Annotated in this window: 99 protein-coding genes, 1 tRNA gene, 1 pseudogene and 1 riboswitch (1 of these 102 only partly in view); of the genes and pseudogenes, 64 read left to right on the plus strand and 37 right to left on the minus strand. The window is 71.8% G+C overall.

Annotated elements, in window-relative coordinates:
* Positions 1-811 precede the first annotated feature (811 nt).
* Positions 812-1732: a chitosanase gene (locus tag ACIP4O_RS01505; protein WP_401570169.1), complete on the plus strand. Its 921-nt coding sequence runs from the start codon at positions 812-814 to the stop codon at positions 1730-1732.
* 402 nt (positions 1733-2134) lie between these two features.
* Here ACIP4O_RS01505 and ACIP4O_RS01510 read toward each other — a convergent pair whose 3' ends face one another.
* Positions 2135-2500: a PH domain-containing protein gene (locus ACIP4O_RS01510; protein ID WP_164287081.1), complete on the minus strand. Its 366-nt coding sequence runs from the start codon at positions 2498-2500 to the stop codon at positions 2135-2137.
* A gap of 177 nt (positions 2501-2677) precedes the next feature.
* Here ACIP4O_RS01510 and ACIP4O_RS01515 point away from each other — a divergent pair, with 177 nt between their 5' ends.
* Positions 2678-3313 (plus strand): MSMEG_1061 family FMN-dependent PPOX-type flavoprotein, encoded by a 636-nt coding sequence (locus ACIP4O_RS01515; RefSeq protein WP_401570174.1) that lies wholly within the window; start codon positions 2678-2680, stop codon positions 3311-3313.
* Positions 3314-3368: 55 nt separating this feature from the next.
* On the plus strand, positions 3369-3788 hold the full coding sequence (locus ACIP4O_RS01520; protein WP_401570176.1) for a hypothetical protein: 420 nt from the start codon (positions 3369-3371) through the stop codon (positions 3786-3788).
* 290 nt (positions 3789-4078) lie between these two features.
* Here the strand turns inward: ACIP4O_RS01520 and ACIP4O_RS01525 are convergent, their stop codons facing one another.
* The gene (locus ACIP4O_RS01525) at positions 4079-5299 is read right to left on the minus strand and encodes an MFS transporter (protein WP_401570179.1); all 1221 of its coding nucleotides are present in this window, start codon (positions 5297-5299) and stop codon (positions 4079-4081) included.
* A 375-nt stretch (positions 5300-5674) separates the two neighbouring features.
* Between ACIP4O_RS01525 and ACIP4O_RS01530 the strand changes: the two genes are divergently transcribed.
* Positions 5675-6850, plus strand: a complete 1176-nt coding sequence (locus tag ACIP4O_RS01530; protein WP_401570182.1) for a spore photoproduct lyase family protein — start codon at positions 5675-5677, stop codon at positions 6848-6850.
* A 13-nt stretch (positions 6851-6863) separates the two neighbouring features.
* Here the strand turns inward: ACIP4O_RS01530 and ACIP4O_RS01535 are convergent, their stop codons facing one another.
* A complete protein-coding gene (locus tag ACIP4O_RS01535) occupies positions 6864-8378 on the minus strand; it encodes a cryptochrome/photolyase family protein (RefSeq protein ID WP_401570184.1) in 1515 nt (504 codons plus the stop codon).
* A 159-nt stretch (positions 8379-8537) separates the two neighbouring features.
* On the opposite strand from ACIP4O_RS01535, the gene ACIP4O_RS01540 reads away from it, so the two are divergent.
* Positions 8538-9578, plus strand: coding sequence for an aldo/keto reductase (locus ACIP4O_RS01540; RefSeq protein WP_401570186.1), 1041 nt, complete (start codon positions 8538-8540; stop codon positions 9576-9578).
* Between the two features lie 149 nt (positions 9579-9727).
* Here ACIP4O_RS01540 and eno read toward each other — a convergent pair whose 3' ends face one another.
* On the minus strand, positions 9728-11008 hold the full coding sequence (gene eno / locus ACIP4O_RS01545) for a phosphopyruvate hydratase (protein ID WP_401570189.1): 1281 nt from the start codon (positions 11006-11008) through the stop codon (positions 9728-9730).
* A gap of 128 nt (positions 11009-11136) precedes the next feature.
* Positions 11137-11343, minus strand: a complete 207-nt coding sequence (locus ACIP4O_RS01550) for a DUF2180 family protein (RefSeq protein ID WP_361326586.1) — start codon at positions 11341-11343, stop codon at positions 11137-11139.
* A gap of 120 nt (positions 11344-11463) precedes the next feature.
* Positions 11464-11560: riboswitch (Fluoride riboswitch) on the minus strand.
* 373 nt (positions 11561-11933) lie between these two features.
* Here ACIP4O_RS01550 and ACIP4O_RS01555 point away from each other — a divergent pair.
* The 5 genes from ACIP4O_RS01555 (at position 11934) to ACIP4O_RS01575 (ending at position 21070) form a co-directional block, all read left to right on the plus strand.
* On the plus strand, positions 11934-12167 hold the full coding sequence (locus ACIP4O_RS01555; protein WP_401570192.1) for a hypothetical protein: 234 nt from the start codon (positions 11934-11936) through the stop codon (positions 12165-12167).
* A gap of 225 nt (positions 12168-12392) precedes the next feature.
* Positions 12393-14672 carry a flotillin family protein gene (locus ACIP4O_RS01560; RefSeq protein WP_401570195.1) on the plus strand — a complete coding sequence of 760 codons (2280 nt, stop codon included), beginning with the start codon at positions 12393-12395 and terminating at the stop codon, positions 14670-14672.
* Complete coding sequence (locus ACIP4O_RS01565; protein WP_401570198.1) at positions 14669-19804, plus strand: DNA repair ATPase; 5136 nt, start codon at positions 14669-14671, stop codon at positions 19802-19804. Before ACIP4O_RS01560 ends, ACIP4O_RS01565 begins: the two co-directional genes overlap by 4 nt.
* A gap of 175 nt (positions 19805-19979) precedes the next feature.
* The gene (locus ACIP4O_RS01570; RefSeq protein ID WP_401573760.1) at positions 19980-20750 is read left to right on the plus strand and encodes a polysaccharide deacetylase family protein; all 771 of its coding nucleotides are present in this window, start codon (positions 19980-19982) and stop codon (positions 20748-20750) included.
* A 14-nt stretch (positions 20751-20764) separates the two neighbouring features.
* On the plus strand, positions 20765-21070 hold the full coding sequence (locus ACIP4O_RS01575) for a hypothetical protein (RefSeq protein ID WP_401570201.1): 306 nt from the start codon (positions 20765-20767) through the stop codon (positions 21068-21070).
* A gap of 132 nt (positions 21071-21202) precedes the next feature.
* Here the strand turns inward: ACIP4O_RS01575 and ACIP4O_RS01580 are convergent, their stop codons facing one another.
* From ACIP4O_RS01580 to ACIP4O_RS01590, 3 genes are all read right to left on the minus strand, one after another.
* Positions 21203-22042, minus strand: a complete 840-nt coding sequence (locus tag ACIP4O_RS01580; RefSeq protein WP_401570203.1) for a PIG-L family deacetylase — start codon at positions 22040-22042, stop codon at positions 21203-21205.
* A gap of 269 nt (positions 22043-22311) precedes the next feature.
* Positions 22312-23616 carry a peptidase gene (locus tag ACIP4O_RS01585; protein ID WP_401570206.1) on the minus strand — a complete coding sequence of 435 codons (1305 nt, stop codon included), beginning with the start codon at positions 23614-23616 and terminating at the stop codon, positions 22312-22314.
* Between the two features lie 749 nt (positions 23617-24365).
* Entirely contained in the window at positions 24366-24803 is a 438-nt protein-coding gene (locus ACIP4O_RS01590; RefSeq protein WP_401573762.1) for a MarR family winged helix-turn-helix transcriptional regulator, read from the minus strand.
* Positions 24804-24907: 104 nt separating this feature from the next.
* Between ACIP4O_RS01590 and ACIP4O_RS01595 the strand changes: the two genes are divergently transcribed.
* Entirely contained in the window at positions 24908-25729 is an 822-nt protein-coding gene (locus tag ACIP4O_RS01595) for an alpha/beta fold hydrolase (protein WP_401570209.1), read from the plus strand.
* Between the two features lie 783 nt (positions 25730-26512).
* Here ACIP4O_RS01595 and ACIP4O_RS01600 read toward each other — a convergent pair.
* The gene (locus tag ACIP4O_RS01600) at positions 26513-26917 is read right to left on the minus strand and encodes a DNA-binding protein (RefSeq protein ID WP_401570212.1); all 405 of its coding nucleotides are present in this window, start codon (positions 26915-26917) and stop codon (positions 26513-26515) included.
* A gap of 182 nt (positions 26918-27099) precedes the next feature.
* Between ACIP4O_RS01600 and ACIP4O_RS01605 the strand changes: the two genes are divergently transcribed.
* The 3 genes from ACIP4O_RS01605 (at position 27100) to ACIP4O_RS01615 (ending at position 30820) form a co-directional block, all read left to right on the plus strand.
* A complete protein-coding gene (locus ACIP4O_RS01605; RefSeq protein ID WP_401570215.1) occupies positions 27100-27438 on the plus strand; it encodes a hypothetical protein in 339 nt (112 codons plus the stop codon).
* 194 nt (positions 27439-27632) lie between these two features.
* The gene (locus ACIP4O_RS01610; protein WP_401570218.1) at positions 27633-28409 is read left to right on the plus strand and encodes a DUF3800 domain-containing protein; all 777 of its coding nucleotides are present in this window, start codon (positions 27633-27635) and stop codon (positions 28407-28409) included.
* Positions 28410-28552: 143 nt separating this feature from the next.
* Positions 28553-30820 (plus strand): hypothetical protein, encoded by a 2268-nt coding sequence (locus ACIP4O_RS01615; protein WP_401570221.1) that lies wholly within the window; start codon positions 28553-28555, stop codon positions 30818-30820.
* A 440-nt stretch (positions 30821-31260) separates the two neighbouring features.
* Here the strand turns inward: ACIP4O_RS01615 and ACIP4O_RS01620 are convergent, their stop codons facing one another.
* The 3 genes from ACIP4O_RS01620 to ACIP4O_RS01630 form a co-directional block, all read right to left on the minus strand.
* Entirely contained in the window at positions 31261-32736 is a 1476-nt protein-coding gene (locus ACIP4O_RS01620) for an ATP-binding protein (protein WP_401570223.1), read from the minus strand.
* Between the two features lie 78 nt (positions 32737-32814).
* Complete coding sequence (locus tag ACIP4O_RS01625) at positions 32815-33381, minus strand: GNAT family N-acetyltransferase (protein WP_401570225.1); 567 nt, start codon at positions 33379-33381, stop codon at positions 32815-32817.
* A gap of 25 nt (positions 33382-33406) precedes the next feature.
* Positions 33407-34711: a hypothetical protein gene (locus ACIP4O_RS01630; protein ID WP_401570228.1), complete on the minus strand. Its 1305-nt coding sequence runs from the start codon at positions 34709-34711 to the stop codon at positions 33407-33409.
* Between the two features lie 257 nt (positions 34712-34968).
* Between ACIP4O_RS01630 and ACIP4O_RS01635 the strand changes: the two genes are divergently transcribed.
* Positions 34969-35412 carry an ATP-binding protein gene (locus tag ACIP4O_RS01635; protein WP_401570231.1) on the plus strand — a complete coding sequence of 148 codons (444 nt, stop codon included), beginning with the start codon at positions 34969-34971 and terminating at the stop codon, positions 35410-35412.
* Positions 35409-35774 (plus strand): hypothetical protein, encoded by a 366-nt coding sequence (locus tag ACIP4O_RS01640; protein ID WP_401570234.1) that lies wholly within the window; start codon positions 35409-35411, stop codon positions 35772-35774. Before ACIP4O_RS01635 ends, ACIP4O_RS01640 begins: the two co-directional genes overlap by 4 nt.
* Before the next feature lie 116 nt (positions 35775-35890).
* On the opposite strand, the gene ACIP4O_RS01645 is transcribed toward ACIP4O_RS01640, so the two are convergent.
* From ACIP4O_RS01645 to ACIP4O_RS01660, 4 genes are all read right to left on the minus strand, one after another.
* A complete protein-coding gene (locus ACIP4O_RS01645; protein WP_401570237.1) occupies positions 35891-37603 on the minus strand; it encodes a relaxase/mobilization nuclease domain-containing protein in 1713 nt (570 codons plus the stop codon).
* A complete protein-coding gene (locus ACIP4O_RS01650) occupies positions 37600-38094 on the minus strand; it encodes a plasmid mobilization protein (protein WP_401570240.1) in 495 nt (164 codons plus the stop codon). Before ACIP4O_RS01650 ends, ACIP4O_RS01645 begins: the two co-directional genes overlap by 4 nt.
* A gap of 198 nt (positions 38095-38292) precedes the next feature.
* Positions 38293-39099, minus strand: a complete 807-nt coding sequence (locus ACIP4O_RS01655) for a DUF2637 domain-containing protein (protein WP_401570243.1) — start codon at positions 39097-39099, stop codon at positions 38293-38295.
* A gap of 194 nt (positions 39100-39293) precedes the next feature.
* Positions 39294-40577 carry a DUF3631 domain-containing protein gene (locus tag ACIP4O_RS01660; RefSeq protein WP_401573764.1) on the minus strand — a complete coding sequence of 428 codons (1284 nt, stop codon included), beginning with the start codon at positions 40575-40577 and terminating at the stop codon, positions 39294-39296.
* A gap of 303 nt (positions 40578-40880) precedes the next feature.
* Between ACIP4O_RS01660 and ACIP4O_RS01665 the strand changes: the two genes are divergently transcribed.
* The 4 genes from ACIP4O_RS01665 to ACIP4O_RS01680 all read left to right on the plus strand — a co-directional run bounded on the left by ACIP4O_RS01665 (position 40881) and on the right by ACIP4O_RS01680 (position 44129).
* Positions 40881-41366, plus strand: coding sequence for a helix-turn-helix transcriptional regulator (locus ACIP4O_RS01665; protein ID WP_010263895.1), 486 nt, complete (start codon positions 40881-40883; stop codon positions 41364-41366).
* Between the two features lie 179 nt (positions 41367-41545).
* On the plus strand, positions 41546-41764 hold the full coding sequence (locus tag ACIP4O_RS01670; protein WP_093816328.1) for an excisionase family DNA-binding protein: 219 nt from the start codon (positions 41546-41548) through the stop codon (positions 41762-41764).
* A complete protein-coding gene (locus ACIP4O_RS01675) occupies positions 41764-42921 on the plus strand; it encodes a tyrosine-type recombinase/integrase (RefSeq protein WP_401570246.1) in 1158 nt (385 codons plus the stop codon). The genes ACIP4O_RS01670 and ACIP4O_RS01675 overlap by 1 nt, the downstream gene beginning before the upstream one ends.
* 359 nt (positions 42922-43280) lie before the next feature.
* On the plus strand, positions 43281-44129 hold the full coding sequence (locus ACIP4O_RS01680) for a hypothetical protein (protein WP_401570248.1): 849 nt from the start codon (positions 43281-43283) through the stop codon (positions 44127-44129).
* Between the two features lie 261 nt (positions 44130-44390).
* Here ACIP4O_RS01680 and ACIP4O_RS01685 read toward each other — a convergent pair.
* A tRNA-Gly gene (locus ACIP4O_RS01685) sits at positions 44391-44464 on the minus strand.
* 384 nt (positions 44465-44848) lie between these two features.
* On the opposite strand from ACIP4O_RS01685, the gene dcd reads away from it, so the two are divergent.
* The gene (gene dcd, locus ACIP4O_RS01690) at positions 44849-45424 is read left to right on the plus strand and encodes a dCTP deaminase (RefSeq protein ID WP_164291230.1); all 576 of its coding nucleotides are present in this window, start codon (positions 44849-44851) and stop codon (positions 45422-45424) included.
* A gap of 5 nt (positions 45425-45429) precedes the next feature.
* Positions 45430-45939, plus strand: a complete 510-nt coding sequence (locus ACIP4O_RS01695; protein ID WP_401570251.1) for a phosphoribosyltransferase — start codon at positions 45430-45432, stop codon at positions 45937-45939.
* 104 nt (positions 45940-46043) lie between these two features.
* Here the strand turns inward: ACIP4O_RS01695 and ACIP4O_RS01700 are convergent, their stop codons facing one another.
* Positions 46044-47084: a YIP1 family protein gene (locus ACIP4O_RS01700; RefSeq protein ID WP_401570253.1), complete on the minus strand. Its 1041-nt coding sequence runs from the start codon at positions 47082-47084 to the stop codon at positions 46044-46046.
* A gap of 214 nt (positions 47085-47298) precedes the next feature.
* Between ACIP4O_RS01700 and ACIP4O_RS01705 the strand changes: the two genes are divergently transcribed.
* The gene (locus ACIP4O_RS01705; RefSeq protein ID WP_401570255.1) at positions 47299-48492 is read left to right on the plus strand and encodes a hypothetical protein; all 1194 of its coding nucleotides are present in this window, start codon (positions 47299-47301) and stop codon (positions 48490-48492) included.
* Positions 48493-48617: 125 nt separating this feature from the next.
* Here the strand turns inward: ACIP4O_RS01705 and ACIP4O_RS01710 are convergent, their stop codons facing one another.
* Both ACIP4O_RS01710 and ACIP4O_RS01715 read right to left on the minus strand, forming a co-directional pair.
* Complete coding sequence (locus ACIP4O_RS01710) at positions 48618-50078, minus strand: FG-GAP-like repeat-containing protein (protein ID WP_401570258.1); 1461 nt, start codon at positions 50076-50078, stop codon at positions 48618-48620.
* A 216-nt stretch (positions 50079-50294) separates the two neighbouring features.
* The gene (locus ACIP4O_RS01715) at positions 50295-52595 is read right to left on the minus strand and encodes a (Fe-S)-binding protein (RefSeq protein ID WP_401570260.1); all 2301 of its coding nucleotides are present in this window, start codon (positions 52593-52595) and stop codon (positions 50295-50297) included.
* A gap of 306 nt (positions 52596-52901) precedes the next feature.
* On the opposite strand from ACIP4O_RS01715, the gene dnaK reads away from it, so the two are divergent.
* From dnaK to ACIP4O_RS01735, 4 genes are all read left to right on the plus strand, one after another.
* Positions 52902-54749 carry a molecular chaperone DnaK gene (dnaK, locus tag ACIP4O_RS01720; protein ID WP_361326677.1) on the plus strand — a complete coding sequence of 616 codons (1848 nt, stop codon included), beginning with the start codon at positions 52902-52904 and terminating at the stop codon, positions 54747-54749.
* Entirely contained in the window at positions 54746-55426 is a 681-nt protein-coding gene (gene grpE / locus ACIP4O_RS01725) for a nucleotide exchange factor GrpE (protein ID WP_361326680.1), read from the plus strand. Before dnaK ends, grpE begins: the two co-directional genes overlap by 4 nt.
* Before the next feature lie 149 nt (positions 55427-55575).
* On the plus strand, positions 55576-56784 hold the full coding sequence (gene dnaJ, locus ACIP4O_RS01730) for a molecular chaperone DnaJ (RefSeq protein ID WP_401570264.1): 1209 nt from the start codon (positions 55576-55578) through the stop codon (positions 56782-56784).
* A 2-nt stretch (positions 56785-56786) separates the two neighbouring features.
* Positions 56787-57248, plus strand: a complete 462-nt coding sequence (locus ACIP4O_RS01735; RefSeq protein WP_361326810.1) for a heat shock protein transcriptional repressor HspR — start codon at positions 56787-56789, stop codon at positions 57246-57248.
* A 312-nt stretch (positions 57249-57560) separates the two neighbouring features.
* Here the strand turns inward: ACIP4O_RS01735 and ACIP4O_RS01740 are convergent, their stop codons facing one another.
* Positions 57561-58541: a helix-turn-helix transcriptional regulator gene (locus tag ACIP4O_RS01740; RefSeq protein ID WP_401570267.1), complete on the minus strand. Its 981-nt coding sequence runs from the start codon at positions 58539-58541 to the stop codon at positions 57561-57563.
* Between the two features lie 635 nt (positions 58542-59176).
* On the opposite strand from ACIP4O_RS01740, the gene ACIP4O_RS01745 reads away from it, so the two are divergent.
* A complete protein-coding gene (locus tag ACIP4O_RS01745; RefSeq protein ID WP_009067095.1) occupies positions 59177-59500 on the plus strand; it encodes a (2Fe-2S)-binding protein in 324 nt (107 codons plus the stop codon).
* A 261-nt stretch (positions 59501-59761) separates the two neighbouring features.
* On the opposite strand, the gene ACIP4O_RS01750 is transcribed toward ACIP4O_RS01745, so the two are convergent.
* On the minus strand, positions 59762-60166 hold the full coding sequence (locus ACIP4O_RS01750; RefSeq protein ID WP_401570268.1) for a pyridoxamine 5'-phosphate oxidase family protein: 405 nt from the start codon (positions 60164-60166) through the stop codon (positions 59762-59764).
* 237 nt (positions 60167-60403) lie between these two features.
* Between ACIP4O_RS01750 and clpB the strand changes: the two genes are divergently transcribed.
* Positions 60404-63031 (plus strand): ATP-dependent chaperone ClpB, encoded by a 2628-nt coding sequence (gene clpB / locus ACIP4O_RS01755; protein WP_401570271.1) that lies wholly within the window; start codon positions 60404-60406, stop codon positions 63029-63031.
* Positions 63032-63214: 183 nt separating this feature from the next.
* Complete coding sequence (locus tag ACIP4O_RS01760) at positions 63215-63748, plus strand: YbjN domain-containing protein (protein WP_361326695.1); 534 nt, start codon at positions 63215-63217, stop codon at positions 63746-63748.
* 94 nt (positions 63749-63842) lie between these two features.
* Here the strand turns inward: ACIP4O_RS01760 and ACIP4O_RS01765 are convergent, their stop codons facing one another.
* Complete coding sequence (locus tag ACIP4O_RS01765) at positions 63843-65315, minus strand: hypothetical protein (protein ID WP_401570274.1); 1473 nt, start codon at positions 65313-65315, stop codon at positions 63843-63845.
* A gap of 477 nt (positions 65316-65792) precedes the next feature.
* Here ACIP4O_RS01765 and ACIP4O_RS01770 point away from each other — a divergent pair, with 477 nt between their 5' ends.
* On the plus strand, positions 65793-66278 hold the full coding sequence (locus tag ACIP4O_RS01770) for a prevent-host-death family protein (RefSeq protein ID WP_401570277.1): 486 nt from the start codon (positions 65793-65795) through the stop codon (positions 66276-66278).
* On the plus strand, positions 66275-66625 hold the full coding sequence (locus ACIP4O_RS01775) for a hypothetical protein (RefSeq protein WP_401570280.1): 351 nt from the start codon (positions 66275-66277) through the stop codon (positions 66623-66625). Before ACIP4O_RS01770 ends, ACIP4O_RS01775 begins: the two co-directional genes overlap by 4 nt.
* 80 nt (positions 66626-66705) lie before the next feature.
* Here the strand turns inward: ACIP4O_RS01775 and ACIP4O_RS01780 are convergent, their stop codons facing one another.
* Positions 66706-67872, minus strand: coding sequence for a pyridoxal phosphate-dependent aminotransferase (locus ACIP4O_RS01780; RefSeq protein ID WP_401570283.1), 1167 nt, complete (start codon positions 67870-67872; stop codon positions 66706-66708).
* Positions 67873-69335: 1463 nt separating this feature from the next.
* Positions 69336-69845: pseudogene (locus ACIP4O_RS01785) on the minus strand (DUF2617 family protein); the annotation flags it as partial.
* Positions 69846-70444: 599 nt separating this feature from the next.
* Between ACIP4O_RS01785 and ACIP4O_RS01790 the strand changes: the two are divergent.
* The 13 genes from ACIP4O_RS01790 to ACIP4O_RS01850 all read left to right on the plus strand — a co-directional run bounded on the left by ACIP4O_RS01790 (position 70445) and on the right by ACIP4O_RS01850 (position 85839).
* Entirely contained in the window at positions 70445-72055 is a 1611-nt protein-coding gene (locus ACIP4O_RS01790; protein ID WP_401570284.1) for a polyamine aminopropyltransferase, read from the plus strand.
* A 99-nt stretch (positions 72056-72154) separates the two neighbouring features.
* A complete protein-coding gene (locus ACIP4O_RS01795) occupies positions 72155-73435 on the plus strand; it encodes a hypothetical protein (RefSeq protein WP_401570287.1) in 1281 nt (426 codons plus the stop codon).
* Positions 73436-73530: 95 nt separating this feature from the next.
* Entirely contained in the window at positions 73531-74343 is an 813-nt protein-coding gene (locus ACIP4O_RS01800) for an aldose 1-epimerase (RefSeq protein WP_401570289.1), read from the plus strand.
* 70 nt (positions 74344-74413) lie between these two features.
* A complete protein-coding gene (locus ACIP4O_RS01805) occupies positions 74414-75067 on the plus strand; it encodes a GPP34 family phosphoprotein (protein WP_401570292.1) in 654 nt (217 codons plus the stop codon).
* A gap of 226 nt (positions 75068-75293) precedes the next feature.
* Positions 75294-75839, plus strand: a complete 546-nt coding sequence (gene pyrE / locus ACIP4O_RS01810) for an orotate phosphoribosyltransferase (RefSeq protein WP_361326709.1) — start codon at positions 75294-75296, stop codon at positions 75837-75839.
* A gap of 307 nt (positions 75840-76146) precedes the next feature.
* Positions 76147-77172, plus strand: a complete 1026-nt coding sequence (fbaA, locus tag ACIP4O_RS01815; protein ID WP_361326712.1) for a class II fructose-bisphosphate aldolase — start codon at positions 76147-76149, stop codon at positions 77170-77172.
* A gap of 198 nt (positions 77173-77370) precedes the next feature.
* Positions 77371-77784: a DUF3151 domain-containing protein gene (locus ACIP4O_RS01820; RefSeq protein WP_361326715.1), complete on the plus strand. Its 414-nt coding sequence runs from the start codon at positions 77371-77373 to the stop codon at positions 77782-77784.
* Positions 77785-78015: 231 nt separating this feature from the next.
* A complete protein-coding gene (locus tag ACIP4O_RS01825; protein ID WP_401570295.1) occupies positions 78016-78969 on the plus strand; it encodes a tryptophan 2,3-dioxygenase in 954 nt (317 codons plus the stop codon).
* Positions 78962-80212, plus strand: coding sequence for a kynureninase (gene kynU, locus ACIP4O_RS01830; protein ID WP_401570298.1), 1251 nt, complete (start codon positions 78962-78964; stop codon positions 80210-80212). The genes ACIP4O_RS01825 and kynU overlap by 8 nt, the downstream gene beginning before the upstream one ends.
* 328 nt (positions 80213-80540) lie before the next feature.
* Positions 80541-81416: an alpha/beta hydrolase gene (locus ACIP4O_RS01835; protein ID WP_401570300.1), complete on the plus strand. Its 876-nt coding sequence runs from the start codon at positions 80541-80543 to the stop codon at positions 81414-81416.
* Positions 81417-81657: 241 nt separating this feature from the next.
* Entirely contained in the window at positions 81658-83370 is a 1713-nt protein-coding gene (locus tag ACIP4O_RS01840; RefSeq protein WP_401570303.1) for a sensor histidine kinase, read from the plus strand.
* Positions 83367-84041 carry a response regulator gene (locus ACIP4O_RS01845; protein ID WP_401570306.1) on the plus strand — a complete coding sequence of 225 codons (675 nt, stop codon included), beginning with the start codon at positions 83367-83369 and terminating at the stop codon, positions 84039-84041. Before ACIP4O_RS01840 ends, ACIP4O_RS01845 begins: the two co-directional genes overlap by 4 nt.
* 322 nt (positions 84042-84363) lie before the next feature.
* Positions 84364-85839 (plus strand): hypothetical protein, encoded by a 1476-nt coding sequence (locus tag ACIP4O_RS01850; RefSeq protein ID WP_401570309.1) that lies wholly within the window; start codon positions 84364-84366, stop codon positions 85837-85839.
* On the opposite strand, the gene ACIP4O_RS01855 is transcribed toward ACIP4O_RS01850, so the two are convergent.
* On the minus strand, positions 85832-86587 hold the full coding sequence (locus ACIP4O_RS01855) for a hypothetical protein (protein WP_401570312.1): 756 nt from the start codon (positions 86585-86587) through the stop codon (positions 85832-85834). The two genes, ACIP4O_RS01850 and ACIP4O_RS01855, sit on opposite strands and share 8 nt — an antisense overlap.
* Positions 86588-88344: 1757 nt before the next feature.
* Here ACIP4O_RS01855 and ACIP4O_RS01860 point away from each other — a divergent pair.
* The gene (locus ACIP4O_RS01860; protein WP_361326729.1) at positions 88345-89628 is read left to right on the plus strand and encodes an adenylosuccinate synthase; all 1284 of its coding nucleotides are present in this window, start codon (positions 88345-88347) and stop codon (positions 89626-89628) included.
* A gap of 75 nt (positions 89629-89703) precedes the next feature.
* Here the strand turns inward: ACIP4O_RS01860 and ACIP4O_RS01865 are convergent, their stop codons facing one another.
* Positions 89704-91158: an MDR family MFS transporter gene (locus ACIP4O_RS01865; protein ID WP_401570315.1), complete on the minus strand. Its 1455-nt coding sequence runs from the start codon at positions 91156-91158 to the stop codon at positions 89704-89706.
* Between the two features lie 144 nt (positions 91159-91302).
* Between ACIP4O_RS01865 and ACIP4O_RS01870 the strand changes: the two genes are divergently transcribed.
* On the plus strand, positions 91303-91914 hold the full coding sequence (locus ACIP4O_RS01870) for a TetR/AcrR family transcriptional regulator (RefSeq protein WP_401570318.1): 612 nt from the start codon (positions 91303-91305) through the stop codon (positions 91912-91914).
* A 57-nt stretch (positions 91915-91971) separates the two neighbouring features.
* Here the strand turns inward: ACIP4O_RS01870 and ACIP4O_RS01875 are convergent, their stop codons facing one another.
* Entirely contained in the window at positions 91972-92373 is a 402-nt protein-coding gene (locus ACIP4O_RS01875; RefSeq protein ID WP_401570321.1) for an SRPBCC family protein, read from the minus strand.
* A 35-nt stretch (positions 92374-92408) separates the two neighbouring features.
* Between ACIP4O_RS01875 and ACIP4O_RS01880 the strand changes: the two genes are divergently transcribed.
* Positions 92409-93008 carry a GNAT family N-acetyltransferase gene (locus ACIP4O_RS01880; RefSeq protein ID WP_401570323.1) on the plus strand — a complete coding sequence of 200 codons (600 nt, stop codon included), beginning with the start codon at positions 92409-92411 and terminating at the stop codon, positions 93006-93008.
* Between the two features lie 21 nt (positions 93009-93029).
* On the opposite strand, the gene ACIP4O_RS01885 is transcribed toward ACIP4O_RS01880, so the two are convergent.
* Both ACIP4O_RS01885 and ACIP4O_RS01890 read right to left on the minus strand, forming a co-directional pair.
* Positions 93030-93725: a hypothetical protein gene (locus tag ACIP4O_RS01885; RefSeq protein WP_401570326.1), complete on the minus strand. Its 696-nt coding sequence runs from the start codon at positions 93723-93725 to the stop codon at positions 93030-93032.
* Positions 93726-93780: 55 nt separating this feature from the next.
* Entirely contained in the window at positions 93781-94056 is a 276-nt protein-coding gene (locus tag ACIP4O_RS01890) for a hypothetical protein (protein WP_401570327.1), read from the minus strand.
* 774 nt (positions 94057-94830) lie between these two features.
* Here ACIP4O_RS01890 and ACIP4O_RS01895 point away from each other — a divergent pair.
* The 3 genes from ACIP4O_RS01895 (at position 94831) to ACIP4O_RS01905 (ending at position 97885) form a co-directional block, all read left to right on the plus strand.
* Entirely contained in the window at positions 94831-96219 is a 1389-nt protein-coding gene (locus tag ACIP4O_RS01895; protein ID WP_401570330.1) for an aspartate aminotransferase family protein, read from the plus strand.
* 180 nt (positions 96220-96399) lie between these two features.
* Entirely contained in the window at positions 96400-97113 is a 714-nt protein-coding gene (locus tag ACIP4O_RS01900) for a GntR family transcriptional regulator (protein WP_401570333.1), read from the plus strand.
* 121 nt (positions 97114-97234) lie between these two features.
* Positions 97235-97885 (plus strand): hypothetical protein, encoded by a 651-nt coding sequence (locus ACIP4O_RS01905; protein WP_361335643.1) that lies wholly within the window; start codon positions 97235-97237, stop codon positions 97883-97885.
* Positions 97886-98688: 803 nt separating this feature from the next.
* Here ACIP4O_RS01905 and ACIP4O_RS01910 read toward each other — a convergent pair.
* Complete coding sequence (locus ACIP4O_RS01910) at positions 98689-99435, minus strand: SLATT domain-containing protein (RefSeq protein ID WP_361335669.1); 747 nt, start codon at positions 99433-99435, stop codon at positions 98689-98691.
* Positions 99436-99802: 367 nt separating this feature from the next.
* On the opposite strand from ACIP4O_RS01910, the gene ACIP4O_RS01915 reads away from it, so the two are divergent.
* The 3 genes from ACIP4O_RS01915 (at position 99803) to ACIP4O_RS01925 (ending at position 101617) form a co-directional block, all read left to right on the plus strand.
* Entirely contained in the window at positions 99803-100144 is a 342-nt protein-coding gene (locus ACIP4O_RS01915) for a YbaB/EbfC family nucleoid-associated protein (protein ID WP_401573766.1), read from the plus strand.
* 194 nt (positions 100145-100338) lie between these two features.
* Positions 100339-100938: a recombination mediator RecR gene (recR, locus tag ACIP4O_RS01920; protein ID WP_009067031.1), complete on the plus strand. Its 600-nt coding sequence runs from the start codon at positions 100339-100341 to the stop codon at positions 100936-100938.
* Positions 100931-101617 (plus strand): DUF5063 domain-containing protein, encoded by a 687-nt coding sequence (locus ACIP4O_RS01925; protein WP_401570336.1) that lies wholly within the window; start codon positions 100931-100933, stop codon positions 101615-101617. Before recR ends, ACIP4O_RS01925 begins: the two co-directional genes overlap by 8 nt.
* Positions 101618-101791: 174 nt before the next feature.
* Here the strand turns inward: ACIP4O_RS01925 and ACIP4O_RS01930 are convergent, their stop codons facing one another.
* The gene (locus ACIP4O_RS01930; RefSeq protein ID WP_401570338.1) at positions 101792-102442 is read right to left on the minus strand and encodes a TetR family transcriptional regulator; all 651 of its coding nucleotides are present in this window, start codon (positions 102440-102442) and stop codon (positions 101792-101794) included.
* Positions 102443-102563: 121 nt separating this feature from the next.
* Between ACIP4O_RS01930 and ACIP4O_RS01935 the strand changes: the two genes are divergently transcribed.
* Positions 102564-103646: a hypothetical protein gene (locus ACIP4O_RS01935; RefSeq protein WP_401570341.1), complete on the plus strand. Its 1083-nt coding sequence runs from the start codon at positions 102564-102566 to the stop codon at positions 103644-103646.
* A gap of 170 nt (positions 103647-103816) precedes the next feature.
* Here ACIP4O_RS01935 and ACIP4O_RS01940 read toward each other — a convergent pair whose 3' ends face one another.
* Positions 103817-104185 carry a hypothetical protein gene (locus ACIP4O_RS01940; RefSeq protein ID WP_361335655.1) on the minus strand — a complete coding sequence of 123 codons (369 nt, stop codon included), beginning with the start codon at positions 104183-104185 and terminating at the stop codon, positions 103817-103819.
* A gap of 169 nt (positions 104186-104354) precedes the next feature.
* On the opposite strand from ACIP4O_RS01940, the gene ACIP4O_RS01945 reads away from it, so the two are divergent.
* Together ACIP4O_RS01945 and ACIP4O_RS01950 are read left to right on the plus strand one after the other, a co-directional pair.
* Entirely contained in the window at positions 104355-105203 is an 849-nt protein-coding gene (locus tag ACIP4O_RS01945; protein WP_401570343.1) for a helix-turn-helix domain-containing protein, read from the plus strand.
* A 33-nt stretch (positions 105204-105236) separates the two neighbouring features.
* The gene (locus ACIP4O_RS01950; protein WP_401570345.1) at positions 105237-105419 is read left to right on the plus strand and encodes a DUF397 domain-containing protein; all 183 of its coding nucleotides are present in this window, start codon (positions 105237-105239) and stop codon (positions 105417-105419) included.
* 12 nt (positions 105420-105431) lie between these two features.
* Here ACIP4O_RS01950 and ACIP4O_RS01955 read toward each other — a convergent pair whose 3' ends face one another.
* Entirely contained in the window at positions 105432-105809 is a 378-nt protein-coding gene (locus tag ACIP4O_RS01955; protein WP_401573768.1) for a MerR family transcriptional regulator, read from the minus strand.
* A 136-nt stretch (positions 105810-105945) separates the two neighbouring features.
* Between ACIP4O_RS01955 and ACIP4O_RS01960 the strand changes: the two genes are divergently transcribed.
* Both ACIP4O_RS01960 and ACIP4O_RS01965 read left to right on the plus strand, forming a co-directional pair.
* Entirely contained in the window at positions 105946-106662 is a 717-nt protein-coding gene (locus ACIP4O_RS01960) for an SDR family oxidoreductase (protein ID WP_401570347.1), read from the plus strand.
* Positions 106663-106762: 100 nt separating this feature from the next.
* Positions 106763-107311 (plus strand): TlpA family protein disulfide reductase, encoded by a 549-nt coding sequence (locus tag ACIP4O_RS01965; protein WP_401570350.1) that lies wholly within the window; start codon positions 106763-106765, stop codon positions 107309-107311.
* A gap of 150 nt (positions 107312-107461) precedes the next feature.
* Here ACIP4O_RS01965 and ACIP4O_RS01970 read toward each other — a convergent pair whose 3' ends face one another.
* Entirely contained in the window at positions 107462-108049 is a 588-nt protein-coding gene (locus ACIP4O_RS01970) for a MarR family winged helix-turn-helix transcriptional regulator (RefSeq protein ID WP_401570353.1), read from the minus strand.
* 129 nt (positions 108050-108178) lie between these two features.
* Here ACIP4O_RS01970 and ACIP4O_RS01975 point away from each other — a divergent pair, with 129 nt between their 5' ends.
* On the plus strand, positions 108179-109429 hold the full coding sequence (locus ACIP4O_RS01975; RefSeq protein ID WP_401570355.1) for an FAD-dependent monooxygenase: 1251 nt from the start codon (positions 108179-108181) through the stop codon (positions 109427-109429).
* A gap of 58 nt (positions 109430-109487) precedes the next feature.
* On the opposite strand, the gene ACIP4O_RS01980 is transcribed toward ACIP4O_RS01975, so the two are convergent.
* Complete coding sequence (locus tag ACIP4O_RS01980) at positions 109488-109934, minus strand: PaaI family thioesterase (protein WP_401570358.1); 447 nt, start codon at positions 109932-109934, stop codon at positions 109488-109490.
* Positions 109935-109960: 26 nt separating this feature from the next.
* Positions 109961-110167: a hypothetical protein gene (locus ACIP4O_RS01985; RefSeq protein ID WP_401570360.1), complete on the minus strand. Its 207-nt coding sequence runs from the start codon at positions 110165-110167 to the stop codon at positions 109961-109963.
* Positions 110168-110375: 208 nt separating this feature from the next.
* Between ACIP4O_RS01985 and hppD the strand changes: the two genes are divergently transcribed.
* The 4 genes from hppD to ACIP4O_RS02005 all read left to right on the plus strand — a co-directional run.
* Entirely contained in the window at positions 110376-111581 is a 1206-nt protein-coding gene (gene hppD / locus ACIP4O_RS01990; RefSeq protein ID WP_164290680.1) for a 4-hydroxyphenylpyruvate dioxygenase, read from the plus strand.
* Between the two features lie 233 nt (positions 111582-111814).
* Positions 111815-112240 (plus strand): SRPBCC family protein, encoded by a 426-nt coding sequence (locus tag ACIP4O_RS01995; RefSeq protein WP_401570363.1) that lies wholly within the window; start codon positions 111815-111817, stop codon positions 112238-112240.
* Between the two features lie 131 nt (positions 112241-112371).
* Positions 112372-113640, plus strand: a complete 1269-nt coding sequence (locus ACIP4O_RS02000) for an aspartate kinase (RefSeq protein WP_361331073.1) — start codon at positions 112372-112374, stop codon at positions 113638-113640.
* Between the two features lie 40 nt (positions 113641-113680).
* Positions 113681-114236, plus strand: the 5' portion of a protein-coding gene (locus ACIP4O_RS02005; protein WP_401570366.1) for an aspartate-semialdehyde dehydrogenase. It continues 524 nt past the right edge of the window; 556 of the gene's 1080 nt are visible here — the first part of the coding sequence; it begins with the start codon at positions 113681-113683; the stop codon falls past the right edge of the window.

Raw genomic sequence — 114236 nt, forward strand, 5'->3', positions numbered from 1 at the left:
GCCGCGCCCCTGGCGGCTGCGGGGTGCGGGCTGCGGGGTGCGGGGTGCGGTGGCGGTTGCGGAGCGGCCTGGCGGCTGCGGGGTGGCGCCCGGAGTGGGCGTGATGCGGCTTGGTCGGCGTGGGGCGGACGGCCGCCTCGGGGTGTGGGGGGTGGACGGCCGCCTCGGGGTGTGGGGGGTGGACGGCCGCCTCGGGGTGTGGGGGGTGGACGGCCGCCTCGGTGCATGGGCGTGAGCGGTTTCGCGCTCGGCCCGCGCACCGCAGGCGGCATCCCCTGTGTCCCCCCGTGTTCCCCCTGTCCCCCCGTGTTCCACGTGATCCCGAAGGCTCCCCCCGCTCCTCCGGTTCCCCGTGTCCCCCTGTGATCCCCCGTGGTCCCCCCCAAGGGGTTCTCGTACCGGCCCCGGCGGCCCCGTGCTCCCCCGAGTCCCCCGTGGGAGGCCGTCCCCCGTGGGGCCGGTGCGATGGATTGATGATGCACGGGTCCGATGGCGGATCGCATTGCCAGGTTCCGGCAGCGTTCGCGGGCGCGTGAGTGCCCGGGTGGTGCTGTGTCCGGACGGAGGCGGGCGGGGCGGAGGAGGGCGGTGAGGGTCTGTGGCGGGTGGTGGGTGGCGGGGGCGGTGCCGACCGGGGGCCGGTTGAGGGTGGCGGTGGCTGGTGGCCGGGGCGTACCGGTGTAGTGCGAATGGGTGACGTCGAAGGGCTGTACGTATGTCGGGCGGTCTGTTAGGAAAGCTTCCTAACAGGCCGGGGTCCCGGTCTGCGGCACGTCCATGCACCTCTCGACTCTGCGATGGAGGAAGGGCGTTGAAACCCGAAACCCCCCACACCCCGAGCACCACAACCCCGCCCCCCGGCCACTCCCGCTCCGCCCGCGCCCGTCGGCTGCGGCGGCTCGCACCGTTCGTCGTGGCGCTCGCGCTGGCGGTCCCGGCCGCCTCGTACGCCCTCGCCTCACCCGCCCCGGAGCACGGCGCGAGCGCCGGGGCAGGGGCGGAAGGGGTCCGTGCGGAGGCCGCGACGGGTCTCGACGACCCGGTGAAGAAGGAGATCGCGATGCAGCTGGTCTCCAGCGCGGAGAACTCCTCGCTCGACTGGAAGGACCAGTACCGCTACATCGAGGACATCGGCGACGGGCGTGGCTACACGGCCGGGATCATCGGCTTCTGCTCGGGGACCGGCGACATGCTGGACCTGGTGGAGCTGTACGCGAGGACGACGCCGGGCAACGTACTCGCCCCGTACCTCCCCGCCCTGCGCGAGGTGAACGGCACCGACTCGCACGCGGGCCTCGGCTCGGCCTTCGAGCAGGCGTGGCGCAAGGCCGCCGAGGACCCGGCCTTCCAACGGGCGCAGAACGACGAGCGCGACCGCGTGTACTTCGACCCGGCCGTGGCGCGGGGCAAGGGGGACGAGGTCGGCACGCTCGGCCAGTTCATCTACTACGACGCGATCGTGATGCACGGGCCCGGAGACGGCGACACGAGCTTCGGCGGCATCCGCGCCCGCGCCCTGCGCGAGGCGAAGCCGCCGGCCGAGGGCGGCGACGAGACGGCGTGGCTGAACGCCTTCCTCGACGCGCGGGTCTGGGCGATGCAGCAGGAGGAGGCCCACTCCGACACGAGCCGTGTCGACACGGCGCAGCGGGTGTTCCTGCGAGAGGGGAATTTGGGGCTGGAACCGCCGCTGGAGTGGGCGGTTTATGGGGATCGGTATCGGATTGGGTGAGGGGGGGAGGGGGGAGGGGGGAGGGGGGAGGGGGGTGAGGGCGGGGGCTTGACGGCTGAGGGCTGAGGGCCGGGGGGAGTTGGGGGCCGTTGCAGAGGGCGGGTGTGCCTAGCGGGCGGTAGGGCGTTAGGGCGGCGGGGCGGTAGCGCGGTAGGGCGGCGGGCGCGTCGGTGCTCTGTCCGCCGCAGGCGTCCGGCCACCCCCGCAGGTCCCCGCGCCCTCACGATCCCGCCTCACGCAGCTCACCTCGGGACAGCCCCCACCCGCCCTGGGGGGCGACCCCAATACCAGTCTTCCGCAACCCGCAACCGCCCCCCGACCATCCACCACAATCTGTGGATAACTCTGGGAAACCCCGTATTCGTCTCACTCGCAAGAGTGGCGACCGTCCTGTGGATAACTTCAACGCGTCACGAACTGCGTCAGAATCGCCTGGACCTCGTAGATGTCCACGCCCTTCGTGAACGTCTTCGTGAGCGGTGCGTCCATGCCCGAGAGCCAGATCTTCAGCTCCGCGTCCAGGTCCAGGTGCCCGGCCGTCTCGACGGCGAAGTGCGTGATGCTGCGGTACGGGACCGAGTGGTACTCGATCTTCTTGCCGGTCAGGCCCTGCTTGTCGATGAGCAGCAGCCGCCGGTCCGTCAACAGGATCGTGTCGCGGATGAGCAGGTACGCGGCGTGCACCTGCTCGCCGGGGCCGAGCAGCCGCGCGTAGTCGTGCGCGGCCTTCGCCGGGTCGATGGTGTGGGCGTTCCCGAACAGTGCCATGGGCAGAGCTCCTCGCCGGTGCGTCGCGCCTTCGCCGTGCGCTTGTCCGCTGATGCGGCCATGCGCTGATGCGGTCACGCGTTCATGTGCCCACGCGCCCCCGCGCTCATGCCGTCGCGGGGGCGGGCGCCGGGCCGGGTGCCGGGCATACGTACGGAAGAAAGTAAGGTATGCCTAATGTCCACGCTCACTGCCCCCGAAGGCCACACCGCCCCCACGGCGCCCCCGGCCCCCGTACCCACCGAGGCCCCCTCCACCGAGGCCCCCACAACCGAGGCGACCCCCGACTCCAAGGCGTCCACCTCCAAGGCGTCCACCTCCGAGATCCGCAGCCCCGAGGAGTTGTCCGCGCTGCTCGGCGAGCCCTGGCCCATCGTGATCGAGAAGGTCCACGACCGCCTCGCTCCCGAGGACCTGGACATCCTCGCCCGCGCCCCCTTCTGCGTCCTGTCCACCTCGGACGAGTTCGGCAATTGCGACGCCTCGCCGCGCGGCGACCTCCCCGGCTTCACGCACGTCGTCGACGCCTCGACGATCGCCCTGCCCGAACGCCCCGGCAACCGCAGGGGCGACAGCCTCCACAACATCCTGCGCAACCCGCACGTCGGCCTCCTCTACCTCATCCCGGGCGGCAAGGAGGTCCTCCGCGTCAACGGCCGCGCCCGCGTCCTGAGCGAGGCCCCCTACTTCGACGCGATGACGGCGACGGCGGCCGGCAAGGCGCTGCGCCCCGCCCTCGCCATCGAGATAGCGATCGACGAGATCTTCCTGCACTGCCCCCAGTCGCTGCGTCGCGCTGCCCTGTGGAAGTAGGGGACGTTCGCCTATAGTCCTGCTGCACAAGGGAGTTGGGGCAACGGGGGTGCGAATGCTGGTCGAGCCGGAGCATCCTGCGGAGAGCGAACAGCGCTTCCGTGCCGGCGTCGAGAAACGACGCCTCTGGGGGATCGTCCTTCTGATCGCCGCCGGGCTCTGCTGGGCCTGGTCCGCCTGGCACACCTTCACGCCGTACACGACCGACAACAAGGTCGAATGCGCCGCGCCCTTCCACCGCGACGGGGACGACCTCTACCGGCCCCATGGCTACGAGGGCGCCCGGGGCGCGAACTGTGCCGCCGCACGCGACTGGCAGAGTTCCACCGTCCCGCTCGTCATCGGCTTCCCCCTCGCCGTCACCGGCGTCGGCCTCTTCGCGAGCGCCCGCGCGACCGTCCGGCTGCGCACCCATCTCCTGTACATCGAGCGCGCCGAACGCGCGTGGGAACGACGGAAGGACGGCCGTTCGTAACGGCCGCTTTCCCGGCACCGCCGCCACACGGCGCGCCCGCCACACGGCGCGCCCGCCACACGGCGCGCCCGCCACACGGCGCGCCCGCCACACGGCGCGCCCGCCACACGGCGCGCCCGCCACACGGCACCCCCGCCATACGGCACCCCCGCCATACGGCGCCTGCTCCGCTACGGGCGCGACGCGCGGCCGCCGCCCCGCGCTGCGTACCACCCGCCCCGCGCTGCGTGCCATCGCCCCACTGCGTACCGCCGCCCCCCACTGCCTACCGCCGCCCCCTACCGTCGTCCTCAGTCCCGCGCCTCCGCCGGTTCGCGTGTCGCCGTCGCGAGGCCGCTCGCCACCACCTTCGTACGCCCGCGCAGCGATACGCCGCCGTCCATGCGGCCCGCGACGAGTGCGAGTGCGAGGCCGCCGACCGCGAGGGCCGTGCCGACGAGCGCGGGCGCGGTCCAGCCCCAGCCCGCCGAGATCACCAGGCCGCCGAGCCACGCGCCACCCGCGTTGGCGAGGTTGAAGGCGGAGTGGTTCGACGCCGCCGCCATCGTCGGCGCCTCCTCGGCCTTGGCCATGAGGAGCATCTGCACGGGTGTCGTGATGAGCGAGCCCACCGCGCCGATCAGCAGGACGCACAGGAGCGCCGTCGCGAGCACGTGGATCGCGAAGTAGAAGGCCGCGAGCGTCATCGCCAGGATGATGAGACCGCCGTAGAGGGTGGGGCGCGGGGCGCGGTCGGTGAGCGGTCCGGCGACGAGCGTGCCGAGCGTCATGCCGACCCCGTACAAGGCGAGGACGAACGTCGTCGACGACTCGGCCATGCCCGTGACCTCGGTGAGCATCGGTACGAGGTAGCTGTAGACGGCGAAGCAGCCGCCGAAGCCGACGACCGCCGTGGCGAGCATGATCGCGATGTGGCGGTTGCCCATCGCGCGCAGTTCGCGGCCGATGCCCGCGCCCTCGCCACGTGGCTGGTGCGGTACGAGCCTGCCGAGCGCGGCGAGCGCGACGAGGCCGATCGCCGCGACGGCGAGGTACGCGGCGCGCCAGCCGAGCGCCTGCCCGAGCGCCGTACCGGCGGGGACGCCGACGATGTTCGCGACGGTCAGGCCGAGGAACATCATCGACACCGCGCGCGCGGCCCGTTCGGGCGCGACGAGCCGTGAGGCGACGACGGCGCCGACGCCGAAGAGCGCGCCGTGCGGCAGGCCCGCGAGGACGCGCGCGGCGAAGAGCGTGCCGAAGCCGGGCGCGAAGGCGGAGGCGGTGTTGCCGATCACGAAGAGGCCGGTCAGCAGGAGCAGCAGCTTCTTGTGCGGGATGCGGGCACCGAGTCCGGTGAGGAGCGGCGCGCCGATGACGACGCCGAGCGCGTACGCCGAGACGAGATTGCCCGCCTGCGGCACGGAGACGCCGACGCCGTCGGCTATCTGCGGCAGCAGGCCCATCGAGACGAACTCCGTCGTGCCGATGCCGAAGGCGACGACGGCGAGCGCGAGCAGGGCCAAGGGCATGGCGGGGGTACCTCCGGAAAGGGGGCTGGGGACGGCCACGTGGAAAAGGGGACGGGTGTGGCCGCGCCGGGCGTCCTTGCCCGCGCGCACGCCGAAGCGAGGACCGGTGCGCGGTCCCCGCCACAGGTGCCAGCGACGGGGGGCCTGTCCGGCATTCCGCCCGGACCGGTCGAAGTGGCGTGAGACGTGTCACAGGGGGCGGGCCGGAACCTGCCCGTGTCCTCCCGCCGCCGCCCCACCGTCACCCCCGCGTGGCAGGCTTTCCCTGTACGCACACCCCCACCCCCGTAGGACGCCCCCCACCCCGCAGTACGCCCACCCCCACCCCGCAGTACGCCCACCAGCTTCGTACCCGAGAAGGGACCCCACTCCGCCATGCCCGCCCTCCCGCCGGCCGAGGGGCAGGAGCCGCTCTTCGCCCTGGCCGAGGCGAAGGAGGGCCCCGGCGACCGCGCCCCGATGCCGCCGCACCCCTTCCGCGCGAGCGCCCGCGCCCGCCGCATGACGGACATCCGTCAGGTGTACGCCGAGCCCGAGGCGCGCGATTCGCCGCGTGGGCGGCGGATCCTCGCCGCGCTGCCCGGCGTCCCGGTGACCGAGGTGGCGAGTCACTGGCGCATCCCCGCCCTGCACGGCGAGGAGACGAACGTGGCCCGCTGGACGCGGATCAAGACCGAGGTGCTCGTGCTCGGCGTACGGCAGAGCCTCGCCGTCCGCCCCAACGGCCGCTCCGCCGACTGGATCGCTCCGGGTGCCTCGAACGGCTGCGCCATGGCCTGCGCGTACTGCTACGTGCCGCGCCGCAAGGGATACGCCAACCCCGTCACCCTCTTCACCAACACCGACGCGATCGCGGGAGCCGTCGCCCGCCACGTGCGCCGCCTCGGCCCCAAGCGCGAGCCGAACCAGTGCGATCCCCGTGCCTGGGTCTACGACATCGGTGAGAACGGTGACTGCTCGGTGGACGCGCTGCTGTGCGACAGCACGGCCGAACTCGTCGCCGCCTTCCGTGAACTTCCGCACGTCAAAGCCTCCTTCGCGACCAAATTCGTCAACCCCGATCTGCTCGGCTACGAGCCCCGTGGCCGCACCCGCATCCGCTTCTCGCTCATGCCGCCCGCGGATTCACGCCTCCTCGATCTGCGCACGAGCCCCGTCGCCGAGCGCCTCGCGGCGGCGGGCGACTTCCTCGACGCCGGGTACGAAGTGCACTTCAACCTGTCTCCCGTCGTGCTGCGCCCCGGCTGGCAGCGCGACTGGTCCGAGCTGCTGACGCACCTGGACGACGTGCTGCCGCGCGCCGTGAAGGAGCAGGCGGCGGCCGAGGTCATCATGCTCACGCACAACAAGGCGCTGCACGAGGTGAATCTCGGCTGGCATCCCCGTGCCGAGGAGGTCCTGTGGCAGCCGGAGGCGCAGGAGGCCAAGCGCTCGCAGAACGGTGCGGAGAACGTGCGGTACGCCTACGGGATCAAGGCACGCGCCCTGGAACGGCTGACGAGCCTGATCGCCGAGCGCGCCCCCTGGCTCCGCGTCCGTTACGCGTTCTAGCCGCCCGCCCCGGTCACGGCGCCGTGTCCCCCCGCTCCGCCACCCCCTCCCGTACCTCCTCCAGGTCTCCCAGCCGGTCCAGCCCCTTCACCGCCCTTGCTGTGCGGTAGTTGTGCTCCAAGCGGTCGCGGTGGCGGTCGAGAAAAGCCCAGTACCCGGCGGTGTACGGGCAGGCGTGCGGGCCGGTGCGCTCGGTGGGCCGGTAGGCGCAGGGGCCGCACAGGTCGCTCATGCGGTGCACGTAGGCGCCGCCCGAGGTGTAGGGCTTCGTCGTCATGCGGCCCCCGTCCGCGTACTGCGACATGCCGAGGACGTTCGGCAGCATGACCCAGTCGTAGCCGTCCACGAAGCAGCGGTGGAACCAGTCGGTGACGGCCGCCGGGTCCCAGCCGTCCTGGAGGGCGCGGCTGCCGAGGATCATGAGGCGCGGGATGTGGTGCGTCCAGCCCGTGTCACGGACCTGCGCGAGGACGGTGGAAAGGCAGTTGGCGGTCACGGCCCCCGCGTCGAGCGAGAGGAACCAGTCGGGGAGCGGGGCGGTGTGCCGCAGCGCGTTGAGCCCGCGGTACTCCTCGCCGAAGTGCCAGTAGAGCTGCCACACGTATTCGCGCCAGCCCGCGACCTGCCGCACGAAGCCCTCGACGGAGTTGAGCGGCGCCTCGTCCTCGCGGTAGGCGCGCTCCGCCAGCTCGGCGCACTCCGCGGGATCGAGCAGCCCGAGGTTGAGGGGCGCGGAGAGCAGGCTGTGGCTGAGCACCGGGTCGGCGGCGAGCATCGCGTCCTCGTACGGGCCGAAGCCGGCGAGGCGATGCGTGACGAAGCGGCGCAGCGCGGCGCGGGCCTCGCGGCGGGTCGCGGGGAAGAGGCGCGGTCCGTCGTGGCCGACGAAGGAGATCTCGCCCGCGCGCTCCCAGCGGTCCAGGTCGTGCCGCACCTCCTCGTCGATATCGTCCTCGCGCGGGTGCCAGGGCGCGGGTACGTCGAGCCGCTCGGTGTCGCGCGGCGGGGGCTCGCGGTTGTCGTGGTCGAGGTTCCAGCGGCCACCGGCGGGCCGCTCGCCGTCCATGAGCAGGTCATGCCGCTGACGTACCCAGCGATAGAAGTCCTCAAGCCGCAAATGCGGCCGTTCCCCCGCCCATTGGGTGAAATCCGTCTGAGGTACGAGAAAGCCCTTCGCGGGGAGGACCTCCACGTCCCCCAGGCGATGGACGAGACCGAGCGCGCGCCGCGAGGTGGGGTGGCAGACGGTGAGCGGTGGCCGCTGTTTCCCGAAGGCCTGCCGGAGCCCCTCGCTGTAGGTCTCGGCGCGTACGTACGTGACGCGGTCACCCAGTTCGCGGGCGCGGTGCCGCATCGCCGAGAGCACGAGGTGGGCCTTCGCGCGGTGGAAGACGCGGCGGCGCAGCACACCCCGCGCCTCGATCATGACGACGGGCGCCCGTGCGTCGGGCCCGTCGTGGCGGGGGTCGAGGAAGTGGGGCCCGAGCTGGTCGCCGAAGAGCCAGTGCGGGCGTGGGCCGTCGGGCATGAGGGTGCCTCTCCACAGGGTCCTCGGATGCTGCCAGGCGGCCGTGGTCCCACCGTCGCGACACCCCGTGACCCGCCCGGACGCCCACCGCTTGCAATCCGGAACGCCGCTCCGTATCGTCGGACTGAACGTTGTTCCGTTTTCTGTCAGGAGCTTCCCATGCACTACCGACCCCTTGGCCGGACAGGAATGAAGGTCAGCCCCTACGCCCTCGGCACGATGATGTTCGGGGCGCACGGGAACACGGACCACGAGGACTCCGTGCGGATCATCCACCAGGCGCTGGACGCCGGGATCAACTTCGTCGACACCGCCGACTTCTACGCGCAGGGCGAGACGGAGGAGATCGTCGGCAAGGCGCTCCAGGGCCGCAGGGACGGCGTCGTGCTCGCCACGAAGGCGCACCTGCCCATGGGGGAGGACCCGAACATGCGGGGGAACTCGCGGCGCTGGCTGACGCGTGCCCTGGAGGACTCGCTGCGCCGGCTGGGCACCGACCACGTGGACCTCTTCCAGATCCACCGCCCGGACCCGGACACCGACATCGAGGAGACGCTCTCGGCGCTCACCGACCTCGTGCACGCCGGCAAGGTGCGCGCGATCGGCACCTCGTCGTTCCCGGCCTCCTACCTCGTCGAGGCGCAGTGGGTCGCCGAGCGGCGCGGCCTCCAGCGCTTCCGTACCGAGCAGCCCAACTACTCGATCCTCGACCGGGGCATCGAGAGCGAGGTCCTGCCGGTCGTCGAGGAGTACGGCATGGGGGCGCTCGTCTTCAGCCCCCTCGCGGGCGGCCAGCTCACCGGGCGCTACCGCAAGGGACAGGCATCGGACGGGCGGCGCGGCGAGATGTTCTCGTACTTCGGCGACGAGCGGCGCATGGACGCCGTGGAGCGGCTCATCGCGCTCGCCGAGAAGACCGGCATCTCGCTCACACACCTGGCGATGGCCTTCGTCCTCGCCCACCCGGGCGTGACCTCGGCGATCATCGGCCCCCGTACGAAGGCGCACCTGGACGACCTCCTCGCGGGCGCCGACATCGCGCTGAGCGACGACGTGCTCGACGAGATCGACGCGATCGTCCCGCCGGGGACGGACATCGGCCGCATGGACATGGTCTTCCAGCCCCCGGCCCTCACCGATCCCACGCTCCGCAGGCGCCCGGCGGCGCAACGCTCGGCGGCCGCAGGACCGGCGGCCTGAGGAGGCCGGGGGCGGGGGAGGGGGAGGCGCGGGTACGGGTACGAGGCGGCTCGGCGCGCACGCCCACACCGGCCCGTCCGCACGCCCACCTCGCCCCCGTTCAAAGGCCGCCCACCCCCGCCCCCGTACAAGGGTCAGCCGCCTGACCTCTACCCCTCCCACCCCCGCGCCGGCCCGTACGCCAGCTCCGGCCGTGCGTGCGCGATCTCCAGGAGGCGGTTGTACTTGGCGACCCGTTCCCCGCGCGCCGGGGCGCCGGATTTCATCTGCCCGCAGCCCGTCGCGACCGCGAGATCGGCGATGAAGGGGTCGGGGGTCTCCCCGGAGCGGTGCGAGATCTGCGCCGCGTACCCGTTCTCGCGGCACAGCCGCATCGCCTCCAGGGCCTGCGTCACCGTCCCGATCTGGTTGACCTTGATGAGCGCGGCGTTGGCGATCCCCGCCGCGATCGCCTCCGAGATGAGCGCGGGGTTGGTGACGAAGTTGTCGTCACCGACGAGCTGTACGCGGGAGCCGAGACGGCGGGTCAGCTCCTGCCAGCCCTCCGTGTCGTCCTCGGCGAGCCCGTCCTCCAGGGACCAGACGGGGAAGTCCGCGACGATCGCCTCGTACCGCGTGATCATGTCGGAGCTGCTGAGCGACTCCCCGGCCACGCGGTAGGTGCCGTCCCCCTGCCGGAACTCGCTCGACGCCGGGTCGAGCGCGAGCGCGACGCCCTCGCGCCCGGCTGTGTACCCGGCGTCGCCGATCGCCTGGACGAGGAGCCGCAGCGCGTCCTCGGGCTGGACGAGGTCGGGCGCGAAACCGCCCTCGTCACCGAGCCCCGTGCCGTACCCCCGCGCGTGGAGCAGCCGCTTGAGCGCCGCGTAGACCTCCGCGCCCGCGCGGACCGCCTCGACGAGCGAGGGCGCGCCGAGCGGGGCGATCATGAACTCCTGGAAGTCGAGCGGGTTGGGCGCGTGGACGCCGCCGTTGAGGACGTTGAAGTGCGGCACGGGCAGGCGCGGGGTGACGCCCTCGGGGGCGAGGTGGGTGTACGGCTCCGCGCCCGCCGAGGCGGCGAGCGCGCGGGCCAGCGCGAGCGAGACGCCGACGACCGCGTTGGCGCCGAGCCGTGACGTGCTGCCCGTGCCGTCGAGCGCCTCCATCGCCCGGTCGGCGTCGGCGAGCGAGTGCCAGGCGCGCGAGCCGAGCAGCCGGGCGAGGTCCTCGCGGACGTGCGCGGCGGCCCGGAGCACGCCCTGCCCGGCGTAGCGCTCCGGATCGCCGTCGCGCAGTTCGACGGCCTCCCGCGTCCCGGTCGACGCCCCGGCGGGCACCCCCGCGACGGCGCGTGTGCCGTCGCCGAGACCGATGGTGACCTGGAGCGTGGGACGGCTGCGGGAGTCGAGGATCTCGATGGCGTCGAGGGAGGCGACGGTGAAGCTCATGCGGGTTCCTTGCGTCGAGGGGCGGCCGCCCCGGCCCACCGCGGCGCGCGGGCCACGGCGAGCTGGGGAGGCCGGATGGGGGTTGAGGGGGGTGGGGGGAGGCGAGGGGCGAGGGGCCGGGGGGCGGTTCAGGAGTTCTCCGCCGCCCGACACGTCCCGCAGGTGATCCGGCGGGCGCTCACCGCCCGTACGACGCCACCGGTCCCGCCCGCCCGCCGCAGCAGCGTCGTACCGATCCGGGCATGGGCGGAGCACAGCGCGGCCCCGCACTGCCGGCACACGGCGACGGCGGGGGTCGCGTCGTGGCCGGCGGCATCGCATTCGTAACAGTGCATGGAAGGTCCCCTTCGGAGGTCACGCGTGGACGGAGATGCGAGCACGCGCTCCGGGGGACCTCGGCAAGGGGTGCTGGCGGTCCGCATTCGGCGCTCCTCGGGGCACGGCAATCCGACAACTGCGTGTCAGAAGCCATCAGCCCGGGAGGGCGGTTCGGGCCGTGAGGGAGTGTCCTACCTCCTGAGGGCCCGGGCGGGATTCATCGCCTGCGTCGAGCAGTCAACTCCTGCCGTGGGTCGCGGTCAAGCAGCGCGCCGCACGGGAGTCGCGCGTCCGAACGTCCGCCGTGACGGGGGATGTTTCACGTGAAACATCGCTCCTCGTCCGTACCGGATGTTTCACGTGAAACAAGACCTCCCTGCCGTACCGGATGTTTCACGTGAAACATCCACCCGCCTCGCGCCCACCCCGGCACCGATCTCCCGCCGAACATTGCCGGAACCGTGCAGTGCGCCCGGAGCGTGGAGGAGGGCAGGATCGGGGGAGCGGCCCAGCGCCAGGGTCGTGGGAACGGGGGTGGGTGCCTGTGGGGGGTCGGAGGCCGTGGGCGCGTTTCGCGGGGGACGAGGGGCCCTCGCTGCGGTCGTTCGTGGGCGCGCTGTGTGTCATCCGCACCGGCTGGGTCGATGTCCGCTTCGGGCAGGCCGAGGTCCGCGCGACGGACGGATCGACCGCACTGGTGCAGGTACGGCAGTACGAGGGCGAGGAGTTGGCGCTCGGAAGCACCGGGCTGCTCTACGCCTACGAGGAGGACCAGGGGTTCTTCTGGGTCACGCCCTTCGACCCCGGCCTCGACCCCGCCCCTCCTGAACCGGGCCGCTGACGCCGCACGCCAAGCCGTCCCGTACGGCGCACGCCACGCCGTCCCGTACGGCGCGGGGCCCGCCCGGGCACGTACGTATAGCAGCGTCCGCCCGGGCACGTACGCACACAGGACCGCAAGGGGGTTCCTGCCCCGTACCACCGCACCCGAGTGCGTACCGTCGTGCCACCCCGCACCCCATTCCTCCGCATACGCATCGATTCGTTCCTGACCGGGGGGTCACTCGTGAATCTGCTCCTGGGGGTCGGTATTCCGGCCGTCGTCCTGCTCCTGCTGATCGCCGGCGGGCTGCTGCTCGTCAGCAAGCTCTTCCGGAAGGTCGAGCAGGGGCGGGCGCTCATCGTCTCCAAGTACCGCAAGGTCAGCGTCACGTTCACCGGGCAGGTCGTGCTGCCGGTGTTCCACAAGGCCGAGGTCATGGACATCTCGGTGAAGACCATCGAGATATCCCGCACCGGCGCGGACGGCCTGATTTGCCGCGACAACATCCGCGCGGACATTCGCATCTCGTTCTTCGTCCGGGTCAACAAGACCGTCGAGGACGTCATCAAGGTCGCCCAGGCGATCGGCACCGCGCGCGCCAGCGACCGCGGCACGCTCCAGGAGCTGTTCAACGCCAAGTTCTCCGAGGCGCTCAAGACGGTCGGCAAGCAGCTCGACTTCACCGACCTCTACACGATGCGCGAGGAGCTGCGGGACCGGATCATCCAGGTCATCGGCACCGACCTCAACGGCTACAGCCTGGAGGACGCGGCGATCGACTACCTGGAGCAGACCCCGCTCGCCCAGCTCGACCCCGCGAACGTCCTCGACGCGCAGGGCATCCGCAAGATCACCGAGCTGACGGCCGTCGAGCACGTGCGCACCAACGAGTTCCAGCGCACGGAGGAGAAGGAGATCACGCGCCAGAACGTCGACGCGCGCGAGGCGATCCTGGAGCTGGAGCGCCGCCAGTCCGAGGCGGAGAGCAAGCAGAAGCGCGAGATCGAGACGGTACGGGCGCGCGAGGACGCCGAGACGGCGCGGGTCGTCGAGGAGGAACGACTGCGCGCACAGGCCGCGTTCCTGCGCACGGAGGAGCAACTCGGCGTCCAGCGCGAGAACCAGGCACGCGAGATCGCCGTGGCGCAGAAGAACCGCGAGCGGGTCATCGCGATCGAGAACGAGCGCATCGAGAAGGACCGCCTCCTGGAGGTCATCGGCCGCGACCGCGAGACCGAGCTGACCCGGATCGCCGCCGAGAAGGAGGTCGAGGGCGAGCGCCGCGCGATCGCCGAGGTCATCCGCGAGCGCGTCGCCGTGGACCGTACCGTCGCCGAGCAGGAGGAGGCGATCAAGCGGCTGCGCGCGGTCGAGGAGGCCGAGCGGCTGCGGCAGTCGGCGGTCATCGCGGCCGAGGCGGAGGCGCAGGAACAGCTCGTCAAGGACATCAAGGCCGCCGAGGCGGCGGAGCAGGCCGCCGTGCACCGTGCGGCCGAGCAGCTCACGCTCGCGGAGGCGCGCGACAAGGCGGCCTCGCTCGACGCGCAGGCCAAGGTGCGGCTCGCGGAGGGCGTGCAGGCGGAGGCGGCGGCCGAAGGTCTCGCCGCCGTGCGCGTACGGGAGCAGGAGGCGGCCGTCACCGAGAAGACCGGGCTCGCCGAGGCCCGCGCGACGGAGGCGCGACTGCGCGCCGAGGCGGCGGGCGCCCGCGAACTCGCGCTCGCCGAGGCGGCCGGGGCGCGTGAACTCGCGCTCGCGGAGGCCGAGGGCACGCGCGAGAAGGCACTCGCGGAGGCCGCGGGCGCGCAGGAGAAGGCGAGCGCGGAGGCCGCGGCCGTCGAGAAGAAGCTCAAGGCGGAGGCGGCGGGGCTCACCGACAAGGCGGCGGCGATGGCGGCGCTCGACGAGGCCTCGCGCGGCCACGAGGAGTACCGGCTCCGCCTGGAGGCGGAGAAGGACATCCGTCTCGCGGGCCTGGAGGCGCAGCGGCACGTCGCCGAGTCGCAGGCCACGGTCCTCGCGACGGGGCTGGAGCACGCGAACGTCAGCATCGTCGGCGGCGAGGACGTGTTCTTCGACCGGCTCGTGCGCTCGGTCTCACTCGGCAAGGGTCTCGACGGTTTCGTGCAGGGCTCGGAGACGGCCCGTACGCTCGCGGGCCCGTGGCTCGACGGCTCCGCCTCCTTCACCGAGGACCTGACCCGCGTCCTCGGCTCGGTCTCGACGGGCGACATCAAGAACCTGACCGTCTCGGCGCTGCTCACCAAGCTCATGGCGGCCGGTGGCGACCCGCGACTGGCCGAACTGACGGCGACGGCACGGAGCCTGGGCCTGGCGGACCTGCCGCTCGCGGGACTGCTCGGCGGCGCGGGCAATACGGGGATGGGCGGTACGGGTAAGGGCGGTACGGGTACGGGCGCGACCCCCGCGCCTGCCGCGCCCGCCCACGCCGCGCCCGCGACCCCCGTCCCCGCGCAGGCCCCCTCCCTCAACGGCGCCCCCACCCCCGGGAGCGCCGAGTGAGCCTCGTCGCCGACCACTCCCGCCTCCGCGAGCGCACCGACGTCCTCGCCACCCGGCTCGCCGCGCTCGACGCCGCCCGCCGCGAGGCGTTCGGCGGTACGGACGTCGTCCCGGACAGGCACGGCGAGATCGTTGTCCCCCGCCCCGCGCACCCCGGCGACCTGCTCGCGGTCGCCCCCGGCACGCTGCTCCTCGGGCAGGTGCCGGGCCCCGGGACCGTACGCGGGGAGCCCGAGGTCGGCGACGTCCTGCGCCTGTACGACGGCAAGCTGCGCCCGCTCGCCGAGGACGCCGTGCCCGGACTGCTCGACGACCCGGCGTTCCGGCGGGAGTTCGCCGCGCTGCACCGCTACTTCCGGCGCGCCGCGCTCGTCCGACTGCGCCGGGTCCCCGGCAGGCTCCTCGCCGCGTTCCGCACGGGCGAGCGCGAGGACGACCTCAAGGTCCTCCGCTGGGAGGACACGGGCGACGGCACGTACCGCTTCCTCGACGCCGCGGGCGAGCGCGAGCACGCGGCGGCGGGGCGGTACGACACCTCCTGGCACGAGGCGGACCGCGCGGACCACGTCCCGGGGCGCCACCCGCACGTCCGCCTCGCGGGTGGCGCGCTCTACGTCTCGACCGTGGGCGGGCGCCTCAGCATCAAGACGGAGAACGACACCGAGACCAAGGACGTCCTCCACGAGGAGCCTGTCGACGAGCCGTTCCAGTCCCTGGGCGACGCCGAGTTCGCGCACGCGCAGGCCGGGGCGCTCGTACTGCTCCGCGTGCGCCCGTACAAGGAGGAGCCCCGCTACTTCGTCTTCCACCCGCTCACCCGCCGCGTGACCAGACTCGACGCGCTGGGCCGCTCGTTCCGGCGGCTCCCCGGCGGCGAGGGGCTCGTCTACCCCGGCGGGTACGTGCTCGCGACGGGCGAGGTGCGCCGCTTCGACCTCACCGGGCGCGAGGAGGCGGGACCCCGCTTCGAGCAGGAGGTCGCCTCACCGGACGGCGAGCAGGTCCTCTACGTCTTCCGGGCGACGGAGGGCGGCCCCGCCCTCCTCCTGCCGTACCACAGGGTCCGCAAGGAGGTCGCGACGCCGCTCACGACCCACGGCCACGCCCTCCTCGACGACGGCACGCTGTACGCGCTCGAAGCGCCGGGCGCCGAGGCCACGACCGCGCACGCGGTCCGCGCCTGGCGCACGCCGTTCGCGGCCCGGCCGCGCGCGGCGCGCACGGCCGGACCCCTGGCCCGCATCGGCGCGGCGGCGCTCGTACGCGGCATCGCGGACTGCCTGGACGCGGTACGGCTCGCGCGGGCGGCGGTGGGGGACGCGGGGGAGAGGGACACGGGGGAGGAAGGCGCGGGGCCAGGAAACGCGGCGACGGGGGACGCGACGCCAGGGGACGCGTCGCCAGGCCACGCGGGGCCCGGTGCCGAAGACGGCACGGGGGCCGAAGCCGCGGCCCCCGAACCCGGCGGCCCCGCCGAGGCCGCCACCGAGGCCGTCACCGATCCCTCCGCCGCGCCCCCCTCCGAACCCACCACCGAGCCTGCCCACCGCGCCCTCCTCACCGCCTGCGACCGCGCACTCGATCGCCACCCCTGGCTCGCGGCCGAAGATCTGCCCGTCGATCTGCGGACCCCGCTGCGCGAGGTGCGGGAGGCGGCGCGGCGGACGCTGGAGTCGTACGCGAGCGTGCGGGCGCTCGCCGCCGAGTCGGCCGCCGAGGTCGCGCGCGCCGCCGAGGAGGTACGGGGCCTGCTGCGCCGCGTCGCGGGCGAGCCGGCGTCGGGCGTCTTCACGTGGGTCGAGCGCCTCACGGAGCTGCGCCGGGCGCAAGGCGCTGTCCTCGCGCTCGCCGGGCTGCGCCACGTGGACACGGCGGCCGTCGACGCGCTCGCCGCCGAGACCGGGCAGGGACTCGACACGACCGCCCGCCGCGCCCTCGCCGCCCTGGAGGACACGGCGGCCTTCACGGCCCAGGAGGAACAGCTCGCCGCCTACGAGGCCGAAGCGCGCGCCCTCGAACAGGCGTCTGCGGCAACGGAGTTGATCGCCCGGATCGACGACCTCGCCGCCGGACTCCGTAGCCTCACCGAGACCCTCGCCTCCCTCGAAGGCACCGAGGCCACCGCCCGCACCCGCGTCCTGCACCGCGTGACCGGCCTCCTCGGCGGCCTCAACCGCGCCCGCGCACTCGCCGCCGGACGCGCCGGGGAACTGGGCGAGGCGGAGCAACAGGACGCCTTCGCGGCGGAGTTCGCTCTCTTCGGGCAAGCCGTGACGGGCGCGCTCGCCGCGGCGAGCACCCCGGAGGACTGCGAGAGCGGACTCACCGCGCTGCTCGCACGCCTCGAAGGCCTTGAGGCCCGGTTCGCCGGGCACGACGCCTTCCTCGCCGCGCTCACCGAGAAGCGCGCCGAGGTGAGCGACGCCTTCGCCGGTCGCGGCCAGAGCCTGCGCGACGCCCGCGCCCGCCGCGCCGAACGCCTCGCCGACTCGGCCCGCGCCCTGCTCGCCACCGTCGCCCGCCGTGCCACGACCGCCCGCGAACCGGCCGCCCTCGCCGCGTACTTCGCCTCGGACCCGATGCCCCTCAAGGTGCGGGACGTCGTGCGGAGCCTGCGTGAACTCGGCGACTCCGTACGCGCCGACGAGCTGGAGGCCGGGCTCGCCGCCGTCCAGGAGGAGGCGCGCCGCGCCCTGCGGGACCGCGACGACCTGTACGAGGACGGCGGCGCGACGGTCCGCCTCGGCCGCCACCGCTTCGCCGTCACCCGCGAGGCCCCCGTCCTGACCCTCGTCCCCGCCCCCGAGGGCGACGGCCTCGCCCTCGCCCTCACCGGAACCGACCACCGCACCCCCGTCACGGATCCCGCCCTCACCGCACAACCGGGCTTCTGGTCACAGGAGTTGCCGAGCGAGAACGCCGACGTCTACCGTGCCGAACACCTCGCCGCGCGCCTGTTCGCCGCACACGGCGCCCCGGCACTCGCCGCACGTACCGCCGAGGAGCGCGCCGCACTCGTACGCGACGAGGCCGCCACCGCGTACGACGAGGGTTACGAACCCGGCGTGCACGACCACGACGCCGCCCTCGTCCTCGAAGCCCTCGTCGAACTCGCCGCCTCCGCAGGCCTCTTGCGCTACCCGGCCGCCGACCGCGCCGCCGCCCGCCTCTACTGGACGTTCGGCCCCGAGGACCCGGCCGCGCTCGCCCGCACCTGCGTGTCCCTGACCAGCGCCCGCGACACCTTCGGCGTCGAACCCGGCGCCCTCACGGCACTTCGCACCCGCCTCAACGCGCAGGCGGGGAGCGGCGTCTGGGGAGACGGCCTGAGCGAGGAGGCCGCCGCCTACCTGGTCGAGCAACTCGCCACGGGAGACGTGGAGTTCGTGGCAGGCCCGGGCGCGCGTGCCCTGCTGGCGGGCTTCCGCGCGCACGTCGGCGCGGTCCCGTACACCGAGGAGGCGCGCGAACTCCTCGCGGCGGACGACCCGGAGGGCGCGGCCGCGCTCGTGCGCGGGTGGCTGGAGGCGTACGTGCGCGGCGGGACGGACCGCGAGGCGGGCCCCGAGACGGACGGCGACCTCGCCGAGGCGGTGGCCCTCGAACTGTGCGCCCCGCAAGCGCTCGCCCCGACCGCCGCGGAAGCCCCCGCTCCGACCGCCCCGCAAGCCCTCGCCCCGACCGCCCCCGAAGCCCCCGCTCCGACCGCCCCCGAAGCCGCCCGTCAGTCCACCACCGTGACCGGCCTCCTCGGCACCCACCCCCGCCTGACCCCCGGCGCCGCCGGAGGCCGCGAACTCCGGCTCCGCATCGACGAGTTCCTTCCCCGCACCCGCGCCTTCCGCACCACCACGGCCCCCGCCTTCCGCGCCTACCAGCGCCACCGCACCCGCTACCTCGCGCAGGCCCGCGCCGAACTCGGCCTCGACGGCTACGTACCGCGCGTGGCGGGCTCGTTCGTCCGGGGACGGCTCGTCGACGAGGTGTACCTGCCGCTCGTCGGCGACAACCTCGCCAAGCAACTCGGCACCGCGGGCGCGGACCGCCGCACGGACCGCGGCGGCCTGCTCCTGCTCCTCTCGCCGCCGGGCTACGGCAAGACGACCCTCACCGGCTGGGTCGCCGCGCGCCTCGGCCTGCTCCACGTCCGCGTCGACGGCCCCGCCCTCGGCGGCGCGACCACCTCGCTCGACCCGGACCGCGCCCCCGACGAGGGCGCCCGCCGCGAACTGGAGAAGCTCCGCTTCGCGCTCACCGCGGGCAACAACGTGCTGCTCCACATCGACGACATCCAGCACCTCTCGCCGCGCCTGCTCCAGCACTTCATCCCGCTGTGCGACACGAGCCGTACGCTCGACGGGCACGACCTGCGCGGCAAGCGCTTCGCCGTCGTCATGACCGGCAACCCGTACACGGAGTCCGGCGATTCCTTCCACGTCCCCGACATGCTCGCGAGCCGCGCGGACGTGTGGAACCTCGGCGACGTCCTGCGCGGCAAGGAGGACGCCTTCGCGCTCAGCTTCCTGGAGAACGCGCTCACCGCCCACCCCTCCCTCGCCCCGCTCGCCTCGCGCGCGCCCGCCGACATCCCCGCCCTGCTCGCGGACACGGCGACGGAACACGCCTACGGCCCGGCCGAACGGGCCCAGATCCGCGCGGTGTTGACCCACCTCGTCCGCGCCCGTACGACGCTCCTGCGGGTCAACGCCGCCTACATCGCCTCCGCGGCCCGTACGGGAGCGGCCCGCACCGAACCCCGCTTCCAACTCCAGGGCTCCTACCGCGACATGAACAAGATCGCCGCCCGCGTCACCGCCGGCATGACGCCCGCGGAACTCGACGCCCTCGTCACCGACCACTACCGCGCGGAGGCCCAGACCCTGGGCCCGGAGGCGGAGGCGGCACTCCTCAAACTGGCTCACCTGCGCGGGAATCCGACGCCGAAGGAAAAGTCCCGATGGGAGGCGCTGTGCGAGGCGGAACGCAGGACGAGCGCGCTCGCGGGGACGGGAGACGACCCGGTGGGCCGCGCGGTGGCGCTCCTCGCCGACCGCCTCGCGGACCGGCTCGCGGGGCTGGAACGGGCGATCGCGGCGGCGCGGGAGGACCGGACGGGGCCGCCCCGTACGTGAGCGCGGGCCCGCGCGGTGGGTGTCCGCCCCGCCCCCGTGTCGCCGTACTCTCCCGTATGTCGCCACCCCCTCGCAGCTTTGTCCGCATCCGGTAACCGGGGTATGTCCGCAGGCCAGACGTGTGACTAGATGGGGGCACGGCAACGGCGGCGACACCGAGGGGCGGGCGGCGGAGATGGCACGGCACAGGGAAAAGGGCTGGCGCGGGAAGTGCGTCGCGGCGGTACTCGGCGTCTCGGCGCTCGCCGCGGTCACCTCGCTGTGGACCGCGCAGGCCGACACCCTCTCGGGTCCCGCGCCGCACCCGAGCGCGTCCGCGACCCACGCCGCGCAGCCCGAGAAGGTCGCGCTCGGCATCGCGCACGCCTCGGACAAGGGCGCCCGCGGCGTCAACATCACGATCGACGACGGCCCCGACCCCACCTGGACGCCGCAGGTCCTGGCCGTCCTCAAGGAGTACGGGGTCAAGGCGACGTTCTGCATGGTCGGCACCCAGGCCCAGGCGTACCCGGACCTCGTCAAGCAGGTCGTCGCGGACGGCCACCGGCTCTGCGACCACACGATCTCGCACGACACCGCCATGGACCACAAGTCCGAGGCCTACCAGGCCAAGGAGATCCTCGACGCCGAACGGATGATCACCAAGGCGTCCGGCGGCGTCCGCCCCCAGTACTACCGCGCCCCGGGCGGCGCCTTCACCCCGTACAGCCGCGAGCTCGCCGCCTCCCACGGCATGCGCCCCCTGGGCTGGAACGTCGACACGAAGGACTTCGAACACCCCGGCGTCGCGGCCATCGTCGCGACGGTCAAGAACGAACTGCCGGGCGGCCCGACGATCCTCTTCCACGACGCGGGCGGCGACCGCGCCCAAACCCTGGCAGCCCTCCGCGAGGTCCTGCCCTGGCTGAAGCAGCAGGGATACGCCTTCGGCTTCCCGGTCCGGTAGCGACCGAGGCACACGTGACCACGGAGATCTGGGCCTCGGCCCTGTCCCTGACGGGAGTGGCGCTCGGCGCCGGCCTGACCGCGCTCTCCCAGCGCGCCACCCAGCGCTCCGCCGACCGGGCCGAGGAACGACGCCTGATCACGGCGACGAGCGAGTCCCGCCGGGCCGAACGCTCCAGTCCGTCAAGGACTTCCTCGCTCCGCGCCCAGGAAGCCGAACGCGCACCTGGAAGCGGGCAAGACGACCTTCATGGCGGCGGCCGCGCCGTCCTCTCACCCCCAGCGGACCCCGGACGGGACCTGCCGGGGGCCGGGACCTGAGGGCGGCGCGGGGGGCGGTCACGGCCTCGGGCACGGGCTGATGCTGCGCGGCCGTACACAGGGACCGAAGCAGCGGCCGGTTCAGCGCATCCGCGCGCACAGGCGATCAGCGCATCCGCACGTACGGGCCGTTCAGCGCAGCCCCGCGAAGAGGTCGTCCTCCGGCAGGTCCGCGTCGGTGGTGTCCCTGACCCGGACGAACGTCTCGGTCCCCATCAGCTCCCCGAACCGCTCCTTGCCCATCCGGAGGAAGAAGATGTTGTCGCCCTGGCTCGCGTGCGCGGCCAGGGAGTCGAACTTCTGGTCACTGAACGCGGAGGTGTCCACCCACGTCGTGATCTCCTCGTCCGGCAGCCCGATCTCCGCCATCGCGGCGAGTTCCTCGGGGTCCGGCTCCGGCATGTCCGGGGCGAACTCGCGCATGGTCTCCCCGAACCGTCGCATCGCGGAGCGGGGCGTCGTCGTCCAGTAGACCTTCGGCGTCAGACCGCTCAGCTCCACCGCGGCCATCGTGACGCGGTGGGCCTGGATGTGGTCGGGGTGGCCGTAGAAGCCGTTCTCGTCGTAGGTGACGACGACGTCGGGCCGGTAGTGCCGCATGAGGTCGGCGAGCCGCGCGGCGGCCTCGTCGACGGGCGTCCGCCAGAAGGCGCCGGGCGCCTCGTTGCTCGGCCACCCCATCATCCCGGAGTCGCCGTAGCCGAGCACCTCCAGATCGCTGATCTTCAGCACCTCGCGGCTCGCTTCGAGCTCCTCGCGGCGCATCGCGGCCACGGCCGCCCCGTCGTGCCCGTCGTCCCCCGGCTTCACACCCCCCGGCCCGTCCCCGCACCGCCCATCGGTACACGTCACGAGCACGGTCCGCACCCCCTCCGCGGCGTACCGCGCCAGCACCCCGCCGGTGCTGGTGGCCTCGTCATCGGGATGCGCGTGCACCGCCATGAGGGTCAAGGCCCGGTCGTTCCCAGTCATGAAAAACAGTCCTTCCGCACCACTACGTCTAGTCCCGCACCAACCACTGCGTCTTGTCCCGCACACACGGCACGCCCCCTGATCCTGGCAGACGGGAGGGCTCGGGCGGGGCCCCGGCCGGTGCTTCTCGCGTGCGCGTGGCACCCGCCGGGGGACCTGGGGCACAGCAGCGCACGCGGGGAGGGACCTGCCGCCGCACGGGGCTCACACGTACGGGCGTGCGTACGAGCCCCGCGGCGACTCACGTGCGAGAACCCGGGCGCGGCGACTCAGGCGTGGGCACCGGCCTTGCGGCGCCGTACGAGGACGAGCGCGCCCCCGCCCGCAGCCAGGGCCACGCCGCTCGCGAGGGCGAGCTGCGGCAGACCGGAGGAGGAGCCCGTCGCGGCGAGACTCCCGCCGACCGGCTGCGAGGTCCCGCCCTGCGGCTGGACGCCCGAGGAGGCGCCCGGCGTCGGCGCGGCCGTGTGCGGGCCGGTCGTGCTGGGCGTGGCGATCCCGACCTCGATCGGCTCGCTGCCCGCGGCGCCGATCACGAACTCGTAGTCCTCCAGGTCGGGGCTGCCGCCGCAGGAGCCGTCGTCGTTGATGTAGTCACCGGCGACGAAGGTGACGCCCTTGCCCGCGGGGGCCGAGGCGTCGACCCCCAGCCGCATCTTGATGTCGGTGTGGGCACCGGCCTTCAGCGGGCTGATGGCGTCCATGTAGTGCTTGTTGTCGACGGTCTTCCACGTCGAGGAGCCGGAGGACCACTGGAGGTGCACCAGTTCGTCGCTGCTTTTGAGTCCGCTCTCGTCGGTCGCGTGGACGTAGGCGAAGGGCAGCACCTTGTCCATCGTCTTGTCGGTCCCGTTGGTCACTCGGAGCGTGAAGCCGACCTTCGTCCCGGCGACGACGGTGGACGGCAGACCCTGTACGTCGGTGGTGAGCCCGGCCTCCGGCACGCACGCCGTACCGCCGGTCTCCTCGCCCTCGCCCGGCGTGTCCAAGGCCTCTGCCAGGGCTTTGTCAGCGGCGGTCTTGTCGGCCAGGGCGGCCTTGGTGGCCTTCTCCGCCTGGTCCACCTTCCGCGCCGCGGCGACGCGCTCGTCGTCGCGCGCCTCCATCGCCCGCGCGGCGGCGTCGTCGGCGTTGGCCTTCGCCTCCGCCGCGTTCCCGGCGGCGGCCTTCGCCTCGCCGAGCTTGCTCTCGGCGGCGGCCCGCTCCTCATCGGTGGCCGTCTCCGGCAGCGCGTCGAGGGCGGCTTGGGCATCGACGACGGCCTGATCGGCACTCGCCTGCGCCGCCTCGGCCTCCTTCGCCGCACTCACGGCGGCAGCGGCGGCCACGGCGAGCGGATTGCCGTCCGCGAGGATGACGTCCAGCGCCTCCCGCGCGCTCTTCTCGGCCCCCACCGCCTGGTCGTACACCGCCTGCGCCGCCTCGGCGGCCTTCCTCAACTCCGCGATGCCGGGCTGCTTCTGGGCCTGCGCGGCCGAGCCCCCCTCGGCGAAGGCGGGAGCCCCAGCCAACAGGAGGACGGGCAGGGTCACAGCGGCGGCAACACTGGTGGCAAGAACCGTACGTATCTTCACAAGAACCCTTCGGCACCCAAAAGAAAGGAAGGGCCCACCGCGTCAGAACCCACAGCACGACCCGGTTGGATCGTATGACCACCCCACCACCCACCGGCCACAATTTCCCCACACGGCACGGGCGTTCCCTCAACGAAACGACCGACAGAAAGGCCAAACGAGGACAGTTGCCCCGACGCGCCTTCCTTCCCCTATGACCATCGCCACAACGCCCCACCGCCCCCAGTCAGCCGCCGGACAAACGCGCTCCCGGCTTGAGCCGGCCCAACCACCAGACAGAGGCCCCAGACCCCCACCGGACCGACCCCTCCGCCCCCCACGACCACCGCCCCAACGCCTGGGTGCATCAGCGCAGTACAGGCGCTGATGGCCCCTGCCAGCCGCAAGACGACGTACGGGTATCGAGCGGACCTGGGCAGCTCGGTGAGAGCGACCCGCACTGGCTGTACTGGGTGAACCCGGGCGAAATGAGCGGACAACGGAGTGGTGGCTGAGGCGAGCTGGGAAGTCCACCGAGGCTGCGGCGGCCGTCGCGTCGGCCCCGTGGTTCACTCGCTGAGGACGCGGCGCGGACGAAGGCGCAGTTCCTCCCGCGCGCGGCCACGGCCCCGATGCGCGCGGGTGATGCCGACGCCGGATGCGCGACCGGGGAAGAAGTCCTGGCGATGGTGCGGGACGTGCGGTCCGCGAGGCTGAGCGATCACCTGCACGCGATGGCATCCCGCGGCGTGCCCTCGTCGGTCACCGGCTCAGTCGCCGGTCCGTGTGAGGGCCCCCGGGCCGAGATGTTCGGCGATGAGGCTCAGTGCGGCCTTGACCTCGTTCAGTCGTTCCGGTTCCTCCAGCGCGCGCGTGAGGACGTCGTCGATGTCGGCGGAGCGCACTTCGGCGACGCGGGGAGAGACGTCAGGGGCGGGGCTGATGAGTGTGCGGCGGCGGTCGGACGGGTCGGTGCGGGTCTCGACCGCCCCTGCCTCGCGCAGACGTGCGACGCACGCCGAGACCTTGCTCTGAGGGAAGCCGGTCCGCGCGGCGACGTCCTTGACGGGTGTGCCCGGGTGCGCCCTGATGTCGGCCGCGACGATGATCACCGACTGTGCGCCCGTCCCGTGGGCGCCGATGCCCTCGGTGGGGATGGCGGCCTCGCCGAGCTTCATGAGGGTGCGCCCCAGCAGGGCCAGATCCATGCCGTTCACACAGGCAATCTACATCAGAACAGATGCATCCAAGTTGATGCATCTGTTCTGATGGAATAGCGTGGGTTCCCCACCCGGCGAAGGAAGGACCTCTCATGACGACCGGCCTACTGCACGCCGACGGCGCCACCGTCCACTTCGAGCAGCGCGGCGACGGCCCGCTCCTGTTCATCTCGCAGAGCGGCGAGGGCGACGCCCACCGCACCACCGATCTCGTCGACGCCCTGACCGACGACTTCACAGTCCTGACCTACGACCGCCGGGGCCTGTCCCGCAGCGTGCTCGACGACCCCGAGCGGCCCGTCACCATGGCCGACCACACCGACGACGCCCACCGCCTCCTCGCGCACGTCGCCGACGGCCCGGCACTCATGCTCGGATGCAGCTTCGGCGCCGTCATCGGCCTGCACCTGGCAGCCCACCACGGCGAGCAGCTCGACACCCTGATCGCCCACGAACCCGTCGCCCCCTGGCTGCTCGACTCGGAAGCCGACGCCCACCGTCGCGAACTGGCCGAACTGCAGGCACTGTTCGCCGCAGGCGGCCTGACCGCTGCCCTGCCGGCCATCGCGGCATCGCTCGGCATCGACTCGGCCAACGCCGACACCGAACCCGATCTGACCCCGCAGCCGATGGACGAACGGCGCCGCACCAACTTCGCCCACTTCATCACCACCGAGTTCACGGCCCTGCGCGCCGATCCCGGCTGCCGCGACTACCTCACCACCACCACGACCCGCATCCTGCCGGCCACCGGACGCACCACCCCGGCGACGGTCTTCGACTACCAGGCCGCCCACCGCCTGGGCGCCGTGCTCGACCGGCCGGTCCTCACTTTCCCCGGCGGGCACAACGGCAACACCACCCATCCCCGGGCCTGGGCCTCCCAGCTCCGTACCACCCTGCGCACGCACTGACCGCGGCGGTGCTCCCCGCCCCACTCGGGGTCGCATGCGGATCGCCCCCGACGGATTCAGGCTGGCACCTTCTCTCCGCGGGCAGGTTCTCGTTGCCGGGCGCGGCCGTCGAAGGCGACCGATGTTTCCGGCGTGGTCGTGCCGTCCGGGCCGCGGCGGACGTACCCCGGCGGGCTTGGGGCCGGTGCTGCGCGGGAGCTGGATGAGGAGGGCGCGGATACGGGGCACCTCGCGCCGGTCGCAGCGTAAAGGGGGTGAGCCCCACCGGCACGGTTCACCCGCTCGTGCCGCCGCTCCCCGCTCTTCCCCGAGCTGCCCAGCAGAGGTGACATGAGACAGGGCCGTGGTCCGATGCGACGACGGACCACGTCCCCTGAGGCATGCGGTGCAGGCCACTCGAATTGCGTCTCGACATTCAAGACACCCCGGTGGCCTGGTGCCCGCGAATCGAGGCCGGACGCTCGATCTGACGTGCCGTGAAAGGCGTTGTTGTGGCACGCGAATGGCACGCGAGCGCTGAACGGTCTAGACAACACAAAAGCCCCGGATCTCTGACCTGGGGCTTTTCTGTGGAGCGGGTGACGAGAATCGAACTCGCGCTCTGACCTTGGGAATCAGTGGTTCTTGGACCACCGCATTGGCTCTGACCTGCGTGTTTGGTCGAGACGGGCGCGGCTGTTGCGGCCTCCGGACGCCGTACATGACCGTTGTTGTCCGCTCCGCTGGGCACGGATGGGGCACGAGAGCTGGCAGCGCGACGCGTGCTCCTGGCGGGCCGACTGGTCAGAGGGGGATGATGCGCACTTGGTTGCCGCAGAGCTTGTTCATGTCGTCGCTGTCGGACGTCAGGAGGGCGACGGGTTTCGGCTGCCGGAGTGCGACCTCGGCGACCGTCGCGTCGATGGCGTACTTGTGCCCGTGCAGCCCGGCGCCTTTGAGTAGCTCCGCTGCCGCCTTGGCCGCCTGCTCGGTGACCGGTTCCACCTTGACGCGGGACAGGGTCCAGTTCAGGCGAGGCGTGTTGGTGCGGGAGTGGGTCACTTCCACGATGGTGTTCGCCCCGATCACGAGGTCGGCCCCCATGTCGTGGAAGACCCGCAGCCTCACGAGGAGCTTGCGGTCCTGCGCGATCCAGGCGGAAAGCCCTTCCGAGTCCAAGATGACGGGCCTCGACGCGCTCGCCCACACGGCGTCCGCGCCCTTGAGGTCGTCGAGTGCTGGTCGGCGATCACGACGCGGTCGGATCTTGCTGCACGGCCAAAGTCGAAGGGCGCTTCCTCTAGGCGGAGACGCCGTGCGGAAGCTGCGCCAACGGCGGTCCACATCAGCGCCGTTGACTATGACGGCTTAATTTAGTTAACTAGCTGCTTATGGACTTCACTATTATCGCGCACGCTGTCGAAGTGGATCACGGCGTGAAGCGCCTCTCGATGCGCTTCATCAAGCGGTATGCCGCGCCCGACCGGGTTCGACTCAGTACCGAGCTCTGTGAGCAGATCACGCAAGCCCTGGATGCACTGGGTTTGATGACTCTTCCCCGTCAACTCCCGACTACGGAAAACGAGTTCGTCTTCGTTATCAAGAAGGACAGCCCACTGGGTGAGGCCGTGATTATCGCTGCATCTGTCGCGATGATGGAGAAGATGGGAGCTCCGGTACTTCCCAGTCTTTTCGGGCGATTCCCGTCAGCGATGAGTCATTTGACGTAAAAGTCCGGCCAAGGGTATAGCTGGTTCCGGCCAGATTCCGTCTTGTCGGATTATTTTCACACTGACAACTCGCGCAGCCTCATACAGTTCCCTCTGCTGCGATGCCTGCAGCGGTCTGAGTGGTCTGAGTGGTCCGGACGTGCCGCCGGTGACTCCTCTCCTTCTGATAGTCCCGGCCTAACGGAGTTGCCTACATGGACCACCATCGGAGTCTGCCGCCCTGTTCGGCGCGAAGCATCACACTGCCACCTCAACGGTGCGTCTCCGTCACCTCGTATTTGCCTCCGAAGCAGCTCCTTTCGGACAGCATCTATTTCCTTGACGACTCAGGAAATAGTGATATGTCGCTATTTGGATTCTTTCGGGTTCCCTGGGGCGAAGGTCTGTCTGTGGCCGATGCCCAGTGGAGTGCATTCCTGGAGAAGTTGCAGTTCAGCCCTGACTTCAGCTACACGCCCGGGTACCCGCTCCATGCCGTTGACCTTCTCGGAGGTCGAGGTCGACTGCTGCACCCGGAGGGCGGCCCGGCGCCCGGCTTGCAGCGGAAGCGGGAGGTCGCAGGCATAGTGCTCCAGGGTCTGGAGACGCTGGCCCAGGTGCCCGAGCTGACCGTGGGATCTGTGTACCGCCGCGGCGCGACCCGCGAGGCCTTGTACGTGGACCTGGTGGAGATGATCAACAACTGGCATGCCGAGGCCGGTAGTTCGTGCCGGTTCGTCGTCGATGGCAACGGTACGGAGAGGGCGCTGCGGGATGCGCATCGTCGACTGCCCAGCGACCGTCGGCACGTTTTGGGGGATCCCGAACTTCTCCCGGCCCGCCGGACCCCGTTGCTGCAGGCGGCCGATTTTGTCGCCCACGCCGCTTACCAATTTCTGGTCCGGTATCCCGCCCGCGCGTTCATGTGGGACTGGTACCCGCGCGTCTTTCCCGAGTCCAGCCTGCCGATAGATCTCGACCGGTTCCACTGAAAAAGTCCGGGCCCCGGCTTTGACGCCGGGGCCCGGGTCGGACCTGGTGATCCGGAGAACCGGGCCAGGACCGCAGCTCAAGGTTCCCATACATTCACCGCTCATGACCCGGAGGACGCATGCCCAGCCCAGCTTCCCGATCCGTGACGCTCTCCTGGAAGGGGGAAAACGTCGCCGTCTCCAGCGTCGAACACGCCTTGCCCGTGCTGCCCGATGCGTCGGCCCAGGACAAGGTCGAGGCGGCCGGCCTCGCCAACCCGGCTGCCCCGCTGCCCGTAGGTGCCTGGCAGGCGGTCGCCCGGGCGGCGACTCATCCCGAGGGCGTGGCGGTGATGCTGCAGCCCACTCCGCAGGAGCCCTTCGGTCTTCTGCTGGACGAGAACGTCGAAGGCGCCACTCTCCGTACGTTCAACACCCGGGTATGGCTCAGCGAACTCCAGCCCGGCATCCAGCCCCGCACGGGCATGGAGGTGCTGGACGTACCCGACCCGCAGGTGGTGGGCACGACCGAGGGCGGGGAGCCGTGCGCAGTCGTGCGCTACCGGTACAAGGACCTTCAGCACCTGAAGGATCACGTGCGGCAGACCGTTCACAGCACCCTGGCACTCAACAGCTATGCGGTCTCCATCCTCAGCCGGAAGGTGACCCGACCTCTGATCACCCATCCGGTCGAGTTCACCTTCGATGACGGCACCGAGTCCTTCCACGCCCTGGTCGTACGGGACGGCATCACGCGGGTGGCCAGCGCCTGGGCGGTCCTCGCCGGCCCGGACGCCGAGGCGGCGGAAACCGCCGACCTGATGGTCGAGTCACTGTTCGGGAGGGCGTCGGGAGCCCCTGCGGCGGACGGCCGAACACTCGCTGAACGGCTGGCGGCAGTCCGCAGGAACTGGCGGACAACGCTCGCCGACGAGTTCGCGCGGGCCATGATCGGGCCGGAGCCAGACGACCGCGGAGTCCAGATCGCGCAGACCTACGTGGTACCGGCCCAGATTGCGGTCGGTGTTGAGGGGCACCCGGGCCACCTGCTGGCGGCTGAAGATGTCTTCGACGATGCAATGCGTTCGATCCTGGCCAGCGTGCACGTCGAATTCAAGGCATGGGACGCCGCAGCCCAGAATGTTGAGGTCGCCACGCGGGCCCTCAAGCGCGTCATTCAGCTCGGCAACGCCCAAGTGACCAAGGAGGACCTTCAGGTTGTCTACGGCCTGGCTGTGGGCCGGAGCGTCCCCGCAGACCTCCCCCGGGAGTACGGGGACGACAGCCTCCCCGGCACCGCCCTATGGCGCGGCATCCAACTGGTCCACGCCCTGACCCGGCCTGAGCTCTACGATCCGCTCAAGGATCAGGCCAAAATCATCAAGGGTGGCTCGCGGATGAGCTCCAAGGGTTTCGCCGAACTGCTGGGGCCGATCATCGATCTGCCGTGGCGAAGCGCGAAGAAGACCGTTTCGAAGCAGGCCCGCAACGCCTGGAGCAACGGTGGGGTTCTTACGCGGGACGTGCTCAAGGAATGGGATCCGGTCTTTACAGCCGACTTCACTACGCTGGTGGAACCGGCGCTGGCAGGGGACACCAACGCGCGCTGCACACTGGCGGTGGCCGGCGGTATTTCGTTGATTGCAGACAAACTCCTCACCCGCAACGTGGGCTCGACTCTGATGGGGCCCAAGGAGAAGGGCGGAGTGCCGTTCCGGTCGGACGTTCACCTGGTCGTCGAGAACCTCTCGGCGGAGGACAACGAGCTTGGCCTGTGGACGCTGGCGCTGACCGCCAACAGGTTCCAGGACGGCTCGCTGCCGAAGAATGCCCAACTGGTGCGGCAGCTCGTTCGCCGGGACCGGGAGGACGCAGGGAGCACGGCCTACGTCCACCTCAAAGTAGACGTGGACCAGCCGGACAGGATCGCCCGGGACGAGAACGGTGTACCTGTGCCGTTGTCCGAGTGGGACGTCGTGTGGGCTTCCGACGCGGAGCGTGCCAGCACCGCCTATGCGGAGCACTTGGCGCGCCTGAGGCCTGTCCCTCCACAGTCCTCAGGTACCGGTACGGCTGCGGACCAGTTGGCGGACGGAAACGGAAACCTTTCAGACGTCGAGACGGCCTCGTCCGAACCGAAGCCGGGCGAGGTCTCGTTCGGTGGTTCCGGCGATGGTGCTCCGAGTATGCGGCAAGCCCCGGAATTCCGGCGTACGCTGCGGGCCGGTCTGGAAAGCGCTCGATTTTCCTTGGAGAGACTGATGGAGATCGACCGGACGGCCGGCAGTTGGCCGCCGGTCATGGAGTCTTCCGACTTCGAGGAGCTGCGGCAATCGTTGCTCGAGATTCAGACCGACCTCGAGAATCTGCGGCGTAGCATTCAGGGCGATGACCCGACCCTGCCGGGGGATTCCGAGGACGACGAAGACTGAGGACCGAACCCAGGTATCCTTTGCGGGCGTCTGCCATATCTGGACTCGTTGTGGCCCGGCTCGGAGAGTTGTTCACAGCGAATACTGCATTCTGAGGGCTTGGCTTCCCGTATTCGCATCCGCATCCTCACTCCGTGACCAAGGCCCAGGTCGACGACCTAAGCCTTGGTCACGGAGTAGGTGACGAGAATCGAACTCGCGCTCTGAGCTCGGGAATTACCGATGCTGACGCGTATAGAGGATCTGAGCTGCGCTTTTTGCGTGCTGCAGACGCTTGAGTCCCGGTCTGTGCGAGCTGCATCCGACCGCTCGTGTCTGTTCTGCTGGGCACGGATGGGGCACGGGCTGGCAGTGCAATGGATCTCAACTCGAACAGCACGGATGAGACGGGGCAAGAGGTATGTGGCTGGTCGACCCCATTACGGAGGTGCCCCAAAGATTTACTCAGAACTGGTCGCCATTCGGTAAGCGGAAGCGCTCCCCCTCTTCCCCGGGACGCGCTCAATCTGCCCCGCGTCGATGAGGCGAAGAAAAATGGTTTTGACCTTGTTCTCCGATCCAATTCCGGTTAGCGCCCGTACCGTCCGGTTGTTGATTTCCTCGTGACTAGTTAGGTACTGCATCACTATTTCTTCGGGTGATCCCAGCCGCTCATGACGGATGTTGACGAGAACGGAATTTTCCAATTCCTCGATCACTGGATCTTTCAGTTTCAGCTTTTTCATGGCGGCAAAGGCTGTAGCCAAACCCTCACCCACATCCTTGTTTGGTGGATCTGGGAACTTGTTAATTAGTCGAACGATTGCACCATTGCGGGAAAACCTCTCTTTGAGAATGTTGCGAGTCGTGATGTGCGCGGGTAGGCGTCCGGGGCTCTCCACCTCGACCCGATTATCAAAGATTCTCACGTGTACGTCGTCTGCGGTTCCGTAGTCCCTATGGATTACGGCGTTCGTGATGATCTCGTGCAGAGTTTCAAACGGGTATGTGATCGGAGCGAGTCCTTCGGGGCCGAGTATCTTCACCTCTTCGATTAGTTCAGAGGTTTTCGCTACGGCCGCCTTGATTTGTCCGTAGAGGGAGCCCTCGATAGTTAGAGGGTCGAATGCAAGATTCTCTCGCGAACCCTGTGGGTCGGTAGTCTTGTACCTGTAGATCTTGATGGCGCAGCGTTTGGGCAGGGGTGCTTGTGGCTCATCTGAATAGAGAAGAAGACCAGCCACTGTGGGTTTGTCTCCCACGATCATCATTTGTTTCCGCAGCCAAGGTTCAGGTTCTCCGGTGGGGACGCTACTAAGCATGAAATCGATTACGGTTAGTGAATTGGTGATTAGATCGATAGGGGCTGGTACGGTTTCGGATTCGAAAGATGTGATGCCCTTGTTTCGGCGCAGACTTTCGAGGCGGTCCGCGCCTACCGGGAGGCTTTGGCTCCCGCGCCGGACGTAAGGTTTTCCGTCGCTGGCGCGCTTAATCTCCTTGGTCTTTTGGATAATTACATGCAGGACTAGGCCAGGATGCCCATCGCACTGCATGAATTCATAAAGGAAATCTCCACCGAGCGGAAACAGCTCTTCAAATACTTGCAGATGCCCATTAGCTGCTTCCATGTTGTCAAATCCGCGCCAACTGTGATTCTTTCCGTTGGGCCCTTCGTCGATTCCGATATAAAGTTCTCCGCCATCTGCGTTGGCGAAGGCGGAGATGGCTTTCGTGAGCTTCGCTGGCGAGATGTCAATTGCCTTCAGGTCCTCGAAATGGCCTTCCTCTATCTGGAGGATCTTGTAGACCTGGTTCTTGAGTACCAAGATTTTTTGAATTGACATTCGACGGTAGCCTCCCCTGTCTAGCTTGTTCTGGTGATCGTACCCAGTCGCTCTCGTGCTGGGGGAGTAAACGCGTAAGCCGAAGGTCATGAAGCGGCTTTGGGCTGGAGCTGCCCAGGTGCGAATGATCTTGACCTTGTAGACATCGGCGGTTGCTTCGCGCTCCCGCTACTCGCCCGCAGCTACCTGCTGCCTCGCCCACTCCCGGTCCAGGATGGCGTGGACGATGGAGTCGCGCCATTGCCCGGCCTTCTGGATGTGCTCGCGGATGCGGCCCTCCTCGACCATTCCCGCCTTGTTCATGGTGGCGGCGCTCGCATCGTTGGCAGGGGAGCGTGCGCCCCACACGCGGTGCAGGGACAGGGGACCAAACGCGAGGCCGAGGAGGGCTCGGACGGTGGCGGTGCCGTAGCCCTTGCCCCAGGTGTCGGGGCGGAGGGCGAAGCCCATGGTGGCGCCGCGTGTCTGGTGGGGGTCGAGGGCGAGCCGGCCGAAGCCGATGAGTTGGCTGTCGCTCGCGCGGGTGACGGCGAGCCCGTATTCCGTCCGCGGGTTGGCCTGCGCGGCCCCTATCGTGCGCTCCACGATGGCGCGGGTCTCGTCCTCGGTGCGCGGTTCGAAGCTCATGTGGCGGGTCGCCGCAGCGTCACCGTAGACGGCGAGCACTGCGGCGACGTCGTCCGGCGTGAATTCGCGGAGGGTGACGGGGCCGGCGGTGAAATGGATCGGCTGCATTGCCGGACCCTATCGCCGGGCCTGGTCAGCTCGGCAGTGCGAGACGGAAGGTGGTGAACTGGGCGATCTCCTCGCGCAGCTCGCGGGCCAGGACGCTGGTCCTGGCGGGGCTGTTCATGAGGGTGGTCGCGACGCGCCCGGCGGAGACGACGATGCCCTTGTTGCGCTGGGCGGGGGGCAGGTCGAGGACCGGGCGGAGGGCGTCAGCGGCTCCGTCCAGGGAGTCCGCGTGCAGCCGTACGAGGGCGACGTTGCACTGGGTGCCTGCCTCGTCTCCGTACGCCCAGTAGTCGGTGCCTCGGTCCTGGTAGGCGTGGGCCGCCGCGACGACAGCCTCGGTGGTTTCGGTGTCGCTGAGCCCGAGCAGGACGCGGGACTCGGCGGCGTAGTAGGCGTGCTTGGCGTCGGTGAAGGTGAGGATGCCGCCGAGGTTGTCGAGCTCGTCCGGGGTGATGTCGGCGCGGGCGCTGGTGGCGCGCTGGTTGGCGGCGTGCACGGTCTCCGCGTCGCCGAGGAGCGCGGCGGCCCGGGCTTCGAGGGCGGGGAGCCAGGCGGAGACGCTGCCTCGCAGGGCCGGGTGCTCGGCGGCACCCTTGCGGGCGAAGAACACGGCGTCGTCGGGGCGCCCCGCCCAGTAGGTGATGAGCGACTTGAGGCCGTCGACAGCGGCGAGGAGGGCGGGGTGCTCGGCCTGTTCGGCGCAGACGCCCGCGGTTCGCGCCTGCATCATCGCCGAGTGCATGTCCCCCATGTCGTGGCTGGCCTTGGACATGAACCAGGACAAGAGGCTCGCGCAGATCTGCAACTGCCGCATCTGGCTGGGGCGTACGCGCCCACCCTCGATGAGACGGAACGCGTCTTCCTGCGCGGCCGACAAGTCGGGGAAGAGGGTGGGGAGGGGCACGCGCTGGTAGACGGCGGCGATGCGGGCCACCTCGTCCTGGAGGAAGCCCAGGGTTTCGTCCCCGAGCTGCCCTCGTTCAGCTCCCAGCGCGAATTCGCGGGCTCGGCGTGCGGCCATCTCGGCGCTCCTCCTCATGTTGGTGAGCGCGCCGGGATCATCCCGGTGCGTCTCGTCGGCGGCCGGTTTCCACAACTGCTCGATGCTGTGCCCGAACATCCGGACGAGGATGCGGCGGGCGTCGCGCTGCGGTACGCGCTTGCCGTAGTACCAAGCCTCGTACGTCGTCTCCGCGGGGCAACACGTCAGGAGATCCGGGTCGTTGTCCGCTGCCGCGAGTTCTTCGGCGGCGGCGCGGAACCGGGCCTGGAAGGCTTTCGGGTGCTTCAGCTCCTGTGCGTCGCAGAGCTGCCTGAACAGCGTGTGCATGACGTCCCCTTGCAGTGAGGTCACCGGCACGTACGAACCCACGGTACGGCTGCTATGGACTCAACTTCGGCTCTAACTCGTCCTGTTGGGTGGTCCGAGGTGAATCCGAGGGGGCGGCGAGGTTTCGTAGCCCATCCGAGGGATTTTGCCGAGGAAATGCCGGTGCTCGAACGCTGTGGAGATGCGTCGCCCTGCGGCGGGATGCTCGGTCACTCACCGACGTGGTGGCTGACGAGTGCCGAGGGGAACCAATGTCCGTGGCAGCAACAGACGACGACGCAGAACAGATGGTGGCTCCCCGTGACTGGGCGGGGGAGTTCGCGGTGGCGCATGTCTCGGTGCCGGAGGCACGCCGCACGGCCGAACGGCTGCTGCCGAGGCTTGGCTTCAACGGCGACCTGGAGGCGGCACGCACGATCGTGTCGGAGCTGATGACCAACGCGGTGCTGCACGGCGCGGGCGACGGTTCGTACCTGGTGCTGCGCTTGGCTCCGCGAGCGGACGGCGCCCTCGTCGTCGAGGTGGTGGACAACAGCCCGGCGAAGCCGAGGCCGGCCGCCGTCGGCGGTGTCGGGACGGCGGCCGAGTCGGGGCGTGGGCTGCTCCTCGTCGCTGCGCTGGGCGCGCGGGTCACGTGGGCCGCCGTGGGCGACCGTAAGACCGTACGCGCGCTCCTGCCCTCCGCTCAGGAAACCCGATGAGCGACCCGAGCCAGGCTCCGGACGAATACCTGCGGGAGCTGGAGCCCGCTTTCGTGCGGAAGCTGAGCGCCGCCGTGGAGCGCGTTCGGGGGCTGTCCCCGGTGGATCGCCCTGACCGGCAGACGGTCAACGATGCCTTCGTGCAACTGAGTTCTGGTTTGCGCGAGCTGTGCGAGGCGTTCAGCGGTTGCGGTCATCCCGGGGTGGCGGGCGTGGTCCGGGCCGGTTGGAGGCTGCTCGACTCGCCCCGCCTGCCGACGACTTCGTGGGGCGACTCCGCGACCCGGTGGCACCTGCGTTCGCTGGCCCTTGAGACGCGGGCCTTGCTGGACGTGGCGACGGCGTGGGAGGCGGGGCGGTGAGAGTACTGGCCCTCGCGCATCCGGGTCGTCTTCGGTGCCCACCTCCTCGTGGCTCGCCGACCGCTGTCCCGTGGTGACCAGTGTCCGTTACGAACTCGGCTACCTCGTGGCCGACTTCAGCGTCGGCGTACCGGGGTTGTCGGTCCCGACAGGGGATTCGTCGCCGCCGGAATCGGCCGAGCGCCACGTACCGGACCCCGCACCGTACTGCGCGCCATAGCCGCCTGCGCGCGGGGGCTGGGTGCCGTGCGTGCGCCGAGTCGGTGGACGCGCCAGGTCAGTACGCGCGCGGGACTGCGGGTGTTCTCCAGGGAGCGCTGGCCGAGTGCTTGGTCGAGCAGGGCGGTCGCGGAGTGGCCCGTGACCTCTGCTTCGGCGAGGGCGGTGGCGAGTGCGTCCCAGGCGGGATCGTGGAGGATGCGGTCGGCGTGCTCGGGCGCTGCGTGTGCCACGTGCTGGGCGAGTCGCTGCCTCGTCTGGGGCGGAGGGGTGCGCTCGGCGAGGTGGTTCAGCGCGGTGTCGGTGGCGCGCACGGACGCGGACTGCATGTGCGGGAGGGCTTGCTTGGTCGCGGCCTCCTGCTGGGCGTGTTGGTGTGTGCGGTGCCAGTGCAGGGCGAAGGCCACGGCGGTGAGCGTGGCGTCCAGGAGCATCGCGAAGGCTGCTCCGTCACGGTCCGGGGGCCGCTCCCGCCAGATCGCCTGGACACTGCGGCGGAGCACGCGCGCGCTGTGGAGGTCGGCGGTGATGCGGGAGCGGGTGGCGCGTTCGAAGGCTGTGGCCGCGTGGGTGAGGTCTGCCCTCGTATCGGCCGGGGCGATGGCGGCCAGCAGGTCCAGCGATGTGCCGAGTGCGACCAGTTGCCCTTGGGCGAGGTGTTCGTCGCCGTGCGCGAGGTGGTGCGGGACGCGTTCGACGGCGGCGATGGCCTGGTGCCAGGGATCGCCCGCCCGGACGGCGACGGGCTCACCGGCGGTCGGGGTTTCCAGGCTCTGGCGGATCTTGGGCAGGGACAGGTCGGGGGCGAGGGTGGACCCAGAGTAGAACACCGGATCGCCCGCGTCGTTGGTGTCGCCGCGCAGGGCGAAGTTGCAGCCCAGGGCATCGCCCGAGGGGCCGTGCTTGAGGCGGACGATCACTTCGGTCGCCTCAAGGAGCGAGAAGAACTCGGCCTCGTCCGTCGCGGCGGCCACTGCCCTGCGCACACGCAGGCGAAGGACTTGGCGGGTGGTGGTCGCGGCGCCTTGGCGCTTGGCCTTGAAGTGCTCCTTGCTGGTGTGGCGCTTGGCGGCGGTGCCGTCGCCCGGGTTCAGGCGCCGGAGGCCGTAGTCGGCTTCGATCTTCCTGGCTTCCCTCTGCACGGCGCGCTTGTCGTGGTCGCGTGCGGGACGGCGGCCGTCCTGGCGGACGAGGGTGGCGGCGATGTGGATGTGGTCCTCGGCGTGGCGGACGGCCACCCAGCGGCAAGCCTCCTTGTCGCCCTGTGGCGCGATGCCGGCGGCGGCCACGATGCGCCGGGCGATCTCGCCCCACTGCTCGTCGGTGAGGACCGGGTCCTCGGGCGCGGCACGAACGGGACAGTGCCAGACGGTGTGCGCGGGAGCCGCGTCGCCGAGCATCCGTACGGGCTGGTCGAGTTGCGCGGCGAGCTGGTCTGCCACGTTCCGGGGATCGCGATGGGGAGTCCGGCCCGGGTCGGGGGCGAAGCCGTTCCAGGATGCCACCACGTGCGGATCGACGTGTTCGTTGGCCCTGCCGGGGCCGAAGAGGTAGCCGATGGTGCGGTGTGTGGCCCTCGGCCCTTTGCCGAGGATGATTTTCGGGATCACCGTGCCTCCAGCGTGCGCGCGACGGCCGTGTCCACGTCGGCGATCGACGCCTCCACGCGGGCCAGCAGCCGCATGACGGTGTCGGCCAAGGGCCACTCGCCCTCCATGTTCATGTGGCGGGCGAGCTGGTTGAGGTTGCTGCCGACCTTGCCCAGTTGCCCGTTGGCTGTCATCAGCGCCTGCACCATGGCGCGGTAGTCGGCGACGGCGGCGGTCGGGTCGTCGGCGCGGGCAGCCGCGAGGGCGCTTTCGGCGACGTAGCCGCCGGGGGTCATGCGGCTCAAAGCGGCGGCGTTGCGCACGAGTACGAACTCGGCGTCGTTGAAGCGTGGCGAGACGCGGCGGTCGCGGAGCTTCGGGTTTCGCAGACGGCGACGCGGTGCGCACTGCTGCGGTACGTCAGGCGTCCGGTGGGCGGGCCCTTCCCCGGCCGGCGCCCCTGGGCCGGCCGTCTCCGAAGCACCCCGGGCGGCGGATGCCTCAGTCCCCACCGGGGCCGAGGCCGGGTAAGGACTCCTTACCCGACAACTTGCTGCGTCTGTGTCTGTGGTGGGCAAGCTTTTCCTGGCGGGTACGGAGGGCTGCTGAGAGCTGTGCTCGGGCACGAGGACTCCTTCATGAAGCGGAACGAGGAGCCCGGCCTCCCTCGCTCGGAGTGAAGGAGGCCGAGGATGGTGCGGGCCTGCGGATCAGTGCGTACCGGCGCCGACGGCGGCGTCGCGCTCGCTTTGCAGCAGGTCCTTGACCTCGTCCAGGCGGCTGCGGGAGATGCCGAATCCCTGCGCGCGTATGGCCTGTTCGACGTTGCGGCGGGAGACGCGGTCACCGCGTCCGAGGGGAGCGGTGCGCCCGATGGCGACGGCCTCTTCGAGCGGGAGGATCGGCAGGTGGCCCGCGCTGGAGCGAGCGGGGAGCGCCTGCGGCTTGGCGCGGGACTCCGGCTCGGTCGCGTCGCTTGTGGCGGGGGTCGGCGCGCTGATTGTGCGGGGCGCCGACGTGTGGCCCTCCTCGTTGTGGCGGTTGTCCGCGACGTGGCGGCGGCCCATGAGGAGGTAGAGGTGGACGGCTCCGGCCAGGGCGAGCGGGGGGATGGCGGAGATCGTTCCCACGGTGATGTCGCCGAGGGCGAGTCCGGTGTGGCGGGTCTGCTGGTTGAGGCGGATGGCGTGGAGGACGTTGGCCCAGATGCTGGTGGCGGTGGCGAGGCCGACGAGGGACCAGATGTAGAGGCGGCTGGGGAGCGGGGTGGCGCGCAGCACGAGGAGCGCGCCGATGCCGATGGCGATGAAGCCGTCGATGACGAGGGGGAAGGCGTAGGTGAGCGCGGGGTGGATCTGGCTGGCGGCGGCCATCTGGCGCAGCGTGTCGTAGGAGAGCGCGAAGGCGGCGAGGGCCAGTAGCGCGACGCCGGTCCGGACGGCTGCGGTCAGTGCGACAGGCTCGGCGGTCGGAGGCGGTGCGACCGGCTCGGCGGGCGGGGCGGGAGGGGTGGGCAAGGGGTGCTCCAGGCGGGGTACGGCTGTGGGCCGGTCGGTGCCGGCGAAGAAGGTGGGGGACCCGTCGCGACCCGTCGCGTGCCTGTTCAGGGCAGGTACGGGTGCGGGCGCGGCATCGGGTCGACTCGTCACCGCGCCGCGACCCGTCACCGCGCTGACCTGCGGGGCGACGAGTCGTGACGGGTCGTGTCGGGTCAGGTCCCGGCCGGTGCTCCGGTAGCGGCCGCTGCTTCGGCCCCGGCCGCTGCTTCGGCCCCGACCGCTGCTTCGGTCCCGATCGATGCTTCGGCGCCGATCGGTGCTCCGGGTGCGGGCTCGGGGCAGTACCGCGCCCAGGAGTCGGCGAAGTCCAGGCGGGCGTAGCCCCGGGCCTGGACGTTGCCGTGGAAGCGGCGTACCGCGGAGCTGATGCCGTACTCCTTGAGGAGGATCTGGAGACCCCGGGGAGTCAGACCGTTGACGGTGTACTCGGGCCAGGGCGTCTCAGCGTCCTGGTTGAGGATGTCGAGGAGGCGGCTGGTGCGGAGCGCGGGCGGGTTGCCCTCGGTGGTGAAGGCGTGCCGGATGTCGGCGAGGAGGCGGATGCCGAGGCTGCCGTTGTCCTGCTCGTTCGCGGCCTCGCGCTCGGTCATCACCTGGCAGGCGGTGCGCGCCAGGTCGGGCCACGGTCCGCCCGCCAGGTCGGCGACGGCGACGAGGGGCTGCCAGGTGTCGGCAGCGCGATCCTGTACGGGCATGGCGGGGGTCATCTCCATCGCCTTGGCGTGGAGCGGGTCCAGCCAGTGGGCGAGCTGGTCGCGTACGGCGTGCAGGGCCGGGGTGTCGCGGAAGGTGCGGAACTCCGCGACCTTCTCGCCCGGCCTGCGGCGGCGCATACGGATGACGACCGACCTGTCCATGATCGTGTCGGGCAGATCGCCGATCCCGGCCAGGGCGGCCATGGCGAAGGTGGGGTGCTTCGTGACCTCGTGGTTGGGGCCCGAGACGCGCAGGGTGGGGCGGTTGCGCTGGTGTCCCGCGTTGAGCAGGCCGCGCAGTTCCTCGTTCTTCTCGGCGACCTTCGAGGAGCCGAAGAGGGTGTCCGCCTCGTCAACGAGGAGCGTGGGCGGGTCCTCGGTGATGGACCGGTAGATCGCGGCTGCCGAGGCGTTGACCGTGATCAAGGGGTCGTGGACGCTCTCGGTGATCACGTCCAGCAGCCGCGACTTCCCGCAGCGCTTGGCGGGTCCGACGACGGCCAGGCGGGGCGCGTGCTGCCACGCCTTCTGGAGGTGCGTGGCGGCCACCCACAGGGTCACCGCCGTGAAGGTCTCCTCGCCCGGCAGCACGACGTACCGGCGCAGATGCTCACGGATTTCTTCCAGGGCGCGCTGCCCCTCGGTGACCTGCGGGGAGGCGGGCCGACCGGGTATCGCGACCGGCGGCCAAGCGGGGTCTGCGGGCGGCTGGGATGGCGCGTTCGGGGCGGGATCGTCCATACTCGACATGAAGCTCCTCTGCTTGCGGGCCACTGGGACGGCAATCCCGGCCTCGCGAGTCGTCGTTCAGGGATGGGCGGCTTGAGGTTTGCGCTGTGAGCCCCTCGGTGTTGCGTCACCGGGGGGCTTTCTGCATTTCGTACGCACCCGACGGGTGCCCCACCAGACCGCAAGGGTCCCGTGGGAGTACGACTGTACCACCACCTCTGCCGTACGCATAGCACTTTGCCTACGGCAGAACCGATGCTAGGGTTGTGCCACGTCGCAAAGGTGCGGTGAGACGTACCGCTGGAAGGAGGGGCGATGCCGGACGACGAGGACACGTCAGCGGGGGTGATCCTCAGTGGCGAGGAGAACGCCGCCGTGCGCGTCAAGCTCGAACGAGAGAAGCGGGGCTGGAGCACGACCACGGTCTCCGACCTGCTGAACGAGGCCGGCTTCGACATGAACCCGTCCGCCGTGTGGCGCATCGAGAACCGCAAGCGCCGCATCAACCTCGACGAGGCCATCGGCTTCGCCGAGGTCTTCGGCGTCCCGCTCACCAACTTCGTGGGACCGCCCCGCCTCGCGACCATGGGCCGCGCCATGGAACTGATCGACGGCGTCGTCGCCGCCTACAGAGCCTCGCACCGCGCCAACCACGAGGCCCGCGAGGCCCGAGACCGCCTCGACGCCTACCTGGCCGACCACCCGGACATCCGCGAAGAGGCGGACGTGATGGTGTCCAACGCCATCGCCACCGAGATGACAAAGATCAACGAAGAGTACGGGCCCGACTCGGAAACGTAGCCGCCCGTACCTCGCGCCTCGTGAGCCGCAAACCCTCACGACGGACGCACCACCCGACCCATCCCAGAACGACCCGGCCGCAGCGGAGTTGCCGCTCCGCTCCTCGGCCAGAACCGGAGCCCCCCTTGCCCCACCAGGCGATACCGCACGCCTCCGCCCAGCCCCCTCGACGGGAGGAGGTGAACACCCACGACCCGCTCCTCACGGTGGACCAGGCCGCCGAACGCCTCGGCACCGGCGTCCGCTTCATCCGCCGACTCATCCAGGAACGCCGAATCCGCTACGTGAAGCTCGGCAAGCCGGTACGCATCCCGGAAAGCGCCCTGACTGCCTACGTCGCCGAGCACACCGTGCCCACTGCCCGTGACGAGCGTGCGCGCTACCGGAAGGCCGCCTGATGGCCGCCCGCAAGCCGCAGCGGCGGCGCGAGTTCGGCACCGTACGTCAACTGCCCTCCGGACGCTGGCAGGCCCGCTACTGGGCCCCCGACGGCAGTCGGCGTACCGCCCCGAAGACCTTCGAAACGCGCACCGACGCCCAGACCTGGCTCACGCTCACCCAGGCCGACATCGAGCGCAAGCACTGGGTCGACCCCGAGGCGGGCGCCGTCGACTTCGCCACGTACGCGACCCGGTGGATCAAGGAGCGCGGTCTCTCGGCGACCACCGAGGAGCTCTACCGCAGGCTCCTGCGACTCCACCTGCTGCCCACCTTCGCCACCACGAACCTGGACGCCATCACTCCGCCCGCCGTACGCACCTGGCGAGCCGAGCGGCTGGAGGCGACCGGCGCTACGACCGTCGCCAAGTCGTACCGTCTCCTCAAGGCCATCCTGGAAACCGCCGCCGACGACGAGCTGATCCGCCGCAACCCCTGCCGCATCAAGGGCGGCGGCAGCGAGCGGGCCAAGGAGCGACCCACGGCGTCCGTCGCGGAGGTCGACGCGCTCGCCGACGCCATGGGGCCGAGGTGGCGGCTGATGGTGTACTTCGGCGCCTACGGTCCCATGCGGCCGGAGGAGCAGGCGGCTCTGCGCCGGACCGACGTCACGCTCGACCCGCTCGCGGTCAGGATCAGCGAGGCCGCGCCGGAGCTGACCACGGGACGCCGGGTCGAGGGCGACACGAAGTCGGCCGCCGGACGGCGCACCGTCTTCCTTCCCGCCTTCCTGCACACCGAGGTGAAGCGCCACCTCGACTGGTACGCGGAGAAGGAGCCGGACGGCCTCCTCTTCGTCGGCGAGCGCAAGGCCCCGTTCCGTCGCTCCACCTTCGGCCGCAAGTGGCGCAAGGCCCGCGCCCAGGCCGGGCTCCCGGAGAGCTTCCGCTTCTACGACCTCCGCCACACGGGCCACACCCTGTCGACCCAGTCCGGCGCCACCCTCAAGGACACGATGGTCCGCGCCGGCCAGTCCTCGGAGAAGGCGGCGCTGATCTACCAGCACTCGGACGGGGAACGGCAGCGGGAGGTGGCGGACGGCATCAATGATCTGGTCCGTGCCCAACGGATCAAGGTAGCGGAGGTCGTTGGGGCGCAGAGCGCGCACGAGGCGTAGCAAGCAGACCGGCTCGGGGCTGTCCGAACACAGCCCCGAGCTCGGTACGTTTCGGAGTCCGGCCGACGTGCCGCCTCCGCAGTGGCGGACGCGGATACCCTCCCGAATAGCCATCCTCGGTCTTGCTGTCAGACGTTGCATCTACGCTGCCTCTCACCGAGGACACAGGGGGAACGGTGAGTGGTGCAGGATTGCCGCAGCGACGGCATCCAGTACAGGGAGTGCACAATCGGCAGGTTGAGAAGCATGTGGGGCGAGCGGAAAGGGCTGCGGCTGATCTGAGTGTCGCTTTCGATGCGCACAGTGTCCGTAAGGCACTCGCATTTCGATGGACCCCCTATCTGCTGAGACTGCGACGAGTGCTGATCTTCTTCGCGGTGCTGTGCGTTACGGCCGTTGTTACCTACCGCCCGGCTTGCCGACCCGGCGGGATCCTCGACGTTGGTCCTGCGTCTTGCGGGTCCTACTCTGCTTACGTTCTCGGACCCGGGGGCGACCCGCGGGCGACTGTGGTCTTCGTCTGCGTCTCGCTGGTCCTCATTTTCGTGTGGTCGATATGGCGCGCGGAGCACATCGCGCGCTGCTACGAGCCGCTCTACCCGCTCCTCAGCTTGCTCTCGGCCAGTGGGGATTTGGTCGGTATGGCTGAAAGCCACTACACGGACGCAGTCAAACTCCGCAAGAAGGTCGGAAGAGTGGGTCTCCCTCTGCGGGAGGTCGCCGGAGATGCTGCATCTGCGTTCGGGGTTAGCCGGGCAATCCGAAAGGAACTCGTGGGCCACGTACGGCTGGTGGAGACGACGTTTACGCAGGCGGCGGACGAACTTCTACGGGATCGCGAGGGCGCGGCGCGGAAGCTTGGTCTGCTTGCCGCGACTGCCGCGAGCCGCATCGCCGCCGATCGCTTTCAGGAAATCCTCCCGGAGGCGTTGCTCCCGAGCGAGGAATCTGAAGAGGGCTCTTTGGCACCTGACCGAGTGGACGGCCTCCGTTTGGCGAAGGCGTGCACGTGGTCGGTACTCTGCGTAACGCTCTTCTCGCTGCTCCTCGCGGGGCTAGGCGTGCCGGCGGAGCTGATGGTGCCATTGGCGATACTGGCCTTCCCTGTGGCCGTTTACGTGCTTTTGGCGGCGCGGCATGGGCTCAACGAGGCATCACGTCTGACGCGAAGCATCAGCACGTTCTTCTCCTCTGCACCTCCGCTCTGACGCTGGCTGCTCATGCAGGGCTGTGCGAACCGCCGCCCATGTCGAGTGGAGAGTTCCCGCTTGACCGCCCGAACGGTGACCCAGATCACAAGAGTTGCGTCTCGTAGGCCGAGATGCCCGGATCGGTGTTCCCTGGAGTGGGCCGCGAACGGCTCGCCAAGCAGCGCCTCAATGGCGACTTGGGGCACGTGGTGGGCACGGAGCCCTCTGGGTGGTCTAGACAACAAATAAGGCCCTGGTCTCCGACCAGGGCCTTTCTCGTGGAGCGGGTGACGAGAATCGAACTCGCGCTCTGAGCTTGGGAAGCTCATGTTCTACCATTAAACTACACCCGCGTAGAAATACCTCCGCAGCTTACCAGACGGTGGGAGTCCGGTGGTGGCGGGGTGTTTCGTTGGGGGAACTCTACCGTATGGGGGCGGGGGGTTGGGTGTGGGGGGAGGTGGGGTGGGGCGTAATGTGGCGTTCGTCCTGGCTCGTCGGCTTGTGGAAGGGGCCTGTTGGTTGATGGGGGACACTGTCGTGCGATGTGCTGAGGGGCATGTGTTTGCCACGGCCTCGTTTCCGATGCGGCGGCTCGGGGCCGCGCGGATCGGGCCCGGGCGGTTGGTGCGGTGCCCGAGGTGTGCGCGGTTGAGGTACGCGGTTCCGGTGGAGGCCGGGGCCCGCTGAGCGGGGTGGGGCCCGTCCCGGCGCGGGGCGGGCCGTACCCTTGACGCGTGCTTCTCTCAGACAAGGACATCCGGGCCGAGATCGATGCCGGTCGGGTGCGGATCGATCCGTTCGACGAATCGATGATCCAGCCCTCCAGTGTCGATGTGCGTCTCGACCGGTATTTCCGGGTGTTCGAGAACCATCGGTACCCCCATATCGATCCAGCCGTCGAGCAGGTGGATCTCACGCGACAGGTCTCGCCCGAGGGCGATGAGCCGTTCATCCTGCACCCGGGGGAATTCGTGCTCGCCTCGACGTACGAGGTCATCACGCTGCCCGACAATCTCGCCTCCCGTCTTGAGGGAAAGAGCTCGCTCGGCCGGCTCGGGCTTGTCACGCATTCCACGGCCGGTTTCATCGACCCCGGTTTCTCCGGGCACGTCACTCTTGAGCTGTCGAATCTGGCGACCCTTCCGATCAAGCTCTGGCCCGGCATGAAGATCGGGCAGTTGTGCCTGTTCCAGCTGAGTTCGCCCGCCGAATTCCCCTACGGCTCGGAGCGATACGGCTCGCGTTACCAGGACCAGCGCGGGCCCACCGCCTCCCGGTCCTACCTGAACTTCCACCGGACCGAGGTGTGAGCCCCTTGAGCCCCGAGACCAGCGCCCCGCGCGAAGAGCTTTCGTACGAGGACTTCGGCGGCGCCGTCCGCGCGCTCGCGCAGACCATCGCCGACGACGGCTACGAGCCCGACATCGTGCTCTCCATCGCCCGCGGCGGCGTCTTCGTCGCCGGTGGTCTCGCCTATGCCCTCGACGTCAAGAACATCAATCTCGTCAACGTCGAGTTCTATACCGGTGTGGGAACGACGCTCGAAATGCCCGTCATGCTCGCGCCCGTTCCCAATGCCATCGACTTCAGCAATAAGAAGGTGCTTATCGCTGATGACGTCGCCGATACCGGAAAGACGCTGAAGCTCGTTCACGACTTCTGTGTCGAGCATGTCGCCGAGGTGCGCAGCGCCGTCATCTACGAGAAGTCGCACTCCCTCGTCAAGTGCGAGTACGTGTGGAAGCGCACGGACGACTGGATCAATTTCCCCTGGAGCGTTCAGCCGCCCGTCGTGCGGCGCGACGAGCAGGTGCTCGACGCCTGACCGGATGACGTCCTCGACGCCTGACCGGGGTGACGGAAGACGAAAGGGCCCGCCGGGATCGTCCGGCGGGCCCTTTTCCGTACGCGTGTGGGAATGCGCTCGTGTCAGAACGTCCCGAGCTTGATCAGGGACAGCAGCGCCGCCAGCTGGATCGCGCTCGCGCCCAGGGCGCGGGGCCAGGCGAGGTCGTGGGAGCGGCTCACCATCGAGGTGAAGAGGAAGCCCGCGGCGATCCACGTGATCCAGCCGACGATCCGCACGAACGAGGCGTCGCCGCCCGCGAACATCGCGATGATCAGGCGTGGCGCGTCCGTCAGCGTCATGATCAGCATCGACAGGCCCACCGTGGGCTGCCAGGAGCCGTCGCCGCCGAGCTGGCGGGCCAGGGTGTGGGTGACGACGCCGAGGACGAAGGCGCTCAGCGTGATCATGACGGCCGCGGTGAGCACGTACGGGACCGCCGTGCTCAGCGTCGCGTGGATGACGTCGTCGCGGGCCTCGTCGAAGCCGAAGATCGCGAGCAGCCCGTAGATCAGTGTGACGACGAGCGCCGGGCCCCAGACCGCGTAGTCGCGCATCCGCTGGAAGGTCTGGTTCGGGCGCAGGACGATGCCGCTGAGCAGGTCCTGCCAGCGCAGCCGGGGGCCCGAGGGGGCGGGGGGCGCGTTGTGGCCGTACGGGTCCTCGCCGATCGCGAACGCCTGGGTGTGGCCGGGATTGTCGTGCGGGGCCGGGGAGGGGTAGGGGGCCTGCGCGGAGGGGCCCGGGTAGCCGTAGCCGCCGTCCTGGTGCCGCGGGGGGCGGTTCTGCGGGTAGCCGTAGCCGCCGCCGCGCGCGTGCGGGTGCTGCTGGGCCTGCGGGGGGCCGCCGAAGTACTCCGGCTCGCCCGGGCCCGAGGGCCTGCCCTGGGGCGTCGGCCAGCCGTTGCCGCGCGGCGCCTCCGGCCAGCCGCCGTTGCCGCCGCCCTGCTGCGGGCGCGGCCCCGGGCGCGGGGCACCGCCCTGCGGGGGGCGCGGAGCACCGCCGTACGGCTGCTGCCGCTGCCCCGGCGCGGGGTACTGACCCTGCGGGCGCCTGCCCCCAGGGTTCTGCTGCTGCCCACTCGTGCGGTTGTCCCGGCCGCGTCCGATCCTGAATCCAGCCACGACCCGAACGTACCCGCATATCCGGGCCGGTACGGGGCGCTCCCGCCGGGGCGGGGGCTTTGCGGCCGAGCTGTGACATCTCCGGGCGGCGTGTCGCCGGACGCGGCGGGACCCTTGCGCCACTCACGTACCGCCTTGTATGTTCGAACGTTCTGCCGAGGGCAGACCCGCGCGCCCCACCTCGCGGCCTTGTTCGCGTTCCTGGGGGGAACGAATGCGTCATCGCTCCACGGCCTTGTCGGCCGCGCTCGGGGGGATCTCCCTCGTCGCGGCGCTCAGTGGGACGGTCGCTGTGCTGGTGGAGGACGTCACGCGGGTCGGCTCGGACGAGGACGGACCGATGTGGACCGCGCTCGTCCTGTTCGGCCTCGCCGTCGTCGGCTGCGCGGGGTGGCTGCTCGCGGTGCGGGCCGCGCCGGGGGTCGAACGGTTGCCGGACGGTCCGGTACGGGCGGGGGTTCCGCGGCGGGTCGCGCCGATCCGCCGTAACTGGCCCCGTACCGGGCAGGTTCTGCTGTTCCTGCTCGCGCCGTACGTCCTCGTGCGCACCGCCGCGCCCTCGCCGGGCAGCGCTCTCGGCGAGCTGCCGGGCTTCCTGCTGCTCATCGGCACGATCGCCGCGCTGGCCCGGCTGCCGCTCCTGCTGGGCGGTCAGCTGCCGCCCCCGCTGCGCGGCTTCCGCAGGCGCGTGGCCGCCGGGGGACCCGTGCTCGCGATGCGGGCGCGGCTCGGCCGGCCGATCAGGGTCGACGTCCGTACGGCCTCGTCGACCGGGAGCGGGGACATCGTCACGAGCGTCGCCTACGGGCTCGCCTTCACGCCCGAGGGCGCGCGGGAGGTGGTGTCCCCCGAGGAGGAGGGCTTCTTCGGGGTCGAGGCGGTGGACGAGCGCAAGCTGTACCGGCTCACGATCGGGGAGCGGCACCTCTCGCACTCGGTCGCCCAGCTCGCGGGTCACCAGGGCTGGTTCTGCGTGCCGCGCGAGTGGCGGGCCTACACCGGGGCGCGCGGCGAACGGCCCCTGGTCCCGGTCTTCTTCGCGAGCGACTCGGGGCACGTGGTGTGGGCGGTGATCGACCCCGTCCTCGTCGAACGCGCGCTTTCGGACGGGTACTTGGCGCCGCACGAGACGGACATGTCGCTGCGCGCCGCCCCGGTGCGGCGGCCCTCCCTCTACCTCGCGCGGGCGCATGACCGGGTGCTCGTGCTCGGTCTCGGCGTCGTCCTCGCGACCGTGCCCGCGATGACCGGGCTCGTCCCGACGTGGGGGACGGTGCTGGGCGGGCTCGCCGGGCTCGCGCTCCTCGGCCGGGCCGCGTACGTGGCGATCACGGCCCCGTACCGCTTCCAGGTGCAGGACGAACGGCTCTGGAAGCGCTTCGAGTTCACCGATCCCGCGCTGCGCTGACCCGCGCGCCGTAACGGACGTCCCCCGGGGCCGCGACGGCCGCCGGGGGAGCGGGGGATGCCGGGCGTCAGGGCATCCGGGGGGATGCCCTGACGCCCGGCATGCCGGGGAGCGGGGTCCTGGGCTCAGTCGGCCATGTTGTGGCCGAAGACCGGCGTGCCCGCGGTGGAGATGCCCACCGTGGAGACGTACACGCCCGCGCTGCCCTTGAAGCTCTTGCCGTTGGACTGGGTCAGCAGCGGGTAGACCGCGCCGTTGCCGTTCTCCCACGGCGCGGCGACGACCAGGTCGCCCTTCTTGTCGCCGTTGAGGTCGTCGATGTGGACCTCGGAGCCGAAGCCGTCGTCCGCCTCGTCCTCGTTGGGCACGCCCGCCGTGTTCTGGCTGAGGAAGAGGGAGCCGGTGCCGGTGATCCCGGAGCCGTCCGCCTTGTTGAAGAGGACGGTCACGGCGCCGGTGCCGGTCTTGCCGCCGACCGTCTCGCCGGGGGCGCCGACGATCAGGTCGAGCTTGCCGTCGCCGTTGACGTCGCCGAGGTCGAGCTCGCTGCCGAAGTAGTCGTTCTTCTCGCCCGCCCCCGGCACGCCCGCGGTGTCCTGCGTGAAGGTCTGGATCGTCCCGGACGCGGGGCCGTTCTTGGTGCCGTGGATGATCAGCGCGGTGCCGCCCTTGTGGGCGTGGCCGATGCCGCTGTCCCATTCGAGCCCCGTGACGATGTCGGCGTAGCCGTCCTTGTCGGTGTTGCCGATGTCGGTGATGAAGCCGGCGGGGAGCTTCTGGGCGCCCTTGGTGGTGGCGCCGGAGGCGGAGCCGGGGAGCCAGTAGTTGGCGTCGAGGTCGTCGGTCTTGGCGTAGCCGTTGACGATCAGGTCCTCCCTGCCGTCGGCGTTGACGTCGCCCGAGTGCAGGTTCTTGATGCCCGCGCCCGCGCCGCTCCAGACGGCGGGGACGACGGTGTACGTGCCCGCGCCGCCGCCCTTCGTGGAGCTGAAGCCGCCGCGCAGGATGTCGATGGTGGCGGCGCCGGAGGTGGTGCCCACCGCGACGTCGTCGCGCTTGTCGCCGTTGAAGTCGCCTGCCTCCAGCGGGGCGCCGTACTTGTCGTGCTTCGTGGGGCGCGGGTCCTTGAGTGTCGTGCCGCCCTTGAGGCCGGACGTCGAGCCCCACAGGATCGCGGCGGTGCCGCCGTCCTTGTCGCTGCCGACGTCCTCGCCGGGGACGCCGACGACGAGGTCGTCGTAGCCGTCGCTGTTGAAGTCGCCGAAGGCGGTGTCGGCGCCGAAGTAGTCGTCGGCCTCGGCGCCGCCGGGGACGCCCGAGGAGTTCTGCGTGTACGTCGTGGTGCGGTTGCCGCTCCTGCCGCCGTAGAGGACGGCGACGGCGCCCGCGTTCTTGTGGCCCGAGACGGTGGCGTGCGAGGAGCTGATGGCGACGTCGGCGTAACCGTCGCCGTTGAAGTCGGCGTCGGCGCGGCCGGGGGCCTTGGCGGTGGCGGCGCCGGCCGGGCCCGCCGTGAGGGTCAGCAGTCCGCCGGTGAGGGCGACGGCGGCCGTCGCGGCGAGGGCGGTACGGAAGTGAGAGGGCATGGGCGTCTCCTGCGCGAAACGCGGGAGGCACCGTATGCCGCCCGCGGCCGTGTGGCGCTGAGGAGACCCCTGAGCTGCCCGAATGGTTGTACGAGAGGTGGGGAGGGTGTGACGGATGAGTGAAGGCGGGCGCGGGCCGGGGAGGGTCCCGCATGCGGCGAAGGGGCGCCGGGACGTCGGTCCCGGCGCCCCTCCGGGCGGTCGTCGTGCGGGCGATCAGCTGGCCGCGGGGGCCGGTTCGGGCTCCGGGGCGTCCGTGGTCGCGGTGGGGGGCTCGGGGTCGGTGGGGGTCCTGACCGAGTCCAGGAGGAGCTGGGCGACGTCCACGACCTGCACCGACTCCTTCGCCTGGCCGCCCGCGGCAGAGCCGCTGTCAGAGGCAGCCTTCTTGCCGTTGACCGAGTCGGTCAGCATGACGAGGCAGAAGGGGCAGGCCGTCGAGATGATGTCGGGGTCCAGCGAGAGGGCCTCGTCGACGCGCTCGTTGTTGACGCGCTTGCCGATGCGCTCCTCCATCCACATGCGCGCGCCGCCCGCACCGCAGCAGAAGCCGCGCTCCTTGTGGCGGTGCATCTCCTCGCTGCGGATGCCCGGGACCTTCGCGATGATCTCGCGCGGCGGCGTGTAGATCTTGTTGTGGCGGCCCAGGTAGCAGGGGTCGTGGTACGTGATGAGGCCCTCGACCGGAGTGACGGGGACGAGCCTGCCCTCGTCGACCAGGTGCTGGAGCAGCTGGGTGTGGTGGATGACCTCGTACTCGCCGCCGAGCTGCGGGTACTCGTTCGCGATCGTGTTGAAGCAGTGCGGGCAGGTCGCGATGATCTTCTTCGCGGACTTCGGCTTCTTCGTGGACTCGTCCTCGTCGTCCTCGCCGAAGGCCATGTTGAGCATCGCGACGTTCTCGGCGCCGAGCTGCTGGAAGAGGGGCTCGTTGCCGAGGCGGCGTGGCGAGTCGCCCGTGCACTTCTCGTCGCCGCCCATGATCGCGAACTTGACGCCCGCGATGTTCAGCAGCTCCGCGAACGCCTTCGTGGTCTTCTTCGCGCGGTCCTCCAGGGCGCCGGCGCAGCCGACCCAGTAGAGGTAGTCGACCTCGGTCAGGTCCTCGACGTCCTCGCCGACGACCGGGACCTCGAAGTCGACCTCCTTCGTCCACTCCAGGCGCTTCTTCTTCGCGAGGCCCCAGGGGTTGCCCTTCTTCTCCAGGTTCTTGAGCATCGTCCCGGCCTCGGAGGGGAAGGACGACTCGATCATGACCTGGTAGCGGCGCATGTCGACGATGTGGTCGATGTGCTCGATGTCCACGGGGCACTGCTCGACGCAGGCGCCGCAGGTGGTGCAGGACCACAGGACGTCGGGGTCGATGACGCCGTTCTCCTCGGCGGTGCCGATGAGGGGGCGCTCGGCCTCCGCGAGGGCCGCGGCGGGGACGTCCTTGAGCTGCTCCTCGCTCGCCTTCTCCTCGCCCTCCATGGTCTTGCCGCCGCCCGCGAGCAGGTACGGGGCCTTCGCGTGCGCGTGGTCGCGCAGGGACATGATGAGGAGCTTCGGCGAGAGGGGCTTGCCGGTGTTCCAGGCGGGGCACTGCGACTGGCAGCGGCCGCACTCGGTGCAGGTGGAGAAGTCGAGCAGGCCCTTCCAGGAGAAGTGCTCGACCTGCGAGACGCCGAAGACGTCGTCCTCGCCCGGGTCCTCCCAGTCGATGGGCTTGCCGCCGCTCGTCATGGGCTGGAGCGCGCCGAGCGAGACGGCGCCGTCCGCGTTGCGCTTGAACCAGATGTTGGGGAAGGCCAGGAAGCGGTGCCAGGCGACACCCATGTTCGTGTTGAGGCCGACGGTGATCGCCCAGATCATCGTGACGCCCAGCTTGATCATCGCCGTGAGGTAGATGAGGTTCTGGAGCGTCGAGACGTCCAGGTCGCGGAAGGCCGCGACGAGCGGGTACGAGACCCAGTAGCTCGCCTCGTAGCCGTCGACGTGGTGGATCGCGCCTTCGAGGCCGCGGAGCGTCAGGACCGCGAGGCCGATGACGAGGATGACGTACTCGACGAAGTACGCCTGGCCGAGCTTCGAGCCCGTGAAGCGGGACTTGCGCCCCGCGCGCGAGGGCAGGCTCAGCAGGCGGATGCCCATGAGGGTGAGGATGCCGAGCGTCGTGAAGAGCGCGATGAACTCGACGTAGACCTCGTACGGGGGCCAGGTGCCGATCCAGGGGAGGATCCAGTCCGCCTGGAAGAGCTGCCCGTACGCGTTGACGATCGTCAGGCCGAGGGTGAGGAAGCCGACCGCGACGAACCAGTGGGCGACACCGACGATGCCCCAGCGGTTCATCCGGGTGTGACCGACGAATTCCCTCGCGAGGGTGAGGGAACGCTGTTTCCAGCGGTCGGTACGGCGGCCGGCCGGGACCGGCTGGCCGAGCCGTACGTGCTGGACGATCTGCGCGATCGCTCGGGAGATGAGCGCCACGCCGACCACGGTCAGGAGCAGCGACACGATGATCGCGGCGAGCTGCATGGAGGGCTCCTCGAACCTGCGCGGAAGTGCGGGGTACTGGGGGTGGGTGGGCCGCGAGGCCCGGTGCGGCCCCGGGAAGGGCCGCCTTACTAAGCAGTAACTTAATGGGTTCTGTAGGGAGGGTATCGACTCTCCGTCGGCATGGGCCCCTTGTGCCGCGTGATCTGGCGCACGGCGCGGCGCGGGCATTGCGCGTAAGGGCTGAATAAGAGTTGAGTGAGCCTGGCTCAGGTCTGTTGACAGGGGGTACCGGGCTGTTGCATGGTTGAGCCAGTTCCACTCAAGTCATGATCTGGAGGACCCGAAATGGCACGTGCGGTCGGCATCGACCTGGGCACGACTAACTCCGTCGTCAGCGTTCTGGAGGGCGGCGAGCCCACCGTCATCACCAACGCCGAGGGCGCCAGGACCACGCCGTCCGTCGTCGCCTTCGCGAAGAACGGTGAGGTGCTGGTCGGCGAGGTCGCCAAGCGTCAGGCGGTCACCAACGTCGACAGGACCATCCGGTCGGTCAAGCGCCACATGGGCACCGGCTGGAAGATCAACCTGGACGGGAAGGACTTCAACCCGCAGCAGATCTCCGCCTTCGTCCTCCAGAAGCTCAAGCGCGACGCGGAGTCGTACCTCGGCGAGAAGGTGACCGACGCGGTCATCACCGTCCCGGCGTACTTCAACGACTCCGAGCGCCAGGCGACGAAGGAGGCCGGCGAGATCGCGGGCCTCAACGTGCTGCGCATCGTCAACGAGCCGACGGCCGCCGCGCTCGCCTACGGCCTCGACAAGGACGACCAGACGATCCTCGTCTTCGACCTCGGTGGCGGCACCTTCGACGTCTCGCTCCTGGAGATCGGCGACGGCGTCGTCGAGGTGAAGGCCACCAACGGCGACAACCAGCTCGGTGGTGACGACTGGGACCAGCGCGTCGTCGACTACCTGGTCAAGCAGTTCAACAACGGTCACGGCGTGGACCTGAGCAAGGACAAGATGGCGCTCCAGCGCCTGCGCGAGGCCGCCGAGAAGGCGAAGATCGAGCTGTCCTCGTCCACCGAGACCACGATCAACCTGCCCTACATCACGGCCTCCGCCGAGGGCCCGCTGCACCTGGACGAGAAGCTCACGCGCGCCCAGTTCCAGCAGCTCACCGCGGACCTCCTGGACCGGACGAAGACCCCGTTCCACAACGTGATCAAGGACGCGGGCATCGCGCTCGCCGACATCGACCACGTCGTGCTCGTCGGTGGCTCGACCCGTATGCCCGCCGTCGCCGAGCTCGTCAAGGAGCTGACCGGCGGCAAGGAGGCGAACAAGGGCGTCAACCCGGACGAGGTCGTCGCCATCGGCGCCTCGCTCCAGGCCGGTGTCCTCAAGGGCGAGGTCAAGGACGTCCTGCTCCTCGACGTCACCCCGCTGTCCCTCGGCATCGAGACCAAGGGCGGCATCATGACGAAGCTCATCGAGCGCAACACGACGATCCCGACGAAGCGCTCCGAGATCTTCACGACGGCCGAGGACAACCAGCCCTCCGTGCAGATCCAGGTGTACCAGGGCGAGCGCGAGATCGCCGCGTACAACAAGAAGCTCGGGATGTTCGAGCTGACCGGTCTGCCCCCGGCCCCGCGCTCGGTGCCGCAGATCGAGGTGTCCTTCGACATCGACGCCAACGGCATCATGCACGTCACCGCGAAGGACCTCGGTACGGGCAAGGAGCAGAAGATGACCGTCACCGGCGGCTCCTCGCTGCCGAAGGACGAGGTCGACCGGATGCGCCAGGAGGCGGAGCAGTACGCGGACGAGGACCACCGCCGCCGCGAGTCCGCCGAGGTGCGCAACCAGGGCGAGCAGCTCACGTACCAGACCGAGAAGTTCCTCAAGGACAACGAGGACAAGGTCCCCGGCGAGATCAAGACCGAGGTCGAGGAGGCCCTCACCGAGCTGAAGGAGAAGCTCAAGGGTGAGGACACCGCCGAGATCAAGACGGCCACCGAGAAGGTCGCCGCCGTCTCGCAGAAGCTCGGCCAGGCGATGTACGCCGACGCGCAGGCCACGGCCGGTGCCGAGGGTGCCGCTCCGGGTGCCGACGCCGGTGCCAAGGCCGACGACGACGTCGTCGACGCCGAGATCGTCGACGAGGACAAGAAGGACGGTGCGGCGTGAGCGAGGAGACCGCAGGGGGCTTCGACGAGAAGAACGAGCCCGCTGACGTCTCCGACGGCGCCGCCCCCGACGCCGCCGAGGAGGACCGCTCCGAGCAGGAGCGGCCCGCCCCGGGCGGGGACGCTCAGCAGGCCGGTCTGACGGCCCAGCTGGACCAGGTGCGCACCGCGCTCGGCGAGCGCACCGCGGACCTCCAGCGGCTCCAGGCCGAGTACCAGAACTACCGCCGCCGGGTCGAGCGCGACCGGGTCGCCGTGAAGGAGCTCGCGGTCGCGAACCTCCTGAGCGAGGTCCTGCCCGTGCTCGACGACATCGGCCGGGCGCGGGAGCACGAGGAGCTGACGGGCGGCTTCAAGTCGGTCGCCGACTCGCTGGAGTCCATCACCGCCAAGATGGGCCTGGAGCAGTTCGGCGAGGAGGGCGAGCCCTTCGACCCGACGATCCACGAGGCGCTCATGCACTCCTACGCCCCGGACGTCACCGAGACGACGTGCGTCGCGATCCTCCAGCCGGGGTATCGCTTCGGCGAGCGCACGATCCGCCCCGCGCGGGTCGCGGTCGCCGAGCCCCAGCCGGGCGCGGCCGCCCCCGCCAAGGAGCAGGCGGCCTCCGCCTCGGCCGAGGAGGAGAAGGCCGCTTCGGCGGACGAGGAGAAGGACGGCCCCGATAAGGGCTGAGCACAGCGGGAGTCGCCCGGCCGGACCGTATGATCCGGCCGGGCGAGCCGGTACCACCGGGTGGGCCCGGTACAACAGGAGATGGCCGGGCGGGCCGCGTGGGGCCGTGGCCCGGGGCCCGCGCCGCCACGGAAGGAGGGACGTCGGGGATGAGCACGAAGGACTTCATCGAGAAGGACTACTACAAGGTCCTCGGCGTGCCGAAGGACGCCACCGAGGCGGAGATCAAGAAGGCGTACCGCAAGCTCGCCCGCGAGAACCACCCGGACGCCAACAAGGGCAACACCACGGCGGAGGCCCGCTTCAAGGAGATCTCCGAGGCGCACGACGTCCTCGGTGACCCGAAGAAGCGCAAGGAGTACGACGAGGCGCGCGCCCTCTTCGCGGGCGGCGGCTTCCGCCCGGGCGGCGCGGGCGCCGGTGGTGCGGGCGGCAATTTCAACTTCGACCTGGGCGACCTCTTCGGGGGCGGCCCGGGCGGCAGCGGGGGCGGCGGCTTCGGCGGCGGCCTCGGCGACGTCTTCGGCGGGCTCTTCAACCGCGGCGGCGGTACGGCGGGGGCGGGGACACAGGGCGGCGCGACGCGCAACCGCGCCCGGCGAGGCCAGGACATCGAGTCCGAGGTGACACTCACCTTCACCGAGGCGGTGGACGGGGCGACGGTCCCGCTGCGCATGTCCAGCCAGGAGCCGTGCAAGGCGTGCTCGGGCACGGGCGACAAGAACGGCACCCCGCGCGTCTGCCCGACCTGCGTGGGCACGGGGCAGGTCTCGCGCGGGGGCAGCGGCGGTTTCTCGCTCACCGACCCGTGCGTGGACTGCAAGGGGCGCGGGCTCATCGCGCAGGACCCCTGCGAGGTGTGCAAGGGCAGCGGGCGCGCGAAGTCGGCGCGCTCGATCCAGGTGCGCATCCCGGCGGGCGTCCAGGACGGGCAGCGCATCCGGCTGCGCGGCAAGGGCGCCCCGGGTGAGCGCGGCGGCCCGGCCGGTGACCTCTACGTGGCGGTGCACGTCAAGGAGCACCCGGTCTTCGCCCGCAAGGGCGACAACCTCACGGTCACCGTGCCCGTGACCTTCAGCGAGGCGGCGCTCGGCGGCACGGTGCGGGTGCCGACGCTCGGCGGCCCGCCCGTCACCCTCAAACTCCCGGCGGGTACCCCCAACGGCCGGACGATGCGCGCCCGCGGCAAGGGCGCGGTCCGCAAGGACGGTACGCGCGGGGACCTCCTGGTGACCGTGGAGGTCGCGGTGCCCGCGCACCTCGACGACCGGGCCAGGGAGGCCCTGGAGTCCTACCGCGACGCGAGTGCCGGGGAGGACCCGCGGGCGGCGTTGTTCGAGGCGGCGAAGGGAGCATGACCATGGAAGGGCGAGGCAGGAACCCGTACGAGCTGACCGACGAGACACCGGTGTACGTCATTTCGGTCGCCGCTCAGCTCTCCGGGCTCCATCCCCAGACACTGCGTCAGTACGACCGGCTCGGCCTGGTCTCCCCGGACCGCGCGGCGGGCCGGGGGCGCCGCTACTCGGCCCGCGACATCCAGCTCCTGCGCCAGGTGCAGCAGTTGTCGCAGGACGAGGGCGTGAACCTGGCCGGTATCAAGCGGATCATCGAGTTGCAGACGCAGGTCAGCGCGATGGAGCAGCGCATCGCCGAGCTGAGCGCGGCGCTCGACGGGGCCGCGGCGACGATGCGGCAGCGCGAGGCGCAGGTGCACGCCTCGTACCGGCGTGACCTCGTCCCGTACCAGGAGGTGCAGCAGGCGAGCGCGCTCGTGGTGTGGCGCCCGAAGAACAAGCGGGGGCAGGGCGCGGGGGAGTGACGGGCGGCCCCGCGGGGCCTGGCCGGGCGGTGCCGTACGGGCGGGGTGAGCCTCGCGCGGGGGCGCCGCCCTCTTGCCTGCGCGGGACGCCGGCCTCGTCGGTGTGGAGGCGCCGCTCTGTCGGCATGGGGGCCCGGGTAGGTGCGGTGGTGCGTGAGGTCCCGGGCCCGTGCGGTGGTGCGCGGAGCCCTGGGCCCGTGCGGTGTGAGTGGAGCCCCCAGGCCCGTACCGTCGCGAGTCCTCCTGGGCGCGGGGCGCGTGACCTGTACCGCCGTGGGCGCTCCGGGCCTGTGACCCGTACCGCCCCCGCCTTCAGCTCTCCGCCGTGTCCAGGAGCCCGGTCTGGGCGATCAGGTAGCCGAGTTGGGCGCGGCTGCCGCTGCCGAGGGTGGTGGCGAGTTTGGCGATGTGGGCACGGCAGGTGCGGACGTTCATGCCGAGACGGCGCGCTATGGCCTCGTCGACGTGGCCCTCGACGAGCAGGCGGGCGATGGAGAGCTGGGTGCTCGTGATGCCGCTCGGCACGGGCGCCGGGGTCGCCTCGGACCAGGGGCGCGCGAGGCTCCAGAACTGGTAGAAGACGCCCGCGAGGTACCCGACGAGACCCGGGTGCTCGATCTTGAGGGCGATCTTGCGGTCATCACTGATGGGGATGAACGCCGCCTGCCGGTCCACGATGATGAGCCGTTCGGGAAGCTGCTCCATCGTGCGGAACTCGATGCCCTCCGGCATCGTCCTCTCCACGTAGGCGAGTGTGGAGGGATGGTGACGGGCCGTGTGGTGATAGAGGGTCCGCATCCGGACGCCGGTGCCGAAGAACGGTTCCACGCGCCGCAGCGCGTCCTCGAGGAGGTAGGGGGCGCGTCCGCTGCCCGGCTGGAGGGTGAGCAACTCCTCGCGGCACTCGGTGACGGTCTGGTCGAGCGTGGAGTTGATGCGGTCGAGCCCGTCGAGCACGGTGACCGCCTGACTGGCCGGATCGTGCCCGCTCAGAGCCATGAAGGGCTCCAGGGTCTCGGTGAGTGCGATCGCCGCCTTGCGGTTGTGCAGGATGCGGTTCTCCAGCGGCTGGAGCAGCCTCCCGAGCGCGGTCGACGGCTGGACGGGGAGCAGCGTCGCCGGCTCCGCCGGATCGGGCGCCAGCAGCCCGAGGTCGAGAACGCAAGGGGCGTCGGCGAGTTCCTCGCGTTTGAGGCGTCCGGAGCGCAGCGCGGCGGCGTACAGCTCACGACCGGTGACGCAGAGCGGCTCCTGGGGATGGGAATGAGACTTTTCGAGGGGCCTCCTCCGCATATGTCCCCCCCTCAGGCTCATGTAATACAGGAACATGATGCATGGGTTTCCTAGTGAAAGCGCCCTGCCTGGGCCATCGTTGCAGGGCGGGGGTCGTTCACATACCAATCACAGAGGTGGGAGCCCATCATGTCCGTGAAGCTTCGTACGCTCTGCGTTTCCGCGATGGCGGCTCTCGCCATTGGTGCGGTGGCTCTGGGTGAGCCGTCGTGGGGAAGCCAGCCGTCGGGGTCCGTGAGTGCCTCCGCCCGCCCGGGGGAGCCCTCTTGGGGCGTGGTCCCGGCCTCTGTGCAGGGAGAGCCTTCCTGGGGTGTCGCTCCCGCCGGTGAGCCTTCCTGGGGTGTTGTCCCGGTCGGTGAGCCTTCGTGGGGTGTGGCCCCCGCCGGTGAGCCTTCCTGGGGTGTCGTCTCCGCGACCGCCAAGAAGGGTGAGCCTTCGTGGGGAGTCGTCCCCGCGGGCGAGCCTTCCTGGGGTGTCGCTCCGGCCGGTGAGCCTTCTTGGGGTGTTGTCCCGGTCGGTGAGCCTTCGTGGGGTGTCGCTCCGGCGGGTGAGCCGTCCTGGGGCGTCGTTCCCGCCAATGAGCCGAACCAGTCGGGTGCCGCCGCCGGCGAGCCCTCCTGGGGCACGGTCCAGGCATGACGACCCCGCCCGACGACCACACCTTCCGGCGTGAGATGGCCACCGCCTATCGCTCCGGCTGGCACTTCATCGATCTCGTCACGGCGATCCCCCACGACGGCGACTCGCTGATGGTCACGCTCTTCGGCGAACCGATCGTCGTCGTGCGGGACGGGGCCGAGGACGTACGGGCGTACCGCTGTCTTCGCCGGCCTCGTGGTGCCCCGCAGCCCGTACGGTGCGCGGTGCGTTACGGCATGCTTTTCGTCAACCTCGACCAGCGCGACCACCAGCAGGTCGCCGACTGGTCGGACTCCTACGTCACCCCCCGCAGTGCCTGAGCGATTCCCCCGTTGAAACAGATCGCCAGGCGCTTTCCCCCAGCAGCGGCGCCGCCGAGGACCTGAACCCGGCGGCGCCGCTGCCCTTTGCGCGTCCGGAGGCGTGTGCGATTCCGGGCTCTGCCGCGTTCCGGGGGCTTCCGGGTTCCGGTGGGCTCCCGGGTCCCGTAATGCTCCCGGGTTCCGGTGCGGCAGGCCCCTGCGGGATTCCCGCTGTCGCGGCACGCTTCGGCGGGCCGCCCCGTGAACTCCCCGCGCCGCTCAGGCGTTGCCGAGAAGGCGCGTGAGGGTGATCTCGATGACGGAGCGCTCGGGGTTGGGGGCCGGGGTGCGTCCGTAGCGCTCCGCGTAGCGCCGTACCGCCTCCTCGATCGCCTCCTCCGCGGTGAGCAGCCGCGCCCTGCCCTCCAGCGTGGCCCAGCGCGGGCCCTCGGCCTGGCAGACGGCGACCGGCGCGCCTTCGGGGCCCGCGGCGAGTACGTTGCGGGCCTTGCGGCTGTTGCGGTTGGTGGTGACGCGGGCGAGTCCCGCGGCGTGGTCCAGCGTGGCACCGACCGCGACGACGTGCGGGGTGCCGTCGGGGCGGAGCGTGGTGATCGTGCAGACGTGACGCTCGCGCCAGAAGGCCAGGTAGGAGGCGGGCGGAGCGGTGAGCGGGACGGGCATGGGGGGAGAGTAGCGGCGGGCGCGCGGACCGCCGTACCGACCCGCGCGGCCCGCCTCCGTCGCCCGTAGCGGTGTCCGATTCCCTCGAAAGAGTGCTCGAAGATTGCTCGCTCCACTTCCTTGAGTGGAATAGACTCAACTTCATCGAGGCTGTAGGAGTCATCGAGGAGTTGTCCCGGCTGCGCGGACGAGGTGGAGTCCGCGGCCGGATCGGTCGTGGCAAGGAGGACATGCGCGGTGGACGTGGAACTGACGAACAGGAGCCGGGAGGCGATCCAGGCGGCCGGGGAGCGGGCCGTGGCCGGGGGACACCCTGATCTGACGCCCGCCCACCTGCTGCTCGCGCTCCTCGCGGGCCAGGACAACGAGAACGTGACGGACCTGCTGGCCGCCGTCGGCGCGGACCAGTCGGCGGTACGGGCCGCGGCGGAGCGCCTGCTCGGCGCGCTGCCCAGCGTCTCGGGCTCCACGGTCGCGCCCCCACAGCCCGACCGTGAGACGCTCGCCGCCGTACAGGACGCCGGGAGTCGCGCGAAGGAACTCGGGGACGAGTACCTGTCGACGGAGCACCTGCTCCTCGGCATCGCCGCCAGGGGCGGCCAGGCGGGTGAGGTGCTGGCGGGGCAGGGCGCCAGTGCACAGAAGCTTCAGGAAGCGTTTCAGAAGGCCAGGGGAGGACGCCGGGTGACCACTCCCGATCCCGAGGGGCAGTACAAGGCCCTGGAGAAGTTCGGCACCGATTTCACCGAGGCGGCCCGCGAGGGCCGGCTCGACCCCGTGATCGGCAGGGACCAGGAGATCCGCCGGGTCGTCCAGGTCCTCTCACGCCGCACGAAGAACAACCCGGTGCTCATCGGTGAGCCCGGCGTCGGCAAGACCGCCGTCGTCGAGGGCCTCGCCCAGCGCATCGTCAAGGGGGACGTGCCCGAGTCGCTCAAGGACAAGCGGCTCGTCTCGCTCGACCTCGGCGCGATGCTCGCGGGCGCCAAGTACCGCGGCGAGTTCGAGGAACGCCTCAAGACCGTCCTCAACGAGATCAAGGAGAGCGACGGACAGGTCATCACCTTCATCGACGAACTGCACACCGTCGTCGGCGCGGGCGCGGGCGGCGACTCCGCGATGGACGCGGGGAACATGCTCAAGCCGATGCTCGCGCGCGGCGAGCTGCGCATGGTCGGCGCGACGACGCTCGACGAGTACCGCGAGCGGATCGAGAAGGACCCGGCCCTGGAGCGCCGTTTCCAGCAGGTCCTCGTCGCCGAGCCCACCGTCGAGGACACGATCGCGATCCTGCGCGGCCTCAAGGGCCGGTACGAGGCCCACCACAAGGTCCAGATCAACGACAGCGCCCTCGTCGCCGCGGCGACCCTCTCGGACCGGTACATCACCGCGCGCTTCCTGCCCGACAAGGCGATCGACCTCGTCGACGAGGCCGCGTCCCGGCTGCGCATGGAGATCGACTCCTCGCCCGTCGAGATCGACGAACTCCAGCGTGCCGTGGACCGGCTCCGCATGGAGGAGCTGGCACTGCGCACCGAGACCGACCCGGCCTCCGTGCAGCGCCTGGAGAAGCTCCACAAGGACCTCGCCGACCGCGAGGAGGAGCTGCGCGGGCTCACAGCGCGCTGGGAGAAGGAGAAGCGCTCCCTCAACCGCGTCGGTGAGCTGAAGGAGAAGCTCGACGAACTGCGCGGACAGGCCGAGCGGGCGCAGCGCGACGGAGACTTCGACACCGCGTCCCAGCTGCTCTACGGCGAGATCCCCTCCCTGGAGCGGGACTTGGAGGAGGCGAGCCGCGCCGAGGAGGAGGCCGCCAGGGACACGATGGTCAAGGAGGAGGTCGGCCCCGACGACATCGCGGACGTCGTCGGCTCCTGGACCGGCATCCCCGCCGGGCGCCTCCTGGAGGGCGAGACGCGCAAGCTGCTGCGCATGGAGGAGGAGCTGGGGCGGCGGCTCATCGGGCAGAAGGAGGCCGTCGCCGCCGTGTCCGACGCGGTGCGCAGGACGCGCGCCGGGATCGCCGACCCCGACCGGCCCACGGGCTCGTTCCTCTTCCTCGGCCCCACCGGGGTCGGCAAGACCGAGCTGGCCAAGGCACTCGCCGACTTCCTGTTCGACGACGAGCGGGCCATGGTCCGCATCGACATGAGCGAGTACGGCGAGAAGCACTCCGTCGCGCGGCTCGTCGGCGCCCCGCCCGGATACGTCGGGTACGAGGAGGGCGGGCAGCTCACCGAGGCGGTGCGCCGCCGCCCGTACAGCGTCGTCCTGCTCGACGAGGTCGAGAAGGCCCACCCGGAGGTCTTCGACGTCCTTCTCCAGGTGCTCGACGACGGCCGCCTCACCGACGGTCAGGGCCGCACGGTCGATTTCCGCAACACGATCCTCGTCCTCACCTCGAACCTCGGCAGCCAGTTCCTCGTGGACCCGCTGACCCCCGAGGCGCAGAAGCGGGAACAGGTCCTCGAAGTTGTCCGGGCCTCCTTCAAGCCCGAGTTCCTCAACCGCCTGGACGACGTCGTCGTCTTCTCCGCGCTCGACGCCGACGAGCTGGCGCACATCGCGCGGCTCCAGGTGGACCGGCTCGCGAAGCGGCTCACCGAGCGCAGGCTCAGCCTCGACATCACCCCCGAGGCCCTCGCCTGGCTCGCCTCCGAGGGCAACGACCCGGCGTACGGGGCGCGCCCGCTGCGCCGCCTCATCCAGACCGCGATCGGTGACCGGCTCGCCCGGGCGATCCTCGCGGGCGAGATCGAGGACGGCGACACGGTCCGCGTCGAGCGCTTCGGCGACGAACTCCTCGTGGGGCCGGTGACCGAGGCGGCGGCGCGCGAGCAGGAGGGCCCGGCGAAAACGCTCTGACCTGCGAGGCGAGGCGAAGGTGTGGTCCCCGGCGACTGGCCGGGGACCCGGCGGGCACCCGGGTGGTGGACCGCTCCCCGGCAAAGCGCTCCCCGCCCGCGCCCCGCCCACGGGGCGAGGGCTTGCCAGCCCACACCGCACATGGGGGAGGATGGCCCCCATCCGTACGAAGGGAAATACACGGTGAGCATCGACCCGTCCTCCATTCCGAACTTCGGGGGCAACCAGCCAGAGCCCCAAGGACCGGCGGGCCCCGTCGTCCCCGACCAGGATTTGGTGAAGCAGCTCCTCGAACAGATGGAGCTGAAGTACGTCGTGGACGACGAGGGCGACCTCGCCGCCCCGTGGGAGGAATTCCGCACGTACTTCATGTTCCGCGGCGAGAACGAGCAGCAGGTGTTCTCGGTGCGGACGTTCTACGACCGCGAGCACCGCATCGAGGAGAAGCCCCAGCTCCTCGAAGCCATCGACGACTGGAACCGCCGCACCCTGTGGCCGAAGGTCTACACGCACACCCACGACGACGGCTCGGTCCGCCTCATCGGCGAGGCGCAGATGCTCATCGGTACGGGCGTGAGCCTGGAGCACTTCGTCTCCTCGACGGTCAGCTGGGTGCGCGCCGCGATCGAGTTCGACCGCTGGCTCGTCGAACAGCTCGGCCTGGAGCAGGACATCGCCGAGGGCGGCGAGGAGAAGCCGGGCGACGACGAGGCCTGAGCGGCTCCGGAGCCCTGAGCCTCCGCGGGGCAGCCTGCCGTCACAGCGCCTTCGGCGGTCATAGCGCCGTTCGCGCGCAGGGCGTCGTCGGTGGTCACAGTGCCGTCGGCGCCGCCGAGACGAGGTAGGCCCCGTACAGCAGGGCAGGCCCGGCCAGGGAAGCGAGGAGGACCCGCGTGCGCCCCGGCCGGGCCGCCAGCGCCGCCACGAGGCGGTCCGCGAGCGGGATGAGCAGCGGGAAGGCCGGCAGCAGGAAGCGTGGCTTGCAGCTCAGGTAGGCGGAGCCGCCCACCGCGATGAGGAGCAGCACCCCCGTGTACACGAGCAGCGCCCCGGGCAAGGGGCGCCGCTCCTCGGTGAGCAGCGCGACGAAGAGCAGCAGCGCCCCCGAGACGAGCAGGACGGCGACGATCCGCTCGGGACGGTTCACGCCGATCTCGATGTGGTCGGTGTAACGCAGCATCGCGAGCCCGAAGTCGAAGGTCGAGCCCCAGTCGCGTTGCACCGCGAAGTACCCGCCGAACACGTCGCCCCGCTCCCAGCCCACGTACAGCACGTACCCGAACCAGCCCAGCGGCGCGAGCGCCATGCCCGCGAGGACGCGGGGCGCGGGGAGCGCACGGGTCGTCCAGGCGAGCCACAGCCCGGCGAGGATCACGGCGGCGGCGAGGGCGGCGCCGTTCGGGCGCGCGAGCCCGGCGAGCGCGGCGCACGTCCCCGCCCACACCCACCGCCCGTTGAGCAGCGCCCACAGCCCCCAGGCCGCGCAGGCGGTGAGCAGCGACTCGCTGTACGGCACGGAGAGCACGACCGCGTGCGGCAGCAGCGCCCAGAGGAGCACGACCAGCGTCGCGGTGCGACGGTCGCGCAGTCGCTCGACGACCGCGTGGATGCCCCAGGCGGCGAGCAGCGCGGAGCCCCAGGAGACGGCGAGCGCGAGCACGGGGACGGAGAACGGGAGGAGCAGGCGCAGCGAGCGGACGAGCCCCGGGTAGAGCGGGAAGAAGGCGATGTCGCGGTAGTGGAGGCCGGGCTGCCTGCCGTGCCGGGCGAAGCCGTAGCCGTAGGTGGCGATGTGCTCGTACCACTGCGCGTCCCAGGGCCGCAGCAGCCGCTCGTACGGGGAACCGCCGAACAGCAGACACCCGAGCAGGACGAGCAGGCTCCCCGCGAGCCGGATCGCGAGAAACCCGACGAGCGCGGGCGCGGCACGCCGGAGCGAGGGAGGCAGGGCGAGCCCGGCCGCGGGATGCGGGGGGCGCCCGGACTGCGGCGGGACGACGAGGTGGCGGGCACCGGCCGACGACGGCCGCACGTGCACGGGCGAGGACGGGCGGCTGCGCCCGGGCGAGGAGGGGCCGCCGTGCGCGGCGGATGACGGACGGCCGGGCCCGGCCGCCGCCGGGCCGCCGTGCCCCGCCGAGGACGGGCCGCTCTGCCCGGCCGATGACGGGCGGCCGGAGGCCCTCCGGCCGCGGCGCGGGTCTCGCACCCCGGGCGGGCCTCCGCTCGCGCCCGTGCCCTTCGGTTCCGTCCGTCCGCCGCCGGGCTCCAGGAGTTCGCTCACATCGTGCACTGTGCAGGGGCCAAGCCCTCGCCCAGCCCTGACAAGCCGTTTTCACCGCCCAAGCCCCCCGATCGGGTGGCGCAGTGCGGTTCCGTGCGCGAGTCGCTTGAGCCGCCCCACCGCCTCCTGAAGCACCTCCGCGCGCTCGCGAAAGGCGGGCCCCTCACGTCCTTGAGCCGGGCCGACCGGCAGCTACTCCACCGGCAGCTACTCCACGGGACCGATGCCGTCCGGGCACGCTGGGAGGAAGGCGCGGCGGCCCTGAGGGGCCCGGCCTCCGCAGCCGCCTCCCTTCGGGAAGCCGGAGAGCGGACCGGCCTCCACCGGATGAGCGGGTCTGCTCAAACGGCGAGGCCGCGCAATCGGTCAGTGGCCTCCTGAAGGACGTCGTCCCTCTTGCGGAAGGTGAAGGTGAGCGCATCGAAAGCCGGACAGCCCTGCCTTGCAATCAGATCGTGATCTGAGTAAGCTCTGATTATGTCTACCGCACGTCTGGAAGCAGAAACGGAATCCGTCTCCTTCACCGACCTCTCCCGCAATCCCAAGGCTGTCGCGGCCAGGGCTGCTGCCTTGGGGCGGCTTCGGGTCACGCATCGGGACGCACCGGACATGCTCTTGACCACGGCTGTGCGCGCGGAGGGTGCAGAGGAGAACCTGACCACCGCTTCGCGGCTCTTCCTCGCACTGATGAAGCAGGACGACGGTGCCAGGGCGCTCCTCCTCGCACTGCCCGAGGTGTTCCCCTGGGCGCGGCACCTGAATGCGGAAGAGGTTCGGGCCTTCACCGTCGAGCTTCTTGAAGCGCTGTCGGACGCCGCTGAACTGGGGGCGGGAGAGGCCGTGCACCGCGCGATCGTCTCCTGGCGTGCCACGGCTCGCATCAATGCCGATCCCGACCAGCTCAGGGAGTCGGCGCGTCCGCTCGACGGGGATGATCTCGGCCCGGTCGAGGTGCGTAAGTGAGTCCGAAGAAAGGGGATCGGGTCAGCGTTCCGCCCCTGGGCGGGTGGAACGTCGTCTTCGGGACCACGGAGGCGGTGACGGGCTGGGAGGAACTGTGTCGCGTGGCCCTGCCGAGCGCGCACCGCTGCCTGGATGCTCTCCGAGGTGACCCCCTGACCCGGTCCAACTGGAATCGCCAGCATCAGTTGCGCGGCAGGCACGCCACCAAAGTGTGGAAGGGCTCCGACCTGGACCAGTGGGAGTACGAGGTCACCAGCGGTGGTCGAGTGCGCTACCTGGTCAGCCCGGAGACTTCCACCGTGATCCTCGTGTACGCCTCCCCGCGACATCCTAAAGACACCGAGTGAACCGTGGTCGCTTCGGGAGCGGGGCTTGAGCAGGTCCCGGACTCCGAAGCGAACCGGCGGCGCTCTTTTCGTGCCCCCTGTCAGCCCGCCAACCGCGTGAGGCGGGTAACCGCCTCTTCCAACACCCCCTTCCGCTTGCAGAAGGTGAAGCGGACCTGGGTGCTTCCGGCCTGCCGGTCGTCGTAGAAGACGGAGTTCGGGACGGCGACGACGCCGCAGCGGGCGGGGAGGGCTCGGCAGAAGGCGTAGGCGTCCTTCTCGCCGAAGGGGGTGATGTCGGTGGTGACGAAGTAGGTGCCCTGGGGGGTGTAGACCTCGAAGCCCGCGGTGCGGAGGCCGTCGGCGAGGAGGTCGCGCTTGCGGCGCAGGTCCTCACGGAAGCCGTCGAAGTAGGTGTCCGGGAGGCGGAGGGCCTCCGCGATCGCGTACTGGAGGGGGCCGGCGCTCACGAAGGTCAGGTACTGCTTCGCCGTCCGGACGGCGGCGATCAGGGACGGGCTCGCTGTCGCCCAGCCGACCTTCCAGCCCGTGAAGGAGAAGGTCTTGCCCGCGGAGGAGATCGAGACCGTGCGCTCGCGCATGCCGGGGAGCGCCGCGATCGGGTGGTGTGCGCCCTCGAAGACGAGGTGCTCGTAGACCTCGTCCGTGACGACCAGCAGGTCGTGTTCGATGGCGAGGGCGGCGAGGGCGCTCAGTTCCTCGGGCGTGAGGACCGTCCCCGTGGGGTTGTGGGGGGTGTTCAGGAGGAGCAGGCGGGTCCTCGGGGTGATCTTCGCGCGCAGCTCGTCCAGATCCGGGCGGAAGGACGGGGCGCGCAGCGTGAGCGGAACGCGCTTCGCGCCGGCCATCGCGACGCAGGCGGCGTAGGAGTCGTAATACGGCTCGAAGGCGATGACCTCGTCGCTGGGTTCCAGGAGCGCGAGCATGGTCGCGGCGATCGCCTCGGTCGCGCCCGCTGTGACGAGCACTTCGGTGTCGGGGTCCAGGCCGATTCCGTAGAAGCGTCGTTGGTGGTCGGCGATCGCCTCGCGGAGTTCGGGGACGCCGGGGCCGGGCGGGTACTGGTTGCCGCGCCCTTCGCGCAGTGCCCGTACGGCCGCCTCGCGGACCGACTCCGGGCCGTCCGTGTCCGGGAAACCCTGGCCCAGGTTGATTGCGCCCGTCTCCGTCGCCAGGGCCGACATCTCCGCGAAGATCGTCGTCCCGAGCCCCTCCAGCCTGCGGTTCAGCAGCGGCCTGCCGGCCATGTCCCCACCGTCCTCAGTCGGGTGTCCTGTCCGTCCTTGCTTCTGGCGCCATCCTGGCATTCCCGCCCGCTGGGCCGGTCCTCCTGCACCGAAGCTCTGGTCTTGCTCAAGCGTGCTTTGAGCGAGTGGCCCACCGGGCAATTCCGCTGCGACGAAGGAACGGGGGCCGCCGGCCGGGCGGCGCGGGACGGGACACAAGGGGGCAGGCATGGCGGTGACGGTCGCGGTTCTCGGCGTTTTCGGGCTTGTGGCGGTGCTGATCGTCGTGCGGATCGTGACGGCGGTACGGGGCACGGTCGGCGGGGGCGGGGGACGCTCGTCCTCGCGGGGGTACGGGCGCGGCTCGCGCTCGTCCTCCGGGGGCGACTCGGGGAGCTGGTGGGTGGGCGGGGACTCCTCCGGCTCGTCCGACTCGGGAGGGGGACACCACTCCGGTGGTCATTCCTGCGGCGGGCACTCCTGCGGAGGCGGGTCCTCCTGCGGGGGTGGGTCCTCCTGCGGAGGCGGCGGGGGCGACTGAGCGGGGCGGGGCCGGACGGCCACGAGCCGGAGGGAGTACGTCGTCCGCGGGGCCGGGGTGCCGGGCGCGGGCGGCGAAGGCGACGGAGAAGGGGGACGCGGGATGAAGGTGTTCGTGTGGGTGGTGGTCGCGGTGGCGATCGTCGCGCTGGTGGTCCTGCTGGAGGCCAGGTCGGGCAGGGCCCGTGCCAAGAGGCCGCTCAAGGCGCGGCGTCCGGCGCGGGGACGCGGTGCGGCGGGAGGGGCGCGCGAGGAGGGTTCGGCCGCGGGCATCGCGCTGGCGCAGGACCCCGGGCAGAGCTGGTGGGCCGATGGCGGCTCCTCCTCGGGTGGGTCGGGTCACCACCACGGGGGACACGGCCACCACGACTCGGGAGGGAGCACGTCCTCCTGCGGGGGGAATTCCTCCTGCGGAGGCGGCGGTTCTTCCTGCGGCGGGAGCTCGTCCTCCTGCGGCGGGGGTGGTTCTTCCTGCGGGGGTGGCTCCTCCTGCGGGGGCGGCGGAGGCAACTGACACGGGGCAGTCTGATCCGCCGACGGCCCGGGGCCCCACGAGGAGACTCGTGGGGCCCCGGTCTCGTGTGCGCGGCCGAGCGCTCCGTCACGGGAACGACGACGCGTGGGGGACGGATGTCCGCCGGGAGAACCACGCGGGGACGCGGCCTGGGCCTGGAGGGGGACGGGGTGGAGCCGCGGCGGGGGTGGTTCCGGACCGTACCGCCGGAGGATCAGGAGGCGGAGGAGGCCACCGGGTCCGTCCCGCCGGTGATGCCCTTCGGTACGACCGAGAGGCCGCGTCCGCGCGCCGTGCGCGCCCTTTCCGGGCGTCCCGGCGCGCCGACCCCTGCCGGGACGTGGCTGCCGAGGCCCGTCGTGGCGGCGGCGAGTGGCACGCCGGCCAGGCGCTTTCCGCGCCGCGCGCGGCCCCGGCGCGTACCGCTGAGCGCGGCGGGGCGCGGGGCGAGGCGGGTGCGGGTGACGACGAGCTGGCCGTCCTCGGGGTAGGCGTGCCACGTGCGCCACTGCGTCTCGCCGTCGCGGCGCTGCACGAGCATCGCGGTGAACGCGTCGGGGCTGCCGGGGAAGACGCCCGCGAGGCCGTGCGGGTGTTCGGCGACGAGCGCGAGGAGCTCCTGCGCGCGCCCCGCGAACGCGCCGGGCGGCAGTTCCTCGACGCGCGCGGCGAAGTGGTAGTCGAAGCCGTCGAATTCCTCGACGACGCCCACCGGGAGCGGCGCGCCGCCGCCCGGCAGACAGGCGACGGTCTCCGAGCACTCCCCGTACTCGTCCTCCAGGAGGACCTGGTGGGAGGCGCCGAGCAGCCGCAACTGCACTGTCGCCTCCTCCAACTTCAGATCGAGTGCCGAGAGACAGGGAAGGGGTTCGCGGCCGAGCGCCCACGCGAGATCGCTCGCGCGCGTGTCGGTGTAGGTGGTCTTCAGGGTCGTGAGCATGGTTCGGCTCCACAGGCGCGCAAGGACGAGGAGGGGGCGGGCTGTCTCCCACGGGACGGCGACGGGGTGACCGGCCGGTCGGGACCCGGCTTCCGTGGTACGGGCCGGGGTGCGGGAGTAGCCGGCTCGTGCCCACCGGGGCCGTGCCCGTGAGCTGAGTGGGACGGGAACGACGGCGGAGGGGCGGCGACGTTTTAGAGGGAATCATGAACTCTCGTGCCCTGACCGCCTTTTCGCCCAACTCCGGGTGGTTTCCATCCCCCAGAGGGCCGGTCAGTTCACATGTTCAACCAGGGCGGAGCTTGCGCGGGGCGCGGTACGGGCTGTGGGGGCGTGGGTGTGGGCGTGGGCGTGGGCGTGCGCGGCGTGGTGCGGGCGGCGGGGCGTGGGGAGCGGTGCGGGCCGGGGGCGTGGGAGCGGTGCGGGCCGGGGGCGTGGGGCTTGTCCAGTGCTTTTCTGGTGCTGGGGGCAAAAAACACCCGTGTGAGTGACAAGGAGTGCTCCATTTGTCACGTAGCGTGGCCCATGTGAGCGAACCGCGTGCTGTTGTCCCACCCGGCCGGCCGCCGTCCCCACCGGGGGCGGAGGGTTCGCGCGGCGTGCTCGTGGACGAACGAGGTCGCGGCAAGGGCGGCTCCGGCTCCGTGGAGGAGGCCGGGCAGGAGGTCGCGCCCGAGCTGCCGCCGCTCTCGCTGCCGGTGCCGCCCGGCGTCGGTCGCTTCCTCGTGCTGCTCGCCGTCTTCGTCTGCGCGGCCTGCGGACTCGTGTACGAACTCGAACTCGTCGCCCTCGCCTCGTACCTGCTCGGCGACTCGGTCACGCAGGCGTCCCTCGTCCTCTCCGTCATGGTCTTCGCGATGGGCATCGGCTCGCTGCTCGCGAAACGGCTGTGCGCACGCGCCGCGGCCGCCTTCGGCGTGATCGAGGCGGGGCTCGCGCTCGTCGGCGGGTGCAGCGCGCTCGCCCTCTACGGGGCCTTCGCCTGGTCGGGGCGCTTCCCGGGCGCGTGGGCGAGCGGTTCGAGCGGCCTGCTCATCGGCTTCACCTTCGCCATCGGGGTGCTGATCGGCGGCGAGGTGCCGCTGCTCATGGTCCTCATCCAGCGCATCAGGCGGCAGGAGGCGGGCGGCGCGGTCGCCGACCTCTTCGCCGCCGACTACGTGGGCGCGCTCGTCGGCGGACTCGCCTTCCCCTTCCTACTGCTCCCCTTCCTCGGCCAGCTCACGGGCGCGCTGCTCACCGGCGCGATCAACGCCTGCGCGGGCGCGGCGCTCGTCCTCGGCCTCTTCCACCGCGACCTGAGCCGCCGCGCCCGCTGGACCCTGCTCGTGCTCAACGCCTTCGTCCTCGGCCTCCTCGCGATGGCCGCGCTCCATGTCGGCGACTTCGAACGCGCCGCGCGCCGCGCCGTCTTCGGCGACGACGTACACGTGGCGCTCCACAGCGACGTGCAGGACATCGTCCTGACGGGCCGTGACGGGCAGCCGCTGATGCTGTACCTCGGTGACGGACCGCGCGTCAGCTCGGCCGACGAGGGCGTCTACCACCAGGCGCTCGTCCGTCCCGCGCTCGCCGGTCGGCACGCACGCGTGCTCGTCCTCGGCGGGGGCGACGGGCTCGCGGTACGGGAGGTGCTGCGCGTCCCCGGGGTGCGCGTGGTGGACGTCGTGGAGGTGGACCGCGAGCTGCTGCGGCTCGCCCGCAGGGACTCCCGGCTCGGCGGGCTCAACCGGCACGCGCTCGACGACCCGCGCGTGCACGCCGTCTCCGCCGACGCCTTCACGTGGCTGCGCGCCAACCGGCGTCGCTTCGACGCGGTTGTGGCCGACTTGCCCGACCCACGTCAGACGGCGGCCACGAAGCTCTACTCGCAGGAGTTCTACGGGCTCCTGAAGCGGGCCCTCGCGCCGGGCGGCCGCTCCGTCGTGCACGTCGGCTCGCCGGGCCGGGACGCGCGCGACTACTGGCGCGCCGAGCGCACCCTGCGCGCCGCCGGACTGCGCACGGCGCCCTACGCGGCGAGGAAGGGGCGGGCCGAGTGGGGGTTCCTGCTCGCGGCCTCCGGCGAGCGACCACGTCTCGCCGTTCCCTCCCGGCCGGGGGACGGCTTCGGCGTGCGAGAGCTGCGGACCGGCGCACGGCGGGTGGCGGCGACGCGGGTGCGCGGGCTGGAACCGTCGACGCTGGTGTCACCCCGGTACGGGGGGTGAGGGATGCGGGGGATCGGTGGGGTGCCTGCGGGTGGGTCCGGCGAGGCGTTCGGGACGAGGAGGGTACGGAAGGGGTGGGCGTGGGTAGGCTCGCCCGCCATGGAGCATGAGGTCTTCGTCCCGGTTCCCCCCACCGCGCTGCGACGCGCGCTCGGCGACCCCACCCGGGTCCCCGACTGCGTGCCGGGGCTGCGAGCCGAGCCCGGCCCCGAGCCCCGCACGGCCCCCGGCGGTGACGGCATCGCGGTGCACGGACGGCTGCGGCTGCGCGCCGGCAGCCACACGATCACGTACCGGGGCGGGCTGCGCCTGACCGCCCGTCCCGACGACAGCTGGGCCTTGCACGTCTCGGCGACCGAGGCGCGCGGCGAGGGCTCGGTACGGGCACGGCTGAGCCTGACGCTCGCGGAGACCGAGGGCGGGACGCGGGTGCGGTTCGCCGGGAGCGGCGAGGTCGCGGGCCGGCTGCTCGACGAGGCCGGCCCCCAGGCCGCCGAATCCGCCCTGCACCGCCTGCTCAACCGCTTCGCCGCCAACCTGGGGCGGGCGGGGGAGGCGGGCGCCGGGGAACCGGGCGGGGCGGCCGGATCGGGTGCCGGGGGGTCGGTTGCCGGTGGGTCGGGTGGGAAGGCGGCCGGGGCGGAGACTGGTACGGAAGCCGGTACGGACGAAGAATCGGGTACGGCGTTCGGGGAGGACGCGATGACGGACGGGACGGACAGGACGAGCGGGACGGGCGAAGAGCCGGAGGGGACGGAGGGCGAGGAGTCGGCAAAGCCGTCGGCGGCATCGGAGGAAGCGGTCGCGGCCGAGGGGACGGCGGACTCGGGGGTGGCGGAGACAGCGGACAGAGCGGAGCCTGCGGACGCTCCGGAGACCGCCGACGCTCCGGAGGGCGCCGACGCTCCTGGGGGCGCCGACGCTCCGGAGGCCGCCGACGATCGCGAGGTCGCCGGTGTCGGGGACGCCGCTGAGATCGCGAAGGACGAGGGCGCCGACGCCGGGGACGATGCCGACCACGGCGACACCGCAGACCACGGCGACACCCCCGACCCCGACGACGACCTCCTCGGCATCGTGCCGGACACCCCCGCCTCCGTCTTCGACAGTGAGGTCCCGCCGTCCTCGCTGGGGCGCGAGGAGGGACCGCTCGGGCCGGAGGAGGTGGAACCACCGGCCGAGGCCGCCCATGCCCGACGGACGATGATCGGCCGCAGCGCGGAGGAGGTGGATCACGCGCCGCCCCGGGGGCGGTACGCGCCCGAAGCGGTCGGCGGCGCGGGTTCCACCGCGAACACGCTGCGCTGGGCCGCGCCCGTGGCGGCGCTCGTCGTGGCCTCGGCGGTGGTGGTGGGCCGCGCGCTGCGCCGCAGGCACTGACGCAGGCTCTGACGGGCGAAGCGCGGGGTGCGGGGCGGGAGCCGGTGTGCGCGGGTGACCTCCTCGGTGCCCCGCGCCCCGCGTAAGGTCACCCCGTGACCACCGCACATGAGACGACGCTGACCACCCGCACTTCCTCCCTCACCGTGCGCCCCGATCTCGGCGCCCGGCTCGGTTCGCTGAGGGTGGGAGAGTACGAACTGCTGCGGCCCGGCGATCACTACGGCTCGTTCCCGATGGCCCCGTTCTGCGGGCGCACCCGGGACGGGCGCTTCACCAACGGCGGGACGATCCACCAACTCCCGCTCAACGACGACCCCAACGCCATCCACGGCACCGCGCGCGACCACCGCTGGACGACCGCGCCGGTGCCGGACACCGAGGACGGCCGGCCCACGGCGGCGTTCACGTACGACCTGGCCGAGCCGTGGCCGTACACCGGTCGGGTCACGCAGGTGATGGAGCTGGGTGAGGACGCCCTCACGCTGCGGATGGGCATCGAGACCTACGGGGACTCGTTCCCGGGCCAGGTCGGCTGGCACCCGTGGTTCCGGCGGAACCTCGGGCAGGGCGGCGAGGACGTGAAGATCGAGTTCCAGCCCGCGTGGCAGGAGGAGCGCGGCGCGGACCACCTGCCGACGGGCCGTCGCATCGACCCGCTGCCGGGCCCGTGGGACGACTGCTTCGGGATGCCGGACGGCGTCACGGTCCTGCTCACCTGGCCGGGTGAGCTGGAACTGACCGTGACCAGCCCGGAGAAGTGGGTCGTGGTCTACGACGAACAGGCCGACTGGGTCTGCGTCGAGCCCCAGACCGGCCCCCCGAACGGACTCAACACGCAGCCCCGCCTCATCACCCCGATCGAGCCGCTGGAGGCCTCGACGACGTGGAGCTGGCGACTGCTGTGAACCGAGGCGGGGAGGCCGCTGTCGCGGGGTACCCGCAGGGAGCCGGGTTCCCGAAGGAAGGCACAGGCCCATGGAACTGACGCTGCCCCAGCGGATCTACCTCCTCTCCGCCTACGACCCCGGCAAAGCCGATTTCACCGCCACCGGACTCCAGTTCCGGGGCCAGCGCCTGCGCGCCGCCGCCTTCGCCGTGCTCGTGGCGGACGGTCTCGTGCGCACCGACGGCAAGAAGGCGTGGCGCCTCGCGGAGAAGGCGCCTCGGGACGCGTTCCTGCGCGGGGTCTGGGACGAACTTCCCGCCGACAAGGCGCAGGGCTGGCTCCGGCTCGTCCACAACAAGGCCCACACGGCCGAGACCCCCGTACGGGAGCAGCTCCGCGAGGCCGGGTACGTCGAGGAGCCGCACGGGCACCGCCTCAACCCGCTCGCCAAGCACAAGGGCGCGCCCAGCGATCCGGAGGGTCTGCTCGCGCTGCGCGAGCGGACGCGCGGCCCGGTGCTCGCGGACGCGCTGCCGGAACAGGTCCCCGACGAGGACGTGACGCTCGCGGTGCTGTGCGCCGAGGGCGGCACGGGGGCGCTGTTCACCGGCAAGGAGCAGAAGGCGCACAAGGAGACGCTGAAGCACTTCGGCGCCCACTTCGACGCCCGCGTCCCCGGGCTGCGCGCGGCACTGCTCACCTCGATCCTCTCGGCACGGTCCGTGGGCGGCGGGTGGAGCTGAGCGAGTACGGGGGCACCGCGCCCCGGTGAGCGTGAGCCCCCCCGGTGACCCTGAGCTCCGGTGACCGGGAGCCCCCGCCCCACCCGGTGACCGGGAGCCCCCGCCCCACCCGGTGACCGGGAGCCCCCGCCCCACCCTGCCCCTGGTGACCGTGGCCGCCCGGCCCCCGTACCGCCCCCCACCGCGCGGCGACGCGCCCCCGTACCGTCCCTCTAAGCTCGTGCCCATGACTGACGCACGTTCCGAGCTGCTCCAGCAGATCAAGGACAAGGCCGTGGTGCACGGCAAGGTGACGCTCTCCTCGGGCATCGAGGCCGATTACTACGTCGATCTGCGCCGGATCACGCTCGACGGGGCCGCCGCGCCGCTCGTCGGTGAGGTCATGCTCGACCTCGTCGACAACCTGGACTTCGAGGCGGTCGGCGGGCTCACCCTCGGCGCCGACCCGGTCGCCGACGCGATGCTGCACGCCGCGCACGCGCGCGGGAAGCGCGTCGACGCCTTTGTCGTGCGCAAGGCGGCGAAGACGCACGGGATGCAGCGCCGTATCGAAGGCCCGGACATCAAGGGCCGCCGCGTGCTCGTCGTCGAGGACACCTCCACGACGGGCGGCTCGCCGCTCACCGCGGTCGAGGCCGTGCGCGAGGCCGGGGGGCACGTCGTCGCCGTGGCCACGATCGTGGACCGCGACACCGGGGCGGGCGAGAAGATCGCGGGCGAGGCAGGGGTCCCGTACCTCTACGCCTACGCGCTCAACGAGCTGGGCCTCTGACGAGCGGGTCCGTTCCAGGCGTGCCCCCGGAGGGTGACCGCCCTCCGCTGAGCACGTGCTCCCTCTGACGAGCGAGCCCCTGGCGAGTCCCTCAGGCCCCTGACCTCCCCCGCTCGCCAAAAGGCGATGTTTCACGTGAAACACCGGAGCCGTCCTGTTTCACGTGAAACATCGCCTTCGTCGTCTCACGCCACCGCTCCTCGCTGGGAGCAAATGGGTACGTCTGGAAAGATGGACCCGGCCGACACCGGCGTCGCCCCCAGGTCAGGGTCACTCCACACACCCGCACATCACAAGGAGCGGACACATGCCCATCGCAACCCCCGAGGTCTACAACGAGATGCTCGACCGGGCGAAGGCAGGCAAGTTCGCCTACCCGGCCATCAACGTGACCTCCACGCAGACCCTGCACGCGGCCCTGCGCGGCTTCGCCGAGGCCGAGAGCGACGGCATCATCCAGATCTCCACCGGGGGTGCGGAGTTCCTGGGCGGTCAGTACAGCAAGGACATGGTCACCGGCGCGGTCGGTCTGGCGGAGTTCGCGCACGTCGTCGCCGAGAAGTACCCGGTCACCGTGGCGCTGCACACCGACCACTGCCCGAAGGACAAGCTGGACGGCTACGTCCGCCCGCTGCTCGCCATCTCCGCCGAGCGCGTCAAGGCCGGTCAGAACCCGCTCTTCCAGTCGCACATGTGGGACGGTTCCGCCGAGACCCTGGACGACAACCTGGCCATCGGCCAGGAGCTGCTCGCGCTGGCGAAGGCCGCGAAGATCATCCTTGAGGTCGAGATCACGCCGACCGGTGGCGAGGAGGACGGGGTCTCGCACGAGATCAACGACAACCTCTACACGACCGTCGACGACGCGATCCGCACCGTCGAGGCGCTCGGTCTCGGCGAGAAGGGCCGCTACCTGCTCGCCGCCTCCTTCGGCAACGTGCACGGCGTCTACAAGCCGGGCAACGTCGTGCTCCGCCCCGAGCTGCTCAAGGACCTGAGCGAGGGCGTCGCCGCCAAGTACGGCAAGCAGCAGCCCTTCGACTTCGTCTTCCACGGCGGTTCCGGCTCCACGAAGGAGGAGATCGAGTCCGCGCTGGAGAACGGCGTCGTCAAGATGAATCTCGACACGGACGCGCAGTACGCGTTCACGCGTCCCGTCGCGGACCACATGTTCCGCAACTACGACGGTGTGCTGAAGGTCGACGGCGAGGTCGGCAACAAGAAGACGTACGACCCCCGCACCTGGGGCAAGCTCGCCGAGGCCGGCATGGCCGAGCGCGTCACCGAGGCGACCCGCACGCTGCGCTCGGCGGGTCACAGCCTCAGCGCCTGACCCGGCGGGTGGTTCACGGGTCCCCGCTCCGTACGGCTTCGACTCGTACGGGGCGGGGACCCGTTCGCGTACGTACGCGGCCCGTTCGCGTACGTACGGGCTGGAGCCCCTTCGCGTACGTACGGGGCGGCCTGTTCACGTACGTACGGGACGTGGGGGCGGGGTGGGCCGGTCCGGCGGTCAGGCAGACTGGAAACCATGGCCATTCACCAGAACCTGCTCGGGGACGTGCCCCCGACCCACCTGCCCGAGGAGCCCGAGCCGCGTGAGCTGCTCGCTTCCGGGACCCCCGCCTCCGAGGTCGCCGCGAAGTTCCCGGCCTCCTCGCTCCCCTGGGCCCTGCTCGCGGACGAGGCCTTCGAAGCGGGCGACCCCGTGGCCTCGTACGCCTACGCCCGTACCGGATACCACCGCGGCCTCGACGCGCTGCGCCGCAACGGCTGGAAGGGCCACGGCCCGGTCCCGTGGGAGCACGAGCCGAACCGCGGCTTCCTGCGCGCCCTGCACGCCCTCGCCCGCGCCGCCCAGGCGATCGGCGAGAAGGAGGAGTACGAGCGCTGCTCCGACTTCCTGCGCGACTCCTCGCCCACGGCGGCGCAGACCCTCGGCTGACCTCGCGCCGCGTTTCTTCTCCGGTACGGGCCCTCCCGCCTTGCCGTTCCCCACCCGGGGGACGGAGGATGCGAGTGGGCCCGTCCGCGTACCGGACACGCGCGCCGGACAACCGGAGTACGGGCCCGAGGGGACCGGAGCCCTCCGCCGGGACGCCGTACGACGACGGCGGGCGCGCAGCGCGGGCGGGGGCGGACCGCTACCCGGCAGCCGTCTCCACCGGAGAGATCGATGTCGTACGACCCCCTGAACACCCCGCACACCCCGAACGACCGGGGCGCTTCGCACACCCCGGGCGCCTCGCACACCGCGAAAAATCTGAACACCGTGCAGGATTCGCACGCCCCTCACGCCCCCACCCCGTCGGACAGCGCTCCCGAGGCCCCGCACCTCGACTTCGCGGGCAGCACCCCGTACGAGGACTACGTGCACGCCGACGTCCTCACGCACCTCCAGGAACCGCGCTCCGACGACCCCGGCGAGATGGTCTTCCTCGTGACGACGCAGGTCATGGAGTTGTGGTTCACCGTCCTCGTCCACGAGTGGGAGACCGCCGCGCGGGCGCTGCGCGAGGACGACCTGCCGCGCGCACTCGACGCGCTGCGCCGCTCGCGCCGCGAGCTGGACGCCCTCAACGCCTCCTGGCTCCCGCTCGCGGGGCTCACCCCCGCCCAGTTCAACAGTTACCGGGGCGCGCTCGGCGAGGGTTCGGGCTTCCAGTCGGCGATGTACCGGCGCCTGGAGTTCCTGCTCGGCGACAAGTCCGCGGCGATGCTCGTCCCGCACAAGGGCACGCCGCGCGCGCACGCCGAGCTGGAGAAGGCGCTCCACGAACCGGGGCTCTACGACGAGGCGCTGCGCTTCCTCGCCCGGCGCGGCCACCCCCTGCCGCCCTCGGTGCTCGACCGCGACCTGAGCCGCCGCTACGAACCGTCCGAGCAGGTCGAGGCGGTGTGGGCGGAGGTCTACCGGGGTGATCAGCGCGGCGAGGAGGTACGGCTCGGAGAGGCGCTCACGGACGTGGGCGAGCTGGTGTGGCGATGGCGCAACGACCACCTCACGGCGACCCGCCGCGCGATGGGCTCCAAGCAGGGCACGGGCGGCTCGGCGGGCGTCGCCTGGCTGGAGAAACGCGCCGCGAAGAGCGTCTTCCCCGAGCTGTGGACGGCGCGTGGCCGTGTCTGAGCGCATCGAGGAGGGGAACGACGTCACCACCGGGCTCCGCGCCACCGCCCACCGCCTCGACGCCGAGGACGCGCTGCGACCGGTACGCGAGCGCTTCACGCTTCCCGGCGACGTCGTCTACCTCGACGGGAACTCGCTCGGCGCGCTCGCGAAGGCCGTCCCGGACCGGCTCGCCCACGTCGTCGCGCACGAGTGGGGCGCGCTCGGCATCCGCTCGTGGACGGAGAGCGGCTGGTGGGAGGCGCCGGAGCGGGTCGGTGAGCTGATCGCGCCGCTCGTCGGCGCGGCGCCCGGGCAGGTCGTCGTCGGCGACTCGACGAGCGTCAATCTCTTCAAGGCGCTCGTCGCGGCCGTCCGGCTCGCGGGCGAAGGCCGCGACGAGGTCCTCGTCGACTCCTCGGCCTTCCCGACGGACGGCTACATCGCGGAGGCGGCGGTACGGCTGACGGGCCACCGCCTCGTCCCCGTACTCCCCGCCGAGGTGCCCGGCCGGCTCAGCCCCCGCACCGCCGCCGTGCTCCTCAACCACGTCGACTACCGCACCGGGCGCCTGCACGACCTGCCCGGACTCACCGCCGCCGCGCACGAGGCGGGCGCGTACGCCGTCTGGGACCTGTGCCACAGCGCGGGCGCGCTGCCCGTCGGGCTCGACGCGCACGGCGTCGACCTGGCGGTGGGCTGCACGTACAAGTACCTCAACGGCGGACCGGGCTCCCCGGCCTTCCTGTACGTGCGCGCCGCGCACCAAGCGGCGTTCGACTCGCCGCTGCCGGGCTGGAACTCGCACGCCGAGCCCTTCGGGATGCGGCCCGCCTACACGCGTGCGGAGGGCGCGACGGCCGGGCGGGTCGGGACTCCCGACATCCTGTCGCTGCTCGCCCTGGAGGCCGCGCTCGGCGTCTGGGAGGGCGTGGACCTCGCGGCGGTGCGGGCCAAGTCGCTCGCGCTCACGGACTTCTTCCTGGAGTGCGTCGACCGCTACGTACCACCGGGGCACCTGGAGTCCGTCACCCCGGCCGCGCACGAGGAGCGCGGCAGCCAGCTCGCGCTGCGCACGCCGCTCGCCGCCGAGCTGATGCCGCGGCTCATCGCGCGCGGCGTCGTCGGCGACTTCAGGCCGCCGGACATCCTCCGCTTCGGCTTCACGCCGCTGTACGTGGGATTCGCGGACGCGGAACGAGCGGCGGGGGTCCTGGCGGAGGAGCTGGGGGCCCTGGCGGGTGACCTCCGGGGCGCTGGCTGACGCCGGTCCGTCGATTCCCCCCTTTCGGGTGGATTGCCGCAAGCCTCGGGTTTGCCCCGCTCTTCCCCGGTCAAACGGTCTCGTGCCGTTCCCGCCCGTGCACGGTGCGTGCGCGAGGCCGCCGTGCGCGGCGGGAACGACACCAGGCCCCGTGCCGGGCCCGCGACGATCCCCTCGCACCCGTATCGGCGCACGTCACCCGCCTGATAGCGTCCCGGCCGGTCGGGGGAGGCCGCTCGTGCGCCCCCGGAGGACCTGCGGGGGCGCGCGTGGAGCGCGGGACGCCGTGGGGCAGCACCCGTGGACCGCGAACGCTGAGAGGTCGCAGATGCCGGACGACGCCGTTGCCCGCGAGGCCGCCGAGGCCGAGTCGCTCTTCACGCATCCCGCGGTACCGCCCGAGGCCACGCTCCCCTACGGCGAGCACCCCGACCAGCTCGTCGACTTCTACGCCCCGCGCGGCCCCGGGCACCCCGGCGGACACCCCCTCGTCCTCGTACTGCACGGCGGTTCCTGGCGGGCCACGTACGACAGGGCGCACCTGACGCCGTTCGCCGGGCTGCTCGCGCGGCGCGGATTCGCGGTCGCGCTCGCCGAGTACCGCAGGGGCGCGGGGCTGCCGGGGCAGGGCGCGAAGGCCCGTCCCGGCCGCTGGCCGGAGACCTTCGACGACATCGCCGCGGTCCTCGACGCGCTGCCCGGACTCGCCCGCGAGGCGCTCCCGGAGGCGGATTCCACGCGCACGGTGCTGTGCGGGCACTCCTCGGGCGGACACCTCGCGCTGTGGGCGGCGGCGCGCCACGTCCTCCCGGCCGACGCGCCGTGGCGTCGCGCCGAACCCCCCTCGCTGCGCGGCGTCGTGGCGCTCGCGCCGCTCGCCGACCTGGCGCTCGCGCGCGAGCGGGGCGTGTGCGACGGCGCCGTCGAGCCCTTCCTCGGCGGTTCCGCGACGGTCGGCGCACGCCTGCCGTACGCCGATCCGGCCCGTCTGCTGCCGACCGGCATCGCCACGACGCTCGTCCAGGGTCGCGACGACACCGAAGTCCCCCGCGCCATCGCCGAGTCCTTCGCCGACGCGGCCTGCGCGGCGGGCGAACCCGCGGGCGTGACGCTGCTCGAAGGCATCGGGCACTACGCCCTCGTCGACCCGGCGGCCGACGCCTCGGCGGTCGTGGCGGAGGAGATCGCCCAACTCGCCTGGTGAGGGGCGGGGGTGGGGCGTGTACGGTACGGGGCGGGTCGCTCGTACGGGTCTGCCCGCGGCCGGACGCGCGCGCCGCTCGGGTCCGCTCAGGGGCCCGCCGGGTCCGTCGTGCGGAGGACCGGCGGCGTGTCGTGACCGGGGGCGTCCCCCTCAAGTCGGTCGCGTCCTCCTTGAGATGGACGGCCGAAGTGCATACGTGGGAGGGACGCCTGGAGGCGATCGGCGCCCTAGCGTGGTGTGCATGAATGAGACTTCGGCTTCGGCTTCCGGACGTGAGCCGCTCACTCCGGGGCTCGCGACGGAGCGGCGGATCGCGGAGTTCGTGGCGCGCGTCATGCGTGAGGACCTGATCGCGGATGCCTTCGCGTTCCGGCCGCTGCCCGTGCGCGAGATACGGGAGGGCCGGAAGCGTTTCCTGTGGGTGCGGTGGCTGCCGCAGGGCTGTGTGGGCCTGGCGGCACTCGTGTGCTTCGCCGCCATCGTCACGGGGCCGTACGGCTTCCCGTTCGGGCTGGCGGGAGCCCTCCTCGTGACGCTCGCCATGTTCCGCCCGGTCGGCGCGTGGTGGCTCTCGTTGCCGTTGTGCCTCATTCCCGCGAGCAGCGGCGCCGTGTCGCTGGCGTTCGGCCCCGCCTTCCTCGTCATAGTGATCGCGAGCTGGCTCTCGCCGCCCCGTACGGCGTTCACCATGTGGGTCGTGAGCGCGGTCCTCTCGCTGGGGCTGAGCGGGGCTCTCGACTGGGACGCCGAGTCGAACATCGGCGTCTACCTCTTCCTGTCCGCGGTCTCGCTCATCGCCGTCGCCTCGCTCGGCGGCTGGAGCAGGGCGCGCCAGCAGGTGGAGGCGAAGGAGGCGGAGGTCGCCGAGAAGGCCGCCGAGGTCGCCCGCAAGGAGGAGGTCACCCTCGTCGAGCGCTCGCGGCGCACCCTCCTGGAGGAGCGCACGACGATCGCCCGTGAGCTGCACGACGTGGTCGCGCACCACATGTCGGTCGTCGCGATCCAGGCCGAGGCCGCGCCGTACCGGGTCATCGACCCGCCGCCCGAGCTGGTCGCGGCCTTCGCCACGATCCGCGAGAACGCGGTGGTCGCCCTCACCGAACTGCGGCGCGTCCTCGGTGTCGTACGTGCCGAGGACGCGGAACTGCCGCACACCCCCCAGCCCACGCTCGCCGATCTCGACGCCCTGCTCGACAACGTGCGCGGGGCGGGCCTTGAGGTGACGAAGCTGGTCACGGGCCGGGTGCGGGAACTGCCGCAGGGCGTCGAGCTGTCGGCGTACCGCATCGTGCAGGAGGCGCTCAGCAACACCTTGCGGCACGCGCCGGGTGCGGAGGCCGTGGTCGAGTTGTCGTACGTGCTCGGCGGCTTCGGGCTGCGCGTCTTCAACTGGGCGCCGCCCGAGCCTTGGGGGGACGAAGGCCCGTGGGGAGGCCAGGAGCCATGGGAGGTGCCCGACCCCTGGGACGGGGAGGCCCTCTGGGAGGGACCCGCCCTCGCCCCGACCCCCGCTTCGGCCACCGGCAGCGGGCACGGGCTCACCGGGATGCGGGAGCGCGTCGCGATGCTGGAGGGCGAACTGACGGCCGGGCCCACGGAGTCGGGGGGCTTCGAGGTCTCGGTCTGGATTCCGGTTCCGGCGGCGGAACCGGTCTCGGCGGCGGAACCGGAGGCGGAGCGGGAGCCGGAGGCGGGCGCCGGGACGGGGCGGGCTTCGGCGGCGGGGCGGGGTTCGGCGGCGGGGCGGGGTTCGGAAGTGGGGCGCGGGTCCGAGGCGGGGCGCGGCTCGGAGCGGGGGCCGGGAGGCGGGCCCGGCGGCTCGCAGGGCACACCATCGCGGCCGGCCGACCGCGCCGTCCCGGCGCCCTCCGCGGGCACGGGGCCGCGGAGGCCGGCGCCGTCCACGATTTCGTTCCGCAAGAAGGACTCGGCTCCCAGGGAGGGCAGCGGATGAGCATCACGGTGCTGATCGCCGATGACCAGGTGATGGTCCGGGAGGGCTTCTCGGTCCTGCTCGGGGCGATGCCGGGCATCGAGGTCGTCGGCGAGGCGGTCGACGGGCGCGAGGCGGTCGAGCTGACCGCGCGTCTCGCCCCCGACGTCGTCCTGATGGACATCCGGATGCCACGGCTCGACGGCATCGGGGCGACCCGCGAGATCGTCGCGAGCCCGGCCGGGACGAAGGTGCTCGTCCTGACGACGTTCGACCTCGACGAGTACGTGTACCAGGCGCTGCGGGCCGGAGCCTCCGGCTTCCTGCTCAAGGACGCCTCGGCACGTCAGCTCGCCGAGGCCGTGGAGGTCGTCGCGCGGGGCGAGGCCCTGCTCGCGCCGAGCGTGACCCGGCGGCTGATCACCGAGTTCGCGCGGGTCCCCGAAACGGCGCTGCGCAGACCCGCGAGCCCCGCTGCGGGGGGTGCCTACGGGGAATTGACCGAGCGCGAGACGGAGGTCCTCGTCCATGTGGCGCGCGGCCTGTCGAACCAGGAGATCGCGGAGAAGCTCTACGTGGCGGAGTCGACGGTGAAGACGCACGTGAGCCGAATCCTGGTGAAGCTGGGCCTGCGGGACCGGACGCAGGCGGCGGTGTTCGCCTATGAGAACAGGCTGGTGGAACCGGGGTAGGGGCGGCGGCCGGATGGCCTGAGGGGGTGCGGGGCCCTTGCCGGTGACGGGGCGAGCGGGGAATCAAGGGCGCGGCGGGGCCGTGGTCCCGTGGGACGGGGGAAGCGGGATGGCGGGGGAGACGTGGCTGCCGCATGCCTTGAGGCGGGTGCGGGGAGCGCGGGCGCGGGGGTCGGCGCAACGGGTGGCTGCGGTCGGGCGGGTTGCAGTGGTGGCCGGGCGGAAGGCGGCAGTCGGGCGGGTTGCAGTGGTCGCCGGGCGGGAGGCGGCGGTTGGGCGGGTTGCGCTGGCCGGGCGGGTCGCTTACTGGGGGATACCCGTCGTGTGGGCGCTCGTGTTCGGGGCCTGGGGGCTGGCGCGGCGGGGTGCGGTGTGGCGGGACGAGGCGGCGACGTGGCAGGTGGCGCGGCGGCCGGTGGGGCGGATTCTGGAGCTGCTCGGCTCGGTCGACGCGGTGCACGGGGCCTACTACCTGCTGATGCACGAGGTGTTCGCCGCTTTCGGCCCCGGGACCTTCGTGCTGCGCGCGCCCTCGGTGCTCGCGGTCGCCGGGGCCGCGGGGTGCGTGGCGTTGCTCGGGCGGAGGTTCGGAGGGAGCGGGACCACGGCGGGGCTGGCGCTCACCGTCTTCCCCGGAGTGCAGTTCCAGGCGCAGGAGGGGCGGCCGTACGCGCTGGTGCTGTTCGGGTGCGCCGTCGCGACGCTGCTGTTCGTGGCGGCGGTGCGGGGGGAGGCGAGGCGCGGGCGGTGGGCGGCGTACGGGGCGGTGGTGCTGGCGTCAGCGCTGCTCAACTGGCTGGCGTTGCTCGTGCTGTCCGCGCACCTGGTGACGTTGTGCCTGCTCGGCGTCGGCCGCGAGGTCTGGGCGCGGTGGGGGGTGGCCGCAGGGGGAGCGGTGGCGGGCGTGGCGCCGCTGGTCCTGCTGAGTGCCACGCAGCGCGAACAGATCGCGTGGATACCGCCGTTGACGTGGGGTGTGCTGCTCGGGCCGCTCGCGGTCTGCGCGCTCGGCGGTCTCGCGGCGCTGCCCGCCAGGAGATACGCGGCCGGGTCGGTGCCGCTCGTGGCGGTGGCGCTGCCGCTCCTCGTCGTACCGCAGGTGCTGCTGGCCGTGGTGTCGAGCGTGCGGCCACTCTTCCTGGAACGGTACGTGCTCTTCGCGCTGCTCGGCGCGGCGCTGCTCGCGGGAGCGGCGGTGGACGCGGCGGTACGGGCGGTCGGGCGGTGGCTCGTCCCGGTGCTGGGCGTGACGACGGCGCTGGCGCTGCTCCCGTCCGCGCTGGCCGAGCGGTCCCCGGCGAGCCGGGTGGACGACGTACGGGCGGGCGCGGTGCTCGCGGAACGGCTCGGCCTGCCGGGTGACGCGGTCGTCTTCGTCCCCGCGGCACGCAGGGACAGCGCACTCGTCGCGCCCGCCCGTTTCGCCGGGCTGCGGGACATAGGTCTCGCCAGGGACGCCACCGTCTCCGGCACCCTCAGCGGCGTCGAACTCCCACCGGCGGCCCTGCGCACCGCGCTCGCCACGGAGTCCCGCGTCCTCCTCCTGACGGACGCCCACCCCGGTCCTCCGGCCGCCCGCCGGGACCGCGCCAAACTCGCCGCGCTGACAGCGGGGTTCACGCCGGTACGTACCCGCGCGTGGCGCGGCAGGCAGGTGACGGTGTACGTGAGGCGAGCGGCTCTCGGGGCGGGGCGGAGCGGGGCGCCGGTGCGCGAGGTCGCGGGGATGGCGTGTGGGGCGGTCGGGCGGGGGCGGTCCGTCGTTGTGGGGAGCGGCCCGGTTTCGGGGCTCAGGTGACCACGATGCTCCATATCCCCCGTCGTACGGTCCAGGTGCGGTTGCGGACGGGGCCGGCGGGGGAGCCGTCGACGAGGTAGTGGAAGTCGGCGCCGGAGACGGTGACGGTACGGGCGTGGGCGAGTACGGGGTCGGTCGTGCCTGCCGCGGGGACGAGGCGGATTCCGGCGTAGCCGGAGGTGTCGGCGCGGGGGGCGGCCGAGGTGGCGCCGACCGGGCCGAGCGGGGCGCGGGTGGGTGAGGGGGTGACGGTGAGGGAGCGCAGGGGAGTGGCGAGGTCGGCGAGGAGTTCCCCGTCCGCCTCGATCCGCAGCCCAGCCCCCGCGGGGGCGCCCGGCACCTGGTCCGGGGTCGCGCGCAGCGCCCGTATCCGCCGCCACCAGCGGCGCCCGCCGGCCGGCCGTTCCGGAGCGGCCTTCTCGCGCGGCGGTATCGTGCCCGCTTCGGCCCGCGGCCCGGCATCGGCTGCCGCGTCGCCCGCGGCCCGTGCCGCTGGGGGGTGTCCCGCCAGGATCGACGGAACACCCCCGAGCCGCCGCAGCGCGCCGCCCCTGCCGCGTGCGCCGGGCACCGGCAGCACGAGCGCCCCGAGTACGACCCCGTCGCTGTCGTCGACGAGCAGGTCGCGCGCCACGGGCCGCCCGTCGAGCACCGCCCGCGCGGCCGCCACCGGATCGACGGGAACCCCCAGCACCCGAGCGAGCGCGGCGCCCGCCCCGTCCCCGGCGCAGACCGGCACCCACCCCACGACCCGCTCCCGGCTCCGCCGCCCACCCCCGCGATCCTGCGAGGCCGCCCCCCGCAGCCCTTCGCGGCGCGAGTCCTCGATCGGCAAGCTCCTGACCCGTGCGCTCGAACTCCGCGAATCCCCTACCGAGTCACCACCCGAGGAGTCACCACCCGCCCGCGACCCCCCGGCGCCGAAGCCGCGCCCGCGCGGCCCGTCCCTCCACGAGCCCCGGGCCTGCTGGCCCCCGCCCGCCGAACCCGCGGCCGCCCTGCCCGCCACCCGCGGACCCTCGCCCCTGACGCCCCAACCCCGCGAGCCGTCAACGGACGAGCCCACGCCCGGCGTGCCGTCGGCCGTGTTGCCCGTTCCCGGCGTGCCTTCGGCCGCGTTGCCCGTTCCCGGCATGCCTTCAGCCGTGTCGCCTGCTTCCTGCGGGTCGTCCGCCCGGGGGATTCGGCCTCGGCAGTCGCGTCCGCGCGGGCCGTCTGTTCCGGAGTCCTCGTCTGCGGTGCCCCCGGCCTGGAGCACACCGGCCGCGCCTCCCGCCCTCGGCAAGCCTCCAGCGTGCTCGCCTGCTCCCGGCAAGCCTCCAGCCGTGTCGCCTGTTCCCTGCGGGTGGCCCGCCTGGGAGCTTTGGCCTTGGGGGTCGTGCCCGCGCGGGCCGGCCGTTCCGGAGTCGTCGCTCATGGGGCCGCCGGTCTGGAGCCCTCCAGCGTGCTCGCCTGCGCCCGGCAAGCCCCCAGCCGTGTCGCTCGTTCCCGGCGTCCCTTCCGCCGTGTCGCCTGCTTCAGGCAAGCCTCCAGCCGTGTCGCCCGTCCCCCGCGAGTCGCCCGCCCGCGAGCTCTGGCCCCCGGTGTCCCGCCCGCGCGAGCCACTCGCCCCCGACCCCTCGCTCATGGAGCCCTCAGCCTGCAACCCTCCGGCCGTGCTGCCTGCTCCCGGCAAGCCTTCGGCCGTGTCGCCCGTCCCCCGCGAGTCACCCGCCCGCGAGCCCAAGCCCCCGCCGTCCCGCCCCCGCGAGCCGTCCGTTCCCGACCCCTCGCCCACAGAGCCCCCAGCCTGCAACCCTCCAGCCGTGCCCCCCGCTCCTGGCAATTCCCCAGCCGAACCACCCGCCCCCCGCGAGCCACCCACTCCCGACCCCTCGCCCCGAGCCCCCGCACCTCCAGCAACGCCCCCTCCGCCCCCGCCCGCCCCAGCCAAGTCCCCACCCGGCAAACCCCCACCCGCCCCCACAACGCCCCCGTCCCCGCGTGTCCCGTCTCCGCCGCTCCCCGCACCCAGCATCCGTCCCCGGTAGAGCGCCCCCACCGCTCGGACCAGTGCTGACTCGTCGCCCACGACGATCACTCGCCGTCGGCCCGCTCGGCGGACCGCGTTCGCGTATTCCTCCGGTGTTTCGGGGAGGCAGATCTTCACCTCGGCTCCCGCGGCCAGGACGTCGCGGGCGATGCGGACGGACTCGCCGTCCGTGCGGCGGGCCGCGGGGTCGATCACGAGCAGCAGGGAGGGGGCTGGGTACGCCGAGGGCTCTGGAGCCGACACCGCTGTCCTTCCTCGGGTCGTCGGGTAGCATCTTTGTGCAAGAGCCCCTTGCGCTATTGCGCCAGGGGCTTCGTCTATTCCGGGGCACCGGTCCGACGGCTCGCGGCCGATGACGGTCGCCGGTACACGCCCGCGCACTCTCCGTCGCGGCACGTACCGGAAGACGGTGTACGTCGTAACCACGTACGCCCCGACCATGGACATGCCCCACCCGGAAGGGGTGTACGCCTGTGCCCGCACTTGTGCTGCTCGGTGCTCAGTGGGGTGACGAGGGCAAGGGGAAGGCGACCGATCTGCTCGGCGGCTCGGTCGATTACGTGGTGCGCTACCAGGGCGGCAACAACGCCGGCCACACGGTCGTCGTCGGCGACCAGAAGTACGCGCTCCACCTGCTCCCCTCCGGCATTCTGTCGCCCACCTGCGTGCCGGTCATCGGCAACGGTGTCGTCGTCGACCCGGCGGTCCTGCTCTCCGAGCTGAGCGGGCTGAACGAGCGCGGCGTCGACACGTCGAAGCTCCTGATCAGCGGAAACGCCCATTTGATCACGCCGTACAACGTGACGATGGACAAGGTCTCCGAGCGCTTCCTCGGCAAGCGGAAGATCGGCACGACGGGCCGCGGCATCGGTCCGACGTACGCGGACAAGATCAACCGCACCGGTATCCGCGTGCAGGACCTGTACGACGAGTCGATCCTGCTCCAGAAGGTCGAGGCTGCCCTCGACATAAAGAACCAGATGCTCGTCAAGCTCTACAACCGCCGCGCGATCGACGCCCAGCAGATCGTGGCGGAGCTGCTGGAGTACGCGGAGAAGCTGCGTCCGTACGTCACGGACACCTCGCTCGTGCTCAACAAGGCGCTCGACGAGGACAAGGTCGTGCTCATGGAGGGCGGTCAGGGCACGCTCCTCGACGTCGACCACGGCACGTACCCCTTCGTGACCTCGTCGAACCCGACCGCGGGCGGCGCCTGCACCGGGGCGGGGATCGGGCCGACGAAGATCAGCCGCGTGATCGGCATCCTGAAGGCGTACACGACGCGCGTGGGCGCGGGCCCGTTCCCGACGGAGCTGTTCGACGAGGACGGCGAGGCGCTGCGGCGCATCGGCGGCGAGCGCGGCGTGACGACCGGTCGCGACCGGCGCTGCGGCTGGTTCGACGCGCCGATCGCCCGCTACGCGACCCGCGTCAACGGCCTCACGGACTTCTTCCTCACGAAGCTCGACGTGCTCACGGGCTGGGAGCGCATCCCGGTCTGCGTCGCGTACGACATCGACGGCGAGCGCGTCGACGAGGTCCCGTACAACCAGACCGATTTCCACCACGCGAAGCCGGTCTACGAGTACCTGCCGGGCTGGAGCGAGGACATCACGAAGGCCAAGTCCTTCGCCGAGCTGCCGAAGAACGCGCAGGCGTACGTGAAGGCGCTGGAGGAGATGTCCGGCGCCCCGATCTCGGCGATCGGCGTCGGCCCGGGCCGCGACGAGACGATCGAGATCAACTCGTTCCTGTAGGACCCGGGTCCGGCCCGGTACGGGCCGGGCGCCCAGGGGCCAGGGGTTCCCTCCGCGAGGTGGGTGAGTGCTCACTCACCTCGCGGAGGGGGCCCTTTCCGTTTCCTCCGGCGCGCTCGCCGCCTTCTCCCGTCCCGGCAGGACGAAGGAGAGCGCGACCGCCAGGGCCGTGAAGCCCGTCGCCCACCAGAAGGCCGTGGCGAAGGCGTCCGCGAGGGAGCCGGAGTCGTGGGCGGCGCGGGCGAGGATGACGGCGAAGAGGGCGACGCCGACCGAGCCGCCGATCTGCTGGGCGATGCGGGTCACGATGCTGGCGTGCGGGACCTGGGCGTGCGCGAGGCCCCGGAAGGCGACCGTCATGAGCGGGATGACGACGATTCCGAGGCCGAGGCCCCGTACGAGCAGCGCGATCATGAGCGGCCAGGTCGTCGTGTGCGCGTCCGCGAAGGCGAAGGGGACGGTGGCCGCGCCGACGAGTACGAAGCCGATGACCGTCACCCAGCGTTCGCCGATCCGTTCGGTGAGGCCGGGCGCGAGCGCGCGGCTCAGGAGCGAGCCGACGCCCTGCGGGATGAGGTAGAGCCCGGCGGCGAGGGCGCTCGCGCCGCGCAGTTGCTGCCAGTAGAGCGGCAGCAGGAGCATCGCGCCGTAGAGCGAGGCGCCGGTGAGGAAGAGCAGCGCCGTCGCGGCCCACGTCGGGCGCGAGCGCAGCACCTGGAGATCGACGAGCGCGGCGTCGCCCTGCCGCAGGGCCCGTACGCAGAAGGCCGCGAGCAGCACCGCGCCCGCCACGACGGGCAGGACGACGTCGGGCTGCCCGAAACCGCCGTCGCCCGTCACGTTCGACAGGCCCCACAGGAGCGCGACGAGCGCGGGCGCGAGGAGCAGGAAGCCGGTCAGGTCGAGGCGCGGGCGCCGGGCGCCGGGGGTGTCCGCGGGGATGAGTCGCTGGGCGAGGACGAGTCCGGCGAGGCACAGCGGGACGTTGACCAGGAAGAGCCAGCGCCACGAGCCGGCGCCGAGGATGAGGCCGCCGATGACCGGGCCGAGGATGGGGCCGACGGCGGCGGGCAGGGCGATCGTCGCCATGAGCTTGCGGGCCTGCGCCGCCGGGGCCGACTGCATGACCATCGTGGTCATGAGCGGCATCATCGCGCCCCCGCCGAGGCCCTGGAGCACGCGGAAGCCGATGAGGCTCGGCACGTCCCACGCCGCCGCGCACAGCACCGAGCCGAGCAGGAAGACGGCGAGCGACCACAACCAGAGCCGTTTCGCGCCGAGCCGCCCCTGCAACCAGCCGACCGTGGGGATGACGACACCGAGCGCGAGGAGGTAGCCCGTACTGACCCACTGGATCGCGTCGACGCGCGAGTGGAGATCGCGGGCGAGGTCGTCGAGCGCGACGCTCACGATCGTGGAGTCCAGGATCACCGCGATACCGCCGACGAGCACGGCGATCGCGGTGCGCAGGGCGGTGGGGTCGAGGGGCGGGGAGGCGGTGGAGGGCGCGGGGGCGGTACGGGAGGACATGCGGGACGGCCACCTTAAGGTACGCGAGTGCATCTTATTGGGGCCGAGAGTAGGCTTCGCCGATAAGATGCGCAAGTGCATCTTATGGATGCGGGGGAGGATGGCCCGGAGGCGACCGGAGCGACGGGTGTGAGGAGAAGCGGAGTGGCGGAGAAGGCCAGGGCGACGCGCAGGCGCGGGGCGGAGCTGGAGCACGCGATTCTCGATGCCGCGTGGGAGGTCCTCGTGGCGCACGGGTACGGGGGGTTCACGTACGAGGCCGTGGCGGGCCGCGCGGGGACGAGCCGCCCCGTCCTCTACCGCCGCTGGGCCAAGCGCGAGGACATGCTCCTCGCGACCCTCGTCCGGCACCTGCGCCCGCTGGAGATGCCCGAGACGGGCAGCCTGCGCGGTGACATGCTCGCCTTCCTCCGCGAGGTCAACGAGGACCGGGCGGCCACCGCCGCGCTCATGCTCGTCCAGCTCGCCGACTACTTCCGTGACACGGGCACCAACTTCACCCAGCTCCGCGCCGCCCTGCGCCCCCCGACCCCCAGCCCCGGCGCGACCCTCGTCGCCCGCGCGGTCGCGCGCGGCGAACTCCCCGACGTCCCCCGCCCCGCCCGCGTACTCGACCTCCCCTTCGAGCTGATGCGGCACGACATGCTCATGGAGATGCGCGCCCTGCCGGACGAGAAGATCGTGGAGATCGTGGACGTGGTGTGGCTGCCGCTGCTGGGGGTGGCGGGGGGCCGGGCAGGGGCGGTGGGGGAGTAGGCGGGAGCGGGCGGGGCTGACGGGGTGGCGGGCGGCCCGGCCGGGCAGTGCGGTCGGCTACGCCGATTCCAGGAGGTTCTTCAGGCGGGTCAGGTCCGCCGTGACCATCTCGGCGTCGCGCTCGTACTCGGCGTCCGTTGTCCCGGCCGGGCGGCGGAGGGTGAAGACGACGAGGCTCCCCGGGCCGTCCGTGATGACGCGGACCGGGTTGTTGACGACCTCGCCGCCGGGCAGCGTCACGTCGTGGTCGAGGACGCCGAGGTCGTTGGGCGGGACGAAGGCGACGGTGACGCGGCCCATGGGGGTGTCGGGGGCGACCCACTCGTCCCCCTCGCGGGTGATCGAGCCGCCGAGACCGAGGGCCCAGGCGGGGAGGTTCTCCGGGTTCGAGGCGTAGGCGTAGACGTCGTCGCGGGTACGGTCGATGTGGATGCTCACATGGCGGGTGCTGTGCGTCATGGTGGCGACGGTAACGGGGAACGGGGGGCGGGGTCTTGAACGAATCGGACACGCGGCGGGGTGAGGAGCGGCGCGGGACGCTCGCGCGGCCGCGGATCGCCGCCTGCCGTACGGAGGATGTCGCGCTGCTCGACGCGCGCTCGCCCTCGGGAGCGGCCACCTCGTTCCACGCGCGCCGCTTCGCGCGGCAGTGCGCGGGCGGCAGCACGTACCTCCTGGCCTGGATCGACGGCGCGCCGGTGGGCAACGGCGAGGTGCGGTGGGACGGTTGCGCGGCGCCGGAGGTGCGCGAGGCGCTCGGGGACTGCCCGGAGATCAACGGGCTCGACGTCGTCGCGGAGCTGCGCGGCCGGGGCATCGGTACGGCGCTGATCCGCCACGCCGAAGCACTCGCCGTCCGCCGGGGGACGGCCCGTATCGGCCTGGGCGTCGACGAGACCGGCAACCCGGGCGCGGCGCGCCTCTACGCCCGCCTCGGCTACCGGCCGACGGTCCGGTACCTGGACCGCTGGTCGTACGTGGACCACGAGGGGACCGAGCACCGGCAGGCGGACCCGACCGTCTTCCTGGTCAAGGAACTCGACGGCCGGGGCGACCGAGCCGTGCCGCCCGGGCGGGGTCGCCCGAGGGGGTGAGACCCGCGTCGCCCCGCTCGCTCAGCTCACGAACTCCCTCTCCCCGTACCGCACTTCCGCCGTGTTCCAGTCGACGCCCAAATCCTTCGTGAACTGCCGTGCCAGGGGCAGCTCTTCGAGCGGGGACACGAGGACGAGGTGGCCGTCCTCGGTGACCGAGCCGCCGCCCAGCTCCTCGCGGGCCCCGGGGTGCGCGCGGAGCGCCTCGCGGAGTTCGGCCGCGCTGACGTCCGGGGCCTCGATCCGTACGGCGTCCGTCTCGGGGGCGTGGCGGGGCAGGCAGCGGAAGGTGAGGACGGACTCCTGACGGTACTGCTTCGCGAGGACACCCGCGAGGTGGCGCAGACCCGCGCGGTTCGTCCCCTCGACGTCGAACTCGCGCGAGCGCTCGAAGGTCGTCCTGCGCAGCTCGGCGGACCAGAAGACGCCGTCGAGGAGTGCCGAGGGGCCGGGGCGGGCGCCGTGGGCGCGGATGACGCCCCGTACCTCGCGTGCGAAGCGCGTGAGCCGGGTCCGCAGGCGCGGATCGGCGGGGTCGGTGATGACGGCGGTGTTGTTCGTGGCGAAGACCTCGCCGGAGGGGCAGCGGGGCGCCTCCCGGCCGGGAACGGGGCCGGGCACCCGTCCCGCGGCGGGGGCGGCGGCGCCCAGCGTGGCGGCGAGGGCGGAGAGGGCGAGGAGGAGACGGAGGCCGCGGGGGGCGGTGGGCGCGTTCACGCGGTGCCCAACGAGGAGGCGGTGGGGGCGGTTGCGCCTCCCTCGCGCGTACGGGTCAGGCGGGCGCGGCCTCGGTGACCGTACCCGTCCACGAGTCGCCGTCGGCGTCCGCCTCCCAGCGCACGGTGAGCCGCAGCCGCGTGAGCGCCTCCGCGGTGCGCGTGCACGCCGCCCGCGCCTCGGCCGGGGTGGACACGTCCGGCACCGCGCCGCACAGGAGCCCGCCCCCGGAGGAGAAGACGCTCGACCGCCACGCGGTGGCCGTGCGGTACACGAGGAGCGTGGCGGGGGCGTCGGGGAGGCGGAGTCCGCCGCGTCGCTTACGGGCCATGCGGGGAGCGTAAACGCGCGCGGGGGGCGTGGTTTCGGCGGCGCCTCCTCACCCCGCCGGGGCCCCGCACCGACCGCCCGACTCCGGTGCTACACAGGGAAGTTGTCGCTGGCGCAGGATCGCGTTCGTGCCCGGGCCCCTCGTCAGGTAGTCGAGGAAGCCGGCCGCCGGAGAGGTCGCGGGCGGGGTGCCGTACGTGTACGCGTACTCGACGGCCCGCTCCCGGCGGCGCTCACCTCCACCTCGGCCCCCGGGCACTCCTTCTCGTAGGCGCGCGCCGCGCCCTGGACCGCCGGGGCGAAGGCCGTCGAGCCGGTGAGCGTCAGGTGACCCGTCGCGCAGCCGATCGGGAGGCTCCTCGGGGAGCAGGATGAGCGTCGCGAGGACGCACACGCGTTCTCCGCGCTGAACCAGTCCACGGCACGCACGCTCCCCCGGAGACGAGACCCCGGGCGCCGGTTCCCCCGTCCCCGGCGCCTCGGGGCGTACAACGTAAGCGGGGCGGGGCGGGGGAGGGGGCCTGGGAACGGAGTGCTCGGCCAGTGTTCGCCGGGTGTTCGCCAAGGGGGGAGAACGTTCAATTCCGCATACGCGGGGGGCGGGGGCTGGGCGCGGCGGCGTGCGGGAGCGCGGGGTGTGTGCGGGGCCGGGGGGTGTGCGGCGCGTGCGGGGGCGTGCGGCGGTGGACCGTACGACACTCTGTCGCCCTCCCCGCCCGCCGCGGCGACGATGCGTCCGTACCGCCGCACCCGTCCCGTCTCCTAGCCTGGCGGTATGACCGCATCGCTGCCCCAGCAGGCCCCGCACGTCGTCCCCCAGCCCGACCCCGCCCGCGGCGCCGCCGTCAAGGCCGCCGACCGTGCGCACGTCTTCCACTCCTGGTCGGCGCAGGAGCTGATCGATCCGCTCGCCGTCGCGGGCGCGGAGGGCTCGTACTTCTGGGACTACGAGGGCCGCCGTTACCTCGACTTCACGAGCGGACTCGTCTTCACGAACATCGGCTACCAGCACCCGAAGGTCGTCGCGGCGATCCAGGAGCAGGCCGCGACGCTGACGACGTTCGCGCCCGCCTTCGCGATCGAGGCGCGTTCGGAGGCGGCGCGGCTCATCGCGGAGCGCACGCCCGGCGACCTCGACAAGATCTTCTTCACCAACGGGGGCGCGGAGGCGGTCGAGAACGCGGTCCGCATGGCGCGGGTGCACACGAAGCGGCCGAAGGTCCTGAGCGCGTACCGCTCGTACCACGGCGCGACCGCGGCGGCGATCAACCTGACCGGGGACCCGCGTCGTTGGGCGAACGACCAGGGTTCGGCCGGGACCGTCCACTTCTGGGCGCCGTTCCTCTACCGCACCGCGTTCTACGCCACGAACGAGGCGGAGGAGTGCGAGCGCGCGCTCCAGCACCTGGCCGACACGATCGCCTACGAGGGACCCTCGACGATCGCCGCGATCGTGCTCGAAAGCGTGCCGGGGACGGCGGGGATCATGGTGCCGCCCGCCGGATACCTGCGCGGAGTACGGGAGTTGTGCGATCAGTACGGGATCGTGTTCGTGCTCGACGAGGTGATGGCGGGCTTCGGGCGTACCGGCAGGTGGTTCGCGGCCGATCACTTCGACGTCGTGCCGGACCTCCTGACCTTCGCGAAGGGCGTGAACTCGGGGTACGTGCCGCTCGGCGGGGTCGCGATCGGAGGGCGGATCGCGGACACGTTCGCGCGGACGCCGTACCCGGGCGGGCTCACGTACTCCGGGCACCCGCTGGCCTGCGCGGCGGCCGTCGCGACGATCAACGTCATGGAGGAGGAGGGGATCGTCGAGGGCGCAGCCCGGCTCGGGCGCGAGGTCGTCGAGCCCGCGCTGCGGGAGCTCGCCGCGCGCCACCCGAGCGTGGGCGAGGTGCGGGGCCTCGGCATGTTCTGGGCGCTCGAACTCGTCCGGGACCGCGCGACGCGCGAGCCGCTGACCCCGTACAACGCGAGCGGCGAGGCGGCGGCCCCGATGACGGCCTTCGCGACGGAGGCGAAGAAGCACGGGCTGTGGCCGTTCGTGAACATGAACAGGACGCATGTGGTGCCGCCGCTGAACGTGACGGAGGAGGAACTGAAGGAGGGCTTCGCGGCTCTGGACGCGGCGCTCACGGTGGCGGACGGGTTCACGGTCTGACGGGGGCGTCGCGGCGCGAGGGCGGGACGTGGTCCGGACCTGTCTCCCGGCCCGCCGCCTTCACCCTCCTGACCTCACTCGTTCCCATGTGAAATCATGCGGGACCGGCACCCGTGAGTAGGGTGGCCCGGGTGGCATGGGCAGGCTCCGGCAAGGGGGGCCGGGTGGGAAGGACGTGGGATGCGCGGTGAGGGCGCGGGGATGGTCACGCGCAGCACGCTGCGGCAGCAGATCGCGGACGCGCTGCGGGACGAGGTCCTCTCGGGGCGGCTCGCGCCCGGCCAGGAGTTCACCGTCAAGGAGATCGCCGAGGGCTTCGGGGTCTCCGCGACGCCCGTGCGCGAAGCGCTCGTGGACCTCTCCGCGCAAGGGCTGCTCGATTCCGTGCAGCACCGCGGCTTCCGCGTGCACACCTTCTCGCTCGACGACTTCCGCACCATGATCGAGGCCCGCTGCCTCGTCTCGGACGCCGTCTTCGGCGGGATAGCCGCCGAGGCGCTGCTCGCTGGCGCGCCGGGCGTGCTCGCCTCCGTACGGCGCAGGGGCGAGGAGGCGCAGCGCGCCGCGGCGGCCGGGGACCTCAACGTGCTCATCGGCTACGACCTGCGGTTCTGGCGTGAGCTGAGCGCCGTCTTCGGCAACTCGTACCTCACCGACTTCCTGCACCGGCTGCGCGTGCAGTCCTGGGTCAGCACCGTGCCCTTCCTGCGCCGCCAGGACGACCTGCGCGGGCTCCTGTGGACCGGGCACGGCCACCTCGTCGAGACGCTGCTCGGCGGGGACGCCCGGGCGGCCCGCGAGATCGTCACCGCGTACAACCGGGAGTCGCTGCGGCTCGTCGAGGCGCTCGCGGACGGCGGGACGGGCAACGGGGCGCGGACGCGGGGGTTCTGAGGGCGGGGCGCGGGGGGTACGGGGTCCGTACGGGCCGATCGCGGCACTCGGGGCACGGGGCGCCCCGTGCCGCACTACGCTTGCGGGACCCGCCCGCCCGTGGAGAGCGAGGAGACGTCTCTTGGCCTGTGACCTGTGGCTCGTCCCCCTGGTCGACGTGCTGTGCCACAGCCCCGACAACCCCTTCGCCGAGGAGATCGCGAGTTACGACAAGGCGCTCGGCGCGGCGGGGCTGCCGCCGGTTCCCGTCTACGCGTACATGCCGGGCCTGAGCGGGGACGTCGCCCCGGTCGCGGGCTTCGACTACGAGGCGCTGCACTTCCTGCGCCGCGCCTACCTGCTGAAGCTGTGCGGGCTCGAAGTGACGCCGGTAGACGAACTCGGCGGCGACTACGAGCAGTTGCTGGAGATGTTCGAGGAGGCGGCGCAGCGCTCGCACCTCGTGTGGCACTACGACCACGCGGGGGCGTACGTGCCGCTCGACTTCCCCGCCCCGCTGGCGGACGACGAACTCCTGGCGAGCGGGGGGCCGTTGGGCTCGGCCCATGGGTTGCTCCGCGAACTGGAGCTGGTGGCACCCGACTTGGGCATCAACCCGGCCAACCCCCCAGCCACGCCCCCGCCACCCCCGGGCCCGACGGACCTGGAGGAACCGGCCGCGCCCGCACCCCCGGACGACAGCCCCTTCGCCCGCGAACGCCACGTGTGGCTGGGGCTGCACGCGGCGGCGACGAGGAGCTTGGCGCAGGGGGCGATGATCGTCTTCAGCTGACCCCCTCGCAGGGGCGGCCAGGCGGGGGCTGCGCCCCCGGGCCCCGTTTCGGGGGCTGCGCCCCCGGGCCCCCGCTTTGGGGGCTGCGCCCCCGGGCCCCTGCTTTGGGGGCTGCGCCCCGGGCCCTGCTTTGGGGGCTGCGCCCCCGGGCCCCTGCTTTGGGGGCTGCGCCCCCGGGCCCCTGCTTTAGGGGCTGCGCCCCGGGCCCTGCTTCGGGGGCTGTGCCCGGGCCTGTTTCGGGGGCTGCGCCCCCGGGCCCTGCTTCCTGGGCTGCGCACCGGGCCTCGCTTTGGGAGCTGCGTCCCGAGCCTGTACGGGGGCTGCGTCCCCGGTCCCCGCTTTGGGGGGCTGCGTCCGAGCCTGTATGGGGGCTGTGCCCCCGGGCTCCCGCTTTGGGTGCTGTGCCCTCGGGCCTGTACGGGGGCTGCGTCCCCGGTCCCCGCTTTGGGGGGCTGCGCCCCCGGGCCCCTGCTTTGGGGGCTGCGCCCCCGGCTCTCGTCGTCGGGGCCTGCGCCTCCGGGGTCTGCGCGTCCTGGGTCTGCGTCTCCGGGGTCTGCGCGTCCTGGGTCTGCGTCTCCGGGGTCTGCGCGTCCTGGGCCTGCGTCTCCGGGGTCTGCGCGTCCTGGGCCTGCGTCTCCGGGCCGGGCCCTCCAGGGTCTGCGCGTCCGGGTCTGCTCGCGGGACCGCTCCGCTGTCGTTTCGGGCCCCCGGGCCTGTCTTTCGGGGCTGCGTTGTCGGGCCGGTGCGGCAATCGGGCCTTGTGGTGGGGTGGGCTCCTTCTGGCATGGGGTGGCTTCGGGGTTTTACCTTGGTTCGGGTGGTCGCTGTCTCGGCATGTTGGGCCTCGCGCCCGGTGGCAGCGGGAAGCGGCCCTGCGGGAGGGGGTCCGGGCGGCCGGGGAGGGGGCCCGCGCCCGGGGAGGATTGCGTGGCGAGCGGGGTCGGGCCCGTACCGAACTCCACCATCCAGTCCGCCGTCTCCGCCCGCACCAGCTCCGTCACGTCCTCCGTGAAGCGCCGCAGGACCGACAGGCACCGCTCCGTCGCCTCCGAGGCCGTGCCCTCCGCCGGGCCCAGGACCTCCCGCACGCTCTCCGACGCCCAGTCGAACTGGAGGATCTGGAGCCTGCGCTGCACCGCCTGCGCCGTCGCCACATCCCGCATCCACCCCGAGCCGAGCCCGAGGTACCGGTCCAGCCCCACGCACCCCGCCGCGAGCAGCAGCGCCAAGTACCCCCACGGCGCGAGCCCCTTCAGCGCTCCCGCGAGGTCGAGGATCGGCAGCGCGGCCCCCGCCATGACCCCGAGCGCGGCGGCGAGACGGAGCAGCCGGGCCAGGTGCCGCTTCCAGTAGCGGTCGTGCAGGTACCACTCGGCCGTCGCGAGCGCCCCCGCCTCCACCCACTGGTACAGCTCGTCGAGCCGCTCGGCGGGCTCGCCCCAGTCCCCGAGCGGGAAGGGCCGCCCGGTCAGGTCGGGGCGGGCGGCCGCGGGGCCCCCTCGCCCGGCCCGCCGCGCTCGGGGGTCCTGGGGGGGACCCTCGGGCTGCATGTCCGGCTGACTCACCCGTCCACTCCCTCTGCCTGCGGTACCGCTCCGCGTTCCGCGGGCGATCGGTGCGATTGGTGTTGCGCTTGGTGCAAGGCTCCTTCCTACCGCCGGGCGAGTGGCGAGGAGCGCCGATTCAAACCTTTTCCGCCCGGACGAGCGGTCTGGTCAGGTATAGGACCGTGTCCGGGATCACTCGAAAGAGTGCCGGGGCATGGGGCACGCTGCTCACGTAGGCTCGATGCGGGTGGAATCGACGGCGGTGGTACCCGGATCGCGCGAGCGCCGTACGAGACCGCCCTGCCAGCCGTACGACCCCGTACGGGCCGTGCGACCGCGCGGCCCGACCCAGCAGCCAGGAGAGCTGATCGTGATTCCCGGTGGTGGCCAGCCCAATATGCAGCAGCTGCTCCAGCAGGCCCAGAAGATGCAGCAGGACCTCGCCCGCGCCCAGGAGGAGCTGGCGGCGACCGAGGTCGACGGGCAGGCGGGCGGTGGCCTCGTGAAGGCCACGGTCAACGGCTCCGGCGAGCTGAGGGGCCTGGTCATCGACCCCAAGGCGGTCGACCCCGAGGACACCGAGACCCTCGCGGACCTCGTCGTCGCGGCTGTCCAGGCGGCGAACGAGAACGCGCAGCAGCTCCAGCAGCAGAAGCTCGGCCCGCTCGCCCAGGGACTCGGTGGCGGCGGCATCCCCGGCCTGCCCATCTGAACCAGGGCGAACATCGGGGGGAATTCAGGGATGCACCTGAGGCCCCCTCAGGGGTCCACCCCGAAGGAACCCGGATCTTCCCCGAAGCGGGTTCCCCCGGCCCTCCGGGCCCCCTACCGTGAGACACGACCGTCCGCTCCGGACCGGCGCGCGACCACCGCGCGCCCCGGCGTGGACACAGGAAAGGCGATCCGTTGTACGAAGGCGTGGTCCAGGACCTCATCGACGAACTGGGCAGGCTCCCCGGCGTCGGTCCCAAGAGTGCGCAGCGGATCGCCTTCCACATCCTCCAGACCGAGCCGGCCGACGTGCGCCGGCTCGCGAACGCGCTGATGGAGGTGAAGGCGAAGGTCCGCTTCTGCGCGGTCTGCGGGAACGTGGCCCAGGAGGAGCACTGCAACATCTGCCGCGACCCGCGCCGCGACCCCGCCGTCATCTGCGTCGTGGAGGAGCCGAAGGACGTCGTCGCGATCGAGCGGACGCGCGAGTTCCGGGGCAGGTACCACGTGCTCGGCGGGGCGATCAGTCCCATCGAGGGCGTCGGCCCCGACGATCTGCGCATCCGCGAACTGCTCGCCCGCCTCGCCGACGGCACGGTGACCGAGCTGATCCTCGCGACGGACCCGAACCTGGAGGGCGAGGCCACGGCGACGTACCTCGCCCGCATGATCAAGCCCATGGGCCTGCGCGTCACACGGCTGGCGAGCGGCCTCCCGGTCGGCGGTGACCTGGAGTACGCGGACGAGGTCACGCTCGGCCGGGCCTTCGAAGGGAGACGACTCCTCGATGTCTGAGACCACGAGCAGGCCGGAAACCGGCGCGCCCCTCGCACCGGCGCCCCGCGCGGACGGCTCCGACCCCGCCGACTTCTCCACGCAGATCGCCGACCAGATCGAGAGCTTCCTCCTCGCGGTCACGGCGATCGCCAAGGGCGACGACCCGGACAGTGCCGTCCCCTACCTCCTCCTGGAGGTCTCGCAGCTCCTGCTCGCGGGCGGTCGCCTCGGCGCGTACGAGGACATCCTTCCCGACGAGCGGTACGAGCCCGATCTCGGCGACGAGCCGGACAGCGACCCGCTCCGCGAGGGCCTGGCCCAGCTCCTCGACCCGGTCGACGTCTACTCCGAGGTCTTCGACCCGTACGAGCCCCGCAAGGCTCCCGTCGCGCACCGCCTCTCCGACGACCTCTCGGGCATCGTCACCGAGCTGCGCCACGGCCTCGCGCACTACCGCGCGGGGCGGATCTCCGAGGCGCTGTGGTGGTGGCAGTTCTCGTACTTCACCAACTGGGGCCCGAACGCGTCCGCCGCCCTGCGCGCCCTCCAGTCCCTCGTCGCCCACGTCCGCCTCGACCAGCCCCTCACCCCGCTCGACGGCCTCGACACGGACCAGGAGCTGGACGGCGAGGACGAGTTGGCGGAGGAGGCGGGCCGCGTGATGCGCGCGGAGATCCTCGGACGCGAGCCGCGCTGAGAGGCGAGCCGCGCTGAGCCGGGGGCCGCGCTGAGACGACGGGGAGCCGCGCTGAGACGACGGGGAGCCGCGCTGAGGCGCGAGCCGGTCTGAGGCGGGGGGTCTGCTTGAGGCGAGGGTCCGCTTGAGGCGGGGCCTCAGGCCCTTCCGCCCCCGTCCTCAGCCGCCCCGTCCTCAGCCGTCCCCGCTCCCGCCGTCCCCGTCCCCGTCCCCGCCGTCCACGATCGCCTGCACCGCCGCCCCGTACTGCCGCACCACCGCTTCCGTGTCCGCCGACGCGAGCGGTTCGAGCAGCATCACGTACCGCATGAGCGACAGGCCGATGAGCTGGGTCGCGATGAGCGAGGTGCGCAGCTCCACGTCCGCCCCGTCGAGGGCCGCGACGAGGACGCGCCCGAGCACTCCGCCCGCGACCTCGCGCAGCCGCGCGCCCGCGTCGCCGTGGACGGCCGCGGAGCGGACCATCGCCATGAGCGCGGGGCGCGAGGCCGCGTCGTCCCACACCGAGAGGTGCGCGCGGACGAGGCGTTCGCCGACGCCCTCGCGCGGGCCCACGGAGGCTTCGCCGAGCGCGTTCCAGAGGCGTTCGGGCAGTTCGAGGGCCTTGACGAAGAGGCTCGCCTTCGAGCCGTAGAAGTGATGCACGAGCGCCTGGTCGACGCCCGCCGTCTCGGCGATCCACCGCAGGCTCGTTCCGTCGAAACCGCGCTCGGCGAAGCAGGCGCGGGCGGCGTCGAGTATCGCCACGCGCGTACGGGTCTCGCCGGGCCTGCGTCCCCCGGCGTGCTTGCCCTGCCCCGTACCCGTCTCCGCGTCCTCAGCCATTCCTCCATCATGCCTTCCGCTCCGCACCGCCCTGCCCGCGTAACTCATCTCATGATGAACTCATCGCGCAATGAGTTGTACAGTGGAGGCAACCCACCACGTCAGAGAGAGGAGGGTTGCCATGTCGACGACCGACGTCACCCCCGCCCCCACCGGGACCACCGGGAACACCGAGGTCACCGGGACCACCGGGACCCCCCGGAACACGGCAGCGACCCCGCCGCCCACGCCCGGCGCCGGGAAGCACACCCGCCGTATCGCCGCCGTCGTCGTCGGCCTCGCCGCGGCGATCACGGTCCTGCTGTGCGCCTTCGGCCTGCCTTCCGCGGGCGGCGGCCCGCACCACGCCCCGCTCGGCGTCACGGGTCCGCCGCAGGCGGTGGCCGCGGTGCAGGAGCGGCTGCCGGACGAGCAGTGGGACGTGAAGACGTACGCGAACGCGCACGCGCTCACCGAGGCGATCCACGACCGCGACGTGGTCGGCGGCCTCGGGATCGGCGCGGACGGGGTCGACGTCTACACCGCCTCGGCGGGCGGCCAGCAGATCAGCACGGCGATCAGCGGCCTCGGCACGGGCCTCGCGGAGCAGCGGCACGTCGGGGCGACGACGCACGAGGTCGTGGGCTTCGGCGCGGACGACCCGCACGGCACGGGCCTCGCCTCGCTCGCGCTGCCGCTGATGTTCGGCGGCATCCTGCCGGTGCTGATCCTCGCGCTCGTGGCCCCGGGCGCGGCGACGCTGCGCGCCCGGCTCGGCGGAGTGATCGCCTTCGCGCTCATCGCGGCGGCGGGGGTGACGGCGGTGCTCCACTACGGTACGGGCACGATCGACGCCGACTACGGGAAGACCTGGCTGGGCCTCGCCTTCGGGATGCTCGCGCTCGGCCTGCCCTTCCTCGGCCTCCAGTCCCTCTTCGGCCAGGGCGGGTTCCTGGGCCTGGCGGTCGCGATGATGTTCCTCGGCAACCCGCTCTCGGGCCTCGCGACGGGCCCCTACTGGCTGCCGGACGGCTGGTCGACGCTCGGCCAGCTCATCCCGATGGGCGCCTCGGGCTCGCTCCTGCGCGCGGACGCCTTCTTCGGCGGCACGGGAGCGGGTGGTCCGCTCGTGGTGCTCGGCGTCTGGGCGGCGGCGGGCCTGGCGATGGTGCTCGTGGCGCTGCGGCGTACGGGACACCGGGGCGAGGCGCGGACACGGGGGTGAGCGGTCGGCGCCTCGCGGTACGGGGGTGAGCGGTCGGCGCCTCGCGGGGCAGGCGGGGCGCCGACCGACTACCCCCGTGCCCTCTCGCCGGAGCTGATCGTGGCCCGGTCGAAGGCTCTGGACGGCTCGGTGGCTGACCGGACACGCGGCTCAGCCGCTGTGCGCGGACCTCACCTCTCCACCTTCTGTGCGATTCTCCGCGTCGTGGTGGCGAGGCGCCGGTCGAGGAGGGGGAGCGGCTGTACGGGATGGACGGTCCACGTCCACAGCGCCTCGGGCCCGCCGAGCCGCAGCGCGTACGGGAGTCCGGCCCGCAGCGAGCGCCGGTCCGCCTCCGTGCGCCGCCAGTGGTCCCCGAGCCACGACCAGGCCCGGTCGAACTCCTCGGCCGCCAGCTCCGCGACGACGTCCCGCACACCCTCGCGCACCCACTCCAGCGCCTCCCCCGGCGTCAGTGCGAGAATCCCGCGCGGCGCCGAGGGCGCCGGCGTCCGCTCGCACCGGCACCAGTACCGGAGGGGAAGAGTGGCGGCCGGCATGAACCCTCCAGCGGTGCGGGCGAGTTGGCGGAATGGGAGGCTTCCGCGCTTACGAGAGTGGACCGTACCCAATCCCGGAGGAAAGTTATTCCAGCGCACTCATCACTCGAAGGGATGAGTTGGCCGCAGGACCTTGTGGCCCTGTGAAACAGCACCTCATCATGTCGCCATGGCTCAGAGCGACATGCCGACGATGCGCAGCCGCCGCCTAGGCGCCGAACTCCGCCGCCTCCGCCTGGAGGCCGGGCTGAAGGTCAACGACGTGGCCACCGCCCTGGAATGCGGCCAGCCCAAGATCAGCCAGATCGAGAACGGAAAGCGCGGTATACGGCCGCTCGACCTGACGACGTTCTTCAATCTCGTGGGCGTGGACGACGAGCAATACCGCAATAACGTTCGGAGGCTGGCGAAGCAGATCCACAAACGGGACTGGTGGTCGGGGGAGGGGCCGATGCTGGATGACGCCCTCAAGGACTTCATGACCCTGGAGGTCGACTCCGAGCTGATCCGCGCCTACGAGTGCAGCGTCGTGCCGGGACTGCTCCAGACCGAGGGCTACATGCGGCGCGTCTTCGCCACGCGCTGGACGCCCGAGAAGGAGGAGGAGATGGTGCGGGTCCGGTTCAAGCGTCAGGAACTCCTGGAGGACGAGGGCGCTTTCCGCTTCCGCACCGTGATCGATGTGCCCGTCCTGCACCGGATCGCGGGTGGCAGGCACGTGGTGATCGACCAGTTGAACCACTTGCTGGAGATGAGCGAGCACAGCAGGGTGACGATCCAGATCCTGCCCCTGGAGGCGGCGCTCCCGATGGAGCAGCGAGTGCCGCACTACATCCTGAGTCAGCGCGGTGAACCGCCCGTTGACGTCGTGTGGTTGGAGCACATGAGCGGTGGTACGTTGCTCGAACAGCGCTCTGACGTGGCGTTCTACCTCAGGCTGTGGGACGAGTTGACGGCTGCCGCCATGTCTGCGAAGCAGTCGCTGGACTACGTGCGTAAGTTGATCAAGGAAACGTGAGTCATGCCCAGGCGGTCCCGCCCCTCCGTGTCCGTGACTGAGCCGGAAAGCCTGGACTGGCACAGGAGCACGTACAGCGGAACCTCCAACGCCTGCCTCGAACACGCCACCACCCCCACCGGCCTCCACGCCGTCCGCGACACCAAGGACCGCGCCCGCGCCACGCTCGCCTTCTCCGCCGAGAGCTGGACCCGCTTCCTGCGGGCCGTCGCTTAGGCCGGATACCGCCTAAGCGGCCTCGGCGGCTCCGGCCTCCTCCGTGATCCCCGCGCGTCGTACCTGTTCCATGACCTCGTCCAACTGGTCGCGGGCGCGGGTCAGTTCGTCGATGCGGTCCTGGAGGGAGGCGCGCTCGTGGCGGACCTTCGCGTACATGTCCCGGGTCGCGTGTCCCGTGGTGACGCAGGGGATGAGGGTGAGGATCGTGCGGGAGGGGAGCCCGGCCGCGTAGAGGAGCTGGATCAGCTCGACGCGGTCGACGGCCTCGGGCGCGTAGACGCGCTGACCGCCGGGGGTGCGCGTGGAGTCCAGGAGCCCCTGCTGCTCGTAGTAGCGCAGCGAGCGCACGCTCACGCCGGTGCGCCGGGCGAGTTCGCCGATCTTCACCGTGTGGCTCCCGTCACTTCGGCTTGTCTCTGACATTGATGTCAGGTTCTAGCGTAGTCGGTGTCCCCGGGAAACCGGGTTCGTACTGATATGTCGCAACGACTGTATGTCGCATCGATTCGCGCGGGAGCGTGCCATGAACATCGCCGGACAGACCGCCTTCGTCACCGGGGCCAACCGCGGGATCGGTCGCCGTTTCGTCGACGAACTCCTCACGCGGGGCGCCGGAAGGGTCTACGCGGGCGTGCGCGAGCCGCGGCGCGCGGACGAGGCGTTGCGCTCGGACCCGCGCGTCACACTCGTCCGCCTCGACCTCACGGAGCGCGAGACGATCGAGGCGGCGGCGCGGCAGGCCGAGGACGTGTCGCTGCTCGTCAACAACGCGGGAATCAGCCTCATGGAGCCGCTGCTCGACGGGCCGCTCGACGGGACCCGGCGCACCCTCGACACGAACCTGTACGGGACGCTCGACATGACCCGTGCCTTCGCCCCCGCGCTCCGCGCGCACCGGGGCGCGCTGGTCAACGTCCTGTCGGCGCTCTCCTGGTTCACGGTGCCGGGCGCGGGCGCGTACGCGATCTCCAAGGCCGGGGCGTGGGCCATGACCAACGCCCTTCGCCTCGAACTCGCCCCCACGGGGGTCCTCGTGCAGGGCGTGCACCTCGGCGCCGCCGACACCGACATGATGGGCGACTACGAGGGCCCCAAGATCGACCCGGCCGAGGTCGCGCGCCAGAGCCTCGACGGCGTCGAGAAGGGCGAGGTCGAGATCCTCGCCGATGACTGGAGCCGCACGGTGAAGGCCGCGCTGCCCCGCGAGCCGAACGCGGTGCTGAGCCACCTCATGGGCTGAGGAGCGGGCCCGGCGGCCCGGCGCAGGGCGCTCACCGGGGGCGGCATAGCCTGTCGCCATGCGGCTTCGAGCGGGACGACGGGTACGGGGGAACAGGCGCGTGGCGGGGGCCGTGATGACGGCCGGCGTGCTGCTCCTCGCCGGGTGCGGGACGGGGGGCGCGCAGGGCGGGGACGCGGCCGTGCGCGAGCCGTTGGCGCTCGTGCCGCGCGCGGAGCGCAAGGCGCTGCCGGACCTGGCGGGCGAGGGGCTCGACGGGAAGCGGGTCGCGCTCTCGCGGTTCGCCGGGCAGGTCGTGCTCGTCAACGGGTGGCAGTCCTCCTGCGGGCCGTGCCGCGCCGAGATGCCGGGGCTCGTCCGGGTCCAGAAGCGGTACGGGGACCGGGGCCTGCGGGTCGTGGGCTACAACGCGGAGGCCAACGAGGGCGCGGCGCGTGCCTTCGTGGCGCGGTACGGGGTGACGTACCCGGTGCTGTACGACCCCTCGGGGCGTCAGCTGCTGCGGGTACCGAAGGGCGTGGTCAACCCGCAGTTCGTGCCGTTCACCTTTCTGGTGGACAAGGAGGGGAAGGTGGCGGCGGCCATGTCGGGCCCGGTCTCCGAGCGGAGGGCGGGCGCCGCGGTGGGGAAGCTGCTCGCCGAGGGGTGAAGGAGAGCGCGGTCGCCCTCCCGAAGGCGGTGGCAGGCGGCAAGGGGCCCCCGGTGGCAGGTGGCAAGGGGCGGTGCGGAGCTGGACGGCCCGGTGCCCGCGCGCGCGAGTCCCGGCAGGGGACCGCCGGTTGGACGGTCCCCGTACCCCCTATGTCCCCGGCTCGTCGTCCAGGCGGGCGATCCGGTTCGTGACGTCGTTCGCGAGGCGGGTCAGGAGGCGGCTCAGGTCGGCGCGGTCCTGCTCGGGCCAGTCGGCGAGCACGTCGGTGACCCAGGAGAAGAGGGAGGCGCCGTAGCGCTCGACGCCGTCGTAGCCGCTCGGGGTCAGCTCGATGAGGCTCGCGCGGCGGTCCTCGGGATCGGTGACGCGGTGCACGAGCCCACGCTTCTCCAGGACCTGCACATGCCGGGTGACGTGCGGGCCCACGACCGCCATGCGCTCGGCGATCTCGCCGATGCGCAGCGGGCGTCCGGCGGTACGGAGGTTGAGGAGCACGCTGATCGCGGGCTTGTCGAGGTGCAGCCCGGACGCCTGGGCGGCCCGTTCGGGGAGCTTGCCCTTCGTGAAGGCCGCGCTGAGCTGCGTGACCCTCGGCAGGGCGGCGAGGAAGCCCGCGAGCCCCTCGGGGTGAGGGGCCGAGGCGTCGGGGCCGGTGCCGGGCGCGGAGGGGCGGGGAGACCCCTCGCGTCGTGGCGGTTCGGGTGCGGCGGGTACCCCGGGGGACTCGGGGGTCATGGTGTCGCCTCCATTTGCATACCTGACTTACGTATCTATAGGCTGGGGAGAGTCGAGGGGGTAGAGCGGCCCCGCTCGGTGTCAATAAAGATACCTAACGTACGTATCTTCTGTCGAAAGGGGTTCCTCATGTCCGCCCTCTCCCCGTCCGCTTCCCCCGCTTTCTCCTCCCCCGCTTCCGCCTCCTCCCCCGCCGCCCGCCGGGTCCTCGTCTCGGGCGCGAGCATCGCCGGTCCCGCGCTCGCCTACTGGCTCGACCGCTACGGCTTCGAGGTGACCGTGGTCGAGAAGGCCCCCACCGTGCGCGGCGGCGGGTACGCGATCGACATCCGCGGCGTGGCGCGGGAGGTCGCCGACCGGATGGGGATCTTGCCCGCGCTGCGGGCGGCGCACGTCGACTCGCGGCGGCTGAGCTTCGTGGACGCCGCCGGGGAGCCGATCGGCTCCGTACGGCCCGAACAGGTGACGGGCGGCGCGGCCGGGCTCGACCTGGAGGTGCGGCGCGGGGATCTCGCGACCGCGCTGACCGACCTGCTCGAAGACCGCGTCGAGTTCCTCTTCAACGACTCGATAGCGACCCTCGACGACGACGGCGACGCCGTGCACGTCGAGTTCGACAGCGGGACGCCGCGCACCTTCGATTTCGTCATCGGCGCCGACGGCCTGCACTCGAACACGCGGCGGCTCGTCTTCGGCCCCGAGGAGCCCTTCCACCGCTACCTCGGCCACGTCTTCGCCGGTTTCACGCTCCCCAACGAGTTCGGTCTCGTACGCGAGGGCGCCATCTGGAACGAGCCCGGCCGCGGCGCCGCCCTCTACGCGCACGAGCCGGACGAGAACCTGCACGGCTTCCTGGTCTTCCGGAACGAGGAGGTGCCGTTCACCGCCTTCCGCGACCCCGGGGCACAGCGCGCGCTGGTGCGGGAGCGCTTCCCCGAGCGGAGCTGGCACCTGCCTCGCATGATCGAGGGGATGGAGAAGGCCGACGACCTCTTCTTCGACATCGTGAGCCAGATCCATCTGTACACCTGGTCGCACGGGCGCGTCGCGCTCGCCGGGGACGCGGCGCACGCGACGTCGTTCCTCTCCGGGCAGGGGTCGAGCGTGGCGCTCGTGGGGGCGTACGTGCTCGCCGGGGAGCTGGCCAGGCACAGTGACCACGAGGCGGCCTTCGCCGCGTACGAGCGGATCGTGCGGCCGTTCGCGGAGCGCAACCAGGCCCTGGCGACCGGCGGCGGCACGGTGGTGGTGCCCGGGACCAGGGAGGAACTGGACGCGCGCAACGCGATGCTGCGCGCGGCGGCGGCCGGGGGCGCCACGGAGGAGGGCGGCGCGACGCACGGCGTGCACTCGGCGATCGACCTTCCCCGGTACGAGTGAGCCGGGGGTGGCGGCGGAGGACGGGTACGGGTCTCAGCGGCCGGAGGACCGGTACGGCTCAGGCGGGCGCGGGACCCGTGCGCGTCGGCCGCGCCGCGACGATCGTCCCCTGCGCCAGCGCCACCAGCTTCTCCGTCCCGTCCTCCGCCACCGACCACGCCTCGCAGCGGCACACCGCCTGCCCGCGGGTCGTCGCCGCCGCCTGGGCCCGCGCCGTGATGACCGGACCCGTCGCCGGGCGGACGTAGTTGACCTTGAACTCGGCGGTCAGGGCGTCGCCGCCGAGCGCGAGGCCGCCCGCGAAGGTCAGGGCGTTGTCGGCGAGGTAGCTGAGCACCCCGCCGTGCACGAAGCCGTGCTGCTGCCGGAGTTCGGGGCGGTTGACGATCCGGATCTCGGCCGATCCGGGCCCCGCGGCGACGAGTTCGGCGCCGAGGAACCGGGTGAAGGGCTGCGCTTCGAAGATCCGGCGGGCGAAGCCCTCGGGGTCGCTCTCGTGGGGCATGGAGCCAATCTAGCGGGGGCGGGCGCTCAACCGCTCGTCACCAGGACGAGGTTGCCCTCGTGGTCGCTGTACCGCGTACGGACGTGGACGCCCCGGTCGGCGAGTTCGCGGAGCAGGGGGCCGAGCTGGTGGGGGAGCGACTGGTCGACGCGGGCCGTGGTGATCTCGTTGAGCCGGGCCGGTCCGAGCCCCGTCGCCGTCGCGGCCCGCAGCGCGCGCGGACCGTCCGCCACGAGGTAGTGGGCGGTGGCGGCACCGTACGGGGCTTACGTTTCGGCCCCCGCCGAAGTGCCACTGTTCCGCTAAGTGCACACCGCCGCGAGGTTTGAGTGGACACTCTGTCCGGCCCGTGCGGCACCCGGCTGGTCAAGGTGAACAGGCTGCCCACCCCCGGGCGCGTCCTCTTGCCGCGGGCCCCGGGCGGGGGCTGTCCTGGCGCGTATGAGCATCCAGGACACCCTCACCGACCAGGAACGACTGGCCGAACTCGACCTTCCCCAACTGCGCAAGCTCGTCGGGCTCGTGGAGTACGACGACAACGCCGACCCGTTCCCGGTCACCGGGTGGGACGCGATCGTGTGGGCGGTCGGGAACGCGAGCCAGGCCGCGCACTACTACCAGTCCGCCTACGGCATGGAGCTGGAGGCGTACTCGGGGCCCGAGACCGGCAACCGCGACCACCACTCCTACGTGCTGCGCAGCGGCGCCATCCGCTTCGTGTTCAACGGTGCCGTCGACCCCGCGAGCCCCGTCGCCGACCACCAGCGCGCGCACGGCGACGGCGTCACCGACATCGCGCTCGAAGTGCCCGACGTCGACCGCTGCGTCGCCCACGCCCGCGCGCAGGGCGCCCGCGTCCTCGAAGAGCCGCACGACGTCACCGACGAGCACGGCACCGTGCGGATCGCCGCGATCGCCGCGTACGGCGACACCCGGCACAGCCTCGTGGACCGCTCCGGCTACACCGGCCCGTACCTGCCCGGGTACGTCGCCCGCACCTCCGGCCACGTGCGGCGTCCCGGTGCGCCCAAGCGCGTCTTCCAGGCGCTCGACCACGTCGTCGGCAACGTCGAACTCGGCCACATGGACGAGTGGGTCGACTTCTACAACCGCATCATGGGCTTCACCAACATGGCCGAGTTCATCGGCGACGACATCGCCACCGAGTACTCCGCGCTCATGAGCAAGGTCGTCGCCAACGGCAACCACCGCGTGAAGTTCCCGCTCAACGAGCCGGCGCCCGGCAAGAAGAAGTCGCAGATCGACGAGTACCTGGAGTTCTACGGGGGTGCGGGCGCCCAGCACCTCGCGCTCGCGACCAACGACATCATCGCCTCCGTCGACGCGATGCGGGCCGAGGGCGTCGAGTTCCTGGACACCCCGGACTCGTACTACGAGGACCCCGCGCTGCGCGCCCGCATCGGTGAAGTGCGCGTTCCCATCGAGGAGTTGCAGAAGCGGGGCATCCTCGTGGACCGCGACGAGGACGGGTACCTGCTCCAGATCTTCACGAAGCCGCTCGGGGACCGGCCGACGCTGTTCTTCGAGATGATCGAGCGGCACGGGTCGCTGGGGTTCGGGAAGGGGAACTTTCAGGCGCTGTTCGAGGCGATTGAGCGGGAGCAGGAGAGGCGGGGGAACTTCTAGCCGCGCGGGCGGCGTGCGGCGGGGCGGGGCTCGCGGGGCTTCGCCCCCGGGCCCCGTTTTGTGGGGCTCCGCCCCACACCCCGCTCCTCAAACGCCGGAGGGGCTGGATGTGGTGACGCCGGAGGGGCTGGATGTGGTGACGCCGGAGGGGCTGGATGTGGTGACGCCGGAGGGGCTGGATGTGGTGACGCCGGAGGGGCTGGATTGGTGCGCCATGGCGTGATACTTCCCCCATGCGCCGCACCCTCCACCGCTCCGGTCCCGCCCCCGCCGCCCTCGTCCGCGAGCGCTACGCCGCTTACGCCCGCTGGTCCGAGTGGTCCCCGCAGATCCGGGGGGTCGAGACGGACGGGGAGCGGCTCGCGAGGGGGGCCACCGGGACGGTGCGGGGGCCGCTGGGGGTGCGGGTGCGGTTCCGGGTGGAGCGGGTCGAGGGCGGGGACTGGTCCTGGGTGGTGCGGTGCGGGCCCGTGCGGCTCAGGCTTGAGCACGGCGTGCGGGCCCTGCGCGATGGTGGCTCCGTGACGCGGCTCGTGAGCGAGGGCCCCGCCCCGTACGTCCTCGGCTACGAGCCGCTCGCCCGGCTCGCGCTCGGGCGCCTCGTACGTGACCTGCCCCACAATCCGAGTGCTCCGCACGGGCCTGGGCAAGGTCGGTAAGGAGTGGCACGGGGTGCCGCGTGCGGGTCGGAGGCTGGGCAGGGCGTCTCAGCAGCCGATACGTACCGGGCGAAAACCGGCCGCTCGCTAAACTGAGCCGATCGCAGGACTGACTACCGAGGAGCGCGCACGTGGGCCTTGTCGTGCAGAAGTACGGAGGCTCATCCGTTGCCGATGCCGAAGGCATCAAGCGGGTCGCCAAGCGGATCGTGGAAGCCAAGAAGAACGGCCATCAGGTCGTTGTCGTGGTGTCCGCGATGGGTGACACGACGGACGAGTTGATCGATCTCGCGGAACAGGTGTCCCCGATGCCTCCCGGCCGCGAGATGGACATGCTGCTGACCGCGGGAGAGCGGATCTCCATGGCACTGCTCGCCATGGCGATCAAAAACCTGGGGCACGAGGCGCAGTCCTTCACGGGCAGCCAGGCCGGGGTGATCACCGACAGCTCCCACGGCAAGGCGCGCATCATCGACGTCACGCCCGGCCGTATCCGTACGGCCGTGGACGAGGGAAACATCGCCATCGTGGCCGGTTTCCAGGGCGTGTCCCAGGAGAAGAAGGACATCACGACGCTCGGTCGCGGCGGCTCGGACACCACGGCGGTCGCGCTCGCCGCGGCGCTCGACGCCGAGGTCTGCGAGATCTACACGGACGTCGACGGCGTGTTCACCGCCGACCCGCGCGTCGTGAAGAAGGCCCGCAAGATCGACCACATCGGCTACGAGGACATGCTGGAGCTGGCAAGCTCCGGGTCGAAGGTGCTGCTCCACCGCTGCGTGGAGTACGCCCGCCGGTACGACATCCCGATCCACGTCCGCTCCTCCTTCTCGGGGCTCCAGGGCACGTGGGTCGGCCGAACGCAGGGGAACGAAGCGATGGAGCAGGCACTCATCTCCGGGGTGGCGCACGACACCTCCGAGGCGAAGATCACCGTCGTCGGGGTGCCGGACAAGCCGGGCGAGGCCGCCGCGATCTTCCGCGCCATCGCGGGCGCCGAGGTCAACATCGACATGGTGGTGCAGAACGTCTCCGCCGCGTCCACGGGCCTCACCGACATCTCCTTCACCCTCCCCAAGTCCGAGGGCCGCAAGGCGATCGACGCCCTGGAGAAGCTCAAGGCCACCGTCGCCTTCGAGTCGCTGCGCTACGACGACCAGATCGCGAAGATCTCCCTCGTCGGCGCCGGCATGAAGACCAACCCGGGCGTCACGGCGACCTTCTTCGAGGCGCTGAGCCGCGCGAACGTCAACATCGAGCTGATCTCGACCTCCGAGATCCGCATCTCGGTCGTGACCCGCGCCGACGACGTCAACGAGGCCGTACGCGCCGTGCACTCCGCCTTCGGTCTCGACAGCGACAGCGACGAGGCAGTGGTCTACGGGGGCACCGGGCGATGACCCACCCGCACGGGCCGCACGGCGCACGCACGGAGGTGCCGTGACCGGGCGGCCCGTGCTCGCCGTGGTCGGCGCCACCGGAATCGCCGGTGGCGCCGTTCTCGGCATCCTCAGCCAGCACGCCGACATCTGGGGCGAGATCCGTCTCTTCGCCTCCGCACGCTCCGCCGGGCGCGTCCTGAGCGTGCGCGGCACGCCCAACCGGGTCCACGCGCTGGAGCCCGGCGTCTTCGACGGCGTCGACCTCGCGCTCTTCCTCGTGCCGCAGGACGTCGCGGAGAAGTGGGCGCCGCGCGCCGTCGAGGCGGGCGCCGTCGTCGTCGACACCTCCGCGGCCTTCCGCACCGACCCCGACGTCCCGCTCGTCGTGCCCGAGGTCAATCCGCACGCGGTACGGGCCAGGCCCCGCGGCATCGTCGCGGGACCCCAGTGCACGACCCTCGCCATGATCGTCGCGCTCGGCGCGCTGCACGCCGAGTTCTGCCTCACGGGCCTCGTCGTCTCCACGTACGAGGCCGTCAGCGCGGCGGGCCGCGCGGGCACCGAGGCCCTGTGGGGCCAGCTCGGGACGCTCGTCGCCGAGGAACGCCGCGCGA

Origin of the sequence: Streptomyces sp. NPDC088923 (genome assembly GCF_044749745.1) — a bacterium.
Taxonomy (GTDB): Bacteria; Actinomycetota; Actinomycetes; order Streptomycetales; family Streptomycetaceae; genus Streptomyces.

Bases quoted from the DNA above. Each gene is read 5' to 3' on its own strand.
- ACIP4O_RS01580 (WP_401570203.1), bottom strand. From the start codon at position 22,042: ATGACTGGGAACGACCGGGCCTTGACCCTCATGGCGGTGCACGCGCAT.
- ACIP4O_RS01660 (WP_401573764.1), bottom strand. From the start codon at position 40,577: ATGGACGATCCCGCCCCGAACGCGCCATCCCAGCCGCCCGCAGACCCC.
- ACIP4O_RS01710 (WP_401570258.1), bottom strand. From the start codon at position 50,078: ATGCCCTCTCACTTCCGTACCGCCCTCGCCGCGACGGCCGCCGTCGCC.
- ACIP4O_RS01995 (WP_401570363.1), top strand. From the start codon at position 111,815: ATGCGCCGCACCCTCCACCGCTCCGGTCCCGCCCCCGCCGCCCTCGTC.
- ACIP4O_RS01825 (WP_401570295.1), top strand. From the start codon at position 78,016: ATGTCGTACGACCCCCTGAACACCCCGCACACCCCGAACGACCGGGGC.
- ACIP4O_RS01975 (WP_401570355.1), top strand. From the start codon at position 108,179: ATGTCCGCCCTCTCCCCGTCCGCTTCCCCCGCTTTCTCCTCCCCCGCT.
- ACIP4O_RS01640 (WP_401570234.1), top strand. From the start codon at position 35,409: ATGAGCGACCCGAGCCAGGCTCCGGACGAATACCTGCGGGAGCTGGAG.
- ACIP4O_RS01510 (WP_164287081.1), bottom strand. From the start codon at position 2,500: ATGGCACTGTTCGGGAACGCCCACACCATCGACCCGGCGAAGGCCGCG.
- ACIP4O_RS01715 (WP_401570260.1), bottom strand. From the start codon at position 52,595: ATGCAGCTCGCCGCGATCATCGTGTCGCTGCTCCTGACCGTGGTCGGC.
- eno (WP_401570189.1), bottom strand. From the start codon at position 11,008: ATGAGCTTCACCGTCGCCTCCCTCGACGCCATCGAGATCCTCGACTCC.
- ACIP4O_RS01750 (WP_401570268.1), bottom strand. From the start codon at position 60,166: ATGCCCGTCCCGCTCACCGCTCCGCCCGCCTCCTACCTGGCCTTCTGG.
- ACIP4O_RS01630 (WP_401570228.1), bottom strand. From the start codon at position 34,711: ATGCACACGCTGTTCAGGCAGCTCTGCGACGCACAGGAGCTGAAGCAC.
- ACIP4O_RS01845 (WP_401570306.1), top strand. From the start codon at position 83,367: ATGAGCATCACGGTGCTGATCGCCGATGACCAGGTGATGGTCCGGGAG.
- fbaA (WP_361326712.1), top strand. From the start codon at position 76,147: ATGCCCATCGCAACCCCCGAGGTCTACAACGAGATGCTCGACCGGGCG.
- ACIP4O_RS01515 (WP_401570174.1), top strand. From the start codon at position 2,678: ATGTCCACGCTCACTGCCCCCGAAGGCCACACCGCCCCCACGGCGCCC.
- ACIP4O_RS01770 (WP_401570277.1), top strand. From the start codon at position 65,793: ATGTCTACCGCACGTCTGGAAGCAGAAACGGAATCCGTCTCCTTCACC.
- dnaJ (WP_401570264.1), top strand. From the start codon at position 55,576: ATGAGCACGAAGGACTTCATCGAGAAGGACTACTACAAGGTCCTCGGC.
- ACIP4O_RS01970 (WP_401570353.1), bottom strand. From the start codon at position 108,049: ATGACCCCCGAGTCCCCCGGGGTACCCGCCGCACCCGAACCGCCACGA.
- ACIP4O_RS01735 (WP_361326810.1), top strand. From the start codon at position 56,787: ATGGAAGGGCGAGGCAGGAACCCGTACGAGCTGACCGACGAGACACCG.
- ACIP4O_RS01875 (WP_401570321.1), bottom strand. From the start codon at position 92,373: ATGACGCACAGCACCCGCCATGTGAGCATCCACATCGACCGTACCCGC.
- ACIP4O_RS01890 (WP_401570327.1), bottom strand. From the start codon at position 94,056: ATGGCCCGTAAGCGACGCGGCGGACTCCGCCTCCCCGACGCCCCCGCC.
- dnaK (WP_361326677.1), top strand. From the start codon at position 52,902: ATGGCACGTGCGGTCGGCATCGACCTGGGCACGACTAACTCCGTCGTC.
- ACIP4O_RS01530 (WP_401570182.1), top strand. From the start codon at position 5,675: ATGCCCGCCCTCCCGCCGGCCGAGGGGCAGGAGCCGCTCTTCGCCCTG.
- ACIP4O_RS01665 (WP_010263895.1), top strand. From the start codon at position 40,881: ATGCCGGACGACGAGGACACGTCAGCGGGGGTGATCCTCAGTGGCGAG.
- ACIP4O_RS01550 (WP_361326586.1), bottom strand. From the start codon at position 11,343: ATGCACTGTTACGAATGCGATGCCGCCGGCCACGACGCGACCCCCGCC.
- hppD (WP_164290680.1), top strand. From the start codon at position 110,376: ATGAGCATCCAGGACACCCTCACCGACCAGGAACGACTGGCCGAACTC.
- ACIP4O_RS01595 (WP_401570209.1), top strand. From the start codon at position 24,908: ATGACGACCGGCCTACTGCACGCCGACGGCGCCACCGTCCACTTCGAG.
- ACIP4O_RS01705 (WP_401570255.1), top strand. From the start codon at position 47,299: ATGCGTCATCGCTCCACGGCCTTGTCGGCCGCGCTCGGGGGGATCTCC.
- ACIP4O_RS01610 (WP_401570218.1), top strand. From the start codon at position 27,633: ATGGACCACCATCGGAGTCTGCCGCCCTGTTCGGCGCGAAGCATCACA.
- ACIP4O_RS01570 (WP_401573760.1), top strand. From the start codon at position 19,980: ATGGCACGGCACAGGGAAAAGGGCTGGCGCGGGAAGTGCGTCGCGGCG.
- ACIP4O_RS01740 (WP_401570267.1), bottom strand. From the start codon at position 58,541: ATGCGGAGGAGGCCCCTCGAAAAGTCTCATTCCCATCCCCAGGAGCCG.
- ACIP4O_RS01525 (WP_401570179.1), bottom strand. From the start codon at position 5,299: ATGCCCTTGGCCCTGCTCGCGCTCGCCGTCGTCGCCTTCGGCATCGGC.
- ACIP4O_RS01945 (WP_401570343.1), top strand. From the start codon at position 104,355: ATGGCTCAGAGCGACATGCCGACGATGCGCAGCCGCCGCCTAGGCGCC.
- ACIP4O_RS01865 (WP_401570315.1), bottom strand. From the start codon at position 91,158: ATGTCCTCCCGTACCGCCCCCGCGCCCTCCACCGCCTCCCCGCCCCTC.
- ACIP4O_RS01940 (WP_361335655.1), bottom strand. From the start codon at position 104,185: ATGCCGGCCGCCACTCTTCCCCTCCGGTACTGGTGCCGGTGCGAGCGG.
- ACIP4O_RS01960 (WP_401570347.1), top strand. From the start codon at position 105,946: ATGAACATCGCCGGACAGACCGCCTTCGTCACCGGGGCCAACCGCGGG.
- ACIP4O_RS01605 (WP_401570215.1), top strand. From the start codon at position 27,100: ATGGACTTCACTATTATCGCGCACGCTGTCGAAGTGGATCACGGCGTG.
- ACIP4O_RS01935 (WP_401570341.1), top strand. From the start codon at position 102,564: ATGTCGACGACCGACGTCACCCCCGCCCCCACCGGGACCACCGGGAAC.
- ACIP4O_RS01805 (WP_401570292.1), top strand. From the start codon at position 74,414: ATGGAACTGACGCTGCCCCAGCGGATCTACCTCCTCTCCGCCTACGAC.
- ACIP4O_RS01535 (WP_401570184.1), bottom strand. From the start codon at position 8,378: ATGCCCGACGGCCCACGCCCGCACTGGCTCTTCGGCGACCAGCTCGGG.
- ACIP4O_RS01745 (WP_009067095.1), top strand. From the start codon at position 59,177: ATGACGACCCCGCCCGACGACCACACCTTCCGGCGTGAGATGGCCACC.
- ACIP4O_RS01625 (WP_401570225.1), bottom strand. From the start codon at position 33,381: ATGCAGCCGATCCATTTCACCGCCGGCCCCGTCACCCTCCGCGAATTC.
- ACIP4O_RS01675 (WP_401570246.1), top strand. From the start codon at position 41,764: ATGGCCGCCCGCAAGCCGCAGCGGCGGCGCGAGTTCGGCACCGTACGT.
- pyrE (WP_361326709.1), top strand. From the start codon at position 75,294: ATGACTGACGCACGTTCCGAGCTGCTCCAGCAGATCAAGGACAAGGCC.
- ACIP4O_RS01520 (WP_401570176.1), top strand. From the start codon at position 3,369: ATGCTGGTCGAGCCGGAGCATCCTGCGGAGAGCGAACAGCGCTTCCGT.
- ACIP4O_RS01540 (WP_401570186.1), top strand. From the start codon at position 8,538: ATGCACTACCGACCCCTTGGCCGGACAGGAATGAAGGTCAGCCCCTAC.
- ACIP4O_RS01925 (WP_401570336.1), top strand. From the start codon at position 100,931: ATGTCTGAGACCACGAGCAGGCCGGAAACCGGCGCGCCCCTCGCACCG.
- ACIP4O_RS01820 (WP_361326715.1), top strand. From the start codon at position 77,371: ATGGCCATTCACCAGAACCTGCTCGGGGACGTGCCCCCGACCCACCTG.
- ACIP4O_RS01840 (WP_401570303.1), top strand. From the start codon at position 81,658: ATGAATGAGACTTCGGCTTCGGCTTCCGGACGTGAGCCGCTCACTCCG.
- ACIP4O_RS01895 (WP_401570330.1), top strand. From the start codon at position 94,831: ATGACCGCATCGCTGCCCCAGCAGGCCCCGCACGTCGTCCCCCAGCCC.
- ACIP4O_RS01795 (WP_401570287.1), top strand. From the start codon at position 72,155: ATGGAGCATGAGGTCTTCGTCCCGGTTCCCCCCACCGCGCTGCGACGC.
- ACIP4O_RS01980 (WP_401570358.1), bottom strand. From the start codon at position 109,934: ATGCCCCACGAGAGCGACCCCGAGGGCTTCGCCCGCCGGATCTTCGAA.
- ACIP4O_RS01910 (WP_361335669.1), bottom strand. From the start codon at position 99,435: ATGCAGCCCGAGGGTCCCCCCCAGGACCCCCGAGCGCGGCGGGCCGGG.
- ACIP4O_RS01780 (WP_401570283.1), bottom strand. From the start codon at position 67,872: ATGGCCGGCAGGCCGCTGCTGAACCGCAGGCTGGAGGGGCTCGGGACG.
- ACIP4O_RS01930 (WP_401570338.1), bottom strand. From the start codon at position 102,442: ATGGCTGAGGACGCGGAGACGGGTACGGGGCAGGGCAAGCACGCCGGG.
- ACIP4O_RS01835 (WP_401570300.1), top strand. From the start codon at position 80,541: ATGCCGGACGACGCCGTTGCCCGCGAGGCCGCCGAGGCCGAGTCGCTC.
- ACIP4O_RS01900 (WP_401570333.1), top strand. From the start codon at position 96,400: ATGCGCGGTGAGGGCGCGGGGATGGTCACGCGCAGCACGCTGCGGCAG.
- ACIP4O_RS01590 (WP_401573762.1), bottom strand. From the start codon at position 24,803: ATGGATCTGGCCCTGCTGGGGCGCACCCTCATGAAGCTCGGCGAGGCC.
- ACIP4O_RS01620 (WP_401570223.1), bottom strand. From the start codon at position 32,736: ATGACCTTCGGCTTACGCGTTTACTCCCCCAGCACGAGAGCGACTGGG.